A 112,976-nucleotide genomic window follows, 5' to 3' on the forward strand; every position below is an offset into this window, starting at 1 on the left:
TTGCCCGGGAAGGTGAGGGCGAAGGTCAGCGCCCCGAGGATCATATAGGGTGGACTGAGCAGGCGTTCGCCGTGATAGGCGGCGCTGCAATACAGGACGGCGACGACCGTCAGCGGATCGATGAAGGCTTCGACGGCGCCGGCCAGCGTAAAGCTGCTGCGCAGGAAATTACCCTGCCTTTCAATGGCTGCAAGCATGGTGTGGCGTGATCTCTCATGCTGCGTCGCAGCAAATAATTCATCTATAGCAATGCAACGCGATATTGCAAGCGGCGGCATTTGCCCTGGATCGGGTGAAGCTTCCTATGAATCGCATAAACGGTCCTGCGGGCTTTGTAAGAAAAATCATTACCACGGGCGCGGTTCGGGCGGTCTTGTGAAAATTCCACTTTGAAAATATGGATTTAATCGGATGCTCGTCGCAACCGGTTTAAATGTTCTTATAAAACAGTATATTGAATATTATGTCGGCCGGTTCTGCACGGACAGGGCGTGCCGTTCTCCGGGCGGATAAGACCCCTTTGCTGCGAAGAGCGGTGTTGTATCGGTTGGCCTAATGTTCTTACAAGCTTTTTTTTTGCCGGAATTATTTCGACTAGACTGCCGGTGACGAAAAAATACCCATTGGTGCATGAAGCGTAATCGACCACTCATCTGCATAATTACTCTTGCATCGGTATGCCTGCCGAAATGGGCGCGATCCGATGAGGGTGATGCATTGAATTTTCATATTGACCAGACGGTGAGATATGAGAGCAATTTATATCGGCTATCGGATGGCGAGGCGGCGCCGGAAGGCAGGAAATCCGACACCGTGAGCGAAACCGGGCTGGGGCTGAAATTCGATCGCGTGTATGGGCGCCAGCATCTGCTGGCCGATCTGGATTTCGTCAGCGCGCGCTATGCGATCCACAAGGATTTGAATCACGACAGCCCTGACGCCTTGCTGTCGTGGGACTGGGCGCTGGGTAACCGGTGGAGCGGCGTGTTGAGCTATCTGTACCGGGAAAGCCTGACGGGTTTCGACGAGGCCGGCGGGACGACGCCCAGCCTGAACCAGTATTCGCGCGCGCAGGCCACGGCCGACTACTGGTTTCATCCGAGTTGGGCCGTGGGGCTGGGCTTCGCGCACACGCGCAACCGTTTCGACGGTTTCGAGCGGGATGTGGCCGAGTACGACGCGGACACGGTCGATGCGAACCTGACCTACCGTCCGGCGACCGGGAATCGCCTGGTGCTGACGCTGCGCGACACCGAGGGGCAATACCCGAACAGGCCGGCGGTCGAGGAGTCGATCCGCGACTACCGGCAGCAGGAGGTGCGCCTGGGTGGAGACTGGCAGCTGACGGGCGCGACGCGCCTGTCGGGGTTCATCGGGCGAACGCGGGTGGATTACCGGCTCGCGCCGGACCGGGACTTCACGGGCACGATCGGGCGCCTGGCCGTGATCTGGGAGCCGACAGTGAAGACGTCGTTGACCGCGGCCGTGCGGCGCGAGATCGGCGCACAGCAGGACCTTGCGGCGAACTATGCGGTCACCGAAGCGATATCGGTGTCGCCGCGCTGGAAGGTGAGCGACAAGGTGACGCTGGGGGCCGGAATGGAATGGCGCCGGCGCGACTTCCGCGGCGAGCCCTTGGGGGGCGACTCCACGCAGGCGAGGCCGACCGACCGCAGTCGTCGCTATGGCTTGACGGCGGAATACAAGCCGCTGCGGGCCTTGAGCGTCGCGCTGGGTCTGCAACGGCAGGTACGCGACGGATCGAATCAGGTCGGCGGCTATGCGGCAAATATCGCCGACCTGTCGCTGCACTTCCAGTTCTGATTGGAAGCGCACCAAAACGGAGATCGGGCAATTCTTTGAAATGTACGGGCGTGGTGCAATTGCGCTCCATTACTGTGCATTGATTGCAGATTTATTTAACGGGTGATTCAAAACATTTCATTCGCGTCTTGAATTGAAAATCTATTTTTAATGCATTGACCGGGTTTAATGAGATTGCTATGTTGCATAGCAATATGTGCGTTTCCTTCCAATAGAGGAAATGGCAAAACAAAGCGGTCGTATCGAACGGATCGCGACCCGGAATTTGCGGCCGGCCATCAGTCGGCGCCTGGACAGAGAGAGATTGCAATCATGTCTTCCATTACGGGAAAACTTGCCGGGCTATCGGTTTGCCTGATTGCGGCAATGCCTGCAGCACACGCGAAGACGGTAACCCTTTCGGGCGAGAAGGTGACGATTCGCTACGAGGACAAGGCCGCCGACGTGATCGGCGCGCCGTCGCTGATTGCCACCAGCATGATGAACGCGCCGGGAAGCTTCGCCGGCGCGCCGGACACGCCGGTGATTGCGGCGGCCGGCATCGGCGCTTCCGGCGATGCCGGCGCGCGGTCCCGGAGTTTCAATGTGTCGGCGCTCGGATCGCAGGCTGCGCCGACTTCTTTTGCCGACGGTGTGGCGCTGAGTTTTTCGCTCGGCGAACGCGCGGGACTCGAATCCGGGTTCGGCTCGCTGCTGCTGGCCGGTCTCGGACTCTTCGGTCTGATTGCGCGGCAGAGGCTCGTCGCGCTGACGCGTTCCCCGATATTCGCCTGACGCTATTCAGGCAATTCGTTTTCCCGGTTGCGCGATGGTTTCGACGCGGCGGCGTGAGGCCGCGCGGGCGGGAAGTTTTCGATTTCAGGATATTGACGAACGGATGATTCAATGGTGCCGGCTGTACGTTCCGCATTTCCGATCGCGTTGATTGCCGTTTTTGCCCTCAATGCCTGCAGCAAGGGCGAGGCCGACGGACGGCCGGCATTTCCGGTCGTCGCGAAGGTGAACGAGCAGGAAATCCAGGCGAACGAGCTGAGTTCGATGCTGGCGCACGGCGCTCCGCCGGGAATGGAACAGGGCGCCGCGCTCGAACAGCTGATCGATCAGGAATTGATGGTGCAGCGGGCGCGCGAACGCCGGCTCGATCGCGATCCGCGCGTGTTGCAGTCCTTCGAGGCAGCGCAGCGCGAGATCCTGGCGCGCGCCTATCTGGAGCAGGTGACCGGGCAGACCGAGCCGCCGAGCGACGCGCAGATCGCCGGATTCTACGCGGCGCACCCCGAGCTGTTCGCGCAGCGGCGGATCTACAGCCTGCAGGAGCTGGAGATCAGCCTGCCCGTCGAGCGCTTCGCGGAGCTGCATCGGATGACCGAGCGTGCCGGCGGTTTGCAGGGGGTCATGGACTGGCTCGCCCGGGAGCGGATTCCGTTCGAGCTGGCGAATGCGGTGAAGCCTGCCGAGCAATTGCCGCTGGAGAGTCTGAAGGGCTTCGCGCGCATGAAGGACGGCCAGATGGTGCTGACCGCGACCGAGACGGGGGCGCTGCTGGTGCAGCTCGCTTCGTCGCGCCTGCAGCCGCTCGACGAGGCGAGCGCGCGTCCGATGATCGAACGCTACCTCGTCAACGAACGCAAGGTCGCGCTGGCGAAGGCCGAAGTCGAGCGGCTGCGCGACGCGGCCCGCATCGAGTATCCGGCGGCCCCCGGTCGTCCGGCGACCGGAAGCGCCCCCCAGACGGCGTCCCGAGCCGTAACCCCAACCGTATCCGAATGATCCAGGAAGACCGCTTATGAAGTTGCTGACACTGTTCCGCTTGCCGCTCCTGATGTTCGTCGCATGCCTGCAGGTGTGGGCCGCGTCGGCCCTCGCCGCCGGCTCCACCCCCGCCGTGGCCGCTGCCGTCCCCTCCGCCCCGGGTGCCGCCTCCGGCGGCGCCGCTGCCCCTGCGGCCGAGGCGGGGCGCGAGTATGTGCTGGGCCCGGGCGACATCGTCCGTATCAACGTTTTTCAGAATCCGGAACTCGCGACCGAAGGTCGGGTGGCGGAGACCGGGATGCTGACCTTTCCGCTGATCGGCAGCGTGCCGCTCGGCGGGCTCACGGTGTCGGCGGCGGAGGCGCTGATCGCGAAACGGCTGCGCGACGGCGGGTTCGTGGTGCAGCCGCAGGTGACGGTGTTGCCGGTGCAGATCCATGGCAACCAGGTGGCCGTGCTCGGCTACGTGAACAAGCCGGGCCGCTATCCGCTCGACACGTTCAACGTGCGCGTCACGGACATGCTGGCGAACGCCGGCGGGATTGCGACCGGCGGTGACGACGTGGTCGTGCTGGTGGGCACGCGCGACGGCCAGCGCATCCGGCGCGAGCTGGACGTGCCGGTGCTGTTCCAGCGCGGCGATGCCGACGCCGATGTGCTGTTGTCGCCGGGCGACGTGATTTACGTGCGGCGCGCGGACGTGTTCTACATCTACGGCGAGGTGCAGAAGCCGGGCGCATTCCGGCTGGAGCGCGACATGACCGTGATGCAGGGCCTTGCGACGGGCGGCGGCACGACGCTGCGCGGCACGGTGCGCGGTCTGCGCATCACGCGCCGGCTGCCCGATGGCAGCAAGAAGGAAATCGAGCCCGCGCTCGGCGACCGGCTGCAGCCTGACGACATCATCTACGTGAAGGAAAGCCTCTTCTGAGGCGGAGGCTGCCATGACCCTTACGCAATTCCTGCGCATCCTGATCGCGCGTCGGCGGCTGATCTGCGCCGTGGTCGTGATCGTGTTGGCCGCGGCGCTCGGCGCGAGCCTGCTGTTGCCGAAGAAGTACTCGTCGACGGTGCAGTTGGTCGTCGACGTGAAGACCACCGACCCGATTCTCGGCAACGGTGTGCCCTCGCCCCAGGTGTCGAGCTACATCGCGACCCAGGCGGACATCATCGGTTCGGATCGCGTCGCGCTGCGCGTCGTCGAGATGGAGGGGCTCGACCGCATGCCGCTGTTCCAGGCGCTGTGGCAGGACGCGACCGACGGCGCGGGGGACATCCGGAACTGGATAGCCGGCGTGCTGGGGTCGAAGCTGGACGTGAAGCCGTCGCGCGAGAGCAACGTGATCTCGGTCACTTACACCGGCTACGATCCCGAGTTCACCGCGAAGATCGCCAACGCCTTCGCGCGCGCCTACCTCGAGACCGCGGTGGCGCTGAAGGTGGAGCCGGCGCGCCGCTACGCGACGTGGTTCAACGAGCGGACGAAGGGGGTGCGCGACGAGCTCGAGGCGGCGCAGAAGCGGCTGTCCGAGTATGAGCAGCGGAACCGGATCGTGTCCACGGACGGCCGCCTGGACGTCGAAACGGCGCGTCTGGCAGAGTTGTCGAGCCAGCTCGTGCAGGTACAGGGGCTGCGCGCCGAGGCCCGCTCGCGGGCGAATCAGGCGGGAGCGGGCGATGCACTGCCGGAGGTCATGCAGAATCCGCTGATCGCGAACCTGAAGGCCGACCTGGCGCGGCGCGAGGCCGAGCAGGACCAGTTGCGGGGCCGTCTCGGGCCGAATCACCCGGAGGTCGCGAAGCAGGCGGCCGCGATCCAGACGCTGCGCCAGCGCGTGAGCGCCGAAACGCAGCGCGTGGCGGCCTCGCTCGGCACCCAGGACCGCGTCAATGTGGCGCGCGAAGCTGAAGTTTCGGGCGCGGTCGAGGCGCAGAAGGCGCGCGTGCTGCAACTCAAGCAGCACAACGACCAGATCGCGGTGCTGCAGCGTGACGTCGAGAGCGCGCAGAAGGCCTACGACCAGGTCACGCAGCGGCTCGCCGCGACCAGCCTCGAAAGCCAGACGCAGCAGACCGACGTAGCGATCCTGACGCCGGGTGAAGTGCCGATCTGGCCGACCGGCCCGCGGCTGCTGATCAAGCTGGCGCTGGCGCTCGTCGTCGGCGTGGTGCTGGGGGGCGGCACGGCGCTGGTGCTCGAGCTGGGCGACCTGCGCGTGCGCGGCGAGGACGACCTTGTGCGGCTGCCGGACATGCCGGTGCTGGGCAGCATTCCCGGCATCGGGCGCGGGGGGCGCCGCCTGCTGCCCGGCCGCAGCCGGCTGATCGGCCGTACTTCAGGAGGATATTGAGCGATGAACGCACCACTGAGCCCGGCGCTGGACGCATTGGGCGAGCATTCCGTCGGCGCGATCCTGGCGGCGGCCGGGCGGCTGCGGGCCGACGAGCAGGAGCAGATCCTGCGCCGGCAGCGCGATACCGGCCTGCGTTTCGGTGAAGCGGCGGTCGAGCTGGGGCTGCTGACCGAGCGCGACGTCGGTTTCGCGATGGCCCGCCAGTTCGACTACCCGGTGCTGCAGCGCGGCGACAGCAAGGTGTCGATGAGCGTCGTCGCCGCCTACGATCCGTTCTCGTTGCAGTCCGAGGCGCTGCGCGCAGTGCGCAGCCAGCTGATGCTGCGCTGGTTCGATCCGGCTGCGGGCCGCAAGGCGCTCGCGGTCGTCAGCCCGCAGGAGGGCGAGGGGCGGTCGTGGATGGCCGCCAATCTCGCCGTGGCCTTCTCGCAGCTCGGGCAGCGCACGCTGCTGATCGACGCCGACCTGCGCCGACCGACGCTGCATCGCCTCTTCGGCCTCGACGGCCGCAACGGCCTGTCCGCGCTGCTGCTCGGGCGGCAGGTGCCCGATGCGATCCGCGGGGTGCCCGAGCTGCGCTCGCTGGCGATCCTGCCCGCGGGCGCCGTGCCGCCGAATCCGCAGGAGCTGCTGGCGCGGCCGCTGTTCGGCCAGCTGATGAGGCAGTACGCGGCGGGCTTCGACGTGGTGATCGTCGATACCTCCCCGGGCGAGGCGTGCGCCGACGGCTTGATGGTCGCGGCGCGCGTTCGGGGAGTACTGATGGTCGCGCGCCGCAATGCGAGCCGCCTCGCCGCGGTGCGCCGCTACGCCGAGCGGTTGCGCGAGGCCGGCGCCGTGCTGGCGGGCGCGGTGGTGAGCGGGGACTGATCGTGGGCCACCTTGCCGAAGATCCCGTGATCGCCGTCGCGCCCCGGATGCTGCGCGGCGACGTGCGCCCGCTCGTGAGCGTCGTGATCCCGACCTACAACCGCGCTCATGCGATCGGCGCCTGCATCGACAGCGTGCTGGCGCAGACGCTGCAGCATTTCGAGATCGTCGTCGTCGACGACGCGTCGCGCGACGATACGCGGGCGCGCGTCGAGGCGATCGCCGATCCGCGCATCCGCTACGTCGCGCATGCGCAGAATCGCGGCGGCGCGGCGGCGCGCAATACCGGCGTACGGGTTGCCGGCGGCGATTTCATCGCCTTTCTCGACAGCGACGACAGTTGGGCGCCGCGCAAGCTCGAGCAGCAGATCGCGCTGCTCGGCGACCGCGGGCCGGAATACGGCGTGGCCTACACGTGGTTCATCGGCCGCGACAAGGAGGGGCATGAGGTGTCGCGTTCGGACCACAGCCTCGACGGGCGGGTGGCCGACACCTTGCTGGTAGCGAACTATGTCGGGACCTTCTCGAGCATCGTCGTGCGGCGCGATCTGCTCGAGCAGGTCGGCGGACTCGACGAGGGCCTGCGCAGCTGTCAGGACTGGGATCTGTCGATCCGCCTGAGCCGCGTGACGAAGATCTGCTGCGTCAACGAGTACCTGGTGTCGTACCTGCACAACGGAGCCGACAAGCATCGCATCTCGTCGAACCCGGCCTCGCTGATTCAGGGCCACCGGCGGATGCTCGAGAAGTTCGCCGACGACTACGCGCGCCTGCCGCGCGACAAGGCGGCGCGGGCCTTCGCGGGCTTCCTCGACGTGTTCGCCGGTGCGGGCTCCTTCGCGGACGTGATGCGGCTGGGCACGCGGATCGTCGCGACGACGCGCGATCCGCGGGGGGTGTCGCAGTGCTGCATGGCGATGGCGCGTGCCGCGAAGCGCCGCCTGACGCGCAAGTTCGGTTACTGATCGTGGGCAGTGAGGCGCATTCCCCCCATCCGGCAATGCTGATAGGCGGCGCGCTGATCGTCGCGCTGGCGGTCGGGATCGCGTTGCCGCTGTACGCCGACGCGATGGCGGAGAGTTACCTGCGGTTGATGGCGCTGCCGGCGCTGCTGGTGCTGGGCTTCGTGTTCCTGGTCGACCGCTCGCTGCTGCTCGGGCTGGTGCTGCTGTTCCGCGCCGCGGGCGATCTCGTGTTCGAGAGCACCAAGATTACGCTCGGCGGGCAGTCGATCGGTTTCGGCGGGCTGGTCAATGCTTTCGTGATCCTCGTCGCGGTGCTGTTGGTCGCCGCGCGGCCGGAGCGCTTTCCGCGCCGCATCGCGTCGGCGTGGACGGGCTTCCTGCTCGTCGCGCTGGTCGGCACGGCGATCGCACCGGACCGCGGTGACGCGGTGCGCACCTACCTGGGCCTGCTGTCGTATTTCGCGGTTTTCGTCAGCGCGTTCTATTTCGTCAACGGCGAGCGGGACTTCAAGGTCTGCGTGAAGCTGGTGCTGCTGTCGTCGTTGCTGCCCGCCGCCTATGCGCTGGTCGACGTCGCGATGAATGCGGGCGGCGGCCTGCATGGCTTCCGGCTGAAGAGCACCTTCAGCCATCCGAACATCTTCGCGTTCTACCTGACGCTGGTCCTGCTGGTGTCGATCTACGCGCTGAAGAGCCCGACGATCGTGCTCACGCCCTTGCGGCGTGTCGCGCTGATGGCCTACGTGCCGTTCCTGCTGGGCCTGCTGCTGCTCACGCAGACGCGCAGCGCGTGGGTCGCGTGTTTCGCGATCTTTGCGCTCTATGCGCTCCTGTTCGAGCGGCGCTATCTGGTGTACCTGCTGCTGGTGCCGGTGCTGGCGCTGCTCGTGCCCGCCGTGCGCGAGCGCGTGCTCGACCTGGGTAGCGGCAATGAAGTGGTGCAGTACGCGAAGCTCAATTCGCTGGCGTGGCGCCTGCAGATCTGGGAATACGGCCTGCGCTGGATCCGCCCCGTGAACGTGCCGCTCGGCTTCGGGCTGGGGGCGTTCAAATACTTCTCGCCGACCTTCTTCCCGTATTCGGGCGGCGTCAATTTCGGCGCCCACAACATCTACGTGCAGATCGTGTTCGAGCTCGGCGTGATCGGGCTGGCGTGCTTCGCATGGCTCTTCGCGCGGGTGTTCGGCACGCTGCGGCGCATGGCCGCGGCGGACCGGCTGGGCGCCTTCGTCGCGATTGCGCTGGTGGTCGAGTACCTGATCATTTCCGCGTCGGACAACGTCCTCGCCTACCTCGCCTTCAACTGGTACGTCTGGTTCGTGCTCGGGGCCGCCTGCGCGGTCGCCTTGTGGCGGACCGCGGAGCAGGGCGGGGCGCACACCCCAGGAGACAAACCATGAAGGACAACAAGATGCCGTTCCAGCCCGCAGGGCGGCGGGCAACGTGGATCGCCGCGTTCGGCCTCGCGGCCGCGCTCGCCGGTACCCATGCCGCGGCGCAGCCCACCTGGGGCAGCTACGAGACGCCGTTTGCGGTCGATTCGCCGTGGAACAGCCGGCCGGTGCAGCCGAAGTTCGGCGATTTCGTGATCCCGAAATCCGATTACTACCCGTCGGTCGCCGAGGGGACGTGGTCGACCGGGGTGTTCCTCGCCGGCAGCGGCGACGGCCCGGTCACGGTGGTCGGCCTGCCGAACAGCAAGGGTGTGTGGGACCCGGACGCAGAAACCTACCGCCCCCAGGTTGTCATTCCGCGCTGGCCCGCCGGGGTCGTGCCGGCCGCCGGCAGCGACGGCCATGCGGACATCGTCGACCCGATCATGGGCGTCATTCATTCCTTCAACAAGCTGAGCCAGAATGCGGAAGGCCAGTGGATCGCCTCGCAATACGCGTGGACGCGCCTCGACGGCCGTGGCTGGGGCGATCCCGCGCATTACATGCAGGGCGCGCGGGCGGCCGGCGTCGCGACCTCCGGCGGGTTGATGCGCAAGCACGAGATCAACGACGGGCAGTCCATGTATCGCCATGCACTGACGATGTCGCTCACCTACAACGGGCTGTCGCCGAAGCCGACCTACGTGTTCCCGGCGACCTCGGCCGACCGCGATGCGGCGACCACCAACACGGGCCAGATTCCGGAGGGGGCGCTCGTGATGCTGCCACCGACCTTTGACGTGACGCGGCTCTCGACGGCGTCGTTGCGCAAGGTCGCGGAGACGCTGAAGACCTACGGCGCCTACGTCGTCGATCGCAATCGCGGCACGCCTTTCGTGATCTACGTCGAGAGCGGGTCGGGCTTCAATCTGCACAGCGGCGGCTGGAACACCGCCGCGGCCAACGATCTCGAGCGCATCCGCCAGGCGCTGCGGCAGGTCGTGTCCGTCGACGGCTGGATCGACGGCGACGACCAGTCGTACGTGCGCATGTCGGGCCTGAACCGGCTTTCGATGCGCGGCCCCTGGTCGCTGCAGAGCGGCACGGTGCCCGGCGCGTTCGACACCTGGCAGCAGGCGGTGGTGTTCCCGCCCACGACGACGGCGACGGTGATGGTCAACGGCAGCGGTCGCAGCATGCAACCGGTGCCGTGGGCGATCCCAGTCGCCGGGCAGTCGTACCGCCTGACCGCGATCACCACCGGCGGCGGGCGCCTGCGCTTTCAACTGCGCGACAAGGGGAGCGGGAAGACCGTCTTCGACAGCAACGAACTCGGCAACGACCAGATCGCCGACATCGTCTGGCCTTCGGGCTCCGTGACGCCGGTGGTGACAGCGATCAGCGGCGTCGGCGGCGAATCGACGGTTCGCGGCGAGCTGCGCGAGGCGAACGGCGGGACGGTCGCGCGCGGCGAGATGCGCTCCGCGAAGCGATGAGCCGGAGGCGCGACAGACATGAATCGTGATGCCGATTGGGCCGCGGACCTGCGCCGGTATGGCGTGCGCCGGCCTTTCCTGAAGGAGCAGTCGGTGTGGGCCGTCGCGGTGCATCGCTTCGGCCGCCGCGTCGACGCCCGGCCCGACGGAGTGGCGAAGCGCGTGCTCACGGGCTGCTACTGGCTCGCATTCCGGCTCGTCGAGACGGCGGTCGGCATCAGCCTGCCGAAGGCGGCGTCGATCGGCGGCGGCCTGCGGATCTGGCACTTCGGCGGCGTGTTCGTGCACCCGGAGGCCGTGATCGGGCGCAACTGCACGCTACGCCAGGGGGTGACGATCGGCAATCGTCGCGAGGGCGGCCCCGCGCCGGTGATCGGCGACGACGTCGAGTTCGGCGCCTACGCGCAGGTGCTGGGCGGCGTGCGCATCGGCAACGGCTGTCGCATCGGCGCGCTGTCGGTGGTGCTGTGCGACGTGCCCGACGGCGCGACCGCGGTCGGGGCGCCGGCGCGCATCGTCGCGGCAGCGGGGCGACCGGCGCGGCAATCGCGCAAGGAAGCAATCGAAATCATGCAGGACACGGGCCTCGTCGCGGAGGGCGGACGTTGAAGATCGCCTACCTGATCAACCAATATCCGAAGGTGAGCCACAGCTTCATCCGCCGCGAGATCCTCGCGCTCGAGCGGCAGGGCTTCGATGTGCTGCGCGTCGCGGTGCGGGGCTGGGACGCCGAGCTCGTCGATCCCGAGGACCGCAGCGAGCAGGCGCGCACGACCTATCTGCTCCAGGACGGCGTCGGCGCGCTCGCGAAGGCGGTCCTGCGGGTCGCCGCACAGGCGCCGCGACGCTTCGCCGCAGCCTTGCGGCTCGCGCTGCAGATGGGGCGGAGGGCCGACCGGCCCTGGCCCTACCACCTGATCTACCTCGCCGAGGCCTGCCGCGCGCTGCCAGCGCTGCACGCTTTCGGCGTGCGTCACGTGCACGCGCATTTCGGCACCAATCCGGCCGAGGTCGCGATGCTGATCAACGCGCTGGCCGGCTTGCCGTACAGCTTTACGGTGCATGGGCCGGACGAGTTCGACAAGCCGGGCTTTCTCGGCACTGCCGAAAAAATCCGCCGCTCGGCCTTCGTCGTCGCGATCAGTTCCTTCGGCCGCAGCCAGCTCTACCGTTGGGCCGGACATCGCGACTGGGGGCGGGTCAAGGTCGTGCACTGCGGCCTCGAACCGGCCTTCCACGCGGTGCCGCCGGTGCCGACACCGGTCGCGCCGCGACTGGTGTGTGTCGGCCGGCTGTGCGAGCAGAAGGGCCAGCTGCTGCTGGTCGAGGCATTGGCGCAACTGGCGGCGAGGGGCATCGACTTCGAGATGGTGCTCGCGGGCGACGGCGAGCTGCGCAGCGAGATCGAAAGCCTGATCGTGCGGCACCAGCTGGACGGAAAGGTGCGGATCACCGGCTGGATCAGCAGCGAACAGGTGCGGGACGAGATCCTCTCCGCGCGCGCGCTGGTGCTACCGAGCTTCGCCGAAGGACTGCCGGTGGTGATCATGGAAGCGCTGGCGCTGCGGCGGCCGGTCGCGACGACCTACGTCGCGGGCATTCCCGAGCTCGTGCAGCCGCAGGAAAACGGCTGGCTGTTCGCGGCCGGCTCGGTCGACACCCTCGTCGCAGTGCTCGAAACGGTGCTCGCGACGCCGGCCGAGGAGCTCGATCGCATGGGCGCGGCCGGGCGGCGACGCGTGCTCGAACGCCATGACGTCGATACCGAGGCGGCGAAGCTGGCCCGCCATTTTGAGGAGGCCGTCGCATGGACGTCCTGACGCTGCTTCTCGCTGCCGTGTCGGTGCTGCTGCTCGTGCCGGTTGCGCTGTTACTGCTGCAGGTCCTGGTCGCGCTGCCGCCGCAGTGGCCGAGACCGTCCCCGGCAGGTCGCCGTCCCCGTCTGGCGGTGCTGGTGCCGGCGCATGACGAGGCACTCGGCATCGCCGCGACGGTGCGCGGCATCCTTGCCCAGCTCGCCGACGGCGACCGTGTCGTCGTGGTCGCAGACAACTGCAGCGACGACACCGCGGTGCTGGCCCGCGAGGCGGGCGCCGAGGCGATCGTGCGTCACGACCCGAGCCGCCGCGGCAAGGGCTATGCGCTGGACTTCGGGGTGCGGCACCTAGAGTCCGCCCCGCCCGAGGTCGTCGTGGTCGTCGATGCCGATTGCCGTCTCGGTCGCGACGCGCTCGATCGCCTGGCGCGAAGCTGCGGTCTCGCGCAGCGACCGGTCCAGGCTTTGTACCTGACGCATGCGCCCGCCGGCGCCGGCCTGAAAACCCGCATCGCAGAATTCGCCTGGGCCGTGAAGAACCGCCTGCGTCCGCTCGGTTATGCGCGTCTGGGCCTGCCTTGCCAGCTGATGGGCACCGGCATGGCCTTCCCGTGGCCGACGCTGCGCGCGGCCGACCTCGCAAGCGGCCACATCGTCGAGGATCTCAAGCTGGGCCTCGACCTGACACGCGCCGGGCGGCCGCCGCTGTTCTGCCCCGAGGCGCAGGTGAGCAGCGTGTTCCCTTCCTCGGCCGAGGGCGTGAAGTCGCAGCGCACGCGCTGGGAGCACGGCCACCTCGGCATGATCGTCGGCGAGGGGCCGCGCTTGCTGGGCCGGGCGCTCGCCCGGCGCGACCTGCGTCTTGCGGCGTTGGTGCTGGACCTGTTCGTGCCGCCGCTGGCGCTGCTGACGCTGATGGTCTTCGCATCGTGGGCGGTGGGCGGCGTGCTGTTCGCGGTCGTCGGGAAGGCACTGCCCTTTGTACTCGCTTCGCTCGCCGGCGTGCTGCTCGGCACCGCGGTGCTGCTCGGCTGGCTCGCCTGCGGCCGTGACGTTGTTTCCTTTGCCGATCTTGTCCGCGCGCCGCTGTACGCGCTGTCGAAAATTCCGCTTTACCTGCGCTTCGTCGGCCGTCGACAGGTCGACTGGGTGCGCTCACGCCGGGATGCTTCATGAATTCGCCAAGCCTTTATCAAGCGCGCTGGACCCAGGTCCTGCGCCACCTCTACACCGTCGACTCCGAGGCCGAAGCGGCTCAACTCGTCGACGCGCTGGCGTCGGCCGGGCAGTCGCGCATGGTCGCATTCGTCAATGCCCACGCGATGAACTCGGTGGTCGGCGACTTCGATTTCTTCAAGGCCCTGTGCGATGCGGACGTGCTGCTGCGCGACGGTTCGGGCATGGCGATGCTGTACCGCATGCTCGGCGGCGAGGCGGGGCTCAACATGAACGGCACCGATTTCATTCCGCGGCTGCTCGCCGCGTATCGAGGCCGTCGCGTTGCGTTGTGGGGAACCGCCGAGCCTTATCTCAGCGCGGCCGCGGCGCGCTGTGAAGCCGAGTATGGTGTCGAGGTCGTGTCGCGCGAGAACGGCTTTCACCCCGCCGCCCATTACTGCGACCAGATGCGCGCGCTGCGCCCGGAACTGATCGTGCTGGGCATGGGCATGCCCAAGCAGGAAGTGGTCGCGGGGCTGCTGCGCGCCACCGCATCGGGCGCCCCGCTGATCGTCTGCGGTGGCGCGATCCTCGATTTTCTCGGCGGCAAGGTGGAGCGCGCGCCGCGGTGGGTACGGCGCCTCGGCGTCGAGTGGGCGTACCGCCTGCTGCGGGAGCCGAAGCGCCTGTTTCATCGTTACGTGATCGGCAATCCGCTGTTCCTGCTGCGGGCATGGCGATGTCGTACGGCCGGGGCGCGATGAGCTCCGCGATCGAACCCGGGCGACGCCTGGCAATGATCCTGCTGACGGCGACTGCGCTGCTTGCCGTGCTCGAACTCGGCCTGCAGGTCCGCTCCCAGCTGCGTTTCGGCCAGAGCGTGTTCAACGCGCTGCGCGGCGAAACGCGCTACGTCGAGGATGCGCAGACCGGCCTCAAGCTGCTGCGCCCCAACCGCATCTTCCCGGGGCGCGACGTCGAGATCCGCAGCAACAGCCTGGGGCTCCGCAGCCCGGAGATCCTGCTCACGCGCGAGCCGGGGAGCCTGCGCATCGCCGTCGTCGGGGCCTCGACAGTGATGGGCGAACTCGCGGCGCGCAACGAGATGACGTTTTCCGCCCTGCTGGGCGAGCGCCTGCGTCAGCACTATCCGGACACCAAGGTCGAGGTCATCAACGCCGGCATCGCCGGCTATCGTCTGGCCGACCAGCAGCGCATGCTCGAGCGGATCGTGCTGCCGCTGAAGCCCGACCTGGTGGTCGTCTATCCCGGCTTCAACGACTTCGCGGATTACTGCCGCGATGCAGAACCTGCGGCGACTGCCGCGCGCCACGGGTTGCCGCTGCTGAGCCTGCCCGGCTGGCTGCTCTCGGTCGAGGCCGTGCGGCGCAACACGGGCTTCCTGCGTACGGCCTTGCCGGCCAAAAAGACCTTGCGCGATCCGGCGGCGATCGAAATTGCGCCCTACCGCCGCCGTATCGAGCAGATCGTCGCGACCGTGCGTGCCGCCGGGGTGCCCTTGCTGCTCGCTACCAACGCGCGCGCCTATCGGCCGGAGCAGCCGCTGGAGGAACAGATGCGGCTGTCGGAACAGGCGCGCTACTTCAATGCCTGCTTCGATCTCGCCGGGCTGCACACCCTCTACGACCGGCACAACGCCGAGATCCTCGAAACGGGCCGTCGCCTCGATGTGCCGGTGTTGCCGCTGCACCTGCAGATCCCGGGCGGGCGGCGTTACTTCGCCGACTCGAGCCACTTCACGCCGGACGGCGAACGCCTCGCCGCCGATGCGATCTTCGGCTTTCTCGTCACCGGCGGCCTGCTCGGTTCCTGACCTCCCATGTCATTCCAGTCCCTGCATTTCCTGTTGTTCGTCGGTGTCGTGTTCGCGCTGAACAGGCACTTTCTCGACCGTATCGAGACACGCAAGAACATTCTGCTCGTTGCGAGCTACTACTTCTACATGTGCTGGGACTGGCGCTATGCAGGGCTGCTGCTCGTCATCAGCGCGGTGAATTTCGTCGCCGGCCGCAGCATCGAGGCGAGCCGCACCGAGCGCGGCAAGAGGCGCTGGCTGGCGTTCTCGCTGATGGCGTCGCTGGGCGTGCTGGCCTGCTTCAAGTACGCCAATTTCTTCATCGACGGTGCGGAGCGGCTGATCGCGGCGCTCGGCTTCGCGCCCGACGGGCCGCTGCTGCAGGTACTGCTGCCGGTGGGGATCTCGTTCTTCACCTTCCAGAGCCTGTCCTACACGCTCGACATCTTCCGCGGCCGCGAGCGCGCGACCGACAGCTTCCGTGACTTCGCGCTCTTCGTCGCCTTCTTTCCGACGGTGCTGTCGGGGCCGATCACCCGTGCGCGCGAGTTCCTGCCGCAACTCGAGCAGCCGTTGCCCGACAGCCGCGAGCGCGTGGAGGAGGGCCTCGTGCTCATCGTGCGCGGCTTCGTCAAGAAGATCGCCTTCGCCGATGTGCTGGCCTTGCACCTCGTGAATCCGGCGTTTGCGGCCCCCGCCGACTACTCGCCGCTCTTCCTGCTCGTCGCCGTGTATGGCTTCACTTTCCAGCTCTACATGGACCTGTCCGGGTACACCGACATCGCGCGCGGCGTCGCCAAGCTCCTCGGTTTCGAGCTGCCGCAGAACTTCGATCGCCCCTACCGGGCGCTCAGCGTGTCCAACTTCTGGCAGCGCTGGCACATCTCGATGTCGGGCTTCTTCCGCGACTATCTCTACTTCGGCATCGGCGGATCGAAGCGCGGCAACGTCTACCTCAACCTGTACGTCACCTTCATCGCGATCGGGTGCTGGCACGGCGCAGGCTGGAACTTCGTGGTCTATGGTCTGATTCACGGCAGTTGCGTGTGCTTCGAGCGCTGGCGTCGCGGCCGGCGCGAGGCACGCGGCCTGCCGGCGACGCCGCAGGGGCCGGTCGCGCGCCTGTGCGCGATCCTGCTGACGCTGCAGATCGTCGCGCTGTCGCGGATCCTGTTCCGTGCACCCGATCTCGACAGCGCCGCCGCCTACGTCGCCGCGATGTTGCGGCCGGTGTCGGACTTCGCGCCGTTCACCGCCGTCGGGGTCGCCACGCTCGTCGTTGCGGTGCTGCTCCACTACCTGCCGCGACACCTCTTTGCACAGACCGCCCGTGCCTACCTGCGCGCGCCGGTGGTGGTGCAGGGCGGTGTGCTCGCCGGCCTGGTGCTGGCCTTGCTGGCCGTTTCGCCGGGCGCGGCGAGTTTCATCTACTTCCAGTTCTGAGCCCGCCATGCGGAGTCAGGCAGACAAAACGGAGGCATTCATGGGATCGAGGACCATCTCCGCCCAGCGGCGGACGCCGATCACGGTGCTGCAGTCGCTGCGCCCGCAGACGGCCGACAATCCCTACGTCAAGCAGGTCGTTGCGGCGGTCGCGTCGCATGCCGACGTCGCCTTCTTTTCATGGCGCACCGCGCTCTTCGGGCGCTATGACGTGTTCCACGTGCATTGGCCGGAATTCCTGCTGCGCGCACCCGATCGCAGCCGGCCGCTGCAGTACGCGCTGTTCCTGGCGCTGATCCTGCGCACCGCGCTGTCGCGGCGCCCGGTCGTGCGCACACTGCACAACCTCGAGCCGCACGAGGGCGCGAGCGCGGTCGAGCGCTTCCTGCTGCGCCTGCTCGACCGGCGCACGCGGATGTGGATCCGCCTCAATGCGGTGACCGCCGACCGCGCGCCCCAGACCGTGACCATCCTGCACGGCCACTACCGCGATTGGTTCGCCCGGCTGGAGGTGCCCGCGTCGGTGCCGGGTCGGCTGCTGTATTTCGGCCTGATCCGACCATACAAGGGGGTCGAGACGCTGCTCGACGGCTTCCGCGCGCTCGACCCCGAATTGGTGCCCGACGCCCAACTGCGCATCGTCGGCCATCCCTCGACGGACGCGCTGCGGCGCGGGATCGTCGACGCCTGCAACGCCGATCCCCGCATCGGCGCGCTGCTCACGTACGTCGACGACGCCACACTCGCGCGCGAGATCGGGCTGGCCGAGCTGGTCGTGCTGCCGTTCCGCCAGATGCTCAACTCCGGCTCGCTGCTGCTCGCGCTGTCGCTCGACCGCCCGGTGCTCGTGCCGCGCAACGAGGCCAACGAGGCACTCGCGCAGGAGGTCGGGCCGGGCTGGGTGTACATGTACGACGGCGAACTCGACGCCGGAACCCTGGCCGCCGCGCTGTGGGAAGTAAGGATCACGCCGCGCACGCCGACACCGGATTTCTCGCGCCGCGAGTGGTCGGATGCCGGCCAGCGCCACTACCGCGCCTATCTCGCCGCGATCCGCGGCGAAGCGATCGAGGCCTGAATGAGCGGCGAAAACGTCTCGGTCGCGACCGTCCCCGTCGCCGGGCCGCTCGGCCGGATGGCCGCGCGCGGCGCCGTGGTCATGATGGGCGGGCAGGCGTGCAAGATCCTGCTCCAGTTCGGCGGCATCGTCGTGCTCGCCCGTCTGCTCTCGCCGGCCGACTACGGCCTGCTCGCGATGGTCACCGCAATCGTCGGCATCGGCGAAGTGCTGCGCGACTTCGGCCTGTCGTCGGCGGCGGTGCAGGCGCGTAGCGTGTCGCCGCAGCAGCGCAGCAATCTTTTCTGGATCAACGGCGCGATCGGGCTGCTGCTCGCGCTCGTCGTGTTCGCCGCCGCCCCGGCGATCGCAAGCTTCTACGCGCAACCGCTGCTGCAGCCGATTGCCGAGGCGCTCGCCCTGAGCTTCCTGCTCAACGGCCTCGCGACCCAGTACCGCGCCCAGCTCAACCGCGACATGCGCTTCGGCCGGCTCGCAGCCGCCGAGGTCGGCGGTCAGGCCCTCGGCCTCGCCGCCGGCGTCACGCTCGCGCTGCGCGGCCACGGGCACTGGGCACTGGTCGCCCAGCAGCTCGGCCAGGCGGCGGCGACATTGCTGCTGCTCGTTGCGACCACCGGTTGGCGGCCCGGCTTGCCGCGTCGCGGCGCCGGCATGGGGGCCTTCCTGCGCTATGGCGGCAATCTGATGAGCACCCAGCTCGTGGCTTATGCAAGCCGCAACATCGACGCGCTGATCATCGGCCAGCGTTTCGGCGCCGACCTGCTGGGGCTCTACAACCGGGCCTATCAGCTGCTGATGCTGCCGCTGAACCAGATCAACGCGCCGGCGACGACGATCGCGCTGCCGGTCCTGTCGCGGCTCGCCGAGGACCGCGAACGCTACGCCCGCTTCCTGCTGCACGGCCAGTCGGTGATGCTGCACCTCGTCGTCGCGGTGTTCGCCTTCGCCTGCGCCCAGGCCGAGCCGCTGATCGTGCTGGTGCTGGGATCCCACTGGGCGCCGGCGGTGCCGATCTTCCAGATCCTGGCCGTCGGCGGGGTGTTTCAGGCCGCGGCCTACGCGAGCTACTGGGTGTTCCTGTCGAAGGGACTCGCCGGCTCGAACCTGCGCTTCACGCTGTCGTCGCGGCTGCTGTTGATCGCCGGCATCGTTGTCGGTGCGCAATGGGGAACGCAGGGCGTCGCCACGGCCTACGCGGCGGGCATCCTGCTCATCTGGCTCGGCGGCCTCGCATGGCTGCGCGATTCCGGTGCGCCCGTGGGCGCAATGTTCCGCAACGGCTTGCGCGTGATGCTCGCGTACGGGCTGTGCGGCCTCGCGTCGGCGCTCGCCTCGCTCGAACTCGCGGGATCGCTCCCGGGACGGCTGGCGGTCGGCGCTGCGGCGATGGTCGCTGCCTTCCCGTTGCTGATGGTGCTGTGGCCGGCGTTCCGCGTCAGCGTCGTCGACATCGTCCGCAGCCGCACGCTGCTGCGTGCCCCCTGAATTTCCCGGACTTCAAGGACCTCGATCGGAACAATGCTCAACAAGTTCAGAAACCTCCTACAACGCCCACCGGCCCCGCAGGCCCCCATCGCGGCGCCGCTGCCTTACGGTCACGTGTCCCTGTTCCACTGGCGGCCACTCGACGGCCGCGTGAACTTCGGCGACCATCTCTCGCAGATCGTCGTCTCGCGCCTGCTGGCCGAGCGAAGCCTGACCCTCGACGACGAGGTCGAACAGGGAGCGCGCCTGCTCGCCATCGGCTCGATCCTGCATTTCGCCGGCGACGGGGACGTCATCTGGGGCTCGGGCGTCAATGGCAAGGTGCCCGAGTCCTGCTTTACCGCGAAGCGGCTCGACGTCCGCGCGGTTCGCGGGCCGCTGACCGAGGAGTTCCTGCGTGCCCGAGGGCATCGCGTCCCGGCGGTATACGGCGATCCCGCCCTGCTCGTGCCGCTGCTTTTCGGCGGTCGCTTCCGGCCAACGGGCGAACAGGCGCTGGTGTTCGTCCCCAACCTGCACGACCTGCCCTTCGTTGCCGGCAAGCCCAACGTGGTGTCGCCGCTGTCCGGCTGGAACACCGTGATCACCGAGATCCTCAAGGCGCGGCTGGTTCTCGCAAGCTCGCTGCACGGACTGGTGATCGCCGAAGCCTTCGGCATCCCCGCGCGCTACGTCCGACTCTCGGATACCGAGAATCTGTTCAAGTACCAGGACTATTACTACGGAACCGGGCGCGGGCAATTCGAGTATGCGAAATCGATCCCGGAAGGGCTGGAAATGGGCGGCATGCCGTCTTTTTCGTTCGATCCGCAGCCGCTCCTCGCGGCCTTTCCGTGGGATCTCTGGCGGCAGAGCGCCCGGACTGCCATGGGCGTCGCAGCAGTCCCGCCGACAGACGATGGACGCGGGGGAATACCGATGAGCACATCCGAAACCGGCCACATCGGACGCGCCTGACGGCCGTCCGGCTCCGTTTCAAACCCTACGACCGCGCGGACAAGGCGCGCGGCGAGGGCTCCCTTTTCATCCAAGAGAGAGGTGTCGCTATGGCAAAAGCAATGATTCTGGCCGCGGGGCAGGGCACGCGGGTGCGCCCACTGACGAAGAACGTGCCCAAGCCGATGGTACCGATCCTCGGCAAGCCGGTGCTGGAATATCTGATCGAGCATCTCGCGCGCTTCGGCGTGAAGGAGATCATGATCAACGTCGCGTTCAACCACCACAAGATCGAGGACTACTTCCGCGACGGCCATCGCTGGGGCGTCGAGATCGGTTACTCGTATGAAGGCGTGCGCGACCACGGCGAGATCGTGCCCAAGGCACTCGGCTCCGCGGGCGGCATGCGCCGCATCCAGGATTTCGGGGGCTTCTTCGACGAGACCACGCTCGTGATCTGCGGCGACGCGCTGATCGACCTCGACCTCCGCGCAGCGCTCGATGAGCACCGCCACAAGAAGGCCCTCGCGAGCGTCGTCACGCTCGAAGTGCCGCGCGAGCAGGTGCAGAGCTACGGCGTCGTCGTCACCGATGCGAATGGCCGCGTGAAGTCCTTCCAGGAAAAGCCCAGGCCCGCGGAAGCGAAGTCGACGCTTGCAAGCACCGGCATCTACATCTTCGAACCCGAGGTCATCGACCTGATCCCGCCCGGCCGCGAGTTCGACATCGGCAGCGAACTCTTCCCACTGCTGGTCGCCGAGGAGCGCCCCTTCTACGCACAGAACCGCTTCTTCAACTGGATCGACATCGGCCGCCTGACCGACTATTGGGCGGTGCTGCAGCGCGTGCTGCGCGGCGAGATCGCACAGATGGACATGCCCGGCATCGAGGTCCGCCCCGGCGTATGGGCAGGCCTCAACACCTCGATCGCGTGGGACAGCGTGCAGATTGTGGGTCCGGTATACATCGGTTCGGGGGTACGCATCGATCCGGGCGCGTCCGTCATCGGCCCGACCTGGATCGGTCATGGCAGTCACCTGCGCGGCGGCGCACGGGTCGAACGCAGCATCCTGTTCGAGTACACGCGCGTCGGCGAGGGCCAACGCTTCAGCGAGAAGATCCTCTCGCCGCAATATTGCGTCGATCGCTCGGGCGAGACGCTTTATGTCGGCGACGATCGCACCAGCCTGCGCTGGGGGGACGCACGGGGCTGAATATCACCCTGGCCTTCTCTTCGGGCGGCCGGCGCGTGCCGACATCGATGTCGAGAAAATTTACACACATCTGCGGCGCAACAACTTCGCGGAGCGGTTTTCGAGCCGGAAACGTTGTCGGCATGCCGATTTTACAAAACGGCACAAAATTTGCTGATACCCCCTTGAGGGTATGTCGAGCCTGCCGTTAGGGAGTCGGCACGCGCCCCCGAGGAGATCGCCATGGTGTACGACGGAACCGATCTGCGTGTCGACTGGGCCATGCGGCAATACGTCGGCACGATCATCTATTATCTCGCCCACGGCGGCGACCAAGCGAATGCACGGATGAACATGACCGAGCGCGGCGTCCCCATCCATGTGCAGCGTCGCGTGCTCGAAGGTAAGGCGGCGGTCGATTGACCGCCGCCTTGCCCGGTTCTGAGCGATCGCGCGCTACGCGCGGCCCTCAGACGTCCGCCATGCCGTTGTGGCGCAACAAGGCGTCGACTCGCGGCTCGCGTCCCCGGAAGGCCTTGAACGACTCGATTGCCGGACGACTGCCTCCCACCGCCAGGACCTCGCGCCAGAAGCGCTCCCCGGTCGCCCGATCCAGCAGACTGCCCTTGCCGCGGCCGGCTTCCTCGAAGGCTTCGAACGCATCCGCCGACAGCACCTCCGCCCACTTGTAACTGTAATAGCCCGCTGCGTAGCCGCCCGCGAAGATGTGCGAGAAGCTATGCGGGAAGCGGTGCCATACCGGCGGCACCACGACCGCGACTTCCCTGCGCACCTCGTCGAGCAGCCCCATCACACGCTCGATTGCCACCGGCTGCCGCGGCTCGGCCGGCGCGACCTCGTAATGCAGGCGCAGGTCGAACAGCGAGAACTCGAGCTGGCGCACCATCTGCATCCCGCCCTGGAAGTTCTTCGCCGCGATCATCTTGTCGAAAAGCTCGCGCGGCAGCGGTTCGCCGGTGTCGACGTGGGCGGTCATGCCGGAGAGCACGTCCCACTCCCAGCAGAAGTTCTCCATGAACTGGCTCGGCAGCTCGACCGCATCCCACTCGACGCCATGGATGCCCGACACCGCGAGGTCGTCGACACGCGTCAGCAGGTGGTGCAGACCGTGGCCGCACTCGTGGAACAGCGTCAGCACGTCGTCGTGCGTGAAGGTCGCCGGCTTGCCGCCGACCGGGCCGGGGAAGTTGCAGACGAGGTAGGCGACCGGCGTCTGCAGGCCGCGCATGCTCGAATAGCGGCTGCGCGCCGAATCCATCCACGCGCCGCCGCGCTTGGTCTCGCGCGCGTGCAGGTCGAGATAGAAATGGCCGACCGCGGCTCCGTCCTTTTCGATGCGGAAGAAGTGCGCGCTCGGATCCCAGCGCGGCGCTGCCTCGGGGACGATCTCCACGCCGTACAGGCTGCGGATCACGCCGAACAGGCCTTCGAGCACCTTCGGCTCGGGGAAGTACTGCTTCACTTCCTGCTCGGAGAAGGCATAGCGCGCCTGACGCAGCTTTTCGGACGCATAGGCCATGTCCCAGGGTTCGAGCGGCGAGAGGCCGAGCTCGCTGCGGGCGAAGGTCCGCAATTCCGCGAGGTCGCGCTCGGCGAAAGGCTTCGCCTTCGCGGCGAGCTCGTGCAGGAAGTCGAGCACCTGGGTCGGCGACTCGGCCATTTTCGCGACCAGCGACACTTCGGCGTAGTTCGCGTAGCCCAGCATCCGCGCCTCTTCATTGCGCAGCGCGAGGATGCGGCCGATCAGCGGACCGTTGTCGAGTTCCGCCTTGCCCTGTTCGGACGCGCGGGTCGCGTACGCCCGGTACATCCGTGCGCGCAGCTCGCGGTTCTCGGCGTACTGCATCACCGGAAGATAGGCCGGCATCTGCAGCGTGAACTTCCACCCGGCCTTGCCGTCGCGTTCGGCGGCGGCGCGTGCGGCCTCGACCGCGTCCGGCGGCAGACCCGCGAGGCCGGCCTCGTCCGCTATCCACTCCGCGTGGGCGTTGGTCGCGTCGAGCAGGTTCTCGGAGAACTTCGCCGCGAGCGACGACAGCTCTTCCTGGATCTCCTTGAAGCGCGGCTTGTCGCTCTCCGGCAGCTCCGCGCCCGACAGGCGGAAGTCGCGCAGCTCATGGTCGACGATGCGCTGGCGCGTCGGCGACAGCATGTCGTACTCGGCGCTCTCGAAGAGCTGGCGGTACTTGTCGAACAGTTCGAGGTTCTGGCCGACCTCGGCATAGAAGCTCGACACTTCGGGCAGCAGCGCGTTGTAGGCCTCGCGCCATTCGGGCACGTCCATCACGCTGTGCAGATGGCCGACGATGCCCCACGCGCGGCCGAGCCGTTCGCCTTCCTCGGTGAGCGGCGTGACAAAATTTGCCCAGGTTGGCGGGGCCGGTTCGGCGACGAGCGCCGCGATCATCGCGCGGTTCTCATCGATGAGTTGGCGGATCGCCGGCGCGACATGCTCCGGCCGGATGTCGTCGAAGCGCGGCAGGCCGGTGAAATCGAGAAGGGGATTGGTCATTCGGGTTCCCGGAAACGCTGTTGTGTTGGGGAAGGATGCCGGCCCTCGGGCACGGCATCGGCTCTGGCAGCCATTCTAACCGCGCCGCTGCGCATGCGGCCGCGGTAACGAGACGGGGCCCGCAGGCCCCGTTCGGCGCTTCACGCTGCAGCGCTTATTCGATCAGTTCCTTGTAGGCATGCCAGGTGGCATGGCCGACGAGCGGCAGCAGGAACACCATGCCGATCATCATCGTCGCGAAGCCGATGCCGATCAGGGCGACGATCAAGCCGGCCCATACCGCCATCGCACCGAGGTTGTGACCGACGGCGCGCGCGCTCGACATCATCGCGGTCGCGATGTCCGCATCGCGATCCATCAGCATCGGCACCGACACCACGGACAGCGCAAAAATCAGACCCGCGATTGCACCGCCGATGACCAGGTAGGAGACGACGAATTGCGCGTAGTGGCCGGACAGGAAGACGTCCTGGAAGAAATTCGCGAGATCGGGCGAAGCGGTCTCGTGATAGAACAGCGCGAACAGGATCGCTGACAGGCGCTCCCAACCAATCAGCGCGAATGCCAGGAAAGCGCCGTAGTACGCGAGGTGGTCGCCGTGACGCTGCAATCCTCTCAGCGAGTCCATGAAGCTCACGGATTCGCCGCGCTCATGGCGCCGCGAAATCTCGTATAGCCCGGCAGCCATGAGCGGACCGACGAGGAAGAAGCCCGAGATCGCCGCCGTAAACAGGTAGGGCATCCTTGCCGCATAGGCGAGAATCAGGTAGCCGATGACGGCGAAGAGCGCACCGTAACCGAGGCTGGCAGCAGGACTCGAACGCATGTCCTCCCATCCCATGCGTAGCCACATCAGCGGTCGGTCGGCTTCGACCCGGCGCACGTGGGGCAGGTGGAAATGGCGATCCAGCGAGTTCAGTGGCTTGTCCATGGCGGCCTCCTCGGGGTTGGAAGTACCAGGGCGCAGCAGATGCTGCCAAGACGGGGCCCGCCCCGGATTTCCTTTAGAGGAGTATCCGGGCGGCAAGTTCGCATTTCCGCCTGGCGGGCGTGGCTTTACATCAGTTCACGCCAGTAGACCCGTCGCCACTTCACTGTCGACGGCGTGGCGGGGGCCGTTTTCGGGATGGTCGGCGAGCGTTTTTGCTTGTCCGAGAACTGGATCAGGCCGCGGTCGCCGCTGGAAGTCTGGATGACCACGGCGCGGCTGGCGATCGTGTAATCCATGAACCATCCGCTCTCGTAGGTGCTCGCGCCTCCGGCGGTCTTGAGGATCGCGCCGCCGTTGTCCGCGTTAACCGCGAAGAACCAGCTGGAGCCTCCGGGATCGCACAGGGTGTTGGTCGGAACGTTCACCGTGAACACCAGCGTGCCGGATTGCGTGATCGCGGGGTGTGTGTTGACCCGGCCATTGGCGATCGGAAGATCGAAATACCAGCCGCGACGCGTGGAGTCCATCGCGAGGTTGCTCAGCGTGAATGTCGAGGAGGTCGAGCTCACGATGCGCTGGCAGAGGAAGTCGCCGTCGCCGCCGTTGGACGGACAGCTGTTGCCGTTGCTGCCGCGGATGTTCAGTGTCGGCGGCGTGCTCGCCGTATCGTCGATGATGCCGTACATCGACTGGACCTGCGTCGCGTGGGAGTTCTGAGCGGCGTCGCCGGGCACATCGCTCGATCCGAGGTACTGTCCGGTCCCCACGATGACGAGGTACTTGGTCGCGGAGCCCGATACCTGCCGCACGATTGGGGCCGTCGTGATCGGCTGGGCTCCGCCGCTGCCGTCCGCGAGCTGGGCAATGCGCGTCGCGGTCCAGCTGCTCAGGTCGAAGCGCCAGACGTTGCCGGCGAGGTCGCCGCCGTAGACGAAGCGCGTCGTTTGTCCTGCAGTCGCATTCGCGAGCGCCGACAGATGCACGAGACCGGACGGCGAGGTCGCGGTGCCGGCGGTTGTCAGGGGGTAGTGGAGTAGTACGTGCCCGTCGCTCGGGTCCAGCGCCCAGACGCGACCGACGCCGTCGCCGCCCGTCGTGCTGCCGTTGTTGTAGCCGGACGTTACCAGCACGACCCAGCCGTCGTTCGGCGTTTTGACGATCAGCGGTGTGCCGAAGCCGAAGCCCATGTTGGCGTCCGTCGCGAGCGCTTCCCACAGGACCTTGGCCGCGGCGTCGCTTTCGCTGCTTGCGCCCGACGTCGACACGTCGAGTGCGTAGTATCCGCGACCGCCCTTGCCGAGACCGCCGACCAGGATCTTCTTCTGGAACGTGGCGTTGGCGACCGCGGCCGCCGCCGGGGTCGCGTCGACGTAATAGCGGTGGCGGTACGTCGGGTCCGCCAATTGGGCGAGTCCCGGGCGCACCATACTTGGAATATAGGCCCACAGCTCGTTGCCCGTGCTGCCGTCGAACGCATGCACCATGCCGTCGTTGGCGGGCTGATAGACGGTCGTCGCGCTGCCGTTGGTGACGAGCACGGGTTCCGCATCAATGATGTCGCCGAGCAGATGCTGGCGGATGCGGTACGTGCTGCCTTCGCCGCTGCGGCTGCCCCGCAGGAAGTCGATGACGCCCGCGGTCAGGCCGATGCCCGCATTCTCGTAGTTGGCGGCCGTGAACGCGTTGCCGCTCGAACCGTTGTAGGAGACGATCTTGCGCGAGCCCGCCGGATTGCTCAGCGCATCGAGTTTCTCCTGCGCGGACCAGATGTGGGGCGTGATCGGAAGGCCGGTCGCGAGGTCGAGCGAGAAGGCTTCGAGATCGCCGCTCCAGTAGCCCGAGTTGTAGCTCGATGCGTAACTGGTGTTGTTCGTCGCGATCTGCGAACTCGTCACCGCGACCGCCGCCGCCGCCCCGTCCCGGGCAAGCGCGTCGTTGATCGCGTTGGTGAATGCCTTCGTGAGCGCTGCCGTGTTGTCCGCGGTGGTGAAGAGGCCGCCCCCCTGGTGCGCGGCCTCCTGCAGCAGCGGGTCGTTCTTCGCCTGATCGTCCGCAAAGCCGACGGTGTAGGTCCGCATGTTGTTCGACTTCTTGCGTCCGTTCGGCGCGACGATGTCGGGGCGGAGGTCGGTTTCGTACATCGCCTGCGCGACGTCGTTGAGGTAGTCGCTGCCCGCGCTTTCGTAGGAGTGGGGGCCGCCGATGTGCCCCGGGTGGCTCGTAGCCGCCGCGCCTGTCTTCTCGTCGTACTGCCTGGATCCGCTCGTCGTGCAGGAGCCGCTGTCGCCGTCGTAGTCGCAGAGGTAGGAATTGGTCGACAGGGCCTGATCCTGTTGAGGACGCCCGTCTGTCATCAGCACCGCAGCCGAACCCTGGCACCAGTACTGGACGGGACATGCAGCGCCGGCGCAGCCGGCAGGCGCGCCGCTGAGCTTGTGCGGCGAGGTCGTGCCCTGCGTGAAGAGGCTGGCGACGGTGACGGTCGCCTGGGAGGCCTGGCCGGGGTGGATCGTCAGGTTGCCGCTGTAGCCGGTCGTGAAATACTGGCCGATGTCGGCCAGCGTTTCGGAGAGGGGCGTGCTGCCGGTCGCCGCCAGTGCATCGATGCTGGTCTTCAGGTTGGTCAACTGGGTCGCGTCGAGGTCCGCGACCGCCCGCAGCAGCATCCCGCCGTTGTCGCCATTATAGGTCGCGAGGCCCACCCGGGCCTTGGCGGCGGTAGACCCGGTCTTCAACGGAATCGTGTCGAGCGCGGCTTTGGCGCCTTTCTTGGCGATCTCGAGGCGCGTTTCCGTGCTCGGTTTGCGAGAGGTCCAGCCGGACAGCGTGCCGGTGCCGAAATACCAGTTGAGGTAGCGTCCGGAGTATTGGGATGGGAGGTAGGATGCCCCTCCTGCCGTCGTGCAAGCGGTGCCGCAGGATTGCGTCGTCACCAGCCGGACGTTCGTGTAGGTCGCCGCGTCGTCGAAGCAGACTTGGCCGCTGCCGGTGCCGAGGGTGCAGCCCGACGTGCAACTGGTCGCGCTGCGGCCCGTGCCGACTGCGCTTGCGAGTTCGACTTTCGGTACCCCACTGACCACGCGCAGCGAAACGGTGTTGCCGGTGTCGATGCGCTGATTCGCCGCGGTGCAGCTGCCGGAAAGATAGGATGCCCCGGTCGCGCTGAATGGCGAATCCGGCACGATGTTGCTCATCGACCCCGAATTGTCGACCATGAGCATGAAGTTCGCCGGCACGTTGTTCGCGACCGCCATCGGCGTGTTGGCAATGTCGGTCTCCGCCGCATCGGGCGCGTTCAGGAACGGATTGGACAGGGCAATGGCGAGCAGAGCCGGCAGGGCGATCCGACGGAGGGGCGTATTCACGACGTTCTCTGCAATGAGTGAGGGCTCAGGTGGCGGGGCCGCTGATCATGGATTCGTAGAAGCCGAGCGTGCCACGCGGGCCGCGCGCGCGGATGATGACGCGGTAGTAGATGCCGAGCGTGTCCGGCGTGGTGTTGGCCGCCGTCGCGGGATCGACGTCGCACACCGACTTGATGCTGTCGGCGCTCGCGAGGTCGGGTGTGCTCTCGCACTGGCGCTCGATCACGTACTGGATGCGCATGCCGCCTGTGTCGGTGCCGCAGTTCGTGTTCGCGCCGCGTTCATCGATGCATGGGACGGCATTGCTGTCCCATACCGTGCTCGTCGCAATCGCGGCATTGCTCGAAAGGTCCGGGGAGCCCGTCTGGCGGATCCCATAGTAGTAGGGCTTGGACGTGAAGCTTCCGTTCGCCAGTTCCTCCCAGCCATGGTCGACCGCGACCTCCGAGGCGTGCATCGTCGCTTGCCTGAAGGCGAGGTTGCCTGCGACGAGGGTACCGGTATCTGTCGCACGGATGGCGCCGAGGGCCGCCAGACTCAGCAGCGCGAGCATGATCAGCGCGACGATCAGGACCACGCCAGCCTGCCCGCGGAGCCCCCGATTCAGCGGTTCCATACGACGTTCCTCAAGGGCGTCATCGTTTCGAAGATGCGGTAGCGGAAGTCCTGCCAGGTCTTGCCGGCGGGAACGCTCGTTCCGGACAGGTTCAGCGTCAGCGCGCCGCCGAAGACCGTCGGCGCCGAGGCAGTGACCGCCGTGACGTCCGGCTCGCGGCTGCGGGCGACGACGGCGATCCGCACCGCCTTGACCTGGTTCATCTCGTCCGCGGCGAGCGCGGACGCGCTCTTCCAGCTGGCGATCGCGTCGCTCCCGGCATCCGCGACGCCGTATTGCGCCTTGAGCATCACGATCTCGTCGGCGATCGCACTGTTGTGGAACGAGGGCGAACCGTTGCAGGAGGGGCTGATCGTCGTGTCGTGGCGCAGCAGCGCGTTGCATTTCGCCTCATAGCGCGTATAGGCGAACGAGGGCATCTTGACCAGGATCGAGCCCGGGCCGTAGGTCTGCGGGCTGGTAAACGCCTGGTTTGGATTCGACGGGTTATAGATGGACTGACCTGAACCGAACAGCACGTTGCAGCCGGTAGACCGGTCGTTGCACACGCCGCTGATTCCCGTGACCTGGATCAGCGTACAAGGATCGCCGCCGGTATTCGGCAGGGGATGGGCGACGAAGATGAGGTCGCCCTCGTGGAGGTTGTTGCGCGGATCGGTCACCTTCAGCACGCCCGCGGTGGCGGGCATCTCCTTGACGATCGCTGCGGTGAAAGTTCCGGCGGTGCTGGGCGGCGAGCTCTCGACATCGATCGTGTCCGAGCCCGCGCTCCCGCCGTCGGTGATCCGAACCGGTGCGAACGCAGACCCAAGCGACGAGCGGTCGTAAAGCGTGGCCCCGTTCTTGTATTCGTTCAGGCTCGGGCACATCGTCGCAACAGAATTCGCGAAGATTGCCGCGCCCGCCATCCGCAGATCGCGGTCGATCAGCGTGACCGCGAGTTGCGCTTCTTCGGCCGCGTTGATTCCGCCGCCCGTCGTGCGCAATTGCTTGCCGATGGTCGCCACCGACGCGGTGATCGCAAGCGTGATGATGAGGCCGATCAGGAGCCCGACCATCAGTTCGATCAGCGAGAGGCCGGCCTGCCACCGTCGTGCCCCCGGGCAACGCGTGCCGCTGCCGGCCGTCATGATTGCCATTGGAAGCGATTGGTCACGCTCATGCTGTGCGAGTCGCGCACCGCTCCGCCGGCGCCGTCGGACTGCTTGAACTGCGCGCTCCATTCGAGCGTGATGGTCAGGAATCCGGTGGTCATGCCGGACGGTCTTGCGATCGTGACGCTCGCCTCGGGAAAGTTGTTGCAGGCTTCGAGCACCCAGGCTGCGGCGGGGTGGGTGCCCAGCGATGCGGGGCATTCCGTCCGGTCGAGCAGAAATTCGGACGACGGATCTCCGCTGGTCGCGTCCTGCAACTCGACCTGAGCGATCAGCTTGTTGATGAGAAAGGCTGCCGTCGCGCGATCCCGGGCTTCACTGCCGAATTGGACGGCCCTGGCCTGCATTTCGATTGCACCGATCGCGCCGAGCGAAAAGACGAGGATGGCGATCAGTCCTTCCAGCAGACTGAAGCCCGCCTGTTTGCGTCGCGAAGTCCCGGCACTCAACATGTACGAGGATCGCCGGAGATCGTGATCGTCGGATCGCACAGTTGAAGCTGTCCGCCGTTATGGACGGCGATCCGCAACTGGCGGTTGGTCAGGTCGCTGCTGATGTCGATCTGCTGGAGATGGCTGCCGGACGCATCGACCATGCCGCTGGAAACAAACGTCACTGCCGTCTGGTCCGAGTTCGTCGCGATCGACAGGTTGCCGGCGCCATTGCCTTTGCTGGCCTGGATCGGGCTGGAGGGACTGACTGTCGCGACCGCCCAGTCCGCCGTCCCGGTCGTCAGCGTGAAGGAGACCGGCTGGTTGCGGCGCAAAGCCTCGATGCGCGCGAGTTGCAGGCCGGACATGATTGCCTCGGCGCTGGTGCGGACGCGGAAATTGGCAAGGATGCCTTCAAAGCTGGGTGCCGCGAATGCCGTGATGAGGGCAAGGATCGAGATCGTGACCAGCGCTTCGATCAGGGTGAAGCCGGCCACGTCGGTCCGCCGCAGCCCCCATCTCAGCATGCATCACCCTTGCGGGTGATCCAGCAGTCGACGGGCAGCCCGGACGCGTCGGGGAAGGCGGTCGTCTGGCGCCGGTTGTTGTGATCGACCGTGAAAGTGAAACCGGTCATTCCGGCAGACGCCTTGCCTGTCGCTGTTGCGAGGAAAGCCTGGCTGTCCGCGCCGTTATTGGTGCACGTGAAGTCGAACGAATCCGTCGTCGCCACGCCGACGCCGCAGTGGGTGGCGGTCGAGCCGTAGTTGCGGTTGTCCTGAAAGTACTGCTCGAGCCGAACCCGCAGCGTCGAAAGCTCGTTGGTCGCTTCGACGATCCGGCTGCGCTGGACATACCCCCTGTAGGAGGGCAGGGCGACCGCGGCCAGAATCGCGATCACGACAATCGCGATGACCAGTTCGATGAGCGTGAAACCGCGCAGCCTGGGCGATTGATAACAATGGCTTCGGCATGGTTTTTCATGCGGAGCCCCGCGTCTTCCAGGCGCCTGCGGCGCATCGAATGCAGTCATCGTCAGAGTCGGTCGCTTTACCCAAGGGTTGCCGTGGGCATATGCGGCGGTGTGTGTGAATGCCCGGATATTTCAAATTATTTCACGTTTTTCGGGACATTTCCCCACATGTGGGCTGCTTGTGGCAAAGAAATTGTCAATGTGTGTGCCGCCGGCAGCCACGAAGGCTGCCGGTTCACAGGTGTTTCGGAAGTGCTGCCCGCAGCGGGGTAAGCCGGGGCCAGAACAGCCCCGGCGGATGGGGTCAGGCCAACGTGAGGCCCGTCAGGCGCTCGTAGGCTTCGCGGTACTTGGCCGCGGTGCGCTCGATGACTTCGGCCGGCAGGCGCGGTCCGGGGGCCTTCTTGTTCCAGGTGAGCGTCTCGAGGTAGTCGCGCACGTACTGCTTGTCGAAGGAGGGCGGGCTGATGCCTTCGCGGTAACCGTCCGCCGGCCAGAAGCGCGAGGAGTCGGGCGTCAGTGCCTCGTCGATGAGGTGCAGCGTGCCGGCGGCGTCCACGCCGAACTCGAACTTCGTGTCGGCGATGATGATGCCGCGACCGGCCGCGTAGTTGGCCGCGGCGGTGTAGAGCGCGATGGCGGCGTCGCGGGCCTGGGCGGCGAGCTGGGCGCCGTTCTTGCCGGTACCCGCAAGCTGCTCGGTGAGGGCTGCCGCGCAGCGCGTCTGGGCCTGCTCGAAGGAGATGTTTTCGTCGTGGTCGCCGACGTCGGCCTTCGACGCCGGGGTGAAGATCGGCGAGGGCAGCTTCGCGGCCTGTTGCAGACCGGCGGACAGCTTGATGCCGCAGATTGCGCCGGTGTCCTGGTAGTCCTTCCAGCCCGAGCCGATCACGTAGCCGCGCACCACGGCCTCGATCGGCAGCGGCTTCAGTCGCTTGACGACCAGCGCGCGGCCGCGCACCTGTTCGCGCTCGTCGGCGGCAACAACCGATTCCGGATCGATGCCGGTGAGCTGATTGGGGATGATGTCGCCGAGGCGGTCGAACCAGAAACTCGCCATCGCGGTCAGCACGCGTCCCTTGTCCGGAATCGGGTCCGGGAGGATGACGTCGAAGGCGGACAGGCGGTCGCTGGTCACGATCAGGAGCTTGTCGGCGTCGACGGCATAGATGTCGCGCACCTTGCCGCGGCCCAGCAATTGCAGGCTCTTGATGGAGGATTCGAACAGGGGAGTGGCCACGATGGTTAACGCTCTTTCAGGCAAAAACGGGATTATAGGACAGCTTCGTCTCAATGCCCGCCGTCGTGCCCCGCGCCGCTCTCTTCCGCGGCGAGCTGGCGGTGCATGCGGCGCAGACCGAGCGCGACCAATCCGGCGATGATCGGGATCGACACGGCCGTGACGACCTCGGGCGTGGCGGGCGCGATGAAGTCTTTGGCGCCCTTCGCGATGTACTGCACCAGTTGCGAGCCGTAGTAGGTGATCGCGACGACGGACAACCCTTCGACTGTTTCCTGCAGCCGCAGCTGCAGGCGCGAGCGCGTGTTCATCTGCGCAAGCAGCGCCTGGTTCTGGTGCTCGAGTTCGACGTCGACGCGGGTGCGCAGCAGCTGGGAGCTCCGCGCGATGCGGCCGGATAGGTCTTCCTGGCGCCGTGCGGTCGTCGCACAAGTATCGATCGCCGGTGCGAGGCGCCGCTGCATGAACTCGCGCATGGTCGGATAACCGCTCACGCGCACCTCGCGCAGGTCGTCGATGCGCTGCCGCACGAGGCCGTAATACGCCGCCGCGGCGCCGAAGCGGAAGGTGGTCCGCGCGACGGAGCGCTCGACGTCGGCAGCGAGTCGCGTGAGATGGCCGAGCACGTGGCGCTCGTCCTCGGGCGAGCCCGCGTCGCCCATGTTGTCCATCAGGTCGGCGAGTTCGCCTTCGGCCTGCGACAGCCTCGCGCGCACTTCCTTCGCGACGGGGAAGGCCAACAGCGCCATGACGCGGTAGGTCTCGATCTCGAGCAGGCGCTGCACCGTACGTCCGGCCTGCCGCGGCGTCAGCGAGTCGTCGAGGACCAGGAAGCGCGAGAAACCGTCCGCAATGTGGAAGTCCGTGAAGACCCATCCGGCTCCGTCCGCGATCTGGGAGGCGATCGAGTTCATGCCGGTGGGCGAATACTGGCTGAGTACCGTCTCGGGCGACACTTCCTCGATGCTGCGCAGCTCGATGTGGGTCGCGACGATGAGCTGGCCGGGGATGTCCTGGCGCCAGTTCGCCGGGACCTCGATCAGCGCGTGTTCGCCCACGGTGTCTGTGGTTTCGATGCGCCGGACGAAGGTGTAGCTCGTGAACTCGTGGTGGCGCTCCCACTTCAGCCGGAAATCGCCGGCGTCTAGGAATACGTGCCCCGATGCGGTCTCCGGCGCAGGGAGGCCGAGCTGCTCCGCGAGATGGCACAGGTGGGCGGATTCGGCGTCCGCGCTGTTTTCGGTGTGCAGGAATGCGAGATAGGTGACGAACTCGGGCGTCTGCAGCGGCACGGGCGGACGGGCGTGAACCTCGTCGTTGAGCGTCTGACGCAGCGGGTGTTGTTCGAACAGGGGCATGTTGAGCGCGCGATCCATGGTGGCGCTAGCGTACCGGTCCCGGAGATGCGGGGAAAGCCCCCGCCGCGTGTGGCGTCGCGAAGTCGCCACACGCGCGGGGGCTTCCTCAGGTCAATAGCGCGACGGCTGCAGGGCCGGCTGGCTTGTCGGGCGTTCCGAGGACGGCGCGGGAGAGGATTGCGAACTGTCCTGCGCCGGCACGATGAGTACTTCGACGCGGCGGTTCTGCGCGCGGCCTTGCGTTGTGTCGTTGCTGGCGACAGGGCGCGATTCGCCATATCCCACCGCAGCGATCCGGCTCGGCTCGACCCCGTTTCGGATCAGCGTGCTGCGCACGGCTTCGGCGCGATTGTCCGAGAGCGTCTGGTTGAAGCCGGCCGAGCCGGTTGAATCGGTGTGTCCTTCGACCTGTACGACGGTACCGGGGTACTGCCGGATGCTTTGCGCCATCTGGGTCAGCACCGGCGTGAACTGCGGCTTGACGTCGGCGCGGCCGGTATCGAAGGTGATGCTCTCTGGCGCCTGCAGGCGGATCGTGTCGCCTTGGCGTTGGACGGCGACGCCGGTGCCGGCCATCTGCTGGCGCAGATCGGCTTCCTGCTTGTCCATCTGGCGGCCGATCAGCCCGCCGACGGTCGCGCCGATTGCGGCCCCGATCAGACCACCCTTCGTGCGATCGCCGTGGCCGCCAGCGACGTTTCCGAGTACCGCACCTGCGCCGGCGCCGATGGCCGCGCCGCGGGCGGTTTGCGCGTTTTCGCCGTAGAAGGGATTCTGTGCGCAGCCCGCAACCACCAGGACGGCAGCCGCGGCGAATATCCATATGCTGTTCTTCATGTTCGCCTCCGTTGTCGGGTCGTCAGGAGGCTGTCATTGTGCGCGCTTCGCCTGGAAGCGGTGCGCAGCATGGATAAGCAAATGTAAGTGGTGGGGCGCTTCAGCCGAGCGTGATGTCGAGGGCTTCCTCGATCGACGGAGTCGGGCGCCGGATGTGATAGCCCTGCGCGAGATCGATACCCTGTTCGACGACCTTGGCGAGCACCTCCGTATCCTCGACGTATTCGGCCACCGTGCGGATGCCGAGGTCGCGGCCGAGCGCGACGATGCTGCGCACCAGCGCGCGGTCCTTCTCGTTGTGCTTCATGCCAACGATGAAATCGCCCTCGATCTTCAGGAAGTCGATCGGGAAGCGCTTGACGTAATGGAAGGACGAGAAGCCCGAGCCGAAGTCGTCGATCGCGAGGCGGAAGCCTTCGGCGCGCAGCGTGTTGATGAAGCGTTCGAGCAGCGCCATGTTCTTGATCGTTTCGCGCTCGGTGATCTCGAACACGATTCTGCCCGGATCGAAGTCGAACGATGCGGCGATGCGGCGCGTCTCCTGCACGAAGTCGTTGAGCACCAGCGCCCGCGGCGACATGTTCAGGAACAGCAGTCCCTTGTAATCGGACTGGCTGACGATCTCCAGCGCCCGCTCCATCAGGATGTAGTCGAGCTTGTGCATCAGGCCCATCTTCTCGGCGATCGCGACGAAGGCGTCGGCGACGAGAATGCTGCCGTCTTCGAGCCGGATGCGGGAAAGCACTTCGAGCGCCTCGACTTCGCCTGTCTTGGGATTGACGATCGGCTGGAAGTAGGGAATCACACCGCGTGCTTCGACGGCGGCGAGGATCAGGATGCTCTTCTCGGACAGCGAGCGGAACACTTCGACCACGTCCTGCGGCGTCGGGATCGCCAGGCGCCCCTTACCCTCGGCCTTCGCGCGATACATCATCGTGTCGGCGAACAGGAAGAGATCCTTGGTCTCGATCGCGTGCTCCGGGTAGACCGCCATCCCGACTGACAGCGAGCCGGTCACGCGAGCCCCATCCGGCGTCTCGATCGACATCGTGGTGACCGAGTCGATGATGCGCTGGGCAACTTCCGTGGTTCCGGCGAGATCGGTCTCCGGCAGGATCACGACGAACTCGTCGCCGCCGTAGCGGGCGAGCAGATCGTCTTCGCGGATCGCGCTGCGGATCGCCGCGGCGACCTCCTGCAGGAACATGTCGCCGAAGCCATGGCCGTAGGTGTCGTTCACGGACTTGAAGTTGTCCGCGTCGACCACCAGCAGTCCGAACTTGTAGCCGTGGCGCCCCGACCGGATGGTCTCGCTGTCGAGCAGTTCCCAGAACACGCGCTGGTTGTACAGGTTCGTGAGCGGGTCGCGTGTCGCGTAGTACTCGAGATCCTTCGTGTATTTGTCGATCGCCTTCACCGAGCCGACGACGTTGAGCAGCGTCGACAGGATGCTTTCGACGACCAGCCAGCGCGTGCTGTCCGCTCCCGGTTGGGCCTGCATGCCGATGCCGACGATCCCGCCGATCTTCGGCGCCTCGACGAGCAGGGACTTCGTCTGCACCTCGATGTCCTCGCGCACCAGCTCGGGCAAGCTCCGCGAGCTGTCGGCGATGTTGTGTTCGATGCTGACCGCGTAGCCGCCGGCAAAGTAAGGGTTGCGTCCGAGCGACTCCTTGACCGTGGTCTCGAAGAGCTGCTGACTCTTGGCCGAAGGCGTGTAGCGCCAGAACACTTCGAGATCGAAGATGTCGTCGCCGATCTTGAAGATCGAGAACAGCGCGTAGGCGGGCATCACATCGTCAATGTCGAGAAGCAGGCGGTTCACGTATTCGCGCCAGTCCTTCACGACGTCCGAGGTGAGGATGAATTTCTCTAGCAGGCGGATCTCGAATTCGAGCATTTCCTTGTCGACGGCGACGCCGCGCACGCGCTCGAGCAGTTGCTTGACCTCGCCGGCAACCGGGCTGAATTCGCTGAAGCCGAAGTCGAGCCTCGCCTTCTCGATCTGGCGCAGGTCGGCGAGCTTGCTCACCGAGCGGATGTTGGTCGCGAAGCCGCCGATTGCACGATCGAGGCGCCGGCGGATATAGGCGACCATCAGCAGGGTCGCGATGACGGCGACCGGGATGATCGGCGCGAAGGCCAGCAGGAATTGCCGGTTGCTCGCCGCGAGCAGTGGCGTGATGTCCTGGCGGACGTCGATCACGCCGAGCACTTCGCCGGGCTGGGCGTTCGTATGACAGACCCGGCATTGATCTTCGGCGCGCAGCGCGTGGATGAAGCGGACTTCCGGGCCGTTGTTGAGCTGCAGGCTGTCGCCGCTGGCGATGACCTTGCGGATCGGATCGTCGAATGCGGGCTGCGAAATTTCGCCGAACAGTTCGGCGACGCGCGGCCCGCGGTAGATCTGGATCTGGTGTTGAGTGTTGTCCACCGAACGCCGGATCGCGCGGATGAATTCCTCGAGCTGTTGCCGCGACCAGCCGGTACGCATCAGCTGGAACATCGACTGGAAGGTCATCTCGGCGAAGGTGTTCGCGTCGCGCATCGCGTTGTCGCGCACCGAGCGCTCGAAGAGGTTCGATACGGCATAGTGCGTCGCGGCAACGAGGGCCGTCGAGAACACGATTGCCGCGATCAGAAGCAGGCCCCGGATTGTTTTGATTCGAGTCATCGAGCTGTCCTGATCCCGCCAATGACCGGATACAGGTCCGTGTCAGGCCGGATTCGTGCGCGAAGTAGGATGAAAGTCGTAACACCCCGTAACAAGTGGGGCTTTTGCGCGGACTATACTCCCCCGCCCCGTTCAGGGAAAGGCGCCGGGGGGGAGGCGGGCGGTGCGTTGCACAATTCGCGCGCCTCCGCGGGGTTCAGGTGCCGCCAGGGAATCGGAAAGAGACCGGCCACGCGCCTTCGGTAGCGCTCGTATGCGTGGCCGTGGCAGGCGACGAGTTTGCGCTCTTCGAGGCGCGAGCCGATCCAGAAATAGATCGATACGCATAGGGTCGAGACCAGGCGCGCCCTGTCCATGTCCCGCGTCCACAGGATGACCAGCGCCAGGAAATACCAAGGATGGCGAACGTAGCGATGGAGCGGCGAGATCCTCAGTGGCCCGCAGTCCTCGGGCCGGGTCCCTCCGGAGCGCCACTGCGCGAGCCCGCTGAATTCGCTTATGTCGTAGTAGCGGCAGGACCACAGGAAGCAGCCGAAGGCGGCGAGCGCCAATCCGTCTGCCATCCAGCCCCCAATACCGGTCCATTGCCAGAGAGGCTCCGTTCGCCATGCCAGGGTCAGCCACAGCAGCGGAAGCAGCAGGACGGCCGCGATCGCGTTGAACAGCAGGCGGTACGCTCTTGTCGCAAACCGGCAATGCTGCCCAAGCGCGCGCTTGACCGCATTCGACGCGAGCAGCGAATGCACCGCTCCGTACGCCGCCCAGCCGGCCGCAAGTGCTGCGATGTGAAGAGGCGACCAAGTGTTCAGGGTAGTCATGCGCCGCTACTGTGCGGCAAATGCGTCGTGAATGCCAGCATCGTCCATGCCTTTCGGCATAAGCCGGGTCGTTTCAGGGCATAATCGCGCCAATCAAAAAAGTTAATCGGAGCGGGCCGCTGCAGGCGCCTCTGGAGATGCAATGAATCTCAACCGAAAAATGACATTGTTGTTCGGCGCCATCGCCCTGGGAACCCTGGTGATGCTCGTCCTGATCAGCCTCGTCGCGTTTCGCAGTTACTCGATCGCGTCATCGACTGCGCATGTGCGCACTGCCGCGGAAATGGTGCGGGTGCATCTCACGGAAGCGATGATCCAGGGAACCATCGACAAGCGCGAGCAGTTCCTCGACCGCCTGTTGGAGGTGCAGGGGCTGCGGTCGGCGCGGGTCGTCCGTTCGTCTTACGTCACGCAGCAGTTCGGCGCCGGCATGGCGCGCGAGATGCATCCCGATGACATCGAGAAGCAGGTTCTTGCGGACGGCCAGCCTCGCTACGTGATCGTCGACGAGCGCGGCGATTCGGTGTTCCGCGGCACGATTCCTTTTGCGGCTTCGACCCGCGGCAAGCCGAACTGCCTGCAGTGCCACCAGGTCGCCGAGGGGACTGTGCTCGGTGCGGTGACGATGGAGGTTTCGCTGAGCGAGCTGAAGGAAAAGGCGCTCACGACAGTTGCGCTGATCATCGTCACGGTCGCGGTCTTCTCCTTGTTGTCGATCCTGCTGGCACGTCGCCTGATCCTGCCCGTCGGCTCAACTGCACAGGCCGTGGAGCGTGCGGTGCAGCGCGCCTTGCGGGGCGATTTCAAGGGCCGAGTCGAAAAGCGTACTGACGACGAGATCGGCCAGATCGCGACCGAGACCAACAGCCTGCTGGTCTTCCTCGACGATGGCCTGGCGCGCATCAGCCAGCGTGTCGTGCAGCTGACCGGCCGCACGATGCGCCAGGACGACAACCAGCTCGAGGTCGCGATCGACATGGTCAACGGCCTGGCCGACGCGTCCAGCTTCAAGCAGGCGATCGAGGAGGACGAAACCAAGGCCGAGATCTTCGACCGCTTCGGCAAGGTCCTGACCCAGCGTTTCGGCGTGCGTGAATTCTCGATCTACGAGACCTCGGGGCCGAAGCAGCTCGAACCGCTGTCGGTCGATGGCCAGCAGGGCGCGCCTTGCCGCTGGTGCGATCCGCAGATCCTGGTGCGCAGCGACATGTGCCGTGCGAAGCGCTCCGGTCATGTCGTCGACGGCTTGGCCCAGCCCGGCATCTGCTACGCCTTCCAGCCGCCCGAAGGCATCGGCGAGGGGCGGCGCCATTACTGCGTGCCGATCATGCAGTCGGGGGCGGTCGGCAATGTGATCCAGCTCGTCGTGCACGAGTCCGAGGCACAGGCCTTCCAGTCGCAGGTGCCTTACGTCAACGTCTATGTACGCGAGATGACGCCGGTGCTCGAGGCCAAGCGCCTCACCGAGACGCTGCGCGAATCGTCGCTGCGGGACGCGATGACTGGTCTCAATAACCGGCGCTTCCTCGAAGAGTACGTCGATACGCTGATCGCGTCGGCACGGCGCCGCAAGACGACGCTCGCCGTTCTGCTGCTCGACCTGGACTACTTCAAGGTCGTCAACGACACCTACGGTCACGACGCCGGGGATATCGTGCTGAAGTCGCTCGCCAACGTGCTGAAGAGCTCGGTGCGCGCGTCGGACATGGTGATCCGCTTCGGCGGCGAGGAATTTGTCATCATCCTGCAGGAAACCGATGCCGACAACGCCATGCGCGTCGCCGAGAACATTCGCGCGGCGGTTGCAGAGATGAAGATCCAGGTGGGCACCTCGACCTTGCACAAGACAATCTCGATCGGCGTCGCGATGTTCCCCGAAGACAGCGAAACCTTCTGGCAGAGCGTCAAGTTCGCCGATGTGGCGCTTTATCGGGCGAAGGAGGACGGGCGTAATCGCGTCGTGCGTTTCCGCCCGGAAATGTGGGAAGGGCACTCGTCCGAGTCGTACTGACGAACGTCCCGACCCCGCTTCCTTTTCAGCCTGTCTGTTGCCAGGCGGCGACCAGAGGGTCGCGGTGGACTGCCAGCTCCGTTAGCGCAACTTCGATCACCGGTCCGCTCAGCGTGTTGCCGGCGCACGTCGCGCGCAGGCTGGCGGGCGTTCCGCTGACGTCGACGCGCAGCGCGTCCTGATTCGGCTGCAGGCGGTTATGCCGGTCCTGCTCGTCGAGGACGACGCTGCCGTTGGTCAGGTTCAATCGCCCGCGCAAGCTCGCGTCCCGGCCCGAACTCAGTTTGCCCACCACCACGCAGGGCAGGGTCCGGAAATCGGGCACCAGCGTCAGCGCATGCCGCCGCAAAAAACGGGCCAGTTCGGCTCCCTGGAGCGGGGCGCGTCCGGCGGTGCGGCGCGAGAGTTGCTCCAACTCCTCGTCGGTGAGGTGCGGGCCCGCGGCGACCAGTGCCTCGCGCGGCAAGGCCACCGCTGCGGTGCTCACGACGTCGAGATGGTGATGATGCGAGACGATCGTGACTCCAGCCTTGCCAAGCTGCTTGGCGGTGACCGTCGGCATGCCCTGCAGCACCATGTTGCCGAGCAGCTCCTGCATGGCCTTGCACAATTTTTCGTGGCTGGCCTGCAGGAAGGCTTCCGGCGCATCCAAGTCGAATTCGAACTCGACGCTGAGTTTGAGATTGGCTCGTGCCATGAAAGTCGCCGGTCGGTCAGCTGGCCTCTTGTGCCGCAGGCCGACCGGCTCGGCCGTCAGCGAACGACCTGCGTCAGTTCGCCGGACTTGTAACGCGCGGCGATCTTTTCCAGCGACACGGGCTTGATGCGGCTCGCCTGGCCGGCGCAGCCGAAGGATTCGAAGCGTGCCTTGCACACGAGCTTGGCGGCTTCGCGCGCCGGCTTCAGGTATTCGCGCGGATCGAACTTCGACGGATTTTCGAACAGGAACTTGCGGATCGCGCCGGTCATCGCGAGACGGATGTCGGTGTCGATGTTGATCTTGCGCACGCCGAATTTGATCGCAGTCTGGATTTCCTCGACCGGCACGCCGTAGGTTTCCTTCATGTCGCCGCCGTACTGGCGGATGATCTCCAGCAGTTCCTGCGGCACGCTCGACGAGCCATGCATCACGAGGTGGGTGTTCGGCAGGCGGGCGTGGATCGCCTTGACGCGCTCGATCGCGAGGATGTCGCCGGTGGGCTTGCGGGTGAATTTGTAGGCGCCGTGGCTGGTGCCGATGGCGATCGCGAGCGCGTCGCAGTCGGTCTGCTTGACGAAATCGGCGGCCTGGTCGGGGTCGGTCAGCAGCATCGAGTGGTCGAGCGTGCCCTCGGCGCCCACCCCGTCTTCCTCGCCGGCCTGACCGGTTTCGAGGGAGCCGAGGCAGCCCAGTTCGGCTTCGACGGTGACGCCGATGGCGTGCGAGAACTTGACCACTTCACGACTCACGGCGACGTTGTAATCGTAGGAGGACGGCGTCTTGCCGTCTTCCATCAGGGAGCCATCCATCATGACGCTCGAGAAGCCCGAGCGGATCGCAGCTTGGCAGATCGCGGGCGACTGGCCGTGGTCTTGGTGCATCACGACCGGGATATGCGGGTAGGCTTCGACGGCGGCGTCGATCAAGTGGCGCAGGAAGGCTTCGCCGGCGTATTTCCGCGCGCCGGCCGAAGCCTGCATGATCACGGGGCTGTCGAGTTCGGCCGCGGCTTCCATGATCGCCTGGACCTGTTCCAGATTATTGACGTTGAACGCCGGCAAGCCGTAGCCGTTTTCGGCGGCGTGATCGAGCAGCTGGCGCATGGAAACGAGGGGCATGGGACTTCTCCGATTGGTTTTCTGGCACAACTTTGTGCGACTAACTGCGCATTTTAACGTCAGTCGGCACCCGATGGGCTTCGCGCGCGGCATGGCGGCGCACAAGAAAATGGCCCGGAGCTCGCTCCGGGCCATCGCGGCCGCCACAGACGGGGTTGGAGGGGGTTACCTTACTTGAGCAACTCCGCCTGCGTTGCCGCATCAACACGTCCGGTGACGGGAATCTCGCGGTCGTCCGGCATGCCCGAACCGAAACCGAGTTTGTTGGCTTTAATTGGAGCGTCCTTCAGGCCGATGGTTCCTTCGGAGTAGCCCGCCGGTAGGGATGCGCAGGTGAGGGCGCGCTTGCCGCGGACGACGAGTCGGCCTCTCTCAACGCGGGGTTAACTCACCTCCTCAGATAGGCGGAATGCCTTGTGCGGCGCGATGTTGCGCTTGCCTGAGGGCTTGCCGAAGCCCTTCGCCTTCGGGTGCCGCACCGCCCCAGCCGTCGAAGTGCACGAGCTCGTCGAGCGGGAGGCGCGGACGCCATCCGGCGGTCTGCAGTTCGGGCTGGTCGAGGAAATGGCTGACGTGTCCGACGCACAGGTAGGCGACCGGAATGATGCGTTGGGGCAGGCCGAGGATCTCGCGGATGCGTGCCTGGCGGTAGATGCTGACCCAGCCGACGCCGAGGCCCTCGGCGCGCGCCGCGAGCCACAGGTTCTGCACCGCGCAGACCGTGCTGTAGAGGTCCATCGCCTTGATGTGCGTGCGTCCGATGACGACCGGGCCGGCGCGGTCGCGGTCGCAGGTGATGCAGAGATTCACGGGCGCTTCGAGGATGCCTTGCAGGCGCAGGCCGGAGTACACCTCGCGCTGCTTGCCTTCGAACATCTGCGCCGCTTCGGCATTGGCCTCGGCGAAGGCGGCATGCACCTGCTGCTTGACGGCCATGTCGCGGATCACGACGAAGCTCCATGGCTGCATGAAGCCGACCGAGGGCGCGAAGTGGGCCGCGGTGAGGATGCGAGCGAGCATGTCGTCGGCAACCGGATTGGGCAGGAACTGGCCGCGGACGTCGCGCCGCGCGAGGATGTTGCGATAGACGGTCGCGCGCTCGGCGTCGTCGAAGTGGTGATGAGCCTGGTGGCCCGGGTGTGTGCCGTTCATGGATTCCCCTTCTGAAGCACGGTGGGCGACAGGCGGGCCTGCCTGCCGCAATGTGCCTCCGGGCCGGTCTTCTGACTCGGGTTCGTCCCGCGCCGCGCCTTCCCGCCCGGACGGGCAGTGGCATGTTGCGGCGGCGGTCCCCCTCACAGCGTTGGGCACGTTGCGGAATCGGCGCGATCTTTCGAAGGCGCCTCACCGCATTTCCGATTCTCCTGCCGATGGCAGGCACCCGGAGGCAATGTCTGGTCGAGCGCGGCAGTGTAGCAGCCGCGCGCGGACCGCGGAGCTTATTGCTCGGTGAGATGCGGCGCCGGATGCTCGCCCACGCGTACGATCTTCAGCGTGTTCGTGCCGCCCGAGGTGCCGATCGGCTCGCCGATGGTCAGCACGATCAGGTCGCCGCGCTCGACGACGCCCTGGTCGAGCAGGATCTGCTCGGCTTCCCACAGCAGCACGTCGCGGTCCTGATGCGTCTGCGACATCAGCAGCGGGAAGACCTCACGGTACAACGTCATCTGGTTGCGGGCCGAGGCTTCCGGGGTCAGCGCATAGATCGGCACGCCGCTGTTCAGACGGCTCATCCACAGCGCCGTCGAGCCGGTCTGGGTCAGCGAGGCGATGGCTTTCACCTTGAGGTGCCAGGCGGTCCAGATCGCGGCCATCGCGATCGACTGGTCGATGCGCGTGAAGACGCGGTCGAGGACGTCGCGATCCAGCGTGACGTCCGAAGACTTCTCCGCTTCGAGGCAGACCCGGCTCATCGCCTCGACGACCTCGACCGGGTACTTGCCGGAGGCGGTCTCCGCCGACAGCATCACCGCATCGCTGCCGTCGAGCACCGCGTTGGCGACGTCCGAGACTTCGGCGCGCGTCGGCACCGGACTCGTGATCATCGACTCCATCATCTGCGTCGCCGTGATCGTGAGCTTGTTGCGGTCGCGTGCGGCGCGGATCATCTTCTTTTGCAGCGCCGGCACCGCGGCGTCGCCGACTTCGACCGCGAGGTCACCGCGCGCGACCATGATGCCGTCCGAGGCGTCGAGGATCTCGTCGAGGTTGGCCACCGCCTCGGTGCGCTCGATCTTCGCGATCAGCAGCGCCTCGGAACCCGCGGCACGCAGCAGCTGGCGCGCCATGTACATGTCGGCCGCGCTCTTCGGGAAAGAGACCGCAACGAAATCGACGCCGATCTCGGCGGCCGTCTTGATGTCGTCCATGTCCTTCGCGGTCAGTGCCGGCGCGGTCAGGCCGCCGCCCTGGCGGTTGATGCCCTTGTTGTTGGACAGTTCGCCGCCCACGCGCACCGTCGTGTGGATCTCGTGGCCGATGACGCGATCGACGACGAGCTTGAGGCGCCCGTCGTCGAGCAGCAGCACATCGCCCGCCTTGACGTCCTTCGGCAGGTTCTTGTAGTCGAGGCCGACGCGGCCGATGTCGCCCAGCTCGCATCGGGCATCGAGAATGAAGGGGGCGTCCTTTTGCAGATGCACGCGGTCGCCGGCGAACTTGCCGACGCGGATCTTCGGCCCCTGCAGGTCGCCGAGGATGCCGACCGAGCGTCCGCACCGCGCCGCCGCTTCGCGAATCGCCGCTGCCCGCGCGATGTGGTCTTCCGCCTTGCCATGCGAAAAATTCATCCGCACGACGTCGATGCCGGCATGCACCATGCGTTCGAGGACTTGCGGATCAGTCGAGGCGGGACCGAGGGTGGCGACGATCTTGGTGTGGCGGGGCATGCTGTCTCCGTGTCGATATGCATCCGAGGACACGATTCTACCTCCACGACTCGGCGACGAGACCGACGGGGCGGCGTTTCGCCGCCGGTCGGATTCGTGCGAACCTGCCTACGCCAGCCTATCGACAGATGCTGTTGCTTCCTATAATTTTGCTTTCATCAATCCAGCCTCCGGACCTTCGAACGCCATGAAATCTGCTTTCCTCGCATCACTCTGTGTGCCAGTCCTGATGATGCAGCCCGTGCTCGCAGCCGATCCCGTGCCCGCCTACGGGCAGGGGCCCCTCGTACAGCGGGCCGACGAGAGCCGCAGTCAGCGGCTGCTCGACAAGGCGGTCGCGCGTTTCCGGGAGGTCGGCGACGCGGCGTTCGACGAATTCAACCGCGCGCCGCAGTTTGCGGATCGCGAGCTCTACGTGTATGCGCTCGCCACGGACGGCACCATGCTCGCCAGCGGCGGGTCCTCGGTGGCCCTGGTTGGACGCAATGTCGCGACGATGCAGGACTCCGCCGGCAAGCCCTTCTTCCGCGAAATGCTCGATGTCGCGGCGAAGAGCGATGCGGGCCGCGTCGAGTATCGCTGGCTCAATCGCCAGGACAGGCGCGAGGAGCAGAAGGTGACGCTGTTCCGCAAGGTGGGCGAGCGCATCATCGCGGTCGGCTACTACGTCCCGCGGGCGACCCCGGCGCAGGCGAAGGATCTGCTGGAGCGCGCCATTGCGAGAGTGAAGGAGAAAGGGGCGGAGTCGGCGCTGGCATCCTTCAATGCGCTCAATGGCGGTTTCATGCAGGACGACCTTTACGTGTTCGCGATCGACCTCGATTCGCAGCGTTTCCTCGCGCACGGCGCGATGCCCAAGCTGGTCGGCACGGACGGCCACGAGTTGCGCGATCCCAAGGGCAAGGCGATCGTTGCGGACATGGTGAATATCGTCAGCCGCAAAGGCGCGGGTGAGCTCGACTACGCTTGGCGCAACCCGGTCACCGACAAGCTGGAGACCAAGCACTCCTTCCTTCAGCGGGTCGACGGCATGCTGGTCGGCGTCGGCTACTACACGCGCTGAGGGGGTGCGTTGGCAGGTGCGACGCGATGGGTTGACCTCGGACAATATCGTCCCGGCGCTGATCCACGACAATGCGGGAGCCGCGTTTCGCGGCGTAAATATCTGAATACACGAGGAAGAGTCCCGATGATCGACGAGGTAACCCGCTCCCTGCTCGACAGCCTGCCGCGTGGCGCCAGCTACGACCTGTCGGTGGTGCACGATGCCGAAAGCAATCTGCACGCGCTGACGATCGTGATCGACGGGGAAAGCTTCCGCCCCGGCATCGGCTACGAGAGCAGCGACGATTTCGAATTCGATCGCGACCAGATTGCCGAATACCTGGTCACGCGCAAGCAAAAATGCGGCGGCTGCGGCGGGTGCCGCTGCGGCTGAACCAGCCCAAGCAAGCAAAACGGCCACCCGAGGGTGGCCGTTTTTCATTACGGGCCGGCTGTCCGGCCCCGTCGTGACGATGCGTCTCAGTCGTTGAAGCGGCCTTCGAGCGCTGCGATCGCGGGCAGGGTCTTGCCTTCGAGGAACTCCAGGAACGCGCCGCCGCCGGTCGAGATGTAGCCGACGTCCTGGGCGATGTGGAACTTCGCAATCGCCGCCAGGGTGTCGCCGCCGCCGGCGATGCAGAAGGCCTCAGAGTGGGCGATCGCGGAGGCCATCATCTTCGTGCCGCCGGCGAACTGGTTGTGCTCGAACACGCCGACCGGGCCGTTCCAGACGATCGTGCCGGCGTGGGCGATGATGTCGGCGAGCTTCGCCGAGGTCTTCGGGCCGACGTCGAGGATGCGGTCATGCGGGCCGACTTCGTCGACCGGGATGCGGTTGGCGCGCGCGAGCGCCGACACTTCATCGGCGACGACGACGTCGACCGGCAGCGGCACTTCGGCGCCGCGTGCCTTCATCATGTCCATGATCGCCTGCGCTTCCTTCACCAGTTCCGGCTCGGCGAGCGAGTCGCCGATGCGCTTGCCGGAGGCGAGCAGGAAGGTGTTGGCGATGCCGCCGCCGACGATCAGCTGGTCGACCTTGTCGGCGAGCGACTTCAGGATGGTCAGCTTGCTCGACACCTTGGCGCCGCCGACGATCGCGACGAGCGGGCGGGCCGGGGTCTCGGTGGCCTTGGTGAGCGCATCGATCTCGGCCCCCATCAGCATGCCGGCGCAGGCGACCGGTGCGAAGCGGGCGATGCCGTGAGTCGTCGCCTCGGCGCGGTGGGCGGTGCCGAATGCGTCATTGACGTAGACGTCGCACAGCGCGGCCATCTTCTTCGCGAGTTCTTCGTTGTCCTTCTTCTCGCCCTTGTTGCAGCGGCAGTTTTCGAGCAACACGATCTCGCCGGCCTTGACTTCGAAACCGCCCTCGACCCAGTCGCGGATCAGGCGCACCGGCTTGTGCAGCAGCTCGCCCATGCGCACGGCGATCGGTGCGAGCGTGTCTTCGGCGCGGCATTCACCTTCGGTCGGGCGACCGAGGTGCGAGGTCACCATCACGGCGGCGCCGTTGTCGAGGCAGTACTTGATCGACGGCAGCGAGGCACGGATGCGGGTGTCCTCGACGATGTTGCCGGCCTCGTCCTGCGGCACGTTGAGGTCGGCACGGATGAAGACGCGCTTGCCGGCGACGTCGAGCTCGGCGAGTTTCTTGACTTGCATGGATTCCTTCCCGATGTGAAAACGCCCCGCGGAGCAGGGCGTCGGATTGCGTGCTGAGCTGGCGGCTTACTTCGCGTTGTGGACTGCGCGGGCGGCGTCCAGCATGCGGCAGGAGTAGCCCCACTCGTTGTCGTACCAGGCGAGCACCTTGACGAGGTTGCCGTCCATCACGCGGGTCTGGGTCGCGTCGAAGATCGACGAGTGCGAGTCGTGGTTGAAGTCCATCGACACCAGCGGATCTTCATTAACGGCCAGCACGCCCTTCAGCGGGCCCTTGGCGGCTTCCTTCATCAGCGCGTTGATCTCTTCCTTCGAGGTTGCGCGGCTGGCGGTGAAGGTGAGGTCGACGAGCGACACGTTCATCACCGGCACGCGCAGCGCGAAGCCGTCGAACTTGCCCTTCAGCGCGGGCAGCACCAGGCCGACGGCCTTGGCGGCGCCGGTCTTGGTCGGGATGATGTTCTGTGCAGCGGCGCGGGCGCGGCGCAGGTCCTTGTGGCGCACGTCGACCAGCACCTGGTCGTTGGTGTAGGCGTGCACGGTGGTCATCAGGCCCTTCTCGATCCCGATGTTGTCCTGCAGCACCTTCGCGACCGGCGCGAGGCAGTTGGTCGTGCAGGAGGCGTTCGAGATGACGGTCATCGCCGAGGTCAGCACCTCGTGGTTCACGCCGTAGACGATGGTCGCATCGACGTCGTCGCCGCCCGGGGCGGAGATCAGCACCTTCTTCGCGCCCTGCTTCAGCAGCACTTCGGCCTTGGCCTTGGCGGTGTACGCGCCCGTGCACTCGAGCAGCACGTCGACGCCCAGGTCGCCCCAATTCACGCCCAGCGGATCCTTCGTCGAGAAGAAGGGGATGCGGTCGCCGTTGACGATCATCACGTTGTCGCCTTCGGTCTCGACCGGGAAGGCGAAACGACCGTGGGTCGTGTCGTACTTCGTCAGGTGGGCGTTGGTCGCCAGGTCGCCGGAGGCGTTGATCGCGACGATCTCGAACTGGTCGCGCAGACCGAGTTCATAGAGGGCGCGCAGGGTGCAGCGACCGATACGGCCGTAGCCGTTGATGGCGAGTTTGATGGTCATCGAGGGATCTCCCGGAGCGTTGAAACGAAAAACACCACAACTTGGGACTGCCTGCGCCGGGGATGCCGGCGCGGGGCGCGCCGGGAGCCTCGGGCGCCGACGCGTCAGTTCACGATTTCTTTCACGGCCGCCGTGACAGCGTCCGCGGTAATGCCGAAGAACTTGAAGAGCTCGCCGGCGGGGGCCGATTCGCCGAAGCGATCGAGGCCGATCACGGCGCCTTCGAGGCCGACGTACTTGCGCCAGCCGTCGGTGACGCCCGCTTCGACCGCGACGCGCGGTACGCCAACGGGAAGGACTGCAGCCTGATAGGCGCGGTCCTGGCGGTCGAACACGTTGGTCGAAGGCATCGACACGACGCGCACGGCGATGCCGGCCTCGCTCAGCGCCTTTTGCGCGGCCATCGCGAGGGCGACTTCGGAGCCGGTCGCGATGATCACGGCCTGGAGCTTGCCGTCGACAGCTTCGGACAGCACGTAGCCGCCGCGGCGGATCGCCGCGATCTGCTCGGCGTTGCGAGCCTGGAAGGGCAGGTTCTGGCGCGAGAAGAGGAGCGAGCTCGGGCCGTTCTTGCGTTCGATCGCGTGCGCCCAGGCGACCGCGGATTCGGTCGTGTCGCAGGGACGCCAGACGTCCATATTCGGGATCAGGCGCAGCGTCGCGGTCTGCTCGACGGGCTGATGCGTCGGGCCGTCTTCGCCGAGGCCGATCGAGTCGTGCGTGAACACGAAGATCTGGCGGATCTTCATCAGTGCCGCCATGCGCAGCGCGTTGCGCGCGTACTCGCTGAACATCAGGAAGGTGGCGGTGTAGGGGATCAGGCCGCCGTGCAAGCTGATGCCGTTGGCGATCGCGGCCATGCCGAATTCGCGCACGCCGTAGTAGATGTAGTTGCCGCCGGATTCCTTCGAGACGCCCTTCGCGCCGGACCACAGGGTCAGGTTCGAGCCGGCGAGGTCGGCCGAGCCGCCGACGAGTTCGGGCAGCTTCGGGGCGAAGGCTTCGATGCTGTTCTGGCTCGCCTTGCGGGTGGCGATGGTTTCGGCCTTGTCGACGACCTTCGCGATCACGGCATCGACGTGCGCAGACCAGTCGGCCGGCAGCTCACCCGCCATGCGGCGGCCGAATTCGGCGGCGAGTTCGGGGTAGGCCTTGGCGTAGGCGGCGAAGCGATCGTTCCAGCCGGCTTCGAGCGCGGCGCCCTTGTCGCGGGCGTTCCACTCGGCGTAGACGTCGGCCGGGATTTCGAACGGGGCCTGCGTCCAGCCGATGTGCTCGCGCGTCGCAGCGATCTCGGCGGCGCCGAGCGGCGCGCCGTGGACGTCGTGGCTGCCCTGCTTGTTCGGGGCGCCCGCACCGATCACGGTCTTGCAGCAGATCAGCGTCGGTTGCGTCGCATTGGCCTGGGCGGCGCGGATCGCGGCGTCGATCTCGGCCGGATCGTGGCCCTGCACGTTCGCGATCACCTGCCAGCCGTAGGCTTCGAAGCGCTTCGGCGTGTCGTCGGTGAACCAGCCGTCGACGTGGCCGTCGATCGAGATGTTGTTGTCGTCGTAGAAGGCGATCAGCTTGCCGAGACCCAGGGTGCCGGCGAGCGAGCAGACTTCGTGCGAGATGCCTTCCATCAGGCAGCCGTCGCCGAGGAAGACGTAGGTGTAGTGGTCGACGATCGCGTGGCCGGGACGGTTGAAGTCGGCGGCAAGCATCTTTTCAGCCAGCGCCATGCCGACCGCGTTGCTGATGCCTTGGCCGAGCGGGCCGGTGGTCGTTTCGACGCCCGGGGTGTAGCCGTATTCGGGGTGGCCCGGCGTCTTGCTGTGCAGCTGGCGGAAGCGCTTGAGCTCTTCGATCGGCAGGTCGTAGCCGGTCAGATGCAGCAGCGCGTAGATCAGCATCGAGCCGTGGCCGTTCGACATCACGAAACGGTCGCGGTCGGCCCACTTCGGGTTCGCCGGGTTGTGGCGCAGGTATCGGCGCCACAGCACTTCGGCGATTTCCGCCATGCCCAGCGGCGCGCCCGGGTGGCCCGAATTGGCCTGCTGGACGGCGTCCATGGCGAGGGCACGGATGGCGCCGGTGACGGGATTGAAGACCGGAGGCCGGACGTTGCGCGGCGTCTCTTGGCTGGCAGGCTGCATGGATTTCTCGGGGCGGGGGGCTGGAAAAGGGCGGAATTATCGCCGAAAAGGCCCCCGCTTGGGTAGGGTTTGCTGCGCCGCAAGGCGCGGTAAGTCTCTGCCCGGGCAGGCCAATTGCCCCTGCTCAGGCGCTCAGACCCACTGGCGGCGCCGCTCCATCAGCTTCCAGATCAGTGGCGTCAGGATCAGCTGCATCGCGAGATCCAGCTTGCCGCCGGGGATCACGATGGTGTTCGCACGCGACATGAAAGCGTCGTGGATCATGCGCAGCAGGTAGGGGAAATCGACGCCGCGCGGGTCCTTGAAGCGGATTACGACCATCGATTCGTCGAGCGTCGGCACTTCGCGCGCGATGAAGGGATTCGAGGTGTCGACGACCGGCACGCGCTGGAAGTTGATGTGGGTGTGCGAGAACTGCGGGACGATGTAATGCACGTAGTCGTGCATGCGGCGCAGGATCGTGTCCTGCACGGCGTCCTTCGAATAGCCGCGCTCGCGCGTGTCGCGATGCAGCTTCTGGATCCATTCGAGGTTGATCGTCGGCGCGACCCCGATCAGCAGGTCCACGTGCCGGGCGACGTCGACCTTCTCGGTGACGACCGCCCCGTGCAGGCCTTCGTAGAACAGGCAGTCGGTGCCGACCGGAAGATCTTCCCAGTCGCTGAAGGTGCCGATCGGCAGACGGCGGCGTGCGGCGATTTCGGCATCGTGGATGTAATTGCGGTAGCGACCGGTCGCCGACTCGCCGTAGGCGCGGAACAGCGCCTCAAGTTCCTCGAAGAGATTGCCTTCGGGTCCGAAATGGCTGATGCCGCGTTGCCCCGCGCGTTCCGCGTCCTCGATCAGGCACTTCATCTCGTCGCGCGTGTAACGATGGAAGCTGTCGCCTTCGACGATGGCGGCGTTGACGTCCTCGCGATGGAAGATCGCCTCGAAGGTGTGCTTGACCGTAGTGGTGCCGGCGCCTGAGGAGCCGGTCACGGCGATGATGGGGTGCTTGGTCGACATCGTCTCACGCGGCGCACGGATCGTCCGGCGCTGTCAGGTGCTGTGGCTTTGGGTGTACACGCGATGGGCAGCCAGGACCAGCACGTGGACTTCTTCGAAGCTCAATTCCGGGTAGTTCTCACGCACCACGCGGTAGGCCAGATGATCCAGTGTTACGTTTCCCCACCGGTTTTCCGGCGCGAAGAAGGGCGCCAGCTTTTCGCAGGCCTCGGCAAAGATTTCACGCACGCGGTGATGTTGGCGGCGGTCGGGCGTGTCGGCAGGGGGAGAAGCCTGGGTCATGAGCTGCGTCGAAGAGTCGTCAGGCGAAAATAATAGCCTGAATCCTGCCGGTAAATCCGTCCTGCGCGCGTGGCTATCGACTGTTCGGAAGGCTTACGAGTGTGCGGCGATCCAGTTGCGCCAGTCGGTGAACAGGCCGGGACTGGCCGCCGCGATGACGCCGCGCTTGATCGACGGGCCGGCCATCAGCGTGCCGCCGTCAAGGGCCGCGGCGACGCCGCCGGCTTCTGCGAGGATCAGCCGTCCCGCCGCGTAGTCCCACAGCATCTGGCCGCCATGCACATAGACGTCGAGCCGGCCCGCGGCGACAAAGCACCATTCGAGCGCGCTGGAGCCGAAATTGCGCTGGGAGTAATAGGGCGGACGTACCGCAAGCTCGTCGCCGAGGTGGTGGCTGATGCGCTTGAAATCGATCCCCGCGACGGCGTCGCGCAGGCTGGTCGCAGCCGACCGCAGCGGCAGCTCGACGCCGTTGAGGAAGGCGCCGGCGCCCTTCGCCGCGTAGAAAGACTCGTCGGTGACGGGGTTGTAGACCACCCCGAAGCGCGGCTCGTGGTCGACAAGATAGGCGATCGAGACGGCAAAGAAGGGAATCCCGTTCGCGAAATTGGTCGTGCCGTCGATGGGGTCGATACACCACAACCCGCGGCGCCCGGCGCTCCAGATGTGAGCCTGCTCGGCGCCGCTCATCTCTTCGCCGAGGACGGGGCCGGGCGCGAGAAGTGGCAGCGCTTCGGCGAACCGGCGCTGGGATTCCAGATCGGCTTCGGTAAAGAGGGATCCGTCGGCTTTGCGGTTGCGTGCGCTCTTCAAGTAGCGCGGCAGGATCACGTCGCGGGCAATCTCGCGCGCGACCGACTCCAGCGCGCGGGCGTGGGAGAGGCGGTGTGCTGCTGTGGGCATCGTTAGTCCCGTAGTCCCGCGTGGGGCGGTAGGCTGGCTACCCGGGGGTGTCGGTTCGGGAGGTGCTGCGGAAGAATTGTGAAGATCATTGCGATTCTCCCGGAACACAAGCATTGCCGCGATAATACCACGATGATCCCTCGCTTCTTTTTCCCCCTCCCATTGCCCGCAGGCGGCGAAGTCCGGTTGCCCGATGAACTGGCGCACCATGCCGTGCGCGTGCTGCGCCTGCGTGACGGCGAAATGGTCACGCTCTTCGACGGCGACGGCGGCGAAACGGCCGCCCAGTTGCACGTCCGGGGCAAGGAGTGTTTCGCGACGCTGCACGGGTGCAACGCGGTCGAGCGCGAGTCTCCGCTGCAACTGGTGCTCGTCCAGGCGCTCGCCAGCGGCGACAAGATGGACTGGATCGTGCAGAAGGCGGTCGAGATCGGCGCCGTCGCGATTCATCCTGTGCAGGCCGAGCGCTCGGTGCTGCGGCTTGTGGACGAACGCGCCGCCAAGCGCGTCGCACACTGGCAGCAGATCGCGATTGCGGCTTGCGAGCAGAGCGGCCGCAATCGCGTGCCGGAGATCGCGCCGATCCGCGGCTTGCGCGAGTATCTTGCGGACGCGCACACTGCACGGCGGCTGATGTTCGACCCGGCGGCGGGCGGAGGACTCGCGTCGCTGCCGAAGCCGGACGGCGCCGTGCATTTGCTCGTCGGGCCCGAAGGGGGATGGTCGGACGCCGAATTGGCGGCCTGTCGCAGCGCGGGTTGCACCGGCATCGCGATCGGGCCGCGCGTGCTGCGCACCGAGACGGCCGGGCTGGCGGCGATGGCCGCGATGCAGGCGTTGTGGGGCGACTACTAGGAGAGGCGCGATGTTCGAATCCGCTGAACTGGGGCACAAGACCGACAAGGCCGAGTATGACGCCGCTGTTCCGGTGCTGCGTGCGCAGCTCCTCGATGCGCAGTTCGAGCTCCTCGATACGAAAGCCTTCGCGGTGATCGTGTTGATCAACGGCGTAGACGGAGCGGGCAAGGGCGAGACGGTCAATCTCCTGAACGCCTGGATGGACCCGCGCCACGTCCAGACCTCGGCATTCGACTCGCCGACGTCCGAAGAGGCCGAGCGGCCGTTCATGTGGCGTTTCTGGCGTGCGCTGCCGCCCCGCGGCAAGATCGGCATCATGTTCGGCAACTGGTATACGGATCCGATCAACGAGCGCGTCGAAAAGCGCTCGAAGAAGTCCGACCTCGACCAGCGCCTCGACGAGATCAACCGCTTCGAAGCGATGCTCGCGCGCGAAGGCGTGCTGCTCGTGAAGTTCTGGTTCCACCTGTCGAAGGACGGGCAGCGCAAACGCCTGAAGGCGCTGGAAAAGGACCCTCGGACGCGTTGGCGGATCACCGAACAGGAGTGGCACTACGCCGACCTGTACGACCGGTATCGCGAAATCGCCGAGCACACGCTGCGGCGAACGAGCACGGGCGAGGCGCCGTGGATGATCGTTGACGGATCGGATCCGTGTTTCCGCAGTCTGGCCGTCGGCCGCACGCTGCATGACGCCCTGCGCAAGCGCCTCGAGGTGGCGACCCGCAAATGGGCGGCAAGGCAATCCGCGCCCCCGCTTCCATCCATGCCGGACGAGCGCAACCTGCTCAACAGCCTGCAATTGCAGCAGCCGATGGAAAAGAAGGAATACGGCGAGCTGCTCGAGCACTATCAGGGACGCCTCGCGCTGCTCACGCGCGACGACCCCTTCCGGAAGCGATCGCTGATCCTCGTGTTCGAGGGGGCGGACGCTGCAGGAAAGGGGGGCACGATACGTCGTGTTACAGCAGCGATCGACGCGCGCCGCTACAACATCATCCCCGTTTCGGCTCCGAGCGAGGAGGAGCGCGCTCAGCCGTACCTGTGGCGCTTCTGGCGACACCTGCCGCGCCAGGGACGGGTCGCAATCTTCGATCGATCCTGGTACGGGCGCGTGCTGGTCGAGCGCGTGGAGGGCTATTGCAGCGAGGCGGACTGGATGCGTGCCTATGCGGAAATCAACGACTTCGAGGATCAGCTCGGGGTCGCGGGTGCCGTGGTCGTCAAGTTCTGGCTGCACATCGGGCAGGACGAGCAGCTTGTGCGCTTCAAGGCGCGCGAGGCGGAGGCTCACAAGCGTTTCAAGCTGACGCCGGAAGATTGGCGCAACCGCGAAAAGTGGGACGATTACGGGCGCGCCGTCTGCGACATGGTCGACCGAACTAGCACGGAGAATTCGCCCTGGACACTGGTCGAGGCCGAAAACAAGCTCTTTGCCCGCATCAAGGTGTTGCGCACGATCTGTGCCCGCCTCGAAGGAGCCCTGGGTTAGTGACGAACGAGCGGTGCGTGTGTCCCGTCGTCGGTGCCGCAGCATCGTCGGCCGGGATTTGCTCACCGCGTTTTGCGGACTATTCCGCTAGAATCAATTCAGTGCAGGTAAGCGCCAGTCATGCCGCGAAGCGGCGGGCGCGTCCTGGAGCCGGAGCAGTGACCCGTTGAACAGCATTACGAATCCTTCCGTCGCAGCCGCCGAAGTCGCTGCTTCCACCGAACAATTCGTCGCCTGGGTGCGCGGCGCTGCGCCGTACATCCATGCCTTTCGCGGCCGAACCTTCGTGCTCGCCTTCGGCGGTGAAGTGGCGGCGGGCGATCGCGCGCAAAGCCTGGCCTATGACTGCAACCTGCTGGCGGCGCTCGGCATCCGGCTGGTGCTCGTGCACGGGGCGCGTCCGCAGATCGACGCCGAACTCGCGCGTCGCGGCCTGGAGCCGCGCTACCACAACGGCTTGCGGGTCACGGACGCCGCCGCGCTCGAATGCGTGAAGGCGGCGATGGCCGTCACCCGCCTCGAACTTGAGGCCTTGCTGTCCCAAGGCCTGCCGAACACGCCGATGGCGGGCAGCTACATGCGCGTGACGGGCGGCAACTTCATCACCGCGCGCCCCGTGGGCGTCGTCGATGGTATCGATTATCAATACACGGGTGCGGTGCGCAAGATCATCGCCGAGGAAATCAACGCCGACCTCGACCAGCAGAACGTCGTGCTGATCTCGTCGATGGGCGTGTCGCCCGCGGGCGAGATCTTCAATCTGCCCCTGGAGGAAGTCGCCGAGGCCGTGGCCGTTGCGGTTCAGGCGGAAAAGCTCATCTACCTGTGCGATGCGCCCGGGCTCCTCGACGCCGATGGCCATCTGATCGATTCGGTGACGGCCGACGAGGCCGAGCGCATGTTCACGGCCGGCGAGGGGCTGACCGAAGACCTGCACCTATACTTGCCGTACGCGATTCGTGCCGTGCGCAGGGGGGTGGCACGGGCGCACCTGATCGACCACGACAAGGACGGCGGCCTGCTGCTCGAATTCTTCACGCACGCCGGCGTCGGCACCGTGGTGTCGCGCGACGCCCTGTTCCGCCTGCGCGAAGCCACCGTCGAAGACGTCGGCGCGCTGGTCGCGCTGATCTCGCCGATGGAGGCCGATGGGACGCTGGTGCGGCGCGGTCGCGAACTGCTCGAACAGGAAATCGATCGCTTCTCGGTCGTCGAGCATGACGGGGTATTGGTCGGCTGTGCCGCCCTGTACCCGTTTTCCGACGAACGGGCCGCCGAACTCGCATGCCTGGCCGTGACGCCCGAGTATCGGCGCGCGGGCCTGGGCGACCAGTTGCTGCGACGCATCGAGCAGCGTGCCCGCGCGCAGCAGTTCCAGCGCCTCTTCGTGCTGACGACGCGCACGGCGCACTGGTTCCGCGAGCGCGGCTTCTCCGAGATCGGGCCCGAAGCCCTGCCACGGCAGAAGCGCGAGCTATACAACTACCAGCGTCGCTCAAAGGTCTTCGTCAAACCGCTATGACCGACGCCTGCGCATCTTCCTGCCGATCGGTTGCGGCATTCCGTCGCGGAGGTGCGGCATGGTGACGGCGCCGCCCAGCCCTCGTACCGTTGCCGCCGCCGCCGGCGCACTCGCCGCGTTGGCGGGCGCAATCGTCGCCGCCGCGGGAGCTCAGTTGGAGGGTGTGGCTGCTGCCGTTGCGGCAGGCCTTGCCATCGCCGGTGTCGCCGGGGCGGTCGCCTGGATCGTGCGACGTCACGCCGAGGCCTGCAGCCGCCACCACGCCGATGCCGTCGCCGACCTCGCCGGCCGTCTCGAATCCTTGGGGGCCCGTGCGCGCCTGGTCACCCCGCCCGAGCGGCCGCCGCGCGACCCGCTGGCGCTGATGGACGCAGCCGAAGTCGGCGTGACCCAACTGCGGGAGCTCGCCCAGGGCGTGCATGGCCTGGAGGCGATCTTCGGCCTGGACGGGCATCTGATGTGGATCAGCCCGTCGATCGAACGCCTGACGGGCTGGTCGCCGGAAGCCTGTCTCGCCGCGCCCGACGCGATCACCTTGCTCGTGCACGAATCGGACCGCGGCTATTGCCAGCGGATGGCCAAGCGCGTGGCCGAAGGCAGCGAAGGCGAGGATTTCGAGATGCGCCTGCTGCGCGAAGACGGGCGCATCTGCTGGGTGGCCTGCCACTGGCGCCCGCTGCGGGCCATGTCGTCCGCACCTGCCGGACTGCGGATGTCCGCCGAAGACATCCAAGCGCGCAAGGAGACCGAGTACAAGCTGCTCGAGACCGTCACCGAGTTGCGCCGGGCGCAGGCTCTGCGCGAGCGCTATCTCGCGCGTAGCAACGACGAGCGGCAGCGCCTGTCCGCGCTGCTCAACGTCATCCGGCTGGGCATCCTGTTCATGGATCGCGACCACCGCGTGCTGTACTACAACCGCGCGATGCTCGACATCTGGGGCTTCCCGCCGGACGAAAACCTGATCGGCGTTCGCGACGTCGTGCTGCAAAGCCGGATCGCCGAGCTGATCGAGCAGCCCGAGGCCTACATCGAGCACATCGAGGCGGTCTTGCGCACCTACGTCGTCAGCGAACCCTATGAAGTGCGTTTCCGGAACGGCCACATCGTGACGGACATCTCGGCCGTCGTCGAGGCGGTGCAGGGGCGACGCGGGATCGGCCGCGTGTGGATCTACGAGGACGTCACCCAGCAGCGCGGCATCGAGCGGCGCCTGGTCGAACTCGCCGAGCACGATCCGCTCACCGGCCTGTTCAATCGCCGGCGCTTCCATGAAGAACTCGACCGCCTACTGGCCGAGGCCTCGCGGCGTGACATGCGACTCGGCCTGCTCGCGATCGACCTCGACGGCTTCAAGCCGATCAATGACGAATTCGGCCACCAGGCGGGCGACGCCGTCCTCGTCGCGTTGGCGAGCGCCGTTGGCGACGTTGTGCGGCGCAACGAGTTGTTCTGCCGGCTCGGCGGGGACGAATTCGCGCTGCTCGTGCCCGATACCGACACCTCCGAGCTATGCGAGCTCGCGCGGCGCGTGCTCGAGGTCATCACCGGGCTGCGTTTCGAGTTTGCCGGCCGCGCCGTCGGCCTGTCGGCCAGTATCGGCATCGCGGTATATCCCCAGCATGCCCTCGACGGCGAAGGGCTGATCGCGGTCGCAGACCAGGCCATGTACTCGTCGAAGAACGCCGGACGCGGACGCTGGACCCTGGCCGAACGCCGTGCCGACGAATCCGCGCCTGCGAATCCGATAGAATGACGATTCCGGATACTGATCAACCAACCTGGCAAGAGGATTGAAAGATGACCCGTATGGTCAATTGCGTGAAGCTCGGACGGGAAGCGGAAGGGCTCGATCGCCCGCCGGTCCCGGGCGCGCTGGGACAGCGCATCTTCGATAGCGTTTCGAAGGAAGCCTGGCAGCAGTGGGTCAAGTATCAGACCATGCTGATCAACGAGAACCGTCTCAACCTGATGGATGCGCGGGCGCGTAAGTATCTGTCGGAACAGATGGAAAAGCATTTCTTCGGCGGCGGCGCCGACCAAGTCGGCGGCTACGTGCCTCCGAGTGCCTGATTTTCCGGTTCCAGGCACAAAAAAGGCGGGAGGTCGGGCGCAACGCCCGACCTCCCGTCGTTCTTCCGGATGCGGCCGCGAAGGCCGCGCCGCTCACTCGGCGCCGCTTGCGCGCTCCAGCGCCTCGACGCCTTCGTGGCGCACGTCCTTGCCCTTGACCATATAGACGACGTATTCGGACACGTTCTTGGCGTGGTCGCCGATCCGTTCGATCGACTTCGCGATGAACAGCACGTCGAGCGAACGCGTGATCAGGCGCGGATCTTCCATCATGTAGGTGATCAGCTGGCGCATGATCCCCTTGAAGAGCGCATCGACCTCCTTGTCCTTGCGCACGATGTCCGGCGACGACGACGGGTCCATGCGCGCGAAGGCGTCCAGCGAGCGCTGCAGCATGTCCACGACCATTTCTGCGACGTGGTGCAGCTCGATCTTTGGCACGAAGCTGCTGTCGGATTCGAGAATACGTCGGGCCGCCTTCGCAATCTTCTTCGCTTCGTCGCCGACGCGCTCGAGGTCGGTGATCATCTGGATCATCGTCATGACCATCCGCAGATCGCCGGCGGTCGGGCCGTGACGGGCGATCAGCTGAATGCAGGCCTCGTCGAGCGCGACCTCTTCGTCATTGACGCGGCGGTCCTGCTCGATGACGATTTCGAGTTCGGCCGGATTCCCATCGCCCAGGCCAGCGATGGCTCGTGACAGCTGCTGTGCGACCAGCCCGCCCATTTCGAGCAGACGCTTGCGGATCGCGTCGAGCTCCTTGTCGTATTGCGTGTAGGTGTGACGGCTCATCTTCATCCTTCAATTTCTCGGTCAGAACCGAGCCTAGCAGCTCAATGTGACGTAAGTATTGCAGTTCCGAGTCAGCCCTTGGTCGCCACCCGGCGCTCGACGCCCTGCGGAGTCGCCAGCAGCAGCAGATCCGCGCCGCGACGCGCGAACAGCCCGTTCGTGACCACGCCGGTAATGTGGTCGATTTCGGTCTCGAGGGCCTTCGGTTCGGGGATGCGCAGGCCATGGACATCGAGGATGACGTTGCCGTTGTCGGTCGTGAAGCCTTCGCGCAACACCGGCTTGCCGCCGAGATGCCGCAGCTCCCGCTCGACATAGGCGCGCGCCATCGGGATCACCTCGACCGGCAGCGGAAAGGCACCGAGGCAGCCGACGAGCTTGGAGGCATCGCAGATGCAGATGAAGCGATCGGCCACGGCTGCGACGATCTTCTCGCGCGTCAATGCGCCGCCGCCGCCCTTGATCATCGCGAAGCCGTCGTCGATCTCGTCGGCGCCATCGACATAAACCGACAGGTCGGTCACGTCGTTCAGGTCGATCACGGGGATGCCGTACGAGGCGAGCCGCCGCGAACTCGCCTCCGAACTCGACACTGCGCCGGCGATGCGGTCCTTGATCCCGGCGAGTCCGTCGATGAAGTGGTTGACCGTCGAGCCGGTGCCGACGCCGACGATCGTGCCGTCCTCGATGTAGTCCAGCGCCGCGAGGGCAGCAGCCTTTTTAAGTTCGTCCTGGGTCATGTCTATCGATCCTGTTGCGCGGGCTAGATGAGCCCGTCGAAAAGTTGAATCTGCACGGTGTCGCCCGGGGCGACGTCGCCGCCCGCTTCGGACAGCACGATGAAGCAGTTCGCCTCCGACATCGAGCGCAGGATGCCGGAGCCCTGCGCGCCTGCCAGTTCGACGATCTGCTTTCCGCCGCGACGGACGAGCCGCCCGCGCAGGTACTCGCGTCGTCCCGGTTGCTTGCGGATGACGCTGTCGCAGACCACCTCGAAGAGCGGGCTGTCGGGAAGCGGTGCGACGCCTGAGAGCGCGAGGAGCGCGTCCTGCACGAACTGGTAGAAGGTCACGAGGACCGCGACCGGATTGCCGGGCAGGCCGAACAGCCAGGCATCGCCGACACGGCCGAAAGCCATCGGGCGGCCCGGCTTGATGTCGATCTTCCAGAACGCGACCTGGCCGAGTCGGTTTACGAGTTCGCGGATGAAGTCGGCCTCGCCGACCGAGACGCCGCCGCTCGTGAGGATCACATCGGCACTGGCGGATGCTTCGCGGAAAGCCGTTTCGAGCGCCGCGGGATCGTCACGCACCACGCCCATGTCGAGAAGCTCGCAGCCGAGGCGGCTCAGCGCGCCGAAGAGCGTGTACCGGTTGCTGTCATAGACCTCGCCGGGCGCCAACGGCTTTCCAATCGAGGCGAGTTCGTCGCCGGTCGAAAAGAAGGCGACACGCAGGCGGCGATGGACGGTCACTTCGGCGACGCCGAGCGACGCGAGCAGGCCCAGTTCCGCCGGACCGCAACGCTTGCCCGCGGGCAGGGCGACACCGCCGAGCGCGAGATCCTCGCCCGCGCGGCGCAGGTTTTGTCCTGCCCGCTGTCCGGCAGGAACAATGACCTGTCCGCCTTCGGTGCGCGCGACCTCCTGTACCACGATGGTGTCGGCGCCCTGCGGGATCGGTGCCCCCGTCATGATGCGCACGGCCTGGCCCGCGCCGACGATGCCGGAGAAGGGTTTGCCGGCGAAGGCCGTGCCCACGACCGTCAGTGCCGTCTCGGCACCGCTTGTCAGGTCTGCAAAACGGACGGCAAATCCGTCCATGGCCGAGTTGTCGTGGGCGGGGACGTTGCAGGGTGCGATCACCGCTTCGGCGAGCACGCGCCCGAGGGCGCTGCGTACCGCGACCCGCTCGCGGCCGGGGACCGCAGCCAGTCGATCGAGGATCGCGCTCCGCGCTTCGTCGGCGCTGAGACTCGGCGTGCGCGCAGACGCGCCGGTTTTCTGTTCCATGACTCTCCTTTCCCGCTACGGAAGGCGGCACCCCGGGGTGCGTGCCGCGCCATTGAGACCTTGCATTATCGGCCCAAGCGGACAGGATCCGAAATGAAAAAGGGGTGGTCAAGACCACCCCTCTTGTCGGCGCAGGATGCGCGACGGATTCGGCTTAGTGCAGGCCGGCAGCGTAGTCCGCAACCGCCTTCATTTCGGGGTCGGTCAGTTTCAGGGCGATGGTCTGCATCATCAGCGCCGGGTCGTTCTTGCGGCCGCCGTCGCGGAAGGCCTTCAGCTGGGCTTCGGTGTAGTCGGCATACTGGCCGCCGATACGCGGGAACAGTGCCGGAACGCCGGCGCCGGTCGGGCCGTGACAGCCCGCACAGGCGGGAACGTTCTTCGCCGGGATGCCGGCGCGCCAGATGTTCTGGCCGAGTTTTGCGAGCTCGGGGCTCTTCGAGGCATCGGGCTTCTGGGTCTGGGAAGCGAAGTACAGGCCCAGCGCCTTCATGTCGTTCTCGTCCAGGGCTGCGACCATGCCACCCATGATCGGGTTCGCGCGCTCGGCGGGCTTGTCGCCGGAGGCCTTGAAGTTGCGCAGCTGCTTGGCGACGTAGTCGGCATGCTGGCCGGCCAGCTTCGGGAAAGTCGGCGCCGGGCTGTTGCCGTCGGCACCATGACAGCCTGCGCAGATCGTCTCTGCAGTCTGTTTTGCCTTGGCGAGATCGGGTGCCGCCTGGTCCTGGGCGTGAAGGCCGCCAGCAACCAGCAACAGCGAGAGCAACAGGGAACGCTTGATCATGGTGTCCTCAGAAAGCCGTGAGTGGTTATCGCAAAATCGCGGTATTCTATACTATGTGTTCGGTTTTGCGCGATGCAATGCAGGCCGAAACCCTAACCATTCAGCGTTTCCGCCCCCCTTCCCGATGCCCCTCTTCCGCAACGCACGATTCGAAATTTCCATTGCAAAATCCGGCGATCTGCCTGTTCCGGTGGGCGCCGAGATCGCGTTCGCGGGGCGATCGAACGCCGGCAAGTCGAGTGCCATCAATACGCTTGCCGAACATACGCGTTTGGCATATGTTTCGAAGACGCCGGGCCGTACCCAGCTGATCAACTTCTTTCGCCTCGATTGCGGTGCTGCGCTGGTCGACCTGCCGGGCTACGGTTATGCGAAGGTGCCCGAGGCGATCCGCAAACAGTGGGTGTCGCTGCTGGAAACCTATCTGCGGCAACGCGAAAATCTGATCGGTCTCGTGCTGATCATGGATTCGCGGCATCCGTTGACGCCGCTCGACCGGCAGATGCTCGACTGGTATCTGTCGGGCGGCCGGCCAGTTCACTGCCTGCTGACGAAGTCGGACAAGCTGTCGCGCAACGAAGCGGCAGCCTCGCTGGCGAAGGTGCGGCGCGAGTTGGCGCCGCTGGGAGCACAGGTCAGCGTCCAGCTTTTTTCGAGCCTGAAGAAGATCGGCATGGAGGAGGTGGAACACAAGGTCGCCGCGTGGCTCGGTCTGCCGACCGACGACTTGCCGGCGATCCCGACCGCGGCCGAGTTGCGTGCGGCGGGCAAATAAAAAACCCCGGGCCAAAGGGGAGAAAGCCCGGGGTCAAACGCCTTAACGGGATTAAGGCACCCGCTCAGGGAGGTGAAGCGGGAGATGGCTCGTCACCATCTGTGTCATGAGAGTCAGCTGCCTCCGTGGAAGTTCCCGGCTGAACTGGTTACGGATTGTTTCTTTGTCATTCAACCGATATTGGATCTGTATTGAACATGCGCCCAACCGGAATTTTTCCCGCCACCCGCATGCGGCGAATGCGCCGCGACGAGTTTTCCCGTCGGCTGATGCGCGAGTCGCGCCTGTCGACGGACGACCTGATCTATCCGGTGTTCGTTCTCGAGGGCAACAACATCACCCAGGCGGTGCCGTCGATGCCGGGCGTGAGCCGTGTGTCGCTCGACAATCTACTGCGCGTCGCCGAAGAGGCCGTGTCGCTGGGCGTGCCCGCGCTGGCGCTGTTCCCGGTCATTGAGGCGTCGGGCAAGACGCCGGGTGCCGAGGAAGCGTGGAATCCGGACGGCCTCGTGCCGCGTGTCGTACAGGCGCTGAAGGCCCGCTTCCCCGAGTTGGGCGTCATCACCGACGTCGCACTGGATCCTTACACGAGCCATGGGCAGGACGGCCTGATCGATCCCGAGGACCCGCGCGGCTACGTCCTTAATGACGAAACGCTGGAGGCGCTGGCGAAGCAGGCGCTGTGTCACGCGCAGGCGGGCGCCGATGTCGTCGCCCCGTCGGACATGATGGATGGCCGCGTCGCGCGCATCCGTGCCGAACTCGACGGCGACGGGCGCATCTACACGCGCATCCTCGCCTACGCGGCGAAATATGCATCGAGCTTCTACGGTCCATTCCGCGATGCGGTCGGCTCCGCGGGCAATCTGGGCAAGGGCAACAAGTACACCTACCAGATGGACCCGGCCAACAGCGACGAGGCGATCCGCGAAGTGGCGCTGGACATCGCCGAGGGCGCGGACATGTTCATGGTCAAGCCCGGCATGCCTTACCTGGATATCGTGCGGCGCGTGAAGGCCGAGCTGCAGGTGCCGACCTACGTCTATCAGGTCAGCGGCGAATACGCGATGCTCCAGGCAGCGGCCGCGAACGGCTGGCTGTCGCACGAGGCCTGCATGATGGAGTCGCTGCTCGCGTTCAAGCGCGCCGGTGCCGACGGCATCCTGACTTACTACGCGCTCGAAGCCGCGCGCGTGCTTAAAGGCCAGGCGTAATTCAGCTCAGCCGGCCTGCGATCCGCCGCAAGTCGAGGATGGACGCGATCCTGAAGTCCACGTAGGCCGGCTTGCCGAGCCCCCGGCCGACCAGCACGGTCCGCATGCCGAGGCGCTTGGCCGTGCGCAAGTTCAACGCAGAGTCCTCGATCAGCACGCAACGTCTCGGATCGAGCCGATGGTCCTGGAGCAGGTGGCGGAAGCCCTGGACCGCCGGCTTCGGGTGGAAGCGCATCTGTTCGACGCCGTACACGCTGTCGAAGAGTCGCCGGACGCCCATCGCCTGCAGGACCGCTTCCGCGTACTCCTGCGGGCCGTTCGAGAACACGATCCGTCGTCCCGGCAGGCGGCGCAGCATCGAGCGCAGGGCGCGCTCGAAAACCATCATGTGATGCAGACGCTCGAAGCGATGGGTCGCGGCGAGAAAATGTCGTGGGTCGGTGCCGTGGTGGCGCATCAATCCGGTCAGCGTCGCGCCGTAGCGGCGCCAGTAATGGATGCGCAGTGCATTCGCATCGTCGGCGCTCAGCGCGAGATGCTGCGCGAGGTAGGCCGTCATGCTGCGATTGATATGCGGAAAGATGTAGGCACTCGCGTTATGCAGCGTGTTGTCCAGATCGAACAGCCACACTGGCGGCGCGGCTGAACGCCTCACCGACCACCCGGTTTGGACTGGAAGCGGATCACCGAACGACCGTCTTCGGTCGTCTTCGGTTGGGCTTTCCATGCGTGTCCCTGCACGATCTCGAAGCTTGCTGGCAATCGGCCATCGCGACGCAACGCTTCGAGCGTGTGCCGGGCACTTTCCCATCCTGCACGCCCCGAGAGGCCGCGCGGACGTGCGGTGCCGGCATTCGCACAGCCCGCCTGGCGCAGGTCGTGCAGAAGCTCGTCGACGCTGGCGTAGGTCATCGTGACCATCTCCATGTCCATTACCGGATCCGAGAAGCCGGCCTGGACGAGGGCGTCCCCCAGATCGTGCATGTCGATGAAGCGATGGACCCGCTCGCCGCCCTTCGTCGGCAGTGCCGCACGCAGCTCGCGCAGCGTGTCGGGGCCGAAGGTCGAGAACATCAGCATGCCGTCGACCTCGAGGACGCGGTGGATCTCCTTGAGCGCCGGCAGCGGATCAGCGAGCCAGTTGAGCATCAGGTTGGACCACACGAGCGACATGCTCGCGCGCGCGAAGGGCAGGGCGCTCGCGTCGGTGCAGGCAAATTCCGCACGTTGGGTGCGGCCGAAGGCGCGCAGGCGGTCGAACAAGCCGCGCTCGCCGCGTGCGCGCGCGAGCATCGGGAATGCGAGGTCGGCGCCGACGCGTTGGGCGGCGGGGAAGCGTTTGCCGAGCATCTCCAGGTCGGCGCCCGTGCCGCAGCCGAGGTCGAGGATACGCTTGGGCTGGATGCGGATGTAGTCGAGCCTCTCGTCCATGCGGCGGCCGACCTCGCGCGCGAGCACGGCGACCTCATCGTAGGTCGCGGCAGCGCGTTCGAAGCGTCGCTTCAGTAGAGGGCGGTCGAGTGCGAAGTCCTGGTCAATGGCCATCGGAAATGGATGGCCGGATCAGATCGCGCGCAGGCCGAGGCGGTCGAAGAGCGCCTGGTCATGGTCGACGTCCGGGTTGTCGGTGGTCAGCAGTTGATCGCCGTAGAAGATCGAGTTCGCGCCGGCGAGGAAGCATAGGGCCTGCATCTCGTCGTTCATCTGCTGGCGGCCGGCGGACAGGCGCACGAAGCTCGTCGGCATCGTGATGCGGGCGGCGGCGATAGTCCGGACGAACTCGAAGGGATCGAGCTTTTCGACGTCCGCGAGCGGGGTGCCGGGCACGGCAACGAGGTTGTTGATCGGCACCGACTGCGGCGGGGTGGGCATGTTGGCGAGCTGTGCAATGAGGCCCGCGCGCGATTTGCGGCCTTCGCCCATGCCAACGATACCGCCGGAGCAGACGTTGATGCCGGCGCTGCGCACCTGGTCGAGGGTGTCGAGGCGGTCGGCCAGCGTGTGGGTCGTGATGACCTGGCCGTAGAACTCGGGCGCGGTGTCGATGTTGTGGTTGTAGTAATCCAGACCCGCGTCCTTGAGTCGCAGCGCCTGATCGCCCTTCAACATGCCCAGCGTGACGCAGGTTTCCATCCCCAAGGCTTTGACCTCGCGCACCATCGCGAGGACGGTCTCCAGTTCCTTTTCCTTCGGCCCCTTCCATGCCGCGCCCATGCAGAAGCGGCTGGATCCCTTGGCCTTCGCGGCCTTGGCCTTTTCGACGACTTCCTCGATCGCCATCAGTTGCTGGCGGTCGAGCCCGGTCTTGTAGCGCGCCGACTGCGAGCAGTAGCTGCAGTCTTCCGAACAGCCGCCGGTCTTGATCGACAGTAGCGTCGAACGCTGCACGGCGTTGGGGTCGAAATGCTCGCGATGCACCTGCTGCGCGCGGAACACGAGATCCATGAACGGCAGCTCGAACAGTGCCTCGACTTCCGCGACCGCCCATTTGCGGCGCTCGACGGCGGAGTGGTCCAAAGTGGTGGGTTTAGCGCTTTGGCATACGGAAGTCATTGTCATGAAACAGGTTCCACGGTCTAATGCGAAGTTTCACATGTTCGTTCATTCGTTGAAATCTTGTCAAACGCGGCCCGATTGATCCGCGCGGTCAGCGCCTTTGTCAGTGACCGTCTGCTGCCGAATGACTGCTTCGTCTGCGGCTGTGGCGCGGGGCGCGAGCTGCTGTGCGAGCGGTGTCGCGGCGAGCTGCCGCTCGCCTACGACTGTTGCCCGGTATGCGCGATACCGGTGAAGGGCGGAGCGGTCTGCGGCAGCTGCCAGCGCGAACCGCCGGCATTTGACGCGAGCGTGGCGGCGCTCAGCTATCTCTTTCCCGCAGATCGGCTGCTGCAAGCGCTGAAGTACGGAGGGCGGTTGGCTGTGTCGCAACTGCTGGCACAACTGCTGCTGGAATGGGTTGCCCCTGCCGAGGAGGCCGTGCTCGTCCCGATGCCGCTACATGAGCGTCGTCTGCGCGAGCGCGGCTTCAATCAGGCGGTGGAGATCGCGCGTCCGCTCGCGCGGGCCTGGAAACTGCCGCTGGAGCTGGAGGCGGTGCGTCGCGTGCGGGATACCGTGTCGCAGGCGACCTTGCCGTGGAGCCGGCGACGCGTCAATATGCGCGGGGCTTTCCGCTGCGACACCTCGTTCGCCGGCAAGACCGTGATCGTCATCGACGACGTGATGACCACCGGCGCGACGCTCGACGAGTTGGCCCGCACGCTGAAGGCGAGCGGTGCAGCGCGCGTCGAGAACTGCGTCGTGGCGCGAACTCCTTCTCCAGTCTGACATGCTGCATATCGTCCTGTACCAGCCCGAAATTCCTCCCAACACCGGCAATTCGATCCGCCTCGCGGCCAATACCGGGGCGCATCTGCACTTGGTGCGTCCGCTCGGCTTCGATCTGTCGGACAAGCATCTGGCGCGCGCCGGGCTCGATTATCACGACCTCGCACGCGTCACGGTTCATGACGACTGGACCGCTTGTGCCGCCGCGCTGGCCGGCCGCCGCATGTTCGCGCTGAGCACGCGCGGGGCCGAACGCTATGATCTGGTCGAGTACCGGGACGAGGACGTGCTGTTGTTCGGGCCCGAATCGCGCGGCCTGCCGGCTGAGGTGCTCGCCTCGCTGCCGCAGGCGCACACGCTGCGCATTCCGATGTATCCGTCGAACCGCAGCGTCAATCTCTCCAACGCTGTGGCCGTCGTTGCGTTCGAGGCCTGGCGCCAGCTGGGATTTGCCGGCGCCAGGATGTAGGGCGCTTATTCGCGCGTCGGTTCGCGCGACAGCAATTGCTCGACCACTTCACGCGGCCCGAGGCGGTCGTTGTGGAGCAGGGCGTCGACGGCTTCGCACAGCGGCATCGCGACATCGTGGCGCTTTGCCAGCTGCACCACCTCGCGCGCGGTCGGGACCCCCTCGGCGACGTGGCCGAGTTCCGCGAGGATCTCGTGCAGCCGCTTGCCGTGCGCCAGTGCGAGGCCGACGCGGCGGTTGCGCGACAGGTCGCCCGTGCACGTGAGGATCAGGTCGCCCATGCCCGCAAGCCCCATCAGGGTCTCGGCACGGCCCCCGAGTGCGGCCGCAAGGCGCGCGATTTCCGCGAGTCCTCGGGTGATGAGCGCCGCGCGGGCGTTGAGGCCGAAGCCCATGCCGTCGGATACGCCGGCAGCGATCGCGAGGACGTTCTTGATGGCGCCGCCGATTTCCGCCCCGACGACGTCGCCGTTGGCGTAGATGCGCAGACGCGGCTGATGCAGCGCCTGGACCCAGGCGGTGGCGAAGTCGAGCTCCCGCGCTGCCAGCGTGACAGCAGTCGGCATGCCGCGCGCGACTTCCGCGGCGAAGCTCGGTCCGGTCAGCACGCCACAACGGCTGTCGTCACCGAGTTCGTCGGCGACGATTTCGTGCGGTAGCATCCCCGTTCCGGCCTCAAGCCCCTTGCAGGCCCAGATCAAGGGAGTATCCGGCTGGACGCGGCGCAGCTCCGCGACCGTGCTCCGCAAGCCCGCCAGCGGCGTGACGACGAGGTGCAGGTCGGCGCCGCGCGCCGTCGCCTCAAAATCGCTGGTGACGGCCAGGGAATGCGGCAGCGGTACGTCGGGCAGGTAACGGTCGTTGCTGCGGCGCTCGGTCAGGCTGGTGATATGCCCGGCGTCGCGTCCCCATAGCGTGACCTGATGGCGCGGGCTGAAGGCGATGGCCAGCGCTGTCCCCCAGGCTCCGGCACCGAAGACCGCAATGCGCTTCGGGTTCAAAGCCCCCATACCTCGGTGATACGGATGAACCCGGCCGCCCCGTCCTTGTGACGAACCGGCAGCCAGCCATCGGCGGGATTGCCGGTCACGTCAAGCACGACGTCCTTCGCCGCCTCGAAGGCGACCGGCGCGTCGAGGGCGGCGCGCTGGCGCACCGTCCCCTTCTGGCTCGTGACCATGACGGTGCGCTTGTCGGACAGCGCGCGGCGTTCGATCCAGTTGATCGATCCGCCGGCGTCGCGCACCTTGACCCATTTGTCGAGGCTGACGATCACCTCGACCGGGGTGCCGGCCGCGATGATGAATAAACGCTTGCCCTTGTCCGACGGAGCATCGAACAGCACCGACGGTTCGGCAACCGAGCGGTAGTCGATGGCGAAAGCCGCGGTGGCGGGCACGAGGAGGACCGCCGCCGCGGCCAGGGCGCGAACGCTCTTCCGCATGATCTTATTGGATCGGCAGTTCGCCCGCTTCACGTGCCGGGGCTTGCTGCTGCGCCTGGTAGAGGGCCTCGAAGTTGACCGGAGCGAGCACCACGGGCTGGAAGCCGGCACGGGTGACGGCGTCCGAGATCGCTTCGCGGGCATAGGGGAACAGGATGTTCGGGCAACCGATCATCGTGACCGGTTCGAGGTCGCTTTCCGGGATGTTGCGGATCTGGAAGATGCCGGCCTGGGCCACTTCGACCAGGAACACGGTGCGGTCTTCGGCGAGCTTGGCCGAAACCGTGACCGTCAAGGTCACTTCGTAGACGCCGTCGTCGACGCCAGCGGCTTCGCTGCGCAACTGGACGTTGATCTGGGGATTCTCGCGTTCGAGGAAGATGCGCGGCGCATTGGGGACTTCCAGCGACAGATCCTTGACGTAGATCTTTTCGATCGAGAAGACGGGTTGTGCTGCCTGGGTGTTATCGGACATGTTGTGGCCTGGTGATGTGGTGAGGGTTCGAAGGTGGATCGGGGGGGGCGTCAGGACGATTGCAGCAATTCGTCGAGCCGGCCCTGGTGGTCGAGCTCGTAGAGATCGTCGCAGCCGCCGACGTGGGTCTCGCCGATGAAGATCTGCGGAACGGTGCGGCGACCGGTGATGCTCATCATTTCGTCACGACGTGCCGGATCCAGATCCACGCGGATCTTCTCGATCTCGGCGACGCCCTTGCGGCGCAGCAGCTGTTCGGCGCGCACGCAGTACGGGCAAACAGCGGTCGCGTACATGCGGACCTTGGCAGTCATGCTTATTTCCTCTTGCGGCTGACTGGCTGGCCGGCCTTTTCCCATTCCATCAGGCCGCCGCGCAGATTGAAGACCTTCTCGAAGCCGGCTTTGCGCAGCGTGCCTGCGGCTGCCGCCGAGCGCGTGCCGGTCGCGCAGCACAGGATGATGGGTTGATTCCTGAATTTTTCGAGTTCGCCGCTGCGGCGTTCGAACTCGCCAGCCGGAAGGTGGCGAGAATTGGCAATGTGACCCTTGGCATACTCCGCCTGTTCGCGCACATCAACCACGATCGCGTCTTCGCGGTTGATCAGCAGGGTGGCCTCGACCGGGGAAAGCTGTGACTTGTCGGCACTGTTGCGGGCGACGTCGAAGAGCAGCCAGCCGCCGCTAGCGACCGCGAGTGCAGCCCAATACCAGTTCTGCTGCAAAAATTCCAATTGAATGCTCCGTTGATGTTGCGGTGTTGAGTCCGGGTTCAGGTCTTGCTCGCCGGCACGCCGCAGAAGACCTCGCGCATCAGCACGATCAGCTGCAGCGTCCGCTGGTCGCAGACGCGGTAGAAAACCCGGTTTGCATCCTTGCGAGTTTGCAGTACGCCCTTGTCGCGAAGGATCGCCAGGTGTTGCGAGATGTTGCTCTGGGAGGTCCCGACGGCTTCGACGATATCCTGTACGCACACTTCGCTGTCGCCGAGAACGCACAGGATCTTCAGGCGCAAGGGGTGTGCGATGGCCTTCAATGCGCGTGCCGCGGTCTCGATGTGTTCGTGCTTGTCGATGAGATCGATGATGGCGTTGTTATCCACGGCGGGCGGGAAGTGCGGATCAAGTGAGTAGTATAAAATACCGCGGCGCGTTAAAGCGTGCCTTCGGCGCCTTTGTGCGTCGGGGCCGGGATGGTCTGCCCCCATCCCAATCCATGCTTCCTCCCTTGAGCACTCATGCACAGAATCGTTCTGCGTTGTTCCGGCGACTCCCCCTGGAGCCGGGAAAGACTGTTTTCCGGTCCGGCCGCTCTGGATCTCCATCAAATGGGGGGCGGGCGAGGGAAGATCAAGGCTCGAGTGCTGCCCAGGCGATGAAGATTCGTTTCCGCTTTTACAAGGGCTTGCACGCCCTCGCGGCTGCCGTCCTGTTGTCGGGTGCAGTCGCCCACGGTGCCGAAAGCGGCGACGTCGAGCAGAAGCGTTCCGACCTCGAGGAGGTTCGCCGCCGTATCCGTGATCTTCAAAAGGAAATCGCCGATACCGAGGAATCCCGCTCCAGTGCGGCCGGCGAGCTCGCGGAGGCGGAGCGCGCGGTGTCGCGCATGCAACGCGACCTGCAGCAGCTCGGCGACGAGCGGGCCGCGGCGGAAAAGGCGCTCGCGCAGCTCGAAGCCGACCGGTTGGTGGTCGAGCAGCGCGTCAACGGTCGGCAGAAGGAGCTCGCGGAGTGGCTGCGGCGCCACTATGTGCGCGGCGGAGCCGGGAGCGTGGCGCCTTTCCTGTCGACCGGCGATCCGAATCAGCTCGCCCGTGATGCCTACTATCTCGAACAGCTCGGCAAGGCACATCTCGAACTGATCGACACGCTGCGTGCCGATCTGCGTTCGAAGGCCCAGCTCGGGGAGACGATTGCCGCGCGTCGCGACCGCCTTGCGACGCTGGAGACGGAGCAGCGTGCCCGCCGCGACGAACTCGAGGCCGTCAAGGAGAAGCGGCGTCGCGCGGTCGCCGGGCTGGCAGACCAGTTGCGCAGCCAGCGTACCGAAGTGCAGGGATTGCGCCAGGATCAGGAGCGGCTTGGTCAGCTCGTCGCGGTGCTGGCGAAGCGTGCGGCGGAGCGCGAGGCCGCACGCGTGGCCGCTGCTGCTGCGGCGGCGAGGGCCGCGCGTGCCGAAGCGGCACGGCTGGAGGCGGCAAAGGCTGAGGCTGCTCGAGTCGAGGCGGCCAGGGCGGAAGCGGCGAGGCGTGCTGCGTTGCGGGCGAGCCGCACGGAAGTGGCGAAGGTCGAGCCTCCGAAAGCCGAGCCCGTCAGGTCCGAAGCCCCGAAGGTGGAGGCGGCGAAGCCCGAAACGGCGAAAGTCGAGTCCGCGCGGACCGATGCCGCATCCCGCCGCGAGGAGGTGCGTGCGACGGCGCCGCGTGAAGCGGTCGTCGGCGAGGTTCGGCAGGCCGCCGGTCCGACCCCTTCGGGCGTCAGTTTTGCCCAGTTGCGCGGGCGCATGAAGTTTCCTGCGCGTGGAGAACTCGTGGGGCGATTTGGTGCTCCAAGAGCGGAAGGAGGAACGGCGTGGCGCGGAGTGTTCATTCGCGCGGCGGCGGGCGCCGAGGTGCGCGCGGTTGCCTCGGGGGAAGTGGTCTTCTCCGATTGGCTGCGCGGTTATGGCAATCTCATCATTCTCGATCACGGCGGCGACTATCTGACGATCTACGGCAATAATGACGCCTTGTTGAAAGTGGTAGGCGACAACATTGCCGGGGGCGAGACGATCGCGCGCGTCGGCGCCAGCGGAAGCGACGGGCAATCGGGTTTATACTTTGAAGTCCGTTACCGGGGGCAGCCGCTCGATCCTCTGAAGTGGGTGCAGCTCAACTGAACTTTCCGGCGCGGGCCGGGCGAAATTTCCTCGATGGAGTGCTCATGCGCAACAAGCTTCAAAAGGTAGGGTTGATCATGACCGGCGTGTTCGCCGGTGTCCTGATCAGCCTCAATTTCTCCGCCAACGCGGACCGCGTGTCGCAGGCGCAGTTGCCGGTGGAGGAATTGCGCGCGTTCGCCGATGTCTTCAATGCGATCAAGCAGGGATATGTCGAGCCGGTCGAGGACAAGAGCCTGATCAACCATGCCATCAGCGGCATGCTGAGCGGCCTCGACCCGCATTCGGCTTATCTCGATGCCGAGGCCTACAAGGAATTGCAGGTCGGCACGCACGGCGAGTTCGGCGGGCTGGGCATCGAAGTCGGCATGGAAGACGGCTTCGTCAAGGTGATCTCGCCGATCGAGGACACCCCGGCCTTTCGCGCGGGCGTCAAGGCGGGCGACCTGATCGTCAAGCTCGACGAGACGCCGGTCAAGGGCATGAATCTCAATGACGCCGTCAAGCGCATGCGCGGCAAGCCCAAGACCGACATCACGCTGACGATCGCGCGCAAGGGCGAGCAGAAGCCGATCATCGTGAAGCTCACGCGCGAGGTGATCAAGGTCCAGAGCGTCAAGTCCAAGGTCATCGAGCCGGGCTATGGTTACCTCCGCGTGGCCCAGTTCCAGGAGAACACGGCGCAGGCGGTCGTCGAGCAGCTCGGCAAGCTGTCGAAGGGCGGTGACCTGAAGGCGTTGGTGCTGGATCTGCGCAATGACCCGGGCGGCCTGCTGCACGGTGCGGTGGGCGTCGCGGCGGCCTTCCTGCCTCCGAGCACCCTCGTCGTATCGACCGACGGGCGGACCGAGGATGCCAAGCGTGAATACCGCGCTTCGGCCGAAGACTACCTCCGCGGGACGCGTGAGGACTTCCTGAAGAACCTGCCGGCCGACGCACGCAAGGTGCCGATGGTGGTGCTGGTCAATGGCGGCAGCGCATCGGCATCGGAAATCGTCGCCGGCGCGCTCCAGGATCATCATCGTGCCGTCGTGATGGGTACGCAGACCTTCGGCAAGGGCTCGGTGCAGACGATCCTGCCGCTCAACAACAGCACGGCGATCAAGCTGACGACGGCGCGCTACTACACGCCGAGCGGCCGTTCGATCCAGGCCAAGGGCATCGAACCCGATATCGTCGTCGAAGAAACCGCCAACGGTTCCTCGCGTCGCTTGCGTGAAGCCGATCTCGACGGCCATCTGGGCAACGACAAGGATCCCGAAGCCGGCAAGGCGAAGGGCGGGGCGGATGCTTCCAAGCAGCAGCCGACCGATGACGAGGCCTCGTCGCCGCACCGGTTCGAATTTGCGGGCAAGGACGATTACCAACTCGGCCAGGCCCTCAACCTTCTCAAGGGACTGCAGATCGTCCAGAATAAAAAATAATGAGGTGACAAGGGGAGGTCGTGATGCGGCGCGAAACAGCATACAGGCTGGCCGGCAGACATCATGACCACCCCGTCGCCGCAGCCGGGTTGCGCAAGGAACGCGAGATTCGCTTCGCGCCCCGGCCGCCCGGGCAGCTCGAGCGGGCGATCGTGTCGCTCGGCATCCTGAGGGAGTTGCAGGTCGAGCGCACATCAAGGCCTCACGTCCTGCGCGTTTCATATTCCATACTCGACTATTCGCTCGAGACGCTGGAGAACGCGCTTTCCGACGCCGGCTTCCACCTCGAGAATACGCTGTACGCCAAGCTGGTGCGTGCAGTCGTGTACTTCTGCGAGGAAACGCAGCGCCATAATCTCGAATCGCCGGAGCGCCTGATCAAGAAGTCGAACGAGGTCTATATCCAGGCGTACGACCATCACCTGCACGGCGATCACGACGACACCCCACCCGAAATCCGCGATTACAAGTGAAGCCTATCCCCTGATGAATGACGATCAATTGCTGCGCTACAGCCGCCACATCCTCCTCCCGGAAATCGGCGTGGAGGGGCAGGAAGCCATTCTTGCGGGGCGGGTGCTGATCGTCGGAGCGGGCGGGTTAGGCTCTCCCGCGGCGATGTACTTGGCTGCGGCCGGTGTGGGCACACTCGTGCTGTGTGACGGCGATACGGTGGATCTGACGAACCTGCAGCGCCAGATCCTGCACAGCGCCGAAGGCGTCGGTCGGCCGAAGGTCGAGTCCGGGCGGGATACGCTGCTACGGCTCAATCCGCAGACGCGCGTGGAGACGCTCGCGCAGCGTCTCGAAGCCGAGGCGCTGGAGGCGCAAGTGGCCGCCGCCGACGTCGTGCTCGATTGCTCGGACAATTTCGCGACCCGCCATGCGATCAATCGCGCTTGCGTCCGCTTCCGCAAACCACTGGTTTCCGGTGCGGCGATCCGTTTCGACGGTCAGGTCTCGGTATTCGACCTGCGTCAGGCGGACAGTCCCTGTTATCACTGCCTGTTCCCCGAGGGGCTGGACGTCGAGGAGATCCGCTGCGCCGTCATGGGCGTCTTCGCGCCGCTGACCGGCATCATCGGCGCCACCCAGGCTGCCGAAGCGTTGAAGTTGCTGGTGGGATGCGGAACGACCCTGGATGGGCGTCTGTTGCTGCTCGACGGTCTGGCGATGGAATGGCGCAGTGTGACGCTCGGGCGCGATCCGGGCTGCGCCGTGTGCGGCACTCGCGACAACTGACAACTGAGCTGAACTGAGTCGGAATCGTCAGGTTCGGCGCGGGCGCGCGACGAGTCGCAGGTCTTCGCCGATGCGACGCAAGTCGCGGATGTCGAGCCGGACGGCCTGGTCGAGGCGGGTCAGTTCGGTGAGATTGAACAGGCCTTGTGCGGTATCGCCAACCAGCATCGGCGCGAGATAGAGCAGCAGTTCGTCGACGCAGCCTTCGCGCAGCAGCGAGCCATTGAGCCTGAAACCGGCCTCGGCGTGGACCTCGTTGAAGCCCCTGCGGCCAAGTTCCGACATCAGGGCCGGCAAATCGACCTTGCCCTGCGGGTTCGGCAGCATCACGACCTCGACGCCCCGCGCAGCCAGCTCGGCGATCTTCGCCTTGTCGCCGGTGGCGGCGGCGATCAGCGTCGTGCCGCCTTGCAGGATCTTTGCCGACAGCGGGACTTCGAGCCGCGCGTCGACGAGCACCCGCGCGGGCTGGCGCTCACAGGGGATCGCGCGGACCGTGAGTTGCGGATCGTCTTCGCGCACCGTGCCGATGCCCGTCAGGATCGCGCAGGCGCGTGCGCGCCAGCGATGGCCGTCGCGGCGGGCAGCCTCGCCGGTGATCCATTGGCTGACGCCATTGTTCAGCGCCGTCTTGCCGTCTAGCGTGCCGGCGGCCTTGAGCCGCAGCCACGGCCGACCGCGCGTCATGCGGGACACGAAGCCGATATTGAGCTCGCGGGCGTCGTCGGCCATCAGGCCCGCCGTCGCGGGAATGCCCGCCGCGCGCAGGCGCTCGAGGCCTCCACCGGCGACCAGTGGATTCGGGTCTTCCATCGCCGCCACGACCGAGGCGACGCCCGCGGCGATGAGGGCGTCCGCGCAGGGCGGCGTGCGGCCGTGATGGGCACAGGGTTCGAGCGTGACGTAGGCGGTCGCGCCGCGTGCGGCCTCGCCTGCCATGCGCAGGGCCTCGATCTCGGCGTGCGCTTCGCCGGCGCGCCGGTGCCAGCCTTCGCCGACGACTTGGCCGTCGCGCATCAATACGCAGCCGACACGTGGATTGGGGCTGGTGGTGTCGAGGCCGAGCGCTGCGAGTTCGAGGGCGCGCGCCATGGCGCGGTGATCAGTTGCCGAAAAGGTCATTCTCGGAATTCGGAGTGGAGTCGGTCCCGCGGCGCTTCGGCCGCGATTTCACTTCGCGGATGACTTCGGAGAATTCGTCGACATCGGCGAAGTTGCGATAGACCGACGCAAAGCGGATGTAGGCGACCTTGTCGAGCCGCTTGAGTTCGCGCATCACGAGTTCGCCGATTTTTTCGCTGGGCACTTCGGTCTCGCCCATCGACAGCAGCTTTGCCTCGATGCGGTCGATCGAGGCTTCGAGCGCGTCGAGCGACACGGGGCGCTTGCGCAGGGCGAGCTTCATGCTGCTCGAGAGCTTCGCATGATCGAATTCGGTGCGGATGCCGTTGCGCTTGATGATGTGCGGCATCTTCAGGTCGATGCGCTCGTAGGTCGTGAAGCGCTTGTCGCACTTCGCGCAGCGGCGGCGGCGGCGGACGACTTCGCCGTCCTCGTTCTCACGGGTGTCGGTGACCTGGGTGTTCGGGTCGCCGCAGAAGGGGCATTTCATGGTCGCGAGGCCCTGTCGAACTCACGCGGAAAGAAAGCGGGGCGTGCCGCTCTTGGTCGGCACGCCCCGGTCTTCAGCCATCGAAATGTGGCTGGCTGTCACTTACTTGCCGTAGACGGGGTGACGCGCGCACAGCTCGGCAACTTTGCCACGAACGCGTTCGAGAACCGCTGCGTCGTCAGGCGCGTCGAGCACGTCGGCGATCAGGTGTGCGATCTGCTCGGCTTCGATCTCGGTGAAGCCGCGGGTGGTCATCGCCGGCGAGCCGATGCGGATGCCGGAGGTGACGAAGGGCTTTTCCGGGTCCTTCGGGATCGAGTTCTTGTTGACGGTGATGTGGGCAGCGCCGAGCACGGCTTCAGCGGCCTTGCCGGTGATGTTCTTCGAACGCAGGTCGACAAGGAACACGTGGCTTTCGGTGCGGCCGGAGATGATGCGCAGGCCGCGCTCTTCGCCAAGCACGCGCGCCATGACGCGGGCGTTGGCGATGACCTGTTCCTGGTAGTTGCGGAACTGCGGCGTTGCGGCTTCCTTGAACGCCACGGCCTTGCCGGCGATGACGTGCATCAGCGGGCCGCCTTGCAGGCCCGGGAAGATCGCCGAGTTGATGGCCTTCTCGTGCTCGGCCTTCATCAGGATGATGCCGCCGCGGGGGCCGCGCAGCGTCTTGTGCGTGGTCGAGGTGACGACGTCGGCATGCGGCACGGGGTTCGGGTAGTAGCCCGCGGCGATCAGGCCGGCGTAGTGGGCCATGTCGACCCAGAAAATCGCGCCGATTTCCTTCGCGATCTTCGCGAAGCGTTCGAAGTCGATGCGCAGCGAGTAAGCGGAAGCGCCGGCGATGATGATGCGCGGCTTGTGCTCGCGCGCGAGGCGCTCCATCTGCTCGTAGTCGATCTCTTCCTTGTCGTTCAGGCCGTAGGCGACGACGTTGAACCACTTGCCGGACATGTTGAGCGGCATGCCGTGGGTCAGGTGACCGCCTTCGGCGAGGCTCATGCCCATGATCGTGTCGCCGGGCTTGGCGAAGGCCATCAGCACGGCCTGGTTGGCCTGCGAGCCGGAGTTCGGCTGCACATTCGCGGCGTCGGCACCGAAGAGTTTCTTCAGGCGGTCGATGGCGATCTGCTCGACGACGTCGACATGCTCGCAGCCGCCGTAGTAGCGCTTGCCGGGATAGCCTTCGGCGTACTTGTTGGTGAGCTGCGAACCCTGCGCTTCCATCACGGCGTGGGAAACGTAGTTTTCCGACGCGATCAGTTCGATGTGATCTTCCTGACGGCGATTTTCAGCTTGAATGGCGGCCGAAACTTCGGGATCGACCTTGGCGAGGGTGTCTTGCGCAGAGAACATGAAAACAGTCTCGATGGGGTGGGTTCAAAGGCGAATATTAACATGCACCGCCAGTCGGCATGCCAATCCGCCGTCGGTCAGGCGTTCGGAAGCTCGTCGCGGGTGGCTTCGAGGTGGCGTTGGTCGGCCCAGCTGATGAGCTGCCAGTGCGATCCGTCGTACTCGATCCAGTTGAGCGCGGCATTCGGGATCGTGAAGTCGCGCGGGGTGTCGAGCGGCTTGCCGGATGCCAGGCGGTGCACGATGTCGAGCACGCCGCCATGGGTGACGATCAGCGCCTGCTCGCCGCGATGCCTGGCGGCTACCTGGGCGAGGACGTCGGCGATGCGTTGTGCGAAGCCGGCGAGGCTTTCGCCGCCGCCGGGAAAGGTGAATTCCGGGTCACGCTGCTTGAAGCGGCGGTAGTCCTCGGGGAAACGGGCTTCGGCTTCGGCGTAAGTGAGCCCCTGGAAGTGGCCGTAATGACGTTCGCGCAGGTGGGGCTGGTATTCGATCCTGCTCTTGCGTTGACGGGCGATCGCCGCGGCGGTCTGCTTGGCGCGTTGCAGGTCGCTGCAATACACCGCCGCGAAGTGCTCCGTCGCGAGGCTGGCGGCGGTCGCAAGCGCCTGCGCTTCGCCGGTCGGGTTCAGGGGGATGTCGAGGTGGCCTTGCAGGCGTTGTTCGGTGTTCCAGGCGGTTTCCCCGTGTCGGACGAGGCAAAGGCGAGTCTTCATGACGTGCTGTTCCGGCAGAATGATCATGCGCTATTGTTGTGCGTGCATTGCGGCCGTAGAGGGCCGCTGGCAATGCTCCGGTGGAGGGGCTCTCCTAGCGTTTCCCCTGATTTACGCCGGCAGGGTGTCAGGGATAATTTCACGCTAAGAAAATGCGTCCTGAGCCAGCAGGGGCGCAGACATCAATTCTAGACTGCAAGGGAGGAGACGGGTGTCATCATTAATCAAGCTGTCGAATCTGATCGACGCGCTGAACGAGCGGATCGGCCGGAGCGCGATCTGGCTGGTTCTGATCGCGGTCCTGATCAGTGCCATCAATGCGGTCGTTCGCAAGGCGTTCAACGTCAGTTCGAACGCATTCCTTGAAATCCAGTGGTATCTGTTTTCCGGTGTTTTCCTGCTCGGCGCGGCTTACACCTTGCGACACAACGAGCACGTGCGCATCGACGTGCTCTCGGGGCGGTTTTCGAAGCGCACGCAGCACAAGATCGAGATTTTCGGCACGCTGTTCTTCCTGCTGCCGTTGTGCGGGATGATGGTCTGGCTGTCGGTGCCGTGGTTCATGCGTTCATTCGCCTCGGGCGAGGTGTCGGCCAACGCCGGTGGCCTGACCTTGTGGCCCGCCAAGCTGCTCGTGCCGGTCGGCTTTATCCTGCTGGGCCTGCAAGGGCTTTCCGAGTTGATCAAGCGCATCGCCGTCCTCCAGGGCCTGATCCCGGATCCGACCGAGCGGCATGACTTGCCGACTGCAGAGGAAAATCTGATCGAAGAGCTCCGCAAGGCGCAGGAGGCGAAGAATAATGCTTGAATTTTTCGCCCATAACATGGCGCCGATCATCTTCGGCGCCATGGTCATCTTCCTGTTGCTCGGCTATCCGGTGGCCTTTGCGCTGGCGGCCAACGGCATTGTCTTCGGTCTGGTCGGCATCGAACTGGGTTTGCTCCAGTCGGAATTGTTCCGTGCAATGCCGGAACGGATCTTCGGGGTGATGAGCAATGACACCTTGCTTGCGATCCCGTTCTTCACCTTCATGGGATTGATACTTGAGCGATCCGGTATGGCCGAGGATCTGCTCGAAACGATCGGACAGCTTTTCGGCCCGATTCGCGGTGGTCTCGCCTTCGCGGTGATCTTCGTCGGCGCACTGCTGGCGGCGACCACCGGCGTCGTTGCGGCGTCGGTGATCTCGATGGGCCTGATCTCGCTGCCCATCATGTTGCGCTACGGCTACGACCGGCGTCTGGCGTCGGGTGTGATCGCGGCTTCGGGGACGCTGGCGCAGATCATCCCGCCGTCGCTGGTGCTGATCATCATGGCCGACCAGCTTGGGCGCTCCGTCGGTGACATGTACAAGGGGGCGTTCATTCCGGGTTTCGTGTTGACCGGGCTGTATGTCGGCTTCGTGATCCTCGTCACCATCTTCCGCCCGACGCGGGCGCCAGCGCTGCCGCCTGAGGCACGTATCTTTCGCGAGCCGAATGGCAAGGGCGGTGGCGCGTCCTTGCTGGTGCTTACGATTCTGTCGGTGATTGCGGCAGTGGCGTTTGCTCGGACCCGTCCGGACGACACGCCGACCGACGAGTTGATCGTGGTGTGCATGCTGGTGGGCATTGGCGTGGCCTTCGTCGCCGCCGTGGCCAACAAGGTGCTCAAACTCGGCCTGCTGTCACGGCTTGCGGAGCGCGTCACGTTCGTGCTGATCCCGCCGCTCGCGTTGATCTTCCTGGTGTTGGGCACGATCTTCCTCGGCATCGCGACGCCGACCGAAGGCGGTGCGATGGGGGCGACCGGCGCGCTGATCATGGCGGTCTCGCGGGGCAAGTTGTCGCGGAATCTGATGGAACAGGCGATGAACTCGACGTTGAAGCTGACGTCCTTCGTCGTGTTCATCCTAGTCGGTGCACGGGTATTCAGCCTGACCTTCTATGGCGTCGATGGCCATCGCTGGGTCGAGGAGCTGTTGCTGAATCTGCCGGGTGGGCAGGTGGGTTTTCTGATCGTGGTGAACATCATGATCTTCTTCCTCGCCTTCTTCCTCGACTTCTTCGAGCTGTCCTTCATCGTCGTGCCGCTGCTCGGGCCGGTCGCGGAAAAGCTCGGGATCGATCTGATCTGGTTCGGCGTGCTGCTGGGCGTGAACATGCAGACGTCCTTCATGCACCCGCCGTTCGGCTTTGCGCTGTTCTACCTGCGCAGTGTTGCGCCGGCACGGGAGTTCCTGGACAAGGTCACGGGCAAACTGACGGCGCCGATCACGACGATGCAGATCTACTGGGGGGCCGTGCCTTTCGTGCTGATCCAGGTCATCATGGTGGCGCTGGTGATCCTGTTCCCGAAGCTGGTCACGATGGGCCTTGGCGAGGAGGTGAAGGTTAACGTCGAGGACATCCAGATCGAGGTGCCCGCGGATTCGTCCATGCCCGAGGAGCCGGTGATCATCGACGGCGGCGAAGGTGCGAAGGGAGGTGAGGCGCCGCCTGCTGGCGAGGATGACGCCACGAAGGCGCTCGAGAAGGCGTTAAAGGAGCAGCAGAAGTAGGCTGCATCTGGTTCGACGCGACAAGAAGCCCGCACTGGTCGCGGGCTTTTTTTCGGCTCCTGTCCCCCGGAAGCCTGGAAGGTTCTGAGCCATAAAAAAATCCCTGCGTGCCTTGTGGGCGACGCAGGGATTGTCAGGGGCCGCGAAGGCTTACTTCTTCGCCGTGGCGGCGCGTGCGGCCTGCATGAAGTTGTCGAAGCGGTTTTCGGCCACTGCGAACCACTGCAGCTGGTCGTCCCGGAATTTCTTGAACGCGTCGTAAATCTTCTTGAACTTCGGGTTCTTCGCCGCGGTTTCCTCGTAGAGTTCGTTGGCGGCCTTGTAGCAGGCGGCCATGACGTCGTTCGGGAAGGGGCGCAGCTGGGTGCCGGAGCCGACGAGTTGCTTCAGCGCGGTCGGGTTCTTCGCGTCGTAACGTGCCTGCATCTCGGTGTGGGCGAAGGCGCAGGCATCCTCGAGGATGGTCTGATATTCCTTCGGCAGGCTGGCCCACTGCTTGTCGTTCACATAGACGCTCAGTTGCGGACCGCCTTCCCACCAGCCCGGGTAGTAGTAGTACTTGGCGACCTTGTTGAAGCCGAGCTTCTGGTCGTCGTACGGGCCGACCCATTCGGCGGCGTCGATGGTGCCCTTTTCGAGCGCGGGGTAGATGTCGCCGCCGGGAATCTGCTGCGGCACGACGCCGACTTTGGCGAGCACCTGGCCGGCAAAGCCGCCGACGCGGAACTTGAGGCCTTCGAGATCCTTGACGGTCTTGATCTCCTTGCGGAACCAGCCGCCCATCTGGGCGCCCGTGTTGCCGCAGGGGATGTTGTAGATGTTGTATTCCTTGAAGAACTCGCGCAGCAGTTGGAGCCCGCCGCCGTCATACATCCAGGCGGTTTGCTGGCGGCTATTGAGACCGAAGGGGATCGAGGTGTCAAACGCGAAGGTGGGGTCCTTGCCGACGAAGTAGTAGGACGCCGAGTGGCCGATTTCGACCGTGCCGTCCTTCACTGCATCGAGGACGCCCGGTCCGGGGACGAGTTCGCCGGCAGCGAAGATCTGGATCTGGAACTTGCCGCCGGTGGCGTCGGAGACGCGCTTTGCAACGACTTCAGCTGCACCGTAGATGGTGTCCAGGCTCTTCGGGAAGCTCGATGCGAGCCGCCACTTGATCGCCGGCAGTTCGGCCGCACGGGCCGACGTGGCGGCCAGACCTGCGCCGGCGGCGAGACCGACACCGGCTCTTCTCAGAAACGAACGACGCTCCATACTCTCCTCCTCGTTTGGTTTGACGGATTTATTCACAAGGCCGCGGAACGATAGCCGAGCGCAAGCACGACGAGCTATTGGGGTTTTCCCATCGTGCCGATCTTGTCGTGGAGCGCGTCCAGCTTCAGTTTCCGGCGATCTTCATGCGTTCGATCAGGAGCGAACCGCAGTGCTTGGCGCCGCGCGGCAGGGCGTCGTTGCCGATCGCGACGATGCCGCGGAACATGTCGCGCAGATTGCCCGCGATGGTGATTTCCTCGACGGGGTGCTTGATCTTCCCCTTTTCGACCCAGAAGCCTGCGGCGCCGCGCGAGTAGTCGCCGGTGACGTAATTGACGCCGTGGCCGAGGAGCTCGGTCACGACGAGACCGCGCTCCATGTGTTTGACGAGCGCGGCGAAGTCCATGTCGCCGCTGCGCACGATCAGGTTGTGCGATCCGCCGGCGTTGCCGGTGGTCTGAAGGCCGAGCTTGCGGGCGGAGTAGGTGGAGAGGAAGTAGCCCCGCAGGATGCCATCGACGACGACGTCCCGGTCGTGCGTGGCGACGCCGTCGCTGTCGAAGGGGCTTGATCCGAACGCCTTCGGCACGTGCGGACGTTCCGAGATATTGACGATCGGCGAGAACACCGGCTGGCCGAGGCTATCGAGGAGGAAGGAGGACTTGCGGTACAGCGAGCCGCCGCTCGTGGCGTGGACGAAATTGCCGATGAGGGCGACGGCGAGGGGGGCTTCGAAGAGCACCGGGGCTTCGCAGGTCTTGATCTTGCGTGCGCCCAGGCGGGCCAGCGCCCGTTCGGCCGCACGCTGGCCGACGGCATCGGCAGCCATCAGTTCGGACGCGTCGCGACGGCTGTCGTACCAGTATTCGCGCTGCATGCCGTCGCCTTCACCCGCGATCACCGAGCATGAGACGCTGTGGCGCGAGCTGGCGTAGCCGCCCATGAAGCCGGCGCTGTTGGCGGAGACGAAGTGCGACTCCTGCGTGGAGACGCTCGCGCCTTCAGAGTTGGTGATCTTGGGGCTGACGGCGAAGGCGGCTTCCTCGCACCGGCGGGCGGTGATGATGGAGTCTTCGACGCTCGGGCGCCAAGGGTGGTAGAGGTCGAGGTCCGGGCAGTCGCGTGCCATCAGCGCGGCGTCCGCGAGTCCGGCGCAGGGGTCGGGTGCGGTGAAGCGAGCGATCGACAGGGCCGCGTCGACGGTCGCTTCGAGCGCATCGCGGGTGAAATCGGAGGTGCTGGCGTGGCCGCGCTGCTGGCCCAGATAGACGGTGACGCCGATGCCCTTGTCGCGGTTGTATTCGATGGTGTCGACTTCGCCCTTGCGCACCGTCGCGGAGTGGCCGAAGCCCTCGGAGACGTCGGTTTCGCACGCGGTCGCGCCGCGCTTCCGGGCGTAATCGAGAATGTTGCCGGCCATTTCCTGAAGCTGGCTGGCGGAGAAGGAGAAGCCTTGATCGGACATGGGCGGGAGACCGGTTAGCAAAGGCTATAATCTTACCCCGTTCCTTCCGACTGTACTTTTGATGATCCACGACGACCATGACAAAACGTATCCGGGCGATGACGCCGGTACGGAGCCGCCCAGCAAGAGCCAGCGCAAGCGCGACATGCATGCGCTGCAGGATCTGGGCGAACAGCTGGTGGCCTTGTCGCTGGACCAGCTGAAGAAGGTGCCGATGCCGGAGTCGCTCGCCGACGCGGTGCGCGAGGCCAAGCGCATGACGAAGCATGAGGCGCGGCGGCGGCAGATGCAGTATGTCGGCAAGCTGATGCGCACCGTCGATCCGGAGCCGATCATCGCCCAGTTGGAGGTCTTCAACGGGGTGTCGAAGGCGGAGATCGCACGCCAGCATCGCCTCGAGAAGTTGCGTGCGGACCTGATCGAGGACGAGAAGACGCTGCAGGCAATCGGCGAGCTGTGGCCGGGGGCCGATTTCCAGCAGTTGCGCACACTGCGGCGCAATGCGCTGAAGGAGCGCGAGCTGAACAAGCCGCCGCGCGCGTTCCGCGAGATTTTCCGTGTGCTGCGCGATCTGGATGCCGGGGCTGCCGGCGGGCCGGATGCGGGCGACGTGGACGACGAATCCGAAGACTGAGTGACAGGAAAGCTCATGAGCGACGAAATCACCATTGGCCTCGTTTCGATCAGCGATCGTGCTTCGGACGGCACGTATGAAGATCAGGGGATTCCTGCTCTGCGTGACTGGTTGGGGCGCGCGCTGACGACGCCATGGAAGGCTGAGACGCGCTTGATTCCGGATGAGCGCCCGTTGATCGAGCGGACGCTGATGGATCTGGCCGATACGGCCGGTTGTTCGCTGATCCTGACGACCGGCGGCACGGGGCCGGCGCCCCGCGATGTGACGCCGGAGGCGACGCTGGCGGTGGGCGAGAAGGAGATGCCGGGCTTTGGCGAGGAGATGCGCCGGATCAGCCTGAATTTCGTGCCGACGGCGATTTTGTCGCGGCAGGTGGCGGTGATCCGCGGCAAGTGCCTGATCGTGAATCTGCCGGGGCAGCCGAAGTCGATTCGCGAGACGCTGGAAGGCTTGCGTGCGCCGGATGGTTCTGTGAGCCATGTCGGCATCTTTGCTGCGATTCCTTATTGCATCGATCTCATTGGTGGGCCTTATATCGAGACCGATGAGACGGTGATCAAGGCTTTCCGGCCGAAGAACGCGATTCGGGCGAAGCAGGGCTGATCGTTTCGCGGTGGCGTGAGGGGCTTCGAACCGCCTCCGCCGTGCCGCATTTCGCGCTTCGTTGGCGCAAGCGGACGCCTCAGCACGAAACACGGCACGGCGGAGGCTAGGGCTTCCTGGATTATTTGCTTCGCGACGTCGACGGCGTCCCTGTCGCTGGTTTTCTGCGTATGTCAGGTTTGTCGCGGCGCTCTGACCGCCAGCGGGATGACCTTGCCGCGTAGCGGGGGTGGGGGCACTGCTGCGGCGAGTTGTCGTCGGCGTTCCAGTTCGCGCCACCATCCGCGCATCCCTAGCAAGGCTGCAAGCAGGATGGCGTAGATCGCCGGTTTCAGGATGTCGGCCTTCACGAGCCACCAGTAATGGATGACGGCGAGGATGCCGATCGCGTACACCGAGCGATGCAGGGACTGCCAGCGGCGTCCGCCGAGCCGCCGGATCATGTAGTTGCTCGACGTGAGGGCGAGCGGTACGAGGAGCACGAAGGCCGAGAAGCCGACGGTGATGAAGGGGCGTTTCAGGATGTCCTTCGCGATGCCGTGCAGGTCGAAGAACTGGTCGAGCCAGAAATAGGTCGTCGCGTGCAGGCAGGCGTAGAAGAAGGTGAAGAGGCCAAGCATTCTGCGCAGACGCAGCAGCCAGGGGAGTCCACAGAAGCGGCGCAGCGGGGTCACGGCGAGCGTGATCAGCAGGAAGCGCAGCGTCCATTCGCCGCTCGCGCGCGTGATGGTTTCGATCGGGTTGGCGCCCAGCGCGTCGTCGAGCCCGCGCTGGATGTAGACGGCGAGCGGCATCAGGCACAGTGCGAACAGCAGGGCCTTGATGGCGGCGATTTGCGTCGCGGTCGGGGTGCGGAAGTTCATGTCGGGCAAGGGGCGGGTCAGAAGTTGCGGCGCAGGTCCATGCCCTGGTAGAGGCTCGCGACCTGGTCGGCGTAGCCGTTGAACGTCAGGGTCGGGCGTTTGCGGAATTCGCCGATGCGGCGCTCGCTCGCCTGGCTCCAGCGCGGGTGGTCGACCTGCGGATTGACGTTCGAGTAGAAGCCGTATTCGCTGGGGGCCGCCTTGTTCCACGCGGTCGGAGGCTCTTTCTCGACGAGGCGGATGGCGACAATCGATTTCGCGCTCTTGAAGCCGTACTTCCACGGGATGACGACGCGCACCGGCGCGCCGTTCTGGTTCGGCAGGACTTCGCCGTACAGGCCGAGCGTGAGGAGCGTGAGCGGATGCATCGCTTCGTCCAGGCGCAGGCCTTCCGTATAGGGCCAGTCGAGCACCGGGCGGCGCAACATGATCTTCGGATCGTAGTGGCTGACAAACTGGACATATTTCGCGCTGCCTTGCGGTTCGACCTGCTTGAGGAGTGCCGAGAGCGAGAATCCGAGCCAGGGGATGACCATCGACCAGGCTTCGACGCATCTCAGCCGGTAGATGCGTTCTTCGAGTGGCGCGAGCTTGAGCAGATCGTCGATGTCGAAGGTGCGCGGTTTGCCGACGAGGCCTTCGACCCGCACGGTCCAGGGGCGCACCTGAAGCTTTCCGGCGTTCTCGGCGGGGTCTTCCTTTTCGGTGCCGAATTCGTAGTAGTTGTTGTAGGTCGTCACCGACTTGTAGGGCGTCTGCGCTTCGTCGGTGCTCAGTGGCGAACGGCCGAGCGGGCCGAGCTTGGTCGCGGCGCGGGCCGAGGGAACGACGCCCATCCACGTTGCTGTACCGGCGGCGAGCGTTAGGCCGGCCGCTTGCAGGAAGCGGCGCCGGTTGTCGAAGAGGTCTCGCGACGTGATTTCCGAGGGGGCGATGTCGTTGGGGAGCAGGATCAGCATGGGGAGTGTTTCGGGTGCAGGCCTTATCGTTTTGGATTCGGCAAGGGGGTGGACCGGAAGTTCCGCGGTCCGGGGCCCGCTGGGATCGGAGATCAGGGCGTGATCTGGTGATGCACCGCGTTTGCGAGCGGCAATAGCGTCTCGCGCTTGAACTGTCCGGACAGCGCGTAGGCGAAGCGACCGTCGGCCCAGTAGAAGACGCCGACCTCGCCTTCCTGCGCGTAGCGGAAGGCGGTGATGTCCGGGCCGTCGTCGCGGATGCTGACGTAGAGCGTCAGTCGTCGTCCGCCGTCGTCTTCGTACATGAATTGGGCGCTGGGGCCCGTCGTGTCGGGGAGCAGGCGTCCGCCGAGCAGGGCGAAACCATCGCCCGAAAGATCAGGCACGTGCACCGGGGCGCCGAGCCGCTTCGAGAGCCAGGCGACGAGGTGCTGCTGCTGGTCGGCGCCCACTTCGACGGGGTGGCGCACTTCCGGGGAATACACGGCGTGGGCGACTGCGGCGGTGCGCGGCAGAACGGCGAGCGGGTCCGTGGGGGGCGACGCTTCGCGGCCGAGCCGGTAGCCCAGTCCGGTGCCCACCAGGGTGCCGACGATGACCCAGGCGGCGATTGCCGCCATGCGCAGCATCGGCGGCCGCTCTTTGCGCTCGACCACGGCACGCAGCCGCGCGGGAATGGGCTCGTCGAGGATGGGGTCGAAAGCGGCGTGCAGCCGTTCGCTGTCGCGGCGCCAGGCGGCGATGCGTTCGGCGCGCGCCGGATCTTCCGCGAGCCAGGCCTCGACTTCCGCACGTCGCGCCGCATCGAGTCGGCCATCGGCCCAAGCGTGCAGGTCGTCTTCGCAAATCGGGCGTCGCATCGCTATTTCACCACCTTCAGATAGTCCGGCGCCGCCTGTCCGTCGAGTACTTGGCGCAGGCGTTCGCGGGCCCGCGACAGGCGCGACATCACGGTGCCGACCGGCGTGCCGAGGACTTTCGCCGTCTCCTCGTAGCTGAGGTCCTCCAGCGCGACGAGGAGCAGGACTTCGCGGTGCTCGACTGACAGTTGCTGCAAGGCCCGTTCGAGGTCGCGCATCTCGATGCCGTCAAGTTGGCGCCCGCGGACGGCGACTTCGGGAAGATCCTCCGGTGCCCGGTAATCGAGCGCGGCGCCGGCATGGTACTGATTGACGAAGACGTTGTGCATCATCGTCAGCAGCCATGCGCGGAGGTTGCCGGGCCGCCACAGCCGCCCCTTGACCAGGGCGCGCTCGAGCGTGTCCTGGACGAGATCGTCGGCGCGCGCGGCATCGCCCGTGAGGGCGCGGGCGTAGCGGCGCAGGCGTGGAATCTCGGCCAGCAGGGCGTCGCGCGGGATCATCGTGCGTAGCTAGGGCGGTCGGGGTCAGGGCTTCGCAGTGTGCCAGACGCCGTTCACGCCTTCACCTGTCGCGTCGCCCGGCTTGCTGTCCTTCGCCCAGAGGTATAGCGGCTTGCCCTTGTAGGCCCACTGCCGACCGCCGTCGTCGCGCGTGACGATCGCCCACTCGCCGCCGGCCTTGTCGGTGGCGGTGGCCATCAGCGGCGGCCAATTCGTCGCGCAGGGCCCGTTGCAGGTGCTCTTCGTCGCGTTGGCGGGGTCGCGGTCCAGGGTGTAGAGCGTCATCCCGGAGGCGTTGGCGAGCACGCCCCCGCGCGGCGCAGCCGGTGCTGCCGCCTGCGTCGAAGAGCTTCCGTAGCCCTGCATGCCGCCGCAGGCGCCGAGCAGGACGGTAAGTACGGGGAGGGCGACTTTGACGAGAGTGTTCATGGTTCGACTCCTTGGGGGGAAGGTAATGCATGAACAGCGCGGACATCCCGATTATTCCCGAGTCAGCGTCGCCGGAAGGATTCGTCGGTGGTCAAGGCCGCGGCCGAGGCCGAACTTCGGCTAGAATCGAAGACCCGCCAACGTACCCGACCAGAGTTTTCCGACATGTCTGCCTCAATGAAGATCCATATCGACGACGTCCGCATCCAGGAAATCAAGGAACTCGTGCCGCCGGCGCACGTGCTGCGCGAATTCCCCGCTACGGCCCGTGCTGCGGAAGTCGCTTTCGAGACGCGGCAGGCAATCCATCGCATTTTGTACGGCGCCGACGACCGGCTGCTGGTCGTGATCGGGCCGTGCTCGATCCACGATCCCGAGGCGGCGCTCGAATATGCGCGCAAGCTGACCGCCGAGGCCGAGCGTTTCCGTGACGATCTGCTGGTCGTGATGCGGGTCTATTTCGAGAAGCCGCGCACGACCGTGGGCTGGAAAGGGCTCATCAACGACCCCTACCTCGACAACAGCTTCCGCATCAACGAAGGCGTGCGCCTCGCGCGCAAGCTGCTGTGGGAAATCAATGAGATGGGGCTGCCCGCGGCAACCGAGTTCCTCGACATGATCACGCCGCAGTACATCGCGGACCTCATTTCCTGGGGCGCGATCGGGGCGCGGACGACCGAGAGCCAGGTCCATCGCGAGCTCGCGTCGGGACTGTCCTGTCCGGTGGGCTTCAAGAACGGGACGGATGGCAACATGCGGATCGCGGTCGACGCCATCAAGGCGGCGCAGTCGCCGCACCATTTCCTGTCGGTGACCAAGGCCGGGCACTCGGCGATCGTGTCGACGCGCGGCAACGAGGATTGCCACGTGATCCTGCGCGGCGGCAAGGTGCCGAACTACGATGCGGCGAGCGTCGACGCAGCGTGCAAGGAACTGGCGGCGTCCGGCGTGCCGGGCAAGGTCATGATCGATTTCTCGCACGCCAACAGCCGCAAGCAGCACCGCCTGCAGATCGACGTTGCGCGGGACGTCGGGCAGCAGGTCGGCGGCGGCGACGACCGCATCTTCGGCGTGATGGTCGAGTCGCACCTCAAGGAAGGGCGCCAGGACCTGGTGCCGGGCCGCGAGCTCGAATACGGCAAAAGCATCACGGACGCCTGTATCGGCTGGGAAGACAGCGTGGGCGTGCTCGAAACGCTGGCCGAAGGGGTGCGCCAGCGGCGCGTTGCGAGGGCGACGAGCTACGAATGATCCGCTGAAACGCAGCCGCGGCGCCTGAGGGCTCGGCGGCTGCAATGCGCGTCAGGTGCCGGCTTGACGCGCCTCTTCCTCTGTTTCGGCGACGGCATTCTGTTCGGCGCAGATGCGGGCGAGAGCACGATTGGTGATCAGCAGGACTGCGGTGCCGAACACCAGTGCCGCTCCGATGATGATCGCGAGAAAGCGCTGCTGACGGGTTTCCATGGCCGTCAGGTCGTGTGCCATGAGCACGAGTCCGAGTGTGCGGCCGGAGGCGTCGGTCAGCGGGCGGGAGCTGAATTCGATTGAGCGCCCGGCGCTGCGCGCGCGATATCGACCCTCCAGCGCTGCGCCTCCGCTCTGGAACCCGGGGTGGGCGGCGAGTAGCACGTCGTTCGCATTGCGCGTGCGACCGGCGACGACCTTGTCGGGGATCAGGTCCCAGTCCTTGAGGTGCCCGATCATGTCCATGCCTTCCTCCCACTGGGCCCGGTTGAGGAAACGCTTGTCGACGAGCAGGAACAGATCGACGCCCGTGAGCTCATGCAGTTGCGCGAGCGTGCGATCGATCTCCATACCGAGCTCGATGTAGCCGATCCGGTTGCCGACCTGATCGAGCCAAGGTTCCACGACGCGTAGCGTGAAGACGCCTTTTTGTCCGAGTTCGAGCCCGGCCGCCACCTTTCCGCTTTGCTCGGCCTGCAGCAGCGTGGTCCGGTCGATCTGGTCGCCGAAGCTTTCCGGGCGCTGCACCCGCAGGAACATCTTCCGGTTCTTGTCGATGAAATAGAAATGCGTGATACCGTGATCTCGGCGCAAGACTTCGAAGAGTTCGCCGGTGGCGTTGCGCAGTCCTTCCCGTTCGCCGTTCAGGAAGAAGTTGCGCAGATAGGCGTTCCGGATGATGGGCTTGAGCGTCGCTCCGAGCTTGTCCGAATCCCGGCTGATCGCCAGGCCGAAGGCGTCGCGCACCGCAGCGACGTTGCGCTCGCGCTCGGTCTCGAGCGCCTGGTTCTCGCGGAAGTATTCGGCGATCACGACCGTCGTCATCAGGATGGCGATCGCAATCGTCAGCGGCAGCAGCAGTGCCCGCTGGTAATGGGTACTACGCTGCCGCATCGTCGGGGGGCTCGGCTCGGACATGCGGCCGTCAGGCGTTCTTGCCCTTCTGCCACAGCACGTCGCCGCGACCGCCGGCACGATTGAGGACGCGGCCGAGCACGAAGAGCAGGTCCGACAGACGGTTCAGGTACTGGCGAGGGCCATCGTTGACCGCCTCTTCGAGCGCCAATGCCACCAGCGAGCGCTCCGCGCGTCGGCAGACGGTACGGGCGTGATGCGCGAGCGCGGCCGGACGGGTGCCGCCGGGCAGGATGAAGTCCTTCAGCGGTTCCAGCGGATCATTGAGCCGGTCGAGCTCGGTTTCGAGCTTTTCGACCTGCTTGCTACTGATCATGCTCATGCCTGGAATGCACACTTCGCCGCCGAGGTCGAACAGGTCATGCTGCACGTCCGTGAGCAGCGCGCGGACGTCTTCCGGCAGCTCTTCGCACAGCAGTAGGCCGACGATGGCGTTCAGTTCGTCGACTTCGCCGAGCGAGTGGATGCGCAGGCTGTTCTTCGATACGCGCTTGCCGTCGCCGAGGCCGGTCGTGCCGGCGTCACCCGTGCGGGTATAGATCTTCGAGAGTCGATGTCCCATGTATCAAGCGTCTCCATGTTGGGACCCCATTATAGGGGGAGGGCGCGTGCGGCTGCATCCCGCGGCGCAAAGCGCCGCCGGCCGGCATGGTAAACTGCCGCATTCGCCCGAACGCCGGGTTCCATGCCATCTAGCCCGATCAAACTGCCCATGAAAAGCGCTGAAATTCGCGAAAAGTTCCTGAAGTTCTTCGAATCGAAGGGTCACCAGATCGTCTCCTCCAGCTCGCTGGTGCCGCACGAGGATCCGACGCTGCTGTTCACGAACGCAGGGATGAACCAGTTCAAGGACGTCTTCCTCGGCTTCGACAAGCGTCCCTACACGCGTGCGACGACCTCGCAGAAGTGCGTGCGCGCGGGCGGCAAGCACAACGACCTCGAGAACGTCGGCTACACGGCGCGCCACCACACTTTCTTCGAGATGCTGGGCAACTTCAGCTTCGGCGACTATTTCAAGCGCGACGCGATCAGCTACGCGTGGGAGCTGCTGACCGACGTCTTCAAGCTGCCCAAGGACAAGCTGTGGGTGACCGTCTATGCCGAAGACGACGAGGCCTACGACATCTGGACGAAGGAAGTGGGCGTGCCGGCCGAGCGTGTGATCCGCATCGGCGACAACAAGGGCGCGCGCTACCTGTCGGATAACTTCTGGATGATGGGCGACACGGGCCCCTGCGGCCCCTGTACCGAGATCTTCTTCGACCACGGTCCCGAGATCTGGGGCGGCCCCCCGGGATCGCCGGAGGAAGACGGCGACCGCTACATCGAGATCTGGAACAACGTGTTCATGCAGTTCAACCGCGACGAGAACGGCGTGATGCATCCGCTGCCGAAGCCGAGCGTCGACACCGGCATGGGCCTCGAGCGTGTCTCAGCGGTGCTGCAGCACGTGCATAGCAACTACGAGATCGATCTCTTCCAGAACCTGATCCGCGCGGCGGCGCGCGAAACCAAGTGCGCCGATCTCGACAGCCCGAGCCTGAAGGTCTTGGCGGACCACATCCGCGCCTGCTCCTTCCTGATCGCAGACGGCGTGATCCCGGGCAACGAAGGTCGCGGCTACGTGCTGCGCCGGATCATCCGCCGCGCGATCCGCCATGGTTACAAGCTCGGTGCCCGCGCCGCGTTCTTCCATCGCCTGGTGGCGGACCTGGTTGCCGAGATGGGCGACGCGTATCCCGAGCTTCGCGCCGGCCAGTCCCGCATCGTGGATATCCTGCGCCAGGAAGAGGAGCGTTTCTTCGCGACGATCGAAAACGGCATGGCGATCCTCGAAGCCGAGCTGCAGGCGATGAGCGCATCGGGCGACGCTGTCTTCAACGGCGAGACCGCGTTCAAGCTGCACGACACTTACGGCTTCCCGCTCGACCTGACGGCCGACGTCTGCCGCGAGCGCGAAGTCACGGTCGATGCCGTCGCCTTCGACGCCGCGATGGCGCGCCAGAAGGAGCAGGCGCGCGCGGCCGGCAAGTTCAAGATGGCGGCGAACCTCGAATACGAAGGCCCGGCGACGACCTTTCACGGCTACGAGAAGCTCGAGGAGCGTGCCAACGTGCTCGCGCTGTACCGCGATGGTGTCGCGGTCAACGAACTGCTCGAAGGCGAGATGGGCGTGGTCGTGCTCGACAATACGCCGTTCTACGCCGAGTCCGGCGGCCAGGTCGGCGACCGCGGGGAGCTCCGCGGCGCGGGCCTCTTCGCGGTCGAGGACACGCTGAAGATCCAGGCGACGGTGTTCGGTCACCACGGCGTCGTCAAGACCGGTAAGCTGGCGGTCGGGCAGCCCGTCGTCGCGCGCGTCGATGCCGTCGCCCGTGCGCGCACCGCCCGCAACCACTCCGTGACCCACCTGATGCACAAGGCGCTGCGCGAAGTGCTCGGCGCGCACGTGCAGCAGAAGGGCTCGCAGGTCGATCCCGACAAGACGCGCTTCGACTTCTCGCACACCGCGCCGCTGACGGCCGAGGAAATCCACGAGGTCGAGGAGCTGGTGAACGCCGAGGTCCTCGCGAATGCCGCCACCGACGCCCGCATCATGGCGCTGGAGGATGCGCAGAAAACCGGCGCGATGATGCTCTTCGGCGAGAAATACGGCGACGAGGTGCGCGTGATGACGATCGGTTCGACCACGGAACTGTGCGGCGGCACCCACGTTGCGCGCACCGGCGACATCGGTCTGTTCAAGATCGTCTCGGAAGGCGGTGTTGCGGCCGGTGTGCGCCGCGTCGAGGCGGTGACGGGCGAGGCCGCGCTGCGCTACGCGCAGGAACAGGAGCGGCGCGTGCAGGGCATCTCCGCGCTGCTGAAGGTGCAGCCGGAAGACGTCGCCGAGCGTGTTGCGGGCATCCTCGACAACGTGCGTGCGCTGGAGAAGGAAGTTGCGCGCATGAAGTCGAAGCTTGCCGCGAGCCAGGGTGATGATCTCGTCGCGCAGGCCGTCGACATCAAGGGCTGCAAGGTGCTGGCGGCGACGCTGGAGGGGGCCGATGCCGCGACACTGCGCGAGACGCTGGACAAGCTCAAGGACAAGCTCAAGTCCGCTGCGATCGTCCTCGCCACGGTCGCCGACGGACGCGTGAGCCTGGTGGCCGGCGTGACGCCGGATCTCACCGCGCAGCTCAAGGCGGGCGAGCTCGTCAACATGGTCGCCCAGCAGGTCGGCGGCAAGGGCGGCGGTCGTCCCGACATGGCGCAGGCCGGCGGCACGCAGCCGGAGAACCTGGCCCAGGCGCTGGCCGCTGTTCCGGCCTGGGTCGAGCAGCGACGCTGAGTCGGCGAGACCCGGACGAAAAGCCGCCTGCGGGCGGCTTTTTTCTTTTTCGGGCCGACGAGTTGGGTTTGTCTGATCCTCGTCATTGTTTGGCGTCACTGGTGCCGCGGATAATCGTTAATCCGGAAATACATCGTTACGAAGTTACTGATGCCCAAACGGCGCACATCGCTGCAGGACTGGTGGTCGGGCTCCTTCGACCGCATCGCGCATTCCTACCTCGTCTGGGCCATGGTGGCCGTCATTGCCGGCTTCTGGCTCTTCAACGTACGCCAGCTGGTGCTGGAGTATGCCGACCGCGAGGAGAACCTGATCCGCGAATATCAGGGGCGGCTGCTCGAACGCAAGCGCGAGGATTTCGACGATATCTTCCGCGCCATTTACCAGCACGTACGCACGATTTCACTGATCCCGGCGATCCGCTCGGTGCCGGGCCGCAACCGGCGCGGCCAGCAGGAGCACGTGCTGAAGGAAGGGCGGATCTCGGTCGATACCTACGAGACGGTGCGGCAGATCTACGTCAATCTCTCGCGCAACATCCAGGTGTCGGAGATCTACTACGTGCTCGACGGCTTCCGTCCGGAAGACGGCGAAGTGCCTTTCCTGATGTTCGACAGCGGGATCAAGAAGAGCGATCCGCTCGGAAGCAATGGTCACGCGGCGAGCGAGGACACCCCTGAGGAATACGAAGAGGCTGAGTACGAGTACTACCTCAAGCAGATTGAGTGGTTTCGCCAGCGGTACCCGCGCTGGGTGTTCGAGAACAACATCGACGGCATCCCGGCCGTCCTGTCGCCGACGCTGCGCACCTGCGACAACACGCAATACGAGTCGGTGGCCGGCGGCGACGCCCGTAACACCCAGGGCCTGCTCTATTCGGTTCCGGTCTATGGACAGAGCGACGGCCGCCTGAAGGGGCTCATCTCGGCGGTGTTGCGGATCAACGTGCTCGAAGCGGTGCTGGTCGGCGTGCCCCACCTCATCGTCACGGAGGCAGATCGCAAGGCGGCCGAGCGTGCCGGCTGGGTGATGCCCGAGGAAGCGTCGAACTTCGCGCTGTCCCACGAAGGCTACGGCATCGAGATCTACGATCGCCGTAATCCCTTGTTCGCACATGGGCTGGCGAGCGCGCGCGACAACCTGCCAGGCCGCTGGGCGTCGTCCGAGGTCAGCCTCCGCGCCGATGGCGTGATGCGAATCTATCATTACCTGGCGCCGGAGCAGCTCGACCAGTTGGCCGAACCGATCCGCGACGAGCGCAACCGCGCAATCCTGGCGCGCGTGGCCTTGCTGGCGGTGCTGATGCTGATCTTCTGGCGGGCCGTGCGCGACCAGCGTCGCCATCACGCCGAGCTGGTTCGCTTGGCGCTCTACGACGCCCTGACGATGCTGCCGAATCGCCGCCTGTTCGGGCAGCGCCTCGAACAGGCGGTAGGCCGCGCACGCCGCTACGGCAGCAAGGTCGGGTTGATGTTTCTCGACATCGACAACTTCAGCGTGATCAACAGCACACTCGGCCACCAGGCCGGAGACGCGTTGCTGGCGGCGGTTGCCGCGCGGCTGCGCGATACGCTGCGGGTCAACGACGAGGTCACGGTGCGCGAGGCGATGGAGCACCGGGCGCTCGCGCGTGTCGGCGGCGACGATTTCATGCTGATGTTCGAGGATCTGGAAAAGCCCGAGGATGTCGGCATCGTCATCGAACGCATCATGGAGGCCTTCCGCGAGCCGCTGGCCTTCGACAATCAGCACGCCGAGGTCTCGTTGAGCGCGGGGCTCGCCGTCTTCCCGGACGACGCCGATGGCACCGAAGAACTGTTGGTGTGCTGCGAGCACGCGCTGCGGCATGCGCGCAGCAGCGGTGCCGGCGAGTACCGGATGTTCAGCGACGAGATGCGGCTCAAGGCGGCCCGCCAGAACCTGCTTGTCCGCGAACTGCGCAACGCGGTACGCGAGCAGCAGTTTTCGCTCGCCTATCAGCCCAAGCTCGATCTGCGCACGCGCCAGGTCATCTCCTTCGAGGCGCTGCTCCGATGGCAGCACGCCGAACTCGGCTTCGTGTCGCCGGCGGAGTTCGTGCCGCTGCTCGAGCGCAGCGGCCAGATCGTCGAAGTCGGTCGCTGGATCCTCGAAACCGCGTGTGCGCAATTGCTGGCCTGGCAACGGAAGGGGCGAGCGGGTCTGCGGATGAGCGTGAACGTTTCGGCGCGGCAGCTCCTGCTGTCGGATTTCGTCGGCACCGTCGACGAAGTCCTGCGCAGCTCGGACGTGGAGCCGAAGGCGCTGACGCTGGAGATTACCGAATCGATGGTGATCGACAATCTGTCAGATGGGAGTGGAGCACTGGAGCGTCTGCGTGCCCTGGGCGTGAAGATCGCGATCGACGATTTCGGCACCGGCTACAGTTCGCTGACCTATCTGCAGAACCTGCCTGTCGACTGCCTGAAGCTCGACAAGTCGATGATCGACACCGTCCTCGAGCAGCGCGGCGCGCACGTCGTGCGGATGACGATCGGCCTGGCGCACGGCCTCGGGCTCGAGGTCGTCGCGGAAGGCGTCGAGGAGCAGGCGCAGATGGAAGCCCTGGTCGGCATGGACTGCGACATCATGCAGGGCTATTACTTCTCGCGGCCGCTCAGCGCAAAGGATGCCGGCGCGCTGCTCGCGCCGGATCCGGCAACCCACGCCGCCTGACGGAGCCCGTCTGCGGGCCCCGCCACGCGGCGCGGCGGACGATCAGAACGGCAGTTTGACGCCCGGCCAGACGCCTTCGATCGCGCGCCGGAAGTCGGCCTGGATGCGGGCGATGGCCTCGGCAGTGTCGGCTTCGAAGCGCAGAACGACCACCGGCGTGGTGTTTGAGGGGCGTGCCAGGCCGAAACCGTCGGCGTATTCGACGCGCACGCCGTCGAGCGTGATGACTTCGGTCGCGCCGTCGAATTTTGCCGATTCCCTCAGGCGGCGCACCAGTTCGAAGGGCTCGCCTTCGGCCATCTTGAGATTCAGTTCGGGCGTGCTGACGGCGTCCGGCAGCGCCTTCAGCACGGCGCTCGGGTCGGCGTGCCGCGACAGGATCTCCAGCAGGCGCGCGCCGGCGTAGAGACCGTCGTCGAAGCCGTACCAGCGTTCCTTGAAGAACACGTGGCCGCTCATCTCGCCGGCGAGCGGGGCGCCGGTTTCCTTGAGCTTGGCTTTCACGAGCGCGTGCCCGGTGTTCCACATCGTCGGCTTGCCGCCGTGCTGGCGGATCCAGCCCGAAAGGTTGCGGGTGCATTTGACGTCGTAGATGATCTCGCCGCCCGGCACGCGCGACAGCACGTCGGCCGCGAAGAGCATCAGTTGGCGGTCGGGATAGATGATCTCGCCGTCCTTGGTGACGACGCCCAGGCGGTCGCCATCGCCGTCGAAGGCGAGGCCCAGTTCGGCATCGGTCTCGCGCAGCGCGCGGATCACGTCCTGCAGGTTCTCGGGCTTCGACGGATCGGGGTGATGGTTCGGGAAGGTGCCGTCGACGTCGCAGAAGAGTTCGACGAGCTCGCAGCCGAGGCGGCGGAAGAGGTCCGGGGCGATCGCGCCGGCCACGCCGTTGCCGCAGTCGACGACGATCTTCATCGGGCGCGCGAGCTTGACGTCGGAGGTGATGCGCTCGATGTAGGCCTGCTCGACGCTCGCGTGGCGCAGTTCGCCCGCGCCGTGCGCGAGATCGTTCTCGACGATGCGGCGGCGCAGATCCTGGATCATCGGTCCATACAGGGTCTGGCCGCCCAGCACCATCTTGAGGCCATTGTAGTCGGGCGGGTTGTGGCTACCGGTGACGCTGACGCAGGAGTCGGTGCCGGTTTCATAAGCGGCGAAATAGGTCAGCGGGGTCGGTACGCAGCCGATATCGACGACATCGACGCCGGCGGCACGGATGCCGTCGGCAAGCGCGCCGGCGAGTTCCGGGCCGGACAGGCGGCCGTCGCGGCCCACCGTGATCGCGCGCTGGCCGCGTGCGACAGCTTCGGAGCCGAGCGCGTGGCCGATCGCGCGGACGGCGTCGGGCGTCAGGGTCTTGTCGACGATCCCGCGGATGTCGTATGCCTTGAAGATTTCCGGTGCGGGGGTGGCGTAGGGCGTCGAAGTCATGGGCTATCCAGGTATTTCGAGTGAAAGGCGCGGCGTCGCGCGAGTTCGTGAAACCGCGGGATTATCGCAGATGCGTGGGCGCCGGGCGCACGCTGTTGCATCCGGACACTTCGCGCGGCGAAGGCTCCGTCAATGCACGACCCGCGGCGCGTCGCCACTCGCGGTGTGCTGCACGTCCGGCGTCGGCGATGCCTGATGCATGACCATCTTCCACCCGGAGGCGCCGCGTGCGTAAACGTTGGTCGCCACCATCGGCGGATGGAGTTGGTCGTTGTCCTTCACCGCGACGTGTTCGATGACGTTATGGACGGTCAGCAGCATGTTGGCGCACACGATGCAGTGGGAGGTGTGCACCTGCAAGCGCGTGCCGCTGGCGAAGATCTGCCGCCAGGATTCGCGCACGGCGGCGAGGCCGGTCAGCCGCGGGGCATCGGGATGCACGCAGACCACCTCGTCGTCCTCGGACCAGACGGCCATCATGGCATCAAGATCGGCGCGGCCGAGGGCATCGTAGAAGGCCGACTCGGCCTCGGCGGCGGAAGTGAAGATCGGTTTGCTCACGGCGAAAGGTCGATCCCGGTTTCCTGCAGTGAAAAAGGCATGGGGGCGTTGCCGCCCCCATGGATCATGTTGCCCTTGCTGTTACCGGCTTAGTGATGGCCCTTCGGGCGTTCGCCGGTGAACACATACTTCGCGCTGCAGTACGGGCAGACGGCCTCGCCTTCGGCCAGCACGTCGAGGAACACGCGCGGATGACGTGCCCACAGCGGGGCATCGGGCTGCGGGCAGTACAGCGGCAGGTCGTGGGCGGTGACGGCGATCGGTTGCGATTTGTCCTGGTTTTCAGTCATGGCAGCGGGTTCCTTAGACGTAAGCGAGCCAGTGCTCGTATTCGGGCGCCCGGCCATTGACGACGTCGAAGAAGCGGGCCTGGATCTTCTGCGTGATCGGGCCGCGCTTGCCGGCGCCGATGGCGCGGTTGTCGAGTTCGCGGATCGGGGTGACTTCGGCGGCGGTGCCGGTGAAGAAGGCTTCGTCGGCGATATAGATATCGTCGCGGGTGAGGCGCTTCGACTGCACTTCGAGGCCGAATTCGCGCGCGATGGTGATCACCGAGTCACGGGTGATGCCGGTCAGCGCCGAGGCGATCTCGGGTTCGTAGATCTTGCCGTCCTTGATGACGAAGAGGTTCTCGCCGGCGCCTTCCGCGACGAAGCCCTGGGTGTCGAGAAGCAGCGCTTCATCGTAGCCGTCCTGCGTCGCTTCGAGGTTCGCGAGGATCGAGTTGGCGTAGGTGCTCGCGACCTTCGCGCGCGGCATCGTGGCATTGACGTGGTGGCGGGCGAAGGAAGAGGTCTTCACGCGGATGCCCTTCTCAAGGCCTTCCTCGCCGAGGTAGGCGCCCCACGGCCAGGCGGCGATCGCGACATGCACGGTCGAGCCTCGCGTCGAGATGCCCATTTTTTCGGAGCCGTAGAAGGCGAGCGGGCGCAGGTAGCAGGACTCGAGCTTGTTCGCGCGCACGACTTCCTTCTGCGCTTCCATGAGATCTTCCTTGGAGTAAGGAATGTTCATCATGTAGATCTTGGCGGAGTTCAGCAGGCGCTGCGTGTGCTCCGCGAGGCGGAAGATCGCGGTGCCCTTGGCCGTCTTGTACGCGCGCACGCCCTCGAATACGGCCAGGCCGTAGTGCAGGGAGTGGGTCAGGACGTGGGTCGTGGCTTCGCGCCAAGGCACGAGCTTGCCGTCCTGCCAGATGAAACCGTCGCGGTCAGCCATGGACATATTGGGGTTCTCCAGCGATTAGAGGAATTCGGGGCCGCAGGGGCCGGAAGAACTCATAATTCTAGCGCAAGCCGTGGGGTTTGCGGCGGCCTGGAGTGGGAGTGGTCGGTGTGCTGCGGGAGACTGCCACGCCATGTCGGGCGGAAATGCCGTCGGGCACGCTAAAATGTCGCGTTTTTTGCGCAGACGGGCGAGCATGGAAAGAAGCTGGAAACCCAATGTGACCGTGGCGTCGGTCGTGGAGCGCGATGGGCGCTTTCTGATGGTCGAGGAACATACTGCCGACGGGCTGCGTTTCAATCAGCCCGCGGGCCACGTCGAGTTCGGCGAGTCGCTCGTCGATGCGGCGGTCCGCGAGACGCTGGAGGAGACGGCGCACGGCTTCGTGCCGGAATACCTCGTCGGGATCTACCAGTGGACGGTGCCCGGCAGCAAGCTGACCTATCTGCGCTTCGCATTCGGCGGCGCGGTCGGCGACGAGCAGCCCGGACGGACACTCGACGATGGCATCGTGCGCGCTGTCTGGCTCACGCCGGAGGAATTGCGGGCCTGTCGCGAGCGGCATCGTAGCCCCTTGGTGCTGCAAGTGGTCGAGGACTGGATCGCCGGGCGGCGCTATGGGCTCGAGCTGATCCGCCATCATCCGGTCTGAGCGGAATGAGGGGCCTGCGCGCCGGCCTCGCCGTATGTGCCTTTGGGTGGGCGCTCTCGGCGCATGCGGCGGCGGAGCTCGAAGTGTGCTTCAACTACGGTTGCGCGAAGTCGTGGCCGGTGAGTCTTGCGGAAGATCGGCTGCATGCGGTGCAGGCGCTGCTTGCGTCGGCCAACGACGCGGCGTCCGAGCGTGCAATGATCGCCGGCGCGATCGGCAGGCTGTATGGGCTTGCCGGCGAGCAGACACCGATCGCCGCCGACCGTGCGGGTAACTTCCTCGACGATGGCGTCGAGGGGCGGATGGATTGCATCGACCACTCGACCAACACGACGCGCTTCCTCGGGCTGATGGTCGAGCGCGGCTGGCTGCGCTTTCATCGCCTGCTGGAGCCGGCACGGCGCCACTTCGCGATCTTCCAGCACTTTTCGGCGGTGATCGAGGAGTTGGAGGCGCCCACCCCCGTGGCGTTGCCGGACGCGCCGACGGTGGTGCCCGATTATGTCGCGCCCATGCTCGTGATGTGTGATTGCACCGAGGTACTCGCGGACATCGTCGTGCCGGCGCCGGTTGTGGAGGTGCGCCCGACCGGGCACCCGGGGGCGCGCTTTGCGGTCGACAGCTGGTTCGTGGATCATGGCGATCCTGCGGTGGTGCTGCCGCTGGATCAATGGCTGAGTGGAGAAGGACCGAATGTCCAGTAATACCGATCCCAACGGAATGAAGGTGGTCGTCGGCATGTCCGGCGGCGTCGACTCGTCGGTGACGGCGCTGTTGCTTAAGCGCCAGGGCTACCAGGTGACGGGTCTGTTCATGAAGAACTGGGAGGACGATGACGACGACGAGTACTGCTCGACGCGCCAGGATCTCGTAGACGTCGCATCGGTGTGCGACGTGATCGGGATCGACCTCGAGGTCGTGAACTTCTCCGCCGAGTACAAGGATCGCGTGTTCGCCGACTTCCTGCGCGAGTACGAGGCCGGCCGCACGCCGAACCCTGACATCCTGTGCAATTCCGAGATCAAATTCCGCTGCTTCCTCGATCACGCGATGCAGCTCGGCGCCGACAAGATCGCGACCGGGCACTATGCGGGCGTGCGCGAGTGGGTGAACGACGGGCGCACCGAGTACCAGTTGCTCAAGGCCGAGGATGGCACCAAGGACCAGAGCTATTTCCTCTATCGCCTGACGCAGGCTCAGCTCGCGAAGACGCTGTTCCCGCTGGGGGGGCTTTACAAGCGCGAGGTGCGCAAGATCGCCGCCGACGCCGGCCTGCATGTCGCCGCGAAGAAGGATTCGACCGGCATCTGCTTCATCGGCGAGCGTCCGTTCCGCGAGTTCCTGATGCGCTACCTGCCGACGAAGCCGGGCGAGATCCGCTGCCTCGACGACGGCCGCGTGCTCGGCGAGCACCAGGGCCTGATGTACCACACGATCGGCCAGCGGAAGGGGCTGCATATCGGCGGCATCAAGGGCAACCAGGACGAGGCCGGCGAGCATGATGCGTGGTACGTCGCCGGCAAGGACGTGAAGGCGAACGTGCTGCACGTAGTGCAGGGGCACGACCACCCGGCGCTGCTCCGGAGCCGCCTGACGGCGGCCGACCTCAACTGGATCGCGGGGCGCGATCCGCATACGCACTGGGTGTATACGGCGAAGCCGCGTTACCGGACGCCCGACATGCCCTGCGAGATCGACGCGCTGGCCGACGGACGCGCCGAGATCGCCTTCGCGCAGCCGCAATGGGCGCTGACGCCGGGGCAGAGCGTGGTGGTGTATGAGTCGAAGGTATGCCTGGGCGGCGGGGTGATCGTCTAAGCTGATTGCCGCGCCTGCCGGCGCGGCTTTGCCTCGCGTGCGGCGGCCGTCAGACGCTGCCGTCGTTGCCGGTGTCCTCGCTGCGCTTGCCGAGCAGCTTGGCCATCAGGGGGTTGAGCTTCGCGGCGCCGCCGCTCGCGTTCGCATCGCGGCCGAAGCGCGCGGGCGTATCGGCGTTCTTCATGCGGCTGCGGATCTTGAGGCCGTTGAGTTTTTCGAGGTCGGTCTTTTTCATCGTGTGTCGCAGCGCCCAGGCGAGGGGCGGATTTCCTTCAACGGGTCGGTGATACGAGAGGCGACGGTTGGGAGCGCAGGCGCAGTGTATTGCGATAGCGCTCACAGCGGTCCATATATTCGCGCGTGCTCTTCGGCATCGGGACGCGTGCGCGGGTGATGTAACTGACGAGGTCGCGCCCCTGGATGATGAGGTTCATGCCGTCGGCGGCAAGTTGCAGGTCTTCGGCGCTTGTCGCGGAGACCAGGCGTGGCGAGAACGCGCCCAGGCGCTCGGCGGCGACGGCGAAGGTGGCCCACACATCGAAGATCGCCGGGTCGGTGCGCAGGGTTTCGCATTTGACCTTGGCCGCCTCGGTGAAGCGCAGCGTCGGATCCTCGATGCCTTCGAAGAAATACGTGCCGCCAAAGGTTTCGATCATCACGCCTGCGAGGCGGTCGATATCGCGCAGGGTCTGCGAGATCTTGATGTAGCGGCTCTCGTAGAACGCTTCGACGGGGATCGAGAAGGCGCGGAAGGGTTCGCCCCACAGTTCGTCGATGCCTTCTTCGCCGCTGCGGTGGCGCACGAGCTTGCCCAGCGTCAGGGCTTCCTGCAGACAGAAGCCGCATTCGCGCATCAGCGCGTTGTCGGACTCGATCTCGATCCCAACTTCCTGCAGTTCCATCAGTTTGGTGAAGATGTCGGTCGCGCGGTTGAACAGCGCGCCGGCGAGCATCGCGCCTTTGACGCGCTTGCGCTCGGGGTCGGGCTCGCTTTCATAGGTTTGGCGCGCTTCCTTGAGCCGCCGGCCGGGAATGTTGATGCCGTGCTCGACGTGGTTGAACAGGCGCCGCGTGAGCCCTTCGATCAATAGGCGCTTGGCACGCAGCGAGTCCTCGGGGGGCGGGTAGGCCTTGATCCAGTACCCGTCGTAGAAGATTCGCTCGACGCCTTCGATGACGCGCGTGGTGCCATTGGCGGGGACGGTAGCGTTCATTGCACGGATCATTCCGAGGCAATTGGTAGGAAGCGGCGCGGGAGCCCGAAAGCGCCGCCGTCTGCTCAGGAAGCGCGGCGCGCAGCGAGGGTGTCGGAAAGGGCGGCAGCCTGGGCGCCTGCGATTTCATCCTGACTTTTGAGTACAGGCTAATCTTACGGCAAGCGTCCGGCTATGGCCCGCGCACGTTGAAAAAATTTGCAGCCGGGCGACTGGCGGCGGAGCCCCGGGGGCGAACGGCGGCGCCGATCAGACCAAGTCGGGCGGTACGACGGCCCGCAGCACATGCTGTGTTTCGCCGTTGCGGGTGCGCGTCGTGAACCACCACAACGCGCCCTTCTTGATCGTCCAGTCGGCTTCCTCGCCGGCAAGCAGCAGTGCGGCCAGGCGGCCCAGCGCGGGTTGATGCCCGACGACGAGGCAGGTCCGGTCGGAATCCGGCCACCCGGTCGCGGCCAGGAGGTCGGCGACGCCGCCTTCGGGTCCCAGCGAGGGCACGACCTCGAAGTCGTCCGTGAAGGCAGACGCCGTCTGGCGTGTCCGCGTGGTTGGGCTCACGAGCACGCGCAGCCGCTTGGGGCGACGCTCGTTGAGCCATGCCGCGACGTTGCGGGCCTGTCGCTGGCCGCGCTCGGTCAGCTCTCGGGTATGGTCGGGCGTGCCGTCGATCGCTTCGGCGTGGCGCCATAGCAGCAGATCCATCGCATCCTCCTCTGGACGAAAGCCCGGAAGGCTAGGCGGCGCGCGTTGCGCCACTATTACAGTCGAGGCGTGACCGTTTTCAATCCGCCCATGGCGGTCGACCGTCGAGCAGGCGATCGAGTGCCCGGACGGCGCGCCGACTCCACCTGAGGTATCGCGGCCCATGCCAGCCGCAGACGTAGGCGGCGGCCGCACGCAGCTCGGCGGACTCGGCGGCCCAGGCCGCGAGCCGCGCGCGGGCGATGTCGACGTCGTTCACGAAGCCGAGATCGGCCTGGGCGTGCAGCAGACTCCGGAGGAAGCTCTCTGTCTGCTTGGCGGGCAGCAGCGGGGAGAAGAATTCGATCGCGTAGCGCAGACGCTTGGCGGCGATGCGCAGCGCGTGCAGGGTTTGCGGAACGCCCTCGGCGATCGCGGCATGGCGGCGACGCGCCTTCTTTCGCAGAGCGTCGAGCTGGATGCGGGCGAAGGTGCCGAGGTCGGCGGCGTCGATCAGGGGATTGCGCGGCAGGTCGAGCAGGGCTGCGGTCAGGTCGAGGAGTTGGCGTCCCTGGGCCGCGCGGTCGATATTCACGCGCGTCGCGTCGTAGGCCGCCTTGCGCGCGGCGTGGGCACGCTCCGCCAATTCGGCGATGGCGACGGCTTCGACGGGCGTGTACCGGCTGCCGGCGTCGAGAATCGGCAGCAGCAGTTCGTCACACAGTACGTCGAGGTCGCGCGCGGCGCCGAAGGCTGCGGCATTGTCGGCGAGACGTGCGCTCCAGTCTTCGACGAAGGTGGGCGGCAGGGCCGGCGTGAAGAGCCGGATCAGCGAGCGCAGCCGGCGTAGCGCAACACGCAACTGGTGGGTGTATTCGGGATCCGTGCCGGCCGCCGCGCCCGCGACGTTGCCCTGCCAGTGCCGCAGGCAGGCGAAGGCGAGGGTGCGGAAGGCTTCGACCGGATCCTGGTCCGATGAGATGCCGGAGGCTTCGGCGCGTTGCGGCCGCACGGGTTGATCCAGATGCAGGCGGAAGCCGCGTGCGGCCTTGCTTGAGTCGTCGGGCAGGAGCGGCAGCCCGGCGGCGAGCTGGCGGGCGAGGACGAGCAGGTCCTGCGGCCGGCCTTCGACGAGTTCCAATTCGAGTTCGCACAGCGCTTCACTGCGCTCGCCGGCGATGATGTCGCCGGTGTCGAGCATCATCAGGATGCGGACGCCATCGGCCGGCGCATGCAGCCGTGTCTCGCGCCGAAAGCGCGTGGAGAATACGGGGGCGAGGGCGGCGGCATGGCGCTGAAGGACTTTTCGCACCTTCGGGACGTCGACCGCCGAGAAATCGAAGCTGTCGCCGTAGGGCTGTTCCCACTCCGGGCGTTGCGTGAGCCCGCCCGCGGAGCTCGTCTCGCACTTGATCGTCTGCAACTGCACGCGGCCCTGGCGGCGGGTGCGAACGGCAATCTTGCGCTTCTTCAACGCGAGATCGGGCGTGTCGAAGTAGGTGTTGTCGAGGGTGACGGCGTTGCCCTGCTTTTCGGCCGCGACGAACAGCGGATGGCGGCGCAGGGCGGGGAGGGCCCGCCGAGGCAGGCTGAGTTTGAGTTCGATTTCCTGGCTCATCGCGGACCTGGGGCTGCGCAACTCGGGGATTGTAATCCCTTGTCTTGCGCCCGTCATGCTTGCAGCCGGCATTCCGGGGCGCCCCGCGTCAGGGTTCGCCGAAGACCTGCTGCCACAGGATGCGCACCGGTTCGCGAGCCAGCGTGACTTCGCCCGGATCGACGCGCGAGGGCAGGCCGTTGAGGCGCTGGCGGTGTTGCAGGTGGCGCAGCATGCGGTAGCTGTCGCCGCAACGCGCGGCGAGCCCCGCCGGGATCAGGCCGAGTTCGCCGGCGATGCGCAGCAGCGCGATGTTGCCGAGGTTGCCGGTGAGTTCAGGGTGATGGTGGGCGTGGCCGAGCACGAGGTATTGGACGAGGAACTCGACGTCGATGAGGCCGCCGCCGTCGTGCTTGAGATCGAAACGTTCGCTCTTGGCGGAATGGGCCTCGCGCATCTTCTGGCGCATCGACAGGACTTCGGCGCGCAGGGTGTCGAGATCCCGTTCCTGGCGCAGGACTTCGCAGCGGATGCGTTCGAAGGCCGCACCGAGGGCCGGATCGCCCGCGGCGAAGCGGGCGCGCGTAAGCGCCTGGTGCTCCCACACCCAGGCGGATTCGAGCTGGTATTTGCGGAAGGCGTCGAGCGAGCAGACGATCATGCCGGACTCGCCGTTGGGGCGAAGGCGCAGGTCGGTCTCGAAGAGGATGCCGGCGGCGGTCTGGCTGGAGAGCCAGGAGTTGAGGCGCTGGGCGAGGCGGGCGTAGACGTCGCTCGCTTCCGGGGCGTCGTCGTTGCCGTGCAGGAACACGAGATCGAGGTCGGAGGCGTAGCCAAGCTCCTTGCCGCCGAGCTTGCCGTAGGCAATTACGGCGAATTCGGGTTCCTTGCGGTGGCGGATCTTGATCTTGCGCCAGACGGCGGGGATGCTCAGGTCGAGGATGAGGTCGGCCAGCGCCGACAGGTGATCGGCGAGCGTCTCGACGGTCAGCATGCCGGCGATGTCCTGCGTGAGCAGGCGGAAGACCTGGGCGTGGTGATGCTCGCGGATGAGGTCCATCTGCCGCTCCATGTCCGGCTCGGCGGCATCGAGCGCGGCGGCGATCTGGGCGCGCACCGCGGGCCAGTCGGGCGCCGCCTGCAGCGTGCGCATGTCGAGCAACTCGTCGAGCAGGATCGGGTGGCGGGTCAGGAACTGGGCGGCCCAGCGCGAGGCGTTCATCAGGTCCGCGACCCGGCGCAGCGCCTGCGGATATTGCTGCAGCAGCGCGAGGTAGGCGCCGCGGCGGCTGATCGCTTCGATGAAGTCTAGGAAGCGGGCGAGAGTTTCGTCTGGCCCCGATGTGGCCGCCGCGGCTTCGACGACGCGCGGGATCAGCGCATCGAGGCGGCCGCGGATGTGGTTGGGGAGCTGCTGGTAGCGATTGCCGGTGCGGATCGCAGCCAGGCGGTTCGCCGCGACAGCGGGCTCCCGATATCCGAGTTCGGCGAGGATCGGTTCTGCCTGGCGTTCGTTCTCGGCGGCCGCCCACATGCCGTCGAGACGGTGGCCTTCTTCCTGCGGGGCGCCGAATACGTGCTCGAAGTGGCGGCTGACGTTCGCACGATGGCGGTCGAGGGTTTCAAGCAGGGCGGCGTAGTCGGGGAAATTCATCGCGCAGGCGATGCGCGCGCGGTCCTCGTCGTTTTGCGGCAGGTCGTGCGTCTGCGCGTCGTCGAGGTACTGCAGGCGATGCTCGAGGCGGCGCAGGAAGTCGTAGGCGCCGCCCAGTTCGGCGACCGCCTCGGGGGTGAGAATCCCGCGTTCGGAGAGCAGGGCGAGCACCTTGAGGGTAGGGCGCTGCTGCAGGTGGAGGTCGCGCCCCCCGCGGATCAGCTGGAAGACCTGGGCGATGAACTCGATCTCGCGGATGCCCCCCGGGCCGAGCTTGATGTTGTTGGCGCGGTCGCGGCGTGCCACTTCGCGGCGGATCTGCGCGTGCAGGTCGCGCATCGCGTTGATCGCACCGAAGTCGAGGTATTTGCGGAAGACGAAGGGGCGGGCGATCTTTTCGAGTTCCTCGAAGCGTTCGCCGGCGAGCACGCGCGCCTTGATCCACGCGTAGCGCTCCCATTCCCGGCCCTGGGTGATGAAATAGTTCTCCAGCATGTCGAAGGAGGCGACCAGCGGCCCGGAGTCGCCGTTCGGCCGCAGGCGCATGTCGACGCGGAAGACCTGGCCGTGCTCGGTGACTTCTGCGAGCGCCTGGATGAGCTGTTTGCCGAGCCGTTCGAAGAACTCGAAATTGCTGATGACTTTCGCCCCGCCGGTGTCGCCGTCTTCGGGATAGACGAAGATCAGGTCGATGTCAGAGGAGACGTTGAGCTCGCGCCCGCCGAGCTTGCCCATGCCGATGACGAGCAGTTCCTGCTTCCAGCCGGTGGTCGACAAGGGCGCGCCGTAGCGCTGCACGAGGCCTTCGCGCAGCACATCGTGGGCGGCCTGGACCGTGACCTCGGCCAGCAGCGTCATCGTTTCGGTGACTTCGGCGAGGTCGGCCATGCCGTTGAGGTCGCGCACGAGGATGTGGCTGACGACCCATGCCCGCAGCTTGCGCAGTGTTGCGCGAAGGCGCGTTTCGTCGAGTCCCGATTCGCGCATGAACGCCTGCATGGCATCGGCATCGAGGGCGTGCGGGAGCGATTGTTCGAGGCGGGCCGCGAGCCACGGACGGCTGTCCAGCATGCGCTGAAGAAAGCGCGACAGGGGCGTTGCGTAAGAAAGTGCTTCAGAGGGGGATTTTGGGGCAACGGACATGAGAGTCGGGTTCCCGATCATTGGTAGAATGCGCCCCTTCCGCCGCCGGATCGGCCGGGCGGAGCACGTGGGCGCAAATCCCGATTGTATCGGAGCCCGCCGCTCCCGGTCCCGCCGTGCCGCGGCGAGCTCTCATTCACTATGACTTCTCCCGATCCCTCCTCCGCCGATATGACCCGCAGGTCGCCGACCTTCCTTCGAGGGCGGTGGTTGCGCAAGGTCATGGTCGCGGTGACGATCGTGTGGTTCGTGTGCGGCGCCTCCTTCCTGCTTGTACGTGAAGTCATCGTGCCGCACGTCGGTGAGTTCCGGCAGCAGATCGGCGCGGCAATCAGCGATGCGGTCGGGCTGCCGGTGGCGATCGAGGCGCTGTCGGCGGATCTCAGCGGATTGCGGCCGCGTCTGCATCTGTCGGGCGTTCGTCTGCTCGACCGCGAGGGACGCCAGGCCTTGCGCCTGGAGGCAGTCGATGCGACGGTCGGCTGGTCGTCGATCCTGCGTGGCGAGCCCTATTTCCATCGCCTGGAATTTAGGGGCCCCCAGCTTTCCCTGCGCCGAGAGGCGGACGGTGAACTCTACGTCGCGGGTACCCATGTGGACCGCGACGGTTCCGACTCGGCTTTCAGCGACTGGCTCTTCGCGCAGCACGAGATCGTCATCCGCAACGCGAGCCTGGACTGGTCGGACGCGATGCGCGGCGCGCCTGATCTGCATCTCGACGAGCTCGATTTCCGGATGCGGCGCTCGGGCGGGCACTACCGCTTCGGACTGCGTGCGCGCGCGCCGGCCGAGTTGGCGGAAATGGTCGATCTGCGGGGCGATCTGTCCTCGTCGACGCCGCGCGAAGTCGCTTCCTGGTCCGGCCAGGTCTTCGTGGCCGTCGATGAGGCGGATCTCGGCGGCTGGCGAACCTGGGTCGATTATCCGGTGCCGGTCACCGGCCGCGGCGGCGTCCGGGCGTGGATCGGCATGGGACGCGGTACGATCGACTCGCTGGCCCTCAACCTCGCGCTCGACGACGTCCGTACGACCCTGGGCGAAGGCTTGCCGGAACTCGAGCTCCAGAGCGTGCGCGGACGCTTCTCCGGGCGCCGGACGTCGTCGGGATTCGATCTGTCGCTGGCCGGGCTGCAGCTCGTGACCGGGGACGGCGTGCGCGTCGAACCGACCGACCTCGGCCTGACCTGGCGCGACGCGACGAAGGAAGGCACCTTCACGTCGAATCGGCTCGACTTCGCTGCGCTTGCGCGTCTGGCGGGACATCTGCCGGTCGATCCGACGGTGCATAAGCAGCTGGCGGCCTTCGCGCCGCGCGGCCGCGTTGAAGACGTGCGCGTTGCGTGGCGCGGTCCGGCGGATCAGTTGCAGGCCTGGAAGCTGCATGCGCGCTTCTTCGACCTCGGACTCGAGCCCCAGGGTATCGTCCCCGGGATGTCCGGCATGTCGGGCGAAGTCGACGGCGACGAACGGGCGGGGCGCTTCCGTCTCGTCGGTAACCGCGCCACGCTGGAACTTCCGGCGGTGTTCCCCGAGCCGCATCTCGGGTTCTCGATGCTGCGCGCCGACGGCGGTTGGTCACGCCCGGGCGAGCGTCTGCAGATCGGGATCGACAGCCTGAACTTCGAAAACCCGGATGCCGCGGGCTCGGCGTCCGGCCATTACTGGCCCGCCGCCGAAGGTCCCGGCGAAATCGATCTGTCGGCGCGGCTCACGCGCGCCGACACGCAGGCTGTGTGGCGATATCTGCCGCGCGTCGTCAACGATGAGACGCGCAACTGGCTGCGCCACGGCATCGTTGGCGGCCGGGTGCCGGATGCGCGTCTGCGACTCAAGGGCAAGCTCGCAGATTTTCCATATCGGGACGGCAAGTCGGGGCAGTTTCTGGTGACGACGCGTGTGTCCGGGGCGCGGCTCGATTATGCGGAAGGCTGGCCGTCGATCACCGGGATCGACGGCGAGGTGCGTTTCGAAGGGCCGGGCATGCGCATCACGGCCGAGCGCGCGCAGATCTTCGGCGCCGCGCTGGCCGGTGTCGTCGCCGACGTGCCGGACCTCGACGCGCGCCACGGTGAAATCATGACGATCCGCGGCCGCGCGAGTGGGCCGACCGCGGAGTTCCTGCGCTTCGTGTCCGAGAGTCCGGTGTCGCGGCATATCGACGGCTTCACCGACGGGATGCGAGCGGAAGGCTTCGGCGCCTTGGATCTCAAGCTCGTGATGCCGCTACGCAACATCGATTCCACGACGGTCCGTGGCGAATATCGTTTCACGGCCAACCGGCTGTGGGTTGTGAATGGTCTGCCGCCCTTTGCGGATGCGGTCGGCACGGTGAAGTTCACCGAAAAGGATCTGTCGATTCCCGAGGCGCGCGCACGGCTGTACGGCGAACCGGTGCGCCTGTCGGCCGCCACGGGCAAGGACGGTGGCGTGAGTTTCGTTGCCGCGGGCGGTGCCAGGCTGCAGGCGGTGCGGGAAGCCCATGACTGGCCCGTGCTGGAGCACGTGTCCGGCACTGCCCAGTGGCAGGCACAGGTGGACGTGCGGGCGCAGGGCAGCCACGTCGCCGTCCAGTCCGATCTCTCCGGCGTCACCTCGAGTCTGCCTGAGCCGTTGAACAAGAGCGCTGCCGCCGCGTGGCCGGTCAACGTCGCGCTCGATTTCCCCGCCGGCGGCCAGCGGGAGTCGGTACGCGT

106 protein-coding genes and 1 riboswitch (2 of these 107 running past the window's edge) are annotated in these 112,976 nt (G+C 66.0%); of the genes, 47 read left to right on the top strand and 59 right to left on the bottom strand.

Annotated elements, in window-relative coordinates:
* On the bottom strand, positions 1-197 hold the beginning of the coding sequence (locus tag AZKH_RS04610; protein WP_015434578.1) for an undecaprenyl-phosphate glucose phosphotransferase. The gene continues 1,201 nt to the left of window position 1, outside the view; the window shows 197 of its 1,398 coding nt (coding positions 1-197); the start codon lies at positions 195-197; its stop codon lies off the left edge, out of view.
* A gap of 433 nt (positions 198-630) precedes the next feature.
* On the opposite strand from AZKH_RS04610, the gene epsL reads away from it, so the two are divergent.
* From epsL to AZKH_RS04710, 20 genes are all read left to right on the top strand, one after another.
* Positions 631-1,824 (top strand): XrtB/PEP-CTERM-associated polysaccharide biosynthesis outer membrane protein EpsL, encoded by a 1,194-nt coding sequence (epsL, locus tag AZKH_RS04615; RefSeq protein ID WP_083902988.1) that lies wholly within the window; start codon positions 631-633, stop codon positions 1,822-1,824.
* A 366-nt stretch (positions 1,825-2,190) separates the two neighbouring features.
* Complete coding sequence (locus AZKH_RS04620; protein ID WP_041655917.1) at positions 2,191-2,598, top strand: hypothetical protein; 408 nt, start codon at positions 2,191-2,193, stop codon at positions 2,596-2,598.
* Between the two features lie 111 nt (positions 2,599-2,709).
* Positions 2,710-3,594, top strand: a complete 885-nt coding sequence (locus AZKH_RS04625; RefSeq protein WP_015434581.1) for an EpsD family peptidyl-prolyl cis-trans isomerase — start codon at positions 2,710-2,712, stop codon at positions 3,592-3,594.
* A 16-nt stretch (positions 3,595-3,610) separates the two neighbouring features.
* A complete protein-coding gene (gene epsE / locus AZKH_RS04630) occupies positions 3,611-4,507 on the top strand; it encodes a polysaccharide export protein EpsE (RefSeq protein WP_015434582.1) in 897 nt (298 codons plus the stop codon).
* 13 nt (positions 4,508-4,520) lie between these two features.
* Positions 4,521-5,927, top strand: a complete 1,407-nt coding sequence (gene epsF, locus AZKH_RS04635) for a chain length determinant protein EpsF (protein ID WP_015434583.1) — start codon at positions 4,521-4,523, stop codon at positions 5,925-5,927.
* A gap of 3 nt (positions 5,928-5,930) precedes the next feature.
* Positions 5,931-6,800 carry a chain length determinant protein tyrosine kinase EpsG gene (gene epsG, locus AZKH_RS04640; protein WP_015434584.1) on the top strand — a complete coding sequence of 290 codons (870 nt, stop codon included), beginning with the start codon at positions 5,931-5,933 and terminating at the stop codon, positions 6,798-6,800.
* 2 nt (positions 6,801-6,802) lie between these two features.
* Positions 6,803-7,765 (top strand): glycosyltransferase family 2 protein, encoded by a 963-nt coding sequence (locus tag AZKH_RS04645; protein WP_015434585.1) that lies wholly within the window; start codon positions 6,803-6,805, stop codon positions 7,763-7,765.
* A gap of 35 nt (positions 7,766-7,800) precedes the next feature.
* Positions 7,801-9,165, top strand: coding sequence for an O-antigen ligase (locus tag AZKH_RS04650; RefSeq protein ID WP_015434586.1), 1,365 nt, complete (start codon positions 7,801-7,803; stop codon positions 9,163-9,165).
* The gene (locus AZKH_RS04655) at positions 9,162-10,634 is read left to right on the top strand and encodes a hypothetical protein (RefSeq protein WP_015434587.1); all 1,473 of its coding nucleotides are present in this window, start codon (positions 9,162-9,164) and stop codon (positions 10,632-10,634) included. The genes AZKH_RS04650 and AZKH_RS04655 overlap by 4 nt, the downstream gene beginning before the upstream one ends.
* 18 nt (positions 10,635-10,652) lie before the next feature.
* The gene (locus tag AZKH_RS04660) at positions 10,653-11,243 is read left to right on the top strand and encodes a serine O-acetyltransferase (RefSeq protein WP_015434588.1); all 591 of its coding nucleotides are present in this window, start codon (positions 10,653-10,655) and stop codon (positions 11,241-11,243) included.
* On the top strand, positions 11,240-12,454 hold the full coding sequence (locus AZKH_RS04665; RefSeq protein ID WP_015434589.1) for a glycosyltransferase: 1,215 nt from the start codon (positions 11,240-11,242) through the stop codon (positions 12,452-12,454). The genes AZKH_RS04660 and AZKH_RS04665 overlap by 4 nt, the downstream gene beginning before the upstream one ends.
* A complete protein-coding gene (locus AZKH_RS04670) occupies positions 12,442-13,626 on the top strand; it encodes a glycosyltransferase family 2 protein (protein WP_015434590.1) in 1,185 nt (394 codons plus the stop codon). Before AZKH_RS04665 ends, AZKH_RS04670 begins: the two co-directional genes overlap by 13 nt.
* Positions 13,623-14,372 carry a WecB/TagA/CpsF family glycosyltransferase gene (locus AZKH_RS04675; protein WP_015434591.1) on the top strand — a complete coding sequence of 250 codons (750 nt, stop codon included), beginning with the start codon at positions 13,623-13,625 and terminating at the stop codon, positions 14,370-14,372. Before AZKH_RS04670 ends, AZKH_RS04675 begins: the two co-directional genes overlap by 4 nt.
* Complete coding sequence (locus AZKH_RS04680) at positions 14,369-15,442, top strand: GDSL-type esterase/lipase family protein (RefSeq protein WP_172642454.1); 1,074 nt, start codon at positions 14,369-14,371, stop codon at positions 15,440-15,442. Before AZKH_RS04675 ends, AZKH_RS04680 begins: the two co-directional genes overlap by 4 nt.
* A 6-nt stretch (positions 15,443-15,448) precedes the next feature.
* Positions 15,449-16,867 carry an MBOAT family protein gene (locus AZKH_RS04685; protein ID WP_015434593.1) on the top strand — a complete coding sequence of 473 codons (1,419 nt, stop codon included), beginning with the start codon at positions 15,449-15,451 and terminating at the stop codon, positions 16,865-16,867.
* A 40-nt stretch (positions 16,868-16,907) separates the two neighbouring features.
* Positions 16,908-17,945, top strand: a complete 1,038-nt coding sequence (locus AZKH_RS04690; RefSeq protein ID WP_051071642.1) for a GDP-mannose:glycolipid 4-beta-D-mannosyltransferase — start codon at positions 16,908-16,910, stop codon at positions 17,943-17,945.
* Positions 17,946-19,430 (top strand): lipopolysaccharide biosynthesis protein, encoded by a 1,485-nt coding sequence (locus AZKH_RS04695; protein ID WP_015434595.1) that lies wholly within the window; start codon positions 17,946-17,948, stop codon positions 19,428-19,430.
* Between the two features lie 33 nt (positions 19,431-19,463).
* Positions 19,464-20,387: a polysaccharide pyruvyl transferase family protein gene (locus AZKH_RS04700; RefSeq protein ID WP_015434596.1), complete on the top strand. Its 924-nt coding sequence runs from the start codon at positions 19,464-19,466 to the stop codon at positions 20,385-20,387.
* An 89-nt stretch (positions 20,388-20,476) separates the two neighbouring features.
* Positions 20,477-21,580 (top strand): sugar phosphate nucleotidyltransferase, encoded by a 1,104-nt coding sequence (locus AZKH_RS04705; protein WP_015434597.1) that lies wholly within the window; start codon positions 20,477-20,479, stop codon positions 21,578-21,580.
* A 222-nt stretch (positions 21,581-21,802) separates the two neighbouring features.
* The gene (locus tag AZKH_RS04710; protein WP_015434598.1) at positions 21,803-21,982 is read left to right on the top strand and encodes a hypothetical protein; all 180 of its coding nucleotides are present in this window, start codon (positions 21,803-21,805) and stop codon (positions 21,980-21,982) included.
* Between the two features lie 46 nt (positions 21,983-22,028).
* On the opposite strand, the gene AZKH_RS04715 is transcribed toward AZKH_RS04710, so the two are convergent.
* From AZKH_RS04715 to AZKH_RS04775, 13 genes are all read right to left on the bottom strand, one after another.
* The gene (locus AZKH_RS04715; protein ID WP_015434599.1) at positions 22,029-24,092 is read right to left on the bottom strand and encodes a M3 family metallopeptidase; all 2,064 of its coding nucleotides are present in this window, start codon (positions 24,090-24,092) and stop codon (positions 22,029-22,031) included.
* Between the two features lie 154 nt (positions 24,093-24,246).
* Positions 24,247-25,023, bottom strand: coding sequence for a DUF2189 domain-containing protein (locus tag AZKH_RS04720; protein ID WP_015434600.1), 777 nt, complete (start codon positions 25,021-25,023; stop codon positions 24,247-24,249).
* Between the two features lie 125 nt (positions 25,024-25,148).
* A complete protein-coding gene (locus AZKH_RS04725; RefSeq protein ID WP_015434601.1) occupies positions 25,149-28,388 on the bottom strand; it encodes a pilus assembly protein in 3,240 nt (1,079 codons plus the stop codon).
* 25 nt (positions 28,389-28,413) lie between these two features.
* Entirely contained in the window at positions 28,414-29,004 is a 591-nt protein-coding gene (locus AZKH_RS04730; RefSeq protein ID WP_015434602.1) for a hypothetical protein, read from the bottom strand.
* The gene (locus tag AZKH_RS04735) at positions 28,992-30,143 is read right to left on the bottom strand and encodes a PilW family protein (RefSeq protein ID WP_041655920.1); all 1,152 of its coding nucleotides are present in this window, start codon (positions 30,141-30,143) and stop codon (positions 28,992-28,994) included. The genes AZKH_RS04730 and AZKH_RS04735 overlap by 13 nt, the downstream gene beginning before the upstream one ends.
* Positions 30,131-30,610 carry a prepilin-type N-terminal cleavage/methylation domain-containing protein gene (locus AZKH_RS26165; RefSeq protein ID WP_015434604.1) on the bottom strand — a complete coding sequence of 160 codons (480 nt, stop codon included), beginning with the start codon at positions 30,608-30,610 and terminating at the stop codon, positions 30,131-30,133. The genes AZKH_RS04735 and AZKH_RS26165 overlap by 13 nt, the downstream gene beginning before the upstream one ends.
* On the bottom strand, positions 30,604-31,116 hold the full coding sequence (locus tag AZKH_RS04745) for a GspH/FimT family pseudopilin (protein WP_015434605.1): 513 nt from the start codon (positions 31,114-31,116) through the stop codon (positions 30,604-30,606). Before AZKH_RS04745 ends, AZKH_RS26165 begins: the two co-directional genes overlap by 7 nt.
* On the bottom strand, positions 31,110-31,622 hold the full coding sequence (locus tag AZKH_RS04750; protein ID WP_015434606.1) for a type IV pilin protein: 513 nt from the start codon (positions 31,620-31,622) through the stop codon (positions 31,110-31,112). The genes AZKH_RS04745 and AZKH_RS04750 overlap by 7 nt, the downstream gene beginning before the upstream one ends.
* Positions 31,623-31,866: 244 nt before the next feature.
* Positions 31,867-32,802: a phosphoribosylaminoimidazolesuccinocarboxamide synthase gene (locus AZKH_RS04755; RefSeq protein ID WP_015434607.1), complete on the bottom strand. Its 936-nt coding sequence runs from the start codon at positions 32,800-32,802 to the stop codon at positions 31,867-31,869.
* 50 nt (positions 32,803-32,852) lie between these two features.
* Positions 32,853-34,160 (bottom strand): DUF3422 family protein, encoded by a 1,308-nt coding sequence (locus tag AZKH_RS04760; RefSeq protein WP_041656879.1) that lies wholly within the window; start codon positions 34,158-34,160, stop codon positions 32,853-32,855.
* Positions 34,161-34,271: 111 nt separating this feature from the next.
* The gene (locus tag AZKH_RS04765; protein ID WP_015434609.1) at positions 34,272-34,997 is read right to left on the bottom strand and encodes an OmpA family protein; all 726 of its coding nucleotides are present in this window, start codon (positions 34,995-34,997) and stop codon (positions 34,272-34,274) included.
* Between the two features lie 100 nt (positions 34,998-35,097).
* Positions 35,098-37,671, bottom strand: a complete 2,574-nt coding sequence (locus AZKH_RS04770) for a bifunctional diguanylate cyclase/phosphodiesterase (RefSeq protein ID WP_015434610.1) — start codon at positions 37,669-37,671, stop codon at positions 35,098-35,100.
* 113 nt (positions 37,672-37,784) lie between these two features.
* Complete coding sequence (locus AZKH_RS04775) at positions 37,785-38,489, bottom strand: isoprenylcysteine carboxylmethyltransferase family protein (RefSeq protein WP_015434611.1); 705 nt, start codon at positions 38,487-38,489, stop codon at positions 37,785-37,787.
* A 142-nt stretch (positions 38,490-38,631) separates the two neighbouring features.
* On the opposite strand from AZKH_RS04775, the gene AZKH_RS04780 reads away from it, so the two are divergent.
* Positions 38,632-40,500 (top strand): GGDEF domain-containing protein, encoded by a 1,869-nt coding sequence (locus tag AZKH_RS04780; RefSeq protein WP_015434612.1) that lies wholly within the window; start codon positions 38,632-38,634, stop codon positions 40,498-40,500.
* A 25-nt stretch (positions 40,501-40,525) separates the two neighbouring features.
* Here AZKH_RS04780 and AZKH_RS04785 read toward each other — a convergent pair whose 3' ends face one another.
* The 4 genes from AZKH_RS04785 to pyk all read right to left on the bottom strand — a co-directional run bounded on the left by AZKH_RS04785 (position 40,526) and on the right by pyk (position 45,206).
* On the bottom strand, positions 40,526-41,197 hold the full coding sequence (locus tag AZKH_RS04785; RefSeq protein ID WP_015434613.1) for a hypothetical protein: 672 nt from the start codon (positions 41,195-41,197) through the stop codon (positions 40,526-40,528).
* A gap of 56 nt (positions 41,198-41,253) precedes the next feature.
* Positions 41,254-42,318 carry a class II fructose-bisphosphate aldolase gene (fba, locus tag AZKH_RS04790; RefSeq protein ID WP_015434614.1) on the bottom strand — a complete coding sequence of 355 codons (1,065 nt, stop codon included), beginning with the start codon at positions 42,316-42,318 and terminating at the stop codon, positions 41,254-41,256.
* A 396-nt stretch (positions 42,319-42,714) separates the two neighbouring features.
* Positions 42,715-43,470, bottom strand: a complete 756-nt coding sequence (bluB, locus tag AZKH_RS04800; RefSeq protein WP_015434615.1) for a 5,6-dimethylbenzimidazole synthase — start codon at positions 43,468-43,470, stop codon at positions 42,715-42,717.
* A 43-nt stretch (positions 43,471-43,513) separates the two neighbouring features.
* Positions 43,514-43,718, bottom strand: a riboswitch (cobalamin riboswitch).
* A gap of 39 nt (positions 43,719-43,757) precedes the next feature.
* The gene (gene pyk / locus AZKH_RS04805) at positions 43,758-45,206 is read right to left on the bottom strand and encodes a pyruvate kinase (protein WP_015434616.1); all 1,449 of its coding nucleotides are present in this window, start codon (positions 45,204-45,206) and stop codon (positions 43,758-43,760) included.
* Between the two features lie 187 nt (positions 45,207-45,393).
* Here pyk and AZKH_RS04810 point away from each other — a divergent pair, with 187 nt between their 5' ends.
* Positions 45,394-46,269 carry a cache domain-containing protein gene (locus AZKH_RS04810; RefSeq protein WP_015434617.1) on the top strand — a complete coding sequence of 292 codons (876 nt, stop codon included), beginning with the start codon at positions 45,394-45,396 and terminating at the stop codon, positions 46,267-46,269.
* Between the two features lie 126 nt (positions 46,270-46,395).
* Positions 46,396-46,644, top strand: coding sequence for a hypothetical protein (locus tag AZKH_RS04815; RefSeq protein WP_015434618.1), 249 nt, complete (start codon positions 46,396-46,398; stop codon positions 46,642-46,644).
* Positions 46,645-46,730: 86 nt separating this feature from the next.
* Here AZKH_RS04815 and AZKH_RS04820 read toward each other — a convergent pair whose 3' ends face one another.
* From AZKH_RS04820 to AZKH_RS04845, 6 genes are all read right to left on the bottom strand, one after another.
* Complete coding sequence (locus tag AZKH_RS04820) at positions 46,731-47,915, bottom strand: phosphoglycerate kinase (protein WP_015434619.1); 1,185 nt, start codon at positions 47,913-47,915, stop codon at positions 46,731-46,733.
* Positions 47,916-47,981: 66 nt separating this feature from the next.
* A complete protein-coding gene (gene gap, locus AZKH_RS04825) occupies positions 47,982-48,998 on the bottom strand; it encodes a type I glyceraldehyde-3-phosphate dehydrogenase (protein WP_015434620.1) in 1,017 nt (338 codons plus the stop codon).
* A 104-nt stretch (positions 48,999-49,102) separates the two neighbouring features.
* The gene (gene tkt, locus AZKH_RS04830; protein WP_015434621.1) at positions 49,103-51,136 is read right to left on the bottom strand and encodes a transketolase; all 2,034 of its coding nucleotides are present in this window, start codon (positions 51,134-51,136) and stop codon (positions 49,103-49,105) included.
* A 132-nt stretch (positions 51,137-51,268) separates the two neighbouring features.
* Positions 51,269-52,144, bottom strand: coding sequence for a phosphoribulokinase (locus AZKH_RS04835; protein ID WP_015434622.1), 876 nt, complete (start codon positions 52,142-52,144; stop codon positions 51,269-51,271).
* Between the two features lie 33 nt (positions 52,145-52,177).
* Positions 52,178-52,426: a hypothetical protein gene (locus AZKH_RS04840; protein WP_015434623.1), complete on the bottom strand. Its 249-nt coding sequence runs from the start codon at positions 52,424-52,426 to the stop codon at positions 52,178-52,180.
* Positions 52,427-52,519: 93 nt separating this feature from the next.
* Positions 52,520-53,329, bottom strand: coding sequence for an inositol monophosphatase (locus tag AZKH_RS04845; protein WP_015434624.1), 810 nt, complete (start codon positions 53,327-53,329; stop codon positions 52,520-52,522).
* Positions 53,330-53,461: 132 nt separating this feature from the next.
* Between AZKH_RS04845 and AZKH_RS04850 the strand changes: the two genes are divergently transcribed.
* The 5 genes from AZKH_RS04850 to AZKH_RS04870 all read left to right on the top strand — a co-directional run bounded on the left by AZKH_RS04850 (position 53,462) and on the right by AZKH_RS04870 (position 59,271).
* A complete protein-coding gene (locus AZKH_RS04850) occupies positions 53,462-54,184 on the top strand; it encodes a 16S rRNA (uracil(1498)-N(3))-methyltransferase (protein ID WP_041656887.1) in 723 nt (240 codons plus the stop codon).
* Between the two features lie 10 nt (positions 54,185-54,194).
* The gene (gene pap / locus AZKH_RS04855; RefSeq protein WP_015434626.1) at positions 54,195-55,679 is read left to right on the top strand and encodes a polyphosphate:AMP phosphotransferase; all 1,485 of its coding nucleotides are present in this window, start codon (positions 54,195-54,197) and stop codon (positions 55,677-55,679) included.
* A 166-nt stretch (positions 55,680-55,845) separates the two neighbouring features.
* Complete coding sequence (gene argA, locus AZKH_RS04860; protein WP_015434627.1) at positions 55,846-57,201, top strand: amino-acid N-acetyltransferase; 1,356 nt, start codon at positions 55,846-55,848, stop codon at positions 57,199-57,201.
* 58 nt (positions 57,202-57,259) lie between these two features.
* The gene (locus AZKH_RS04865) at positions 57,260-58,954 is read left to right on the top strand and encodes a GGDEF domain-containing protein (RefSeq protein WP_015434628.1); all 1,695 of its coding nucleotides are present in this window, start codon (positions 57,260-57,262) and stop codon (positions 58,952-58,954) included.
* A gap of 44 nt (positions 58,955-58,998) precedes the next feature.
* Positions 58,999-59,271 carry an oxidative damage protection protein gene (locus tag AZKH_RS04870; RefSeq protein WP_015434629.1) on the top strand — a complete coding sequence of 91 codons (273 nt, stop codon included), beginning with the start codon at positions 58,999-59,001 and terminating at the stop codon, positions 59,269-59,271.
* Between the two features lie 93 nt (positions 59,272-59,364).
* On the opposite strand, the gene phoU is transcribed toward AZKH_RS04870, so the two are convergent.
* The 4 genes from phoU to AZKH_RS04890 form a co-directional block, all read right to left on the bottom strand.
* Positions 59,365-60,066, bottom strand: coding sequence for a phosphate signaling complex protein PhoU (gene phoU / locus AZKH_RS04875; RefSeq protein ID WP_041656896.1), 702 nt, complete (start codon positions 60,064-60,066; stop codon positions 59,365-59,367).
* Positions 60,067-60,137: 71 nt separating this feature from the next.
* Positions 60,138-60,806: a ribose-5-phosphate isomerase RpiA gene (rpiA, locus tag AZKH_RS04880; RefSeq protein ID WP_015434631.1), complete on the bottom strand. Its 669-nt coding sequence runs from the start codon at positions 60,804-60,806 to the stop codon at positions 60,138-60,140.
* 23 nt (positions 60,807-60,829) lie between these two features.
* Entirely contained in the window at positions 60,830-62,077 is a 1,248-nt protein-coding gene (gene glp, locus AZKH_RS04885) for a gephyrin-like molybdotransferase Glp (RefSeq protein WP_015434632.1), read from the bottom strand.
* Positions 62,078-62,231: 154 nt separating this feature from the next.
* A complete protein-coding gene (locus AZKH_RS04890; protein ID WP_015434633.1) occupies positions 62,232-62,861 on the bottom strand; it encodes a cytochrome c in 630 nt (209 codons plus the stop codon).
* Positions 62,862-62,985: 124 nt separating this feature from the next.
* Here AZKH_RS04890 and yihA point away from each other — a divergent pair, with 124 nt between their 5' ends.
* Complete coding sequence (yihA, locus tag AZKH_RS04895) at positions 62,986-63,636, top strand: ribosome biogenesis GTP-binding protein YihA/YsxC (RefSeq protein WP_015434634.1); 651 nt, start codon at positions 62,986-62,988, stop codon at positions 63,634-63,636.
* Positions 63,637-63,833: 197 nt separating this feature from the next.
* The gene (gene hemB / locus AZKH_RS04900) at positions 63,834-64,850 is read left to right on the top strand and encodes a porphobilinogen synthase (RefSeq protein WP_041655924.1); all 1,017 of its coding nucleotides are present in this window, start codon (positions 63,834-63,836) and stop codon (positions 64,848-64,850) included.
* A 1-nt stretch (position 64,851) separates the two neighbouring features.
* Here the strand turns inward: hemB and AZKH_RS04905 are convergent, their stop codons facing one another.
* The 3 genes from AZKH_RS04905 to bioB are packed head-to-tail and all read right to left on the bottom strand — an operon-like array spanning position 64,852 to position 67,403.
* Entirely contained in the window at positions 64,852-65,481 is a 630-nt protein-coding gene (locus tag AZKH_RS04905; protein WP_015434636.1) for a pyrimidine 5'-nucleotidase, read from the bottom strand.
* 20 nt (positions 65,482-65,501) lie between these two features.
* Complete coding sequence (locus AZKH_RS04910; RefSeq protein WP_015434637.1) at positions 65,502-66,395, bottom strand: methyltransferase domain-containing protein; 894 nt, start codon at positions 66,393-66,395, stop codon at positions 65,502-65,504.
* Positions 66,396-66,413: 18 nt separating this feature from the next.
* Positions 66,414-67,403 (bottom strand): biotin synthase BioB, encoded by a 990-nt coding sequence (gene bioB / locus AZKH_RS04915; protein WP_231874529.1) that lies wholly within the window; start codon positions 67,401-67,403, stop codon positions 66,414-66,416.
* 81 nt (positions 67,404-67,484) lie between these two features.
* Here bioB and AZKH_RS04920 point away from each other — a divergent pair, with 81 nt between their 5' ends.
* Entirely contained in the window at positions 67,485-68,177 is a 693-nt protein-coding gene (locus tag AZKH_RS04920) for a ComF family protein (protein WP_015434639.1), read from the top strand.
* Between the two features lies 1 nt (position 68,178).
* Positions 68,179-68,646, top strand: coding sequence for a tRNA (cytidine(34)-2'-O)-methyltransferase (locus tag AZKH_RS04925; RefSeq protein WP_015434640.1), 468 nt, complete (start codon positions 68,179-68,181; stop codon positions 68,644-68,646).
* A 5-nt stretch (positions 68,647-68,651) separates the two neighbouring features.
* Here AZKH_RS04925 and AZKH_RS04930 read toward each other — a convergent pair whose 3' ends face one another.
* Genes AZKH_RS04930 through AZKH_RS04955 form a run of 6 tightly spaced genes read right to left on the bottom strand, consistent with a single transcriptional unit; the run spans position 68,652 to position 71,666 of the window.
* Positions 68,652-69,656 (bottom strand): NAD(P)H-dependent glycerol-3-phosphate dehydrogenase, encoded by a 1,005-nt coding sequence (locus AZKH_RS04930; RefSeq protein ID WP_015434641.1) that lies wholly within the window; start codon positions 69,654-69,656, stop codon positions 68,652-68,654.
* Entirely contained in the window at positions 69,644-70,090 is a 447-nt protein-coding gene (locus tag AZKH_RS04935) for an SH3 domain-containing protein (protein ID WP_015434642.1), read from the bottom strand. The genes AZKH_RS04930 and AZKH_RS04935 overlap by 13 nt, the downstream gene beginning before the upstream one ends.
* A 4-nt stretch (positions 70,091-70,094) precedes the next feature.
* Entirely contained in the window at positions 70,095-70,565 is a 471-nt protein-coding gene (gene secB, locus AZKH_RS04940; RefSeq protein WP_015434643.1) for a protein-export chaperone SecB, read from the bottom strand.
* Between the two features lie 50 nt (positions 70,566-70,615).
* Complete coding sequence (gene grxC / locus AZKH_RS04945) at positions 70,616-70,879, bottom strand: glutaredoxin 3 (RefSeq protein ID WP_015434644.1); 264 nt, start codon at positions 70,877-70,879, stop codon at positions 70,616-70,618.
* A 2-nt stretch (positions 70,880-70,881) separates the two neighbouring features.
* Positions 70,882-71,298 (bottom strand): rhodanese-like domain-containing protein, encoded by a 417-nt coding sequence (locus AZKH_RS04950; RefSeq protein WP_015434645.1) that lies wholly within the window; start codon positions 71,296-71,298, stop codon positions 70,882-70,884.
* Positions 71,299-71,336: 38 nt separating this feature from the next.
* Positions 71,337-71,666, bottom strand: a complete 330-nt coding sequence (locus AZKH_RS04955; RefSeq protein WP_015434646.1) for a helix-turn-helix transcriptional regulator — start codon at positions 71,664-71,666, stop codon at positions 71,337-71,339.
* 272 nt (positions 71,667-71,938) lie between these two features.
* On the opposite strand from AZKH_RS04955, the gene AZKH_RS04960 reads away from it, so the two are divergent.
* From AZKH_RS04960 to AZKH_RS04975, 4 genes are read left to right on the top strand one after another with little or no spacing between them, the layout of a single operon-like run.
* A complete protein-coding gene (locus AZKH_RS04960) occupies positions 71,939-73,441 on the top strand; it encodes a murein hydrolase activator EnvC (RefSeq protein WP_015434647.1) in 1,503 nt (500 codons plus the stop codon).
* Positions 73,442-73,485: 44 nt separating this feature from the next.
* Positions 73,486-74,865: a S41 family peptidase gene (locus AZKH_RS04965; protein WP_015434648.1), complete on the top strand. Its 1,380-nt coding sequence runs from the start codon at positions 73,486-73,488 to the stop codon at positions 74,863-74,865.
* A 23-nt stretch (positions 74,866-74,888) separates the two neighbouring features.
* Positions 74,889-75,338, top strand: a complete 450-nt coding sequence (locus AZKH_RS04970) for a hypothetical protein (RefSeq protein ID WP_015434649.1) — start codon at positions 74,889-74,891, stop codon at positions 75,336-75,338.
* 13 nt (positions 75,339-75,351) lie between these two features.
* On the top strand, positions 75,352-76,107 hold the full coding sequence (locus tag AZKH_RS04975; RefSeq protein WP_015434650.1) for a molybdopterin-synthase adenylyltransferase MoeB: 756 nt from the start codon (positions 75,352-75,354) through the stop codon (positions 76,105-76,107).
* Between the two features lie 27 nt (positions 76,108-76,134).
* Here the strand turns inward: AZKH_RS04975 and ribD are convergent, their stop codons facing one another.
* The 4 genes from ribD to AZKH_RS04995 form a co-directional block, all read right to left on the bottom strand.
* Entirely contained in the window at positions 76,135-77,229 is a 1,095-nt protein-coding gene (ribD, locus tag AZKH_RS04980) for a bifunctional diaminohydroxyphosphoribosylaminopyrimidine deaminase/5-amino-6-(5-phosphoribosylamino)uracil reductase RibD (protein ID WP_041655928.1), read from the bottom strand.
* Positions 77,210-77,719, bottom strand: coding sequence for a transcriptional regulator NrdR (gene nrdR, locus AZKH_RS04985; RefSeq protein ID WP_015434652.1), 510 nt, complete (start codon positions 77,717-77,719; stop codon positions 77,210-77,212). The genes ribD and nrdR overlap by 20 nt, the downstream gene beginning before the upstream one ends.
* 102 nt (positions 77,720-77,821) lie before the next feature.
* Positions 77,822-79,072: a serine hydroxymethyltransferase gene (gene glyA, locus AZKH_RS04990; RefSeq protein WP_015434653.1), complete on the bottom strand. Its 1,251-nt coding sequence runs from the start codon at positions 79,070-79,072 to the stop codon at positions 77,822-77,824.
* A 77-nt stretch (positions 79,073-79,149) separates the two neighbouring features.
* The gene (locus tag AZKH_RS04995; protein ID WP_041656901.1) at positions 79,150-79,788 is read right to left on the bottom strand and encodes a histidine phosphatase family protein; all 639 of its coding nucleotides are present in this window, start codon (positions 79,786-79,788) and stop codon (positions 79,150-79,152) included.
* A gap of 211 nt (positions 79,789-79,999) precedes the next feature.
* On the opposite strand from AZKH_RS04995, the gene AZKH_RS05000 reads away from it, so the two are divergent.
* Positions 80,000-80,596: a TRAP transporter small permease subunit gene (locus AZKH_RS05000; RefSeq protein WP_015434655.1), complete on the top strand. Its 597-nt coding sequence runs from the start codon at positions 80,000-80,002 to the stop codon at positions 80,594-80,596.
* On the top strand, positions 80,589-82,328 hold the full coding sequence (locus AZKH_RS05005; RefSeq protein ID WP_015434656.1) for a TRAP transporter large permease subunit: 1,740 nt from the start codon (positions 80,589-80,591) through the stop codon (positions 82,326-82,328). The genes AZKH_RS05000 and AZKH_RS05005 overlap by 8 nt, the downstream gene beginning before the upstream one ends.
* Before the next feature lie 150 nt (positions 82,329-82,478).
* Here AZKH_RS05005 and AZKH_RS05010 read toward each other — a convergent pair whose 3' ends face one another.
* Together AZKH_RS05010 and pmbA are read right to left on the bottom strand one after the other, a co-directional pair.
* A complete protein-coding gene (locus AZKH_RS05010; RefSeq protein ID WP_015434657.1) occupies positions 82,479-83,582 on the bottom strand; it encodes a TRAP transporter substrate-binding protein in 1,104 nt (367 codons plus the stop codon).
* Between the two features lie 124 nt (positions 83,583-83,706).
* Entirely contained in the window at positions 83,707-85,047 is a 1,341-nt protein-coding gene (gene pmbA / locus AZKH_RS05015) for a metalloprotease PmbA (RefSeq protein ID WP_015434658.1), read from the bottom strand.
* 61 nt (positions 85,048-85,108) lie between these two features.
* On the opposite strand from pmbA, the gene yjgA reads away from it, so the two are divergent.
* Both yjgA and mog read left to right on the top strand, forming a co-directional pair.
* On the top strand, positions 85,109-85,681 hold the full coding sequence (gene yjgA / locus AZKH_RS05020; protein ID WP_015434659.1) for a ribosome biogenesis factor YjgA: 573 nt from the start codon (positions 85,109-85,111) through the stop codon (positions 85,679-85,681).
* Between the two features lie 15 nt (positions 85,682-85,696).
* The gene (mog, locus tag AZKH_RS05025) at positions 85,697-86,287 is read left to right on the top strand and encodes a molybdopterin adenylyltransferase (protein WP_015434660.1); all 591 of its coding nucleotides are present in this window, start codon (positions 85,697-85,699) and stop codon (positions 86,285-86,287) included.
* Between the two features lie 173 nt (positions 86,288-86,460).
* Here mog and AZKH_RS05030 read toward each other — a convergent pair whose 3' ends face one another.
* From AZKH_RS05030 to AZKH_RS05050, 5 genes are all read right to left on the bottom strand, one after another.
* On the bottom strand, positions 86,461-87,150 hold the full coding sequence (locus AZKH_RS05030; RefSeq protein WP_015434661.1) for a sulfite oxidase heme-binding subunit YedZ: 690 nt from the start codon (positions 87,148-87,150) through the stop codon (positions 86,461-86,463).
* Positions 87,151-87,167: 17 nt separating this feature from the next.
* Positions 87,168-88,109, bottom strand: coding sequence for a protein-methionine-sulfoxide reductase catalytic subunit MsrP (gene msrP / locus AZKH_RS05035; protein WP_015434662.1), 942 nt, complete (start codon positions 88,107-88,109; stop codon positions 87,168-87,170).
* Positions 88,110-88,201: 92 nt separating this feature from the next.
* Positions 88,202-88,969, bottom strand: coding sequence for an anti-sigma factor (locus AZKH_RS05040; RefSeq protein ID WP_015434663.1), 768 nt, complete (start codon positions 88,967-88,969; stop codon positions 88,202-88,204).
* Positions 88,970-88,971: 2 nt separating this feature from the next.
* The gene (locus AZKH_RS05045; RefSeq protein WP_015434664.1) at positions 88,972-89,472 is read right to left on the bottom strand and encodes a sigma-70 family RNA polymerase sigma factor; all 501 of its coding nucleotides are present in this window, start codon (positions 89,470-89,472) and stop codon (positions 88,972-88,974) included.
* Between the two features lie 24 nt (positions 89,473-89,496).
* Complete coding sequence (locus AZKH_RS05050) at positions 89,497-89,901, bottom strand: hypothetical protein (protein WP_015434665.1); 405 nt, start codon at positions 89,899-89,901, stop codon at positions 89,497-89,499.
* 165 nt (positions 89,902-90,066) lie between these two features.
* On the opposite strand from AZKH_RS05050, the gene aroG reads away from it, so the two are divergent.
* Positions 90,067-91,152, top strand: a complete 1,086-nt coding sequence (aroG, locus tag AZKH_RS05055; protein ID WP_041656905.1) for a 3-deoxy-7-phosphoheptulonate synthase AroG — start codon at positions 90,067-90,069, stop codon at positions 91,150-91,152.
* Between the two features lie 51 nt (positions 91,153-91,203).
* Here aroG and AZKH_RS26170 read toward each other — a convergent pair whose 3' ends face one another.
* Together AZKH_RS26170 and AZKH_RS05065 are read right to left on the bottom strand one after the other, a co-directional pair.
* On the bottom strand, positions 91,204-92,283 hold the full coding sequence (locus AZKH_RS26170; RefSeq protein ID WP_083902994.1) for a cache domain-containing protein: 1,080 nt from the start codon (positions 92,281-92,283) through the stop codon (positions 91,204-91,206).
* Positions 92,284-92,290: 7 nt separating this feature from the next.
* Positions 92,291-92,842: a cob(I)yrinic acid a,c-diamide adenosyltransferase gene (locus tag AZKH_RS05065; RefSeq protein WP_015434668.1), complete on the bottom strand. Its 552-nt coding sequence runs from the start codon at positions 92,840-92,842 to the stop codon at positions 92,291-92,293.
* A gap of 150 nt (positions 92,843-92,992) precedes the next feature.
* Between AZKH_RS05065 and alaS the strand changes: the two genes are divergently transcribed.
* Both alaS and AZKH_RS26175 read left to right on the top strand, forming a co-directional pair.
* Positions 92,993-95,611, top strand: coding sequence for an alanine--tRNA ligase (alaS, locus tag AZKH_RS05070; protein ID WP_015434669.1), 2,619 nt, complete (start codon positions 92,993-92,995; stop codon positions 95,609-95,611).
* Between the two features lie 150 nt (positions 95,612-95,761).
* Positions 95,762-98,305, top strand: coding sequence for a bifunctional diguanylate cyclase/phosphodiesterase (locus tag AZKH_RS26175; RefSeq protein ID WP_015434670.1), 2,544 nt, complete (start codon positions 95,762-95,764; stop codon positions 98,303-98,305).
* A 42-nt stretch (positions 98,306-98,347) separates the two neighbouring features.
* Here the strand turns inward: AZKH_RS26175 and AZKH_RS05080 are convergent, their stop codons facing one another.
* The 4 genes from AZKH_RS05080 to AZKH_RS05095 form a co-directional block, all read right to left on the bottom strand.
* Positions 98,348-99,739 (bottom strand): phosphomannomutase/phosphoglucomutase, encoded by a 1,392-nt coding sequence (locus tag AZKH_RS05080; RefSeq protein ID WP_015434671.1) that lies wholly within the window; start codon positions 99,737-99,739, stop codon positions 98,348-98,350.
* 129 nt (positions 99,740-99,868) lie between these two features.
* A complete protein-coding gene (locus AZKH_RS05085; RefSeq protein WP_015434672.1) occupies positions 99,869-100,300 on the bottom strand; it encodes a nuclear transport factor 2 family protein in 432 nt (143 codons plus the stop codon).
* Positions 100,301-100,389: 89 nt separating this feature from the next.
* Entirely contained in the window at positions 100,390-100,590 is a 201-nt protein-coding gene (locus AZKH_RS05090; RefSeq protein ID WP_015434673.1) for a zinc-finger domain-containing protein, read from the bottom strand.
* Between the two features lie 13 nt (positions 100,591-100,603).
* Positions 100,604-101,524 (bottom strand): branched-chain amino acid transaminase, encoded by a 921-nt coding sequence (locus tag AZKH_RS05095; protein ID WP_015434674.1) that lies wholly within the window; start codon positions 101,522-101,524, stop codon positions 100,604-100,606.
* A 196-nt stretch (positions 101,525-101,720) separates the two neighbouring features.
* Between AZKH_RS05095 and AZKH_RS05100 the strand changes: the two genes are divergently transcribed.
* Genes AZKH_RS05100 through mnmA form a run of 3 tightly spaced genes read left to right on the top strand, consistent with a single transcriptional unit; the run spans position 101,721 to position 103,994 of the window.
* Positions 101,721-102,176, top strand: a complete 456-nt coding sequence (locus tag AZKH_RS05100; RefSeq protein ID WP_015434675.1) for an NUDIX hydrolase — start codon at positions 101,721-101,723, stop codon at positions 102,174-102,176.
* 5 nt (positions 102,177-102,181) lie between these two features.
* Positions 102,182-102,880, top strand: coding sequence for a hypothetical protein (locus AZKH_RS05105; protein ID WP_015434676.1), 699 nt, complete (start codon positions 102,182-102,184; stop codon positions 102,878-102,880).
* A gap of 16 nt (positions 102,881-102,896) precedes the next feature.
* The gene (gene mnmA, locus AZKH_RS05110; RefSeq protein WP_041655931.1) at positions 102,897-103,994 is read left to right on the top strand and encodes a tRNA 2-thiouridine(34) synthase MnmA; all 1,098 of its coding nucleotides are present in this window, start codon (positions 102,897-102,899) and stop codon (positions 103,992-103,994) included.
* Positions 103,995-104,043: 49 nt separating this feature from the next.
* On the opposite strand, the gene AZKH_RS05115 is transcribed toward mnmA, so the two are convergent.
* The 5 genes from AZKH_RS05115 to glnE all read right to left on the bottom strand — a co-directional run bounded on the left by AZKH_RS05115 (position 104,044) and on the right by glnE (position 110,283).
* Complete coding sequence (locus AZKH_RS05115; protein ID WP_015434678.1) at positions 104,044-104,229, bottom strand: hypothetical protein; 186 nt, start codon at positions 104,227-104,229, stop codon at positions 104,044-104,046.
* 37 nt (positions 104,230-104,266) lie between these two features.
* On the bottom strand, positions 104,267-105,208 hold the full coding sequence (locus AZKH_RS05120) for a hypothetical protein (RefSeq protein WP_041655933.1): 942 nt from the start codon (positions 105,206-105,208) through the stop codon (positions 104,267-104,269).
* Positions 105,209-105,457: 249 nt separating this feature from the next.
* Positions 105,458-105,910, bottom strand: a complete 453-nt coding sequence (locus AZKH_RS05125) for a histidine phosphatase family protein (RefSeq protein ID WP_015434680.1) — start codon at positions 105,908-105,910, stop codon at positions 105,458-105,460.
* Positions 105,911-105,989: 79 nt separating this feature from the next.
* Positions 105,990-107,507, bottom strand: a complete 1,518-nt coding sequence (locus AZKH_RS05130; protein WP_041655934.1) for a CYTH and CHAD domain-containing protein — start codon at positions 107,505-107,507, stop codon at positions 105,990-105,992.
* Positions 107,508-107,595: 88 nt separating this feature from the next.
* A complete protein-coding gene (glnE, locus tag AZKH_RS05135) occupies positions 107,596-110,283 on the bottom strand; it encodes a bifunctional [glutamate--ammonia ligase]-adenylyl-L-tyrosine phosphorylase/[glutamate--ammonia-ligase] adenylyltransferase (RefSeq protein ID WP_041656912.1) in 2,688 nt (895 codons plus the stop codon).
* A gap of 210 nt (positions 110,284-110,493) precedes the next feature.
* On the opposite strand from glnE, the gene AZKH_RS05140 reads away from it, so the two are divergent.
* A protein-coding gene (locus AZKH_RS05140) for a YhdP family protein (RefSeq protein WP_015434683.1) crosses the window boundary here: on the top strand, positions 110,494-112,976 show its 5' portion. It continues 1,321 nt past the right edge of the window; 2,483 of the gene's 3,804 nt are visible here — the first part of the coding sequence; it begins with the start codon at positions 110,494-110,496; its stop codon lies off the right edge, out of view.

Origin of the sequence: Azoarcus sp. KH32C, from assembly GCF_000349945.1 — a bacterium.
Lineage (GTDB): Bacteria > Pseudomonadota > Gammaproteobacteria > Burkholderiales > Rhodocyclaceae > Aromatoleum.

Coding starts and splice junctions, on each gene's coding strand:
- rpiA (WP_015434631.1), bottom strand. CDS start 60,806: ATGACCCAGGACGAACTTAAAAAGGCTGCTGCCCTCGCGGCGCTGGAC.
- AZKH_RS04685 (WP_015434593.1), top strand. CDS start 15,449: ATGTCATTCCAGTCCCTGCATTTCCTGTTGTTCGTCGGTGTCGTGTTC.
- AZKH_RS04835 (WP_015434622.1), bottom strand. CDS start 52,144: ATGTCGACCAAGCACCCCATCATCGCCGTGACCGGCTCCTCAGGCGCC.
- AZKH_RS04720 (WP_015434600.1), bottom strand. CDS start 25,023: ATGGACAAGCCACTGAACTCGCTGGATCGCCATTTCCACCTGCCCCAC.
- AZKH_RS04760 (WP_041656879.1), bottom strand. CDS start 34,160: ATGCCCCTGTTCGAACAACACCCGCTGCGTCAGACGCTCAACGACGAG.
- AZKH_RS04750 (WP_015434606.1), bottom strand. CDS start 31,622: ATGACTGCATTCGATGCGCCGCAGGCGCCTGGAAGACGCGGGGCTCCG.
- AZKH_RS04705 (WP_015434597.1), top strand. CDS start 20,477: ATGGCAAAAGCAATGATTCTGGCCGCGGGGCAGGGCACGCGGGTGCGC.
- AZKH_RS26165 (WP_015434604.1), bottom strand. CDS start 30,610: ATGTTGAGTGCCGGGACTTCGCGACGCAAACAGGCGGGCTTCAGTCTG.
- AZKH_RS04970 (WP_015434649.1), top strand. CDS start 74,889: ATGCGGCGCGAAACAGCATACAGGCTGGCCGGCAGACATCATGACCAC.
- AZKH_RS04820 (WP_015434619.1), bottom strand. CDS start 47,915: ATGCAAGTCAAGAAACTCGCCGAGCTCGACGTCGCCGGCAAGCGCGTC.
- AZKH_RS04620 (WP_041655917.1), top strand. CDS start 2,191: ATGCCTGCAGCACACGCGAAGACGGTAACCCTTTCGGGCGAGAAGGTG.
- AZKH_RS05090 (WP_015434673.1), bottom strand. CDS start 100,590: ATGACTGAAAACCAGGACAAATCGCAACCGATCGCCGTCACCGCCCAC.
- AZKH_RS04870 (WP_015434629.1), top strand. CDS start 58,999: ATGACCCGTATGGTCAATTGCGTGAAGCTCGGACGGGAAGCGGAAGGG.
- AZKH_RS05030 (WP_015434661.1), bottom strand. CDS start 87,150: ATGAACTTCCGCACCCCGACCGCGACGCAAATCGCCGCCATCAAGGCC.
- AZKH_RS04865 (WP_015434628.1), top strand. CDS start 57,260: ATGGTGACGGCGCCGCCCAGCCCTCGTACCGTTGCCGCCGCCGCCGGC.
- AZKH_RS04995 (WP_041656901.1), bottom strand. CDS start 79,788: ATGAAGACTCGCCTTTGCCTCGTCCGACACGGGGAAACCGCCTGGAAC.
- AZKH_RS04735 (WP_041655920.1), bottom strand. CDS start 30,143: ATGGCAATCATGACGGCCGGCAGCGGCACGCGTTGCCCGGGGGCACGA.
- AZKH_RS05100 (WP_015434675.1), top strand. CDS start 101,721: ATGGAAAGAAGCTGGAAACCCAATGTGACCGTGGCGTCGGTCGTGGAG.
- AZKH_RS04730 (WP_015434602.1), bottom strand. CDS start 29,004: ATGGAACCGCTGAATCGGGGGCTCCGCGGGCAGGCTGGCGTGGTCCTG.
- epsG (WP_015434584.1), top strand. CDS start 5,931: ATGAACGCACCACTGAGCCCGGCGCTGGACGCATTGGGCGAGCATTCC.
- AZKH_RS05005 (WP_015434656.1), top strand. CDS start 80,589: ATGCTTGAATTTTTCGCCCATAACATGGCGCCGATCATCTTCGGCGCC.
- AZKH_RS04625 (WP_015434581.1), top strand. CDS start 2,710: ATGGTGCCGGCTGTACGTTCCGCATTTCCGATCGCGTTGATTGCCGTT.
- AZKH_RS05045 (WP_015434664.1), bottom strand. CDS start 89,472: ATGATCCCGCGCGACGCCCTGCTGGCCGAGATTCCACGCCTGCGCCGC.
- AZKH_RS05040 (WP_015434663.1), bottom strand. CDS start 88,969: ATGCGACGCCCGATTTGCGAAGACGACCTGCACGCTTGGGCCGATGGC.
- AZKH_RS04815 (WP_015434618.1), top strand. CDS start 46,396: ATGATCGACGAGGTAACCCGCTCCCTGCTCGACAGCCTGCCGCGTGGC.
- AZKH_RS04690 (WP_051071642.1), top strand. CDS start 16,908: ATGGGATCGAGGACCATCTCCGCCCAGCGGCGGACGCCGATCACGGTG.
- glnE (WP_041656912.1), bottom strand. CDS start 110,283: ATGTCCGTTGCCCCAAAATCCCCCTCTGAAGCACTTTCTTACGCAACG.
- AZKH_RS04930 (WP_015434641.1), bottom strand. CDS start 69,656: ATGGGGGCTTTGAACCCGAAGCGCATTGCGGTCTTCGGTGCCGGAGCC.
- AZKH_RS04655 (WP_015434587.1), top strand. CDS start 9,162: ATGAAGGACAACAAGATGCCGTTCCAGCCCGCAGGGCGGCGGGCAACG.
- AZKH_RS04765 (WP_015434609.1), bottom strand. CDS start 34,997: ATGAAGAACAGCATATGGATATTCGCCGCGGCTGCCGTCCTGGTGGTT.
- alaS (WP_015434669.1), top strand. CDS start 92,993: ATGAAAAGCGCTGAAATTCGCGAAAAGTTCCTGAAGTTCTTCGAATCG.
- pmbA (WP_015434658.1), bottom strand. CDS start 85,047: ATGTCCGATCAAGGCTTCTCCTTCTCCGCCAGCCAGCTTCAGGAAATG.
- hemB (WP_041655924.1), top strand. CDS start 63,834: ATGCGCCCAACCGGAATTTTTCCCGCCACCCGCATGCGGCGAATGCGC.
- AZKH_RS26175 (WP_015434670.1), top strand. CDS start 95,762: ATGCCCAAACGGCGCACATCGCTGCAGGACTGGTGGTCGGGCTCCTTC.
- AZKH_RS04745 (WP_015434605.1), bottom strand. CDS start 31,116: ATGCTGAGATGGGGGCTGCGGCGGACCGACGTGGCCGGCTTCACCCTG.
- AZKH_RS04890 (WP_015434633.1), bottom strand. CDS start 62,861: ATGATCAAGCGTTCCCTGTTGCTCTCGCTGTTGCTGGTTGCTGGCGGC.
- glp (WP_015434632.1), bottom strand. CDS start 62,077: ATGGAACAGAAAACCGGCGCGTCTGCGCGCACGCCGAGTCTCAGCGCC.
- pap (WP_015434626.1), top strand. CDS start 54,195: ATGTTCGAATCCGCTGAACTGGGGCACAAGACCGACAAGGCCGAGTAT.
- AZKH_RS04680 (WP_172642454.1), top strand. CDS start 14,369: ATGAGCTCCGCGATCGAACCCGGGCGACGCCTGGCAATGATCCTGCTG.
- AZKH_RS04700 (WP_015434596.1), top strand. CDS start 19,464: ATGCTCAACAAGTTCAGAAACCTCCTACAACGCCCACCGGCCCCGCAG.
- ribD (WP_041655928.1), bottom strand. CDS start 77,229: ATGACCTTTTCGGCAACTGATCACCGCGCCATGGCGCGCGCCCTCGAA.
- AZKH_RS04785 (WP_015434613.1), bottom strand. CDS start 41,197: ATGGCACGAGCCAATCTCAAACTCAGCGTCGAGTTCGAATTCGACTTG.
- mnmA (WP_041655931.1), top strand. CDS start 102,897: ATGAAGGTGGTCGTCGGCATGTCCGGCGGCGTCGACTCGTCGGTGACG.
- AZKH_RS04710 (WP_015434598.1), top strand. CDS start 21,803: ATGGTGTACGACGGAACCGATCTGCGTGTCGACTGGGCCATGCGGCAA.
- grxC (WP_015434644.1), bottom strand. CDS start 70,879: ATGACTGCCAAGGTCCGCATGTACGCGACCGCTGTTTGCCCGTACTGC.
- AZKH_RS04775 (WP_015434611.1), bottom strand. CDS start 38,489: ATGACTACCCTGAACACTTGGTCGCCTCTTCACATCGCAGCACTTGCG.
- epsF (WP_015434583.1), top strand. CDS start 4,521: ATGACCCTTACGCAATTCCTGCGCATCCTGATCGCGCGTCGGCGGCTG.
- msrP (WP_015434662.1), bottom strand. CDS start 88,109: ATGCTGATCCTGCTCCCCAACGACATCGCCCCCTCGGAAATCACGTCG.
- nrdR (WP_015434652.1), bottom strand. CDS start 77,719: ATGAAATGCCCCTTCTGCGGCGACCCGAACACCCAGGTCACCGACACC.
- yjgA (WP_015434659.1), top strand. CDS start 85,109: ATGATCCACGACGACCATGACAAAACGTATCCGGGCGATGACGCCGGT.
- epsE (WP_015434582.1), top strand. CDS start 3,611: ATGAAGTTGCTGACACTGTTCCGCTTGCCGCTCCTGATGTTCGTCGCA.
- AZKH_RS04675 (WP_015434591.1), top strand. CDS start 13,623: ATGAATTCGCCAAGCCTTTATCAAGCGCGCTGGACCCAGGTCCTGCGC.
- glyA (WP_015434653.1), bottom strand. CDS start 79,072: ATGTTCTCTGCGCAAGACACCCTCGCCAAGGTCGATCCCGAAGTTTCG.
- AZKH_RS04925 (WP_015434640.1), top strand. CDS start 68,179: ATGCTGCATATCGTCCTGTACCAGCCCGAAATTCCTCCCAACACCGGC.
- AZKH_RS04850 (WP_041656887.1), top strand. CDS start 53,462: ATGATCCCTCGCTTCTTTTTCCCCCTCCCATTGCCCGCAGGCGGCGAA.
- mog (WP_015434660.1), top strand. CDS start 85,697: ATGAGCGACGAAATCACCATTGGCCTCGTTTCGATCAGCGATCGTGCT.
- AZKH_RS04840 (WP_015434623.1), bottom strand. CDS start 52,426: ATGACCCAGGCTTCTCCCCCTGCCGACACGCCCGACCGCCGCCAACAT.
- tkt (WP_015434621.1), bottom strand. CDS start 51,136: ATGCAGCCTGCCAGCCAAGAGACGCCGCGCAACGTCCGGCCTCCGGTC.
- AZKH_RS04780 (WP_015434612.1), top strand. CDS start 38,632: ATGAATCTCAACCGAAAAATGACATTGTTGTTCGGCGCCATCGCCCTG.
- AZKH_RS04670 (WP_015434590.1), top strand. CDS start 12,442: ATGGACGTCCTGACGCTGCTTCTCGCTGCCGTGTCGGTGCTGCTGCTC.
- AZKH_RS05050 (WP_015434665.1), bottom strand. CDS start 89,901: ATGAACACTCTCGTCAAAGTCGCCCTCCCCGTACTTACCGTCCTGCTC.
- AZKH_RS05065 (WP_015434668.1), bottom strand. CDS start 92,842: ATGGGACATCGACTCTCGAAGATCTATACCCGCACGGGTGACGCCGGC.
- AZKH_RS04975 (WP_015434650.1), top strand. CDS start 75,352: ATGAATGACGATCAATTGCTGCGCTACAGCCGCCACATCCTCCTCCCG.
- AZKH_RS05125 (WP_015434680.1), bottom strand. CDS start 105,910: ATGGATCTGCTGCTATGGCGCCACGCCGAAGCGATCGACGGCACGCCC.
- aroG (WP_041656905.1), top strand. CDS start 90,067: ATGTCTGCCTCAATGAAGATCCATATCGACGACGTCCGCATCCAGGAA.
- AZKH_RS04695 (WP_015434595.1), top strand. CDS start 17,946: ATGAGCGGCGAAAACGTCTCGGTCGCGACCGTCCCCGTCGCCGGGCCG.
- AZKH_RS05095 (WP_015434674.1), bottom strand. CDS start 101,524: ATGTCCATGGCTGACCGCGACGGTTTCATCTGGCAGGACGGCAAGCTC.
- AZKH_RS04910 (WP_015434637.1), bottom strand. CDS start 66,395: ATGGCCATTGACCAGGACTTCGCACTCGACCGCCCTCTACTGAAGCGA.
- bluB (WP_015434615.1), bottom strand. CDS start 43,470: ATGAACGGCACACACCCGGGCCACCAGGCTCATCACCACTTCGACGAC.
- AZKH_RS05130 (WP_041655934.1), bottom strand. CDS start 107,507: ATGAGCCAGGAAATCGAACTCAAACTCAGCCTGCCTCGGCGGGCCCTC.
- epsL (WP_083902988.1), top strand. CDS start 631: ATGAAGCGTAATCGACCACTCATCTGCATAATTACTCTTGCATCGGTA.
- phoU (WP_041656896.1), bottom strand. CDS start 60,066: ATGAGCCGTCACACCTACACGCAATACGACAAGGAGCTCGACGCGATC.
- AZKH_RS05120 (WP_041655933.1), bottom strand. CDS start 105,208: ATGAACGCTACCGTCCCCGCCAATGGCACCACGCGCGTCATCGAAGGC.
- AZKH_RS04810 (WP_015434617.1), top strand. CDS start 45,394: ATGAAATCTGCTTTCCTCGCATCACTCTGTGTGCCAGTCCTGATGATG.
- pyk (WP_015434616.1), bottom strand. CDS start 45,206: ATGCCCCGCCACACCAAGATCGTCGCCACCCTCGGTCCCGCCTCGACT.
- yihA (WP_015434634.1), top strand. CDS start 62,986: ATGCCCCTCTTCCGCAACGCACGATTCGAAATTTCCATTGCAAAATCC.
- AZKH_RS04650 (WP_015434586.1), top strand. CDS start 7,801: ATGCTGATAGGCGGCGCGCTGATCGTCGCGCTGGCGGTCGGGATCGCG.
- AZKH_RS04965 (WP_015434648.1), top strand. CDS start 73,486: ATGCGCAACAAGCTTCAAAAGGTAGGGTTGATCATGACCGGCGTGTTC.
- gap (WP_015434620.1), bottom strand. CDS start 48,998: ATGACCATCAAACTCGCCATCAACGGCTACGGCCGTATCGGTCGCTGC.
- AZKH_RS05115 (WP_015434678.1), bottom strand. CDS start 104,229: ATGAAAAAGACCGACCTCGAAAAACTCAACGGCCTCAAGATCCGCAGC.
- bioB (WP_231874529.1), bottom strand. CDS start 67,403: ATGACTTCCGTATGCCAAAGCGCTAAACCCACCACTTTGGACCACTCC.
- AZKH_RS05080 (WP_015434671.1), bottom strand. CDS start 99,739: ATGACTTCGACGCCCTACGCCACCCCCGCACCGGAAATCTTCAAGGCA.
- AZKH_RS04770 (WP_015434610.1), bottom strand. CDS start 37,671: ATGACTCGAATCAAAACAATCCGGGGCCTGCTTCTGATCGCGGCAATC.
- AZKH_RS04845 (WP_015434624.1), bottom strand. CDS start 53,329: ATGCCCACAGCAGCACACCGCCTCTCCCACGCCCGCGCGCTGGAGTCG.
- AZKH_RS05010 (WP_015434657.1), bottom strand. CDS start 83,582: ATGGAGCGTCGTTCGTTTCTGAGAAGAGCCGGTGTCGGTCTCGCCGCC.
- AZKH_RS04660 (WP_015434588.1), top strand. CDS start 10,653: ATGAATCGTGATGCCGATTGGGCCGCGGACCTGCGCCGGTATGGCGTG.
- AZKH_RS05105 (WP_015434676.1), top strand. CDS start 102,182: ATGAGGGGCCTGCGCGCCGGCCTCGCCGTATGTGCCTTTGGGTGGGCG.
- secB (WP_015434643.1), bottom strand. CDS start 70,565: ATGTCCGATAACACCCAGGCAGCACAACCCGTCTTCTCGATCGAAAAG.
- fba (WP_015434614.1), bottom strand. CDS start 42,318: ATGCCCCTCGTTTCCATGCGCCAGCTGCTCGATCACGCCGCCGAAAAC.
- AZKH_RS04935 (WP_015434642.1), bottom strand. CDS start 70,090: ATGCGGAAGAGCGTTCGCGCCCTGGCCGCGGCGGCGGTCCTCCTCGTG.
- AZKH_RS26170 (WP_083902994.1), bottom strand. CDS start 92,283: ATGTCCGAGCCGAGCCCCCCGACGATGCGGCAGCGTAGTACCCATTAC.
- AZKH_RS04960 (WP_015434647.1), top strand. CDS start 71,939: ATGAAGATTCGTTTCCGCTTTTACAAGGGCTTGCACGCCCTCGCGGCT.
- AZKH_RS04715 (WP_015434599.1), bottom strand. CDS start 24,092: ATGACCAATCCCCTTCTCGATTTCACCGGCCTGCCGCGCTTCGACGAC.